Raw genomic sequence first — 115,343 nt, 5'->3', positions numbered from 1 at the left:
AAAGATCTCAATAAATTAGTTCCATCATACAAGTTTGTAAGATTTATTGACCAGTAGTTTTTACCAAACGCACTAGTATAGGGACCTCCATTAATACTTACCTTTACAGAATCAACTTCACTTCCTAGATCAGAAGCAGTCCCGAAGACTAGCACAGAAGTATCATCAAATTCTTGATAATTCGTAGGAGAAACTATTGATACAGAAGGTCTCTCCTTAACTATCACCGAAACAGATTGAGTTATACTTGTATTCCCTGTCTTATCTTCAGAGAAGACATAAACTATGTTTGTTCCATCCTTAAGGGATAGATTAGTACTCCAAGGACCTCCAGACACGCTAGCCACACTAAAAGACAGATTATCGTTAGCCCTTATCATCACCCTGTTTATACCACTCACCAAATCACTGGAAGTTCCAGAAAAACTTACAGAAGTAGTGTTAAATACACTCAAACTACTAGGAAATGTTATTGAGATTGTTGGGGACTCCGTATCAATATAAAATGTTACACTTTGAGTAAGACTATGATTACCAGCATTATCAACTGAATAGATACGGAAAACTTTTTGACCATCTGACAAACCAACAAAATTAGTCTCCCATCCATCAAAACCTTGGATACCAAGTTTTGAAAAAGATGATAAACTATTTAATGAACAAAAAACATCTTTTATACCACTGTATCCACCGATAGCGGGATCATATACCTGACCACTTATGGTTATGGTATTAGTAGCAAAGTATGAATTGTTTGTAGGAAAGGATATTACTACAACTGGTATAGTGTTGTCATTAAATGTTGTATCAACACTGAATATAACTTGTTGCGTGATACTTGAGTTGCCAGCACCATCAACCGAGAAGACATAAATTGTATATATCCCATCCTGTGTCAAACTAATATTAGTCTCCCAATTAGGTGATTGAGATATTTTCGTAAACGTTCCGCTAGAACCACCATCAATCTTAAGCCAAACTTCTATACTACCCCCAAGATTATCATTACATGTTCCATATATACTCAAATTAGTAGTATTAAGTGTTTGACCGTTAGTTGGAAAGATGACACTTACAGTCGGCTTTGAACTATCAACAGTGAAGTTTATCGTTTGAGTAGAACTTACATTCCCTGCTCTATCGTAAGCCCAAACCGAAGCGGTATAATACCCATCAAAATACACAGTTATATTAGTAATCCAATTATCATTACCTAGTATATTATACAATGAACTTGTATTACTTATCTCTACAACTATCATTTTTACACCACTTCTATCGTCAGACGATGTCCCAGCAAAAAGCAAGTTTGTTACATTTAGCACAGAACCGTTTGATATAGAATTCACCGTTACACTTGGAGGAACGGTATCTATCTTGAAGACTATACTTTTTATTATACTTGAGTTATTTTTCTTATCCACTCCGTAGTAGTAGAGTGTGTAATTACCATCACCCGGTAGCAAGATATTTGTAGTCTCACCAGCTACTTCAACGAAGTTTCCATTATCACCAACTCTTATAAAAATACTCTTCAACCCACTACCTGAATCACTACCAGCAAGTTTCACTTGGATATTTGTAGTATTAAATGAATCTCCGTCATTAGGGTGTAGCAACTTGACATCAGGAGGAGTATTATCTATATCTTCACTTAAATCAATAGCAATCGTAGGTAATTTAGAACAACTGTATGTTAAAGACAAAGTAAATATGAATACTATAATCAAGAACCTCAACAACATAACAACCTCCTAGTGGAGACGATAATTTATTGACTTGTTAGTAACGCTATTAACAAAACTACCCCACTCACCTCTGTTTATAGTTGATACATTTCTCGGGAAGATTGACCTCATACCTCCAGGTCCTGGGCTTCCTTGTCCAGCTTTACCATAAAACGCATAGAGGTTGAGCGTATGTCCTGAACTAGCACCACTACCTATAATACTATATGGAACTCTAAAACTATATAGGTTACCACTTCGTGTATAACTAATAGACGATACTACATTATTACCTAAACTATTCTTTGCGCTAAGATTTATCAAGTCTCCACTACTGTTAATATTACCCCATATAATCAATTCCATATTTATTCCAGCAACATTTGTAAACCAGAAATCACCCCAACCAGTAGTCCAATCACCTGACCATCCACTAGCTGATGGCTGATGACCGTTTAGGTTCGTTATATCTATCAATACAAAGAAATGATTAAGAGCAGGATTGCTTAAATTTGTTGCGAATATCTCAATTACAAGATTATTGTTTGAACTTATCACAAAAGCACTTACTATACTACCAGCCCAGAAATCATACTGACCATAACCTAAAAATGTCCTACTCACTGAAAAAGTATTCGTATTGGTAAAACTATGATTGTTACTAGCATCTATACTAAACGCATAAACAGTTATGTTAGTTCTCTCTGGCACATACATAAACTTATAACTCCAGTTTGTAGTTCCTGATGCCTCATAGTAAGGACCCGATAGATTGGTAGATACCATAACTTTACTAACTAGAGTATTATCATTAGCAAAACCACTCACCTCAACCCCTCCTGATGTTAGATCGTTAGTTATATTAGTCCCAATTGTAAATATTGAGACCGTAGGCCTTTCTTGAACTATGAAAGTTATGGTATTTGTGAGACTCACATTACCTGCTTCATCAACAACATAAACATAAACAGTATTACTACCGTCATTAAGGTTTGAGAATGTTTTACTCCAAGGCAGAGTGGCAGATGAAGTAGTATTTACTTTTTCAAATAACCCATCATTTATCTTTACAAAAACACCTGAAACTAATATGTTATCCGACGATGTTCCATTCACTACCACAACACTGTTCGTTGATAAGTGATTGTTCGTAGGGAAACTTATTGACACATTAGGCTTATTGGTATCTATAACAATGCTAACAGATTGTGTTAAACTGACATTACCAGCATTATCAACAGAGTAATAATAAATTGAATGATCACCCACACTAGAAAAAGATATATTAGTGCTCCAATTCACAGTGCCATTTGCCCTACCAAAGTATCCTGAACTACCAACTCTAACATACACTCCTTCTACCAAACTCCTATCATCACTAGCGAAACCTGAAACAGATACATTAAGAGAGTTGAGATTTTGATTGTTAGTAACTGATGAAACTGAAACTGTTGGGGGTTGTGTATCTATAATAACATCAACTTCACTGAATACACTACTCTTTTGAGAGTTATCAATACTGTATGCAGTTATCTTGAATGTTCCATCACTAGACACTTGAATGTTTGTAGTCCAATTCGTGTTAGTTACATAGTTTGAAATCTCAACAACTTTACCAAAGTCCCCAATATTACCAACTCTAATTAATACTTCCTTAACTCCACTTGAACTATCTGTAGCAATACCTGAAACAGCAAACTCTCTCGTTTTCAAAAACTGTCCATTAGACAAATTCGTTATAGACAAACTCGGAGCCAGTATATCAACTACAAAATTAACAGACTGAGTAATACTTGAGTTAGTCTGAAAATCCAAACAAAAGATTTCAAAATTATATACCCCATCTGATAACAAAAGTGGTATGATCCAGATATTTGTTCCTGATATTTGGTTAAAAGCCCCTGATGAGTTTATTCTATACCTTATCTTGTCAATACCACTTCCTAGATCGTTCGCATTTCCTACGATATTGACATTTGGTTCGTTAAATATCTGCCCCTCAGATGGTGATATTATAGAAATAGTAGGGATCTCACTGATTACAAAGGATACACTCTGTGTCAGACTATGGTTCCCAAAATTATCAACAGAATATGCTTCAAGTGTAGTACTACCATCACTGAGATTATTAATATTTGTTATCCAATTACCTGTTGTTTCAATCTTTACGAAATTGTTAGTTCCAATCCTAACCCATACCTCTTTTATGCCGCTACCCTGATCACTTGAAGTTCCTTCTACTGTTATTGAATTACTAGTAAATTTGTGATTGTTGGTTGGGAATATAATGGAGACCAAAGGTCTGATGTTATCAACGAAAAATTTTCTAGTATTAGTTATACTATGATTACCAGCAGTGTCAATAGCATATACCTGTACGAAGTAAGTTCCCTCTGTAAGTCCAGAGATATTAGTAGACCAGTTCGTTGTCCCGCTAAGTTTGTAAAACGGAAGATTCGTGTTTGTCGTTCCAACTATTCTAAACCAAACTTCAACTACACCCCTACTATCATAAGAAGTTCCATACACACTTAAACTTCCAGAATTGATATTTTGCTCTTCGGAAGGATGAATAATACTCACAACAGGGCTCGTATCATCAAGTATGAAACTAATTACTGAAACATTCGTATTCCCAGCAAAATCTACTGATACTATTCTAAGGATATTCAGACCAGGAGTCATGTTGATATTAGTGCTAACATTCGTTGAACTGAAAGTGTAGTTAGTCAAGGATGTATTTATAAGAACTTGCTTAACACCACTAACCTCATCAAAAACATCAACAATTACACTCACAGGATTTTTTACTATTGCTCTGTTGCTTGGAGATAGAATTGTAATACTTGGCTCAATAGAATCCACTTTGAATGAAACACTTTGAGTCATACTCGTATTATTACTAATATCAACAGCATAAACCTGTAAGACATGAGTCCCTTGAGAAAGGTTGGACAATACCTTACTCCAAGATGTAGTCCCTTCAACTAAAACAAACTGTCCTTCATCAACCCTTATATAAACACCACTTATTCCTGAAGAAACGCTATTCCTTGAACTATTCGTTGAGTCATAAGCATTACCAATAACAACTATATTACTGCTAGTCAAAATTGAGTTATTCGTAGGATACTTCACCAAAACTACAGGTCTATCATTATCAGACTTGACCAGATCAGAAAACTCTGGTAATTTGCTACAACTATACGCTAAAAGTGTAAAAAGCACAGTAATTACAAAAATTCTTCTCATACTTCTTAACTCCTAATATAGTCTAACGAATATGATAATAAACAAGTGTCAATTCTTCAAATCTTAATAAATAAATTTACTTCAAAACTTACATAACGAAGTTTTAATGATAAATAATCACTATTGATGGTGTTCAAAACGAGAAATTATCTTATACTTTTACAAACTCATTCCTTATTACTACCTAATCCTCAAGATATACAGTGATTTTTTAAATACACTCGTCCTTATTTGAAAAAAATTCACAAGACACATTAATAATTTTTTTATGACGCCAGAAGAAACTAGAAAGCGAGTTGAGGAATTGAGAAACTTAATAAGACATCATGACTATCTCTACTATGTTCTAAACCAACCAGAAATACCCGATAGTGAGTATGACAAACTCTTTAGAGAACTTGTTGAACTTGAGAGAAAGTTTCCAGAACTCATTACAAAAGACTCACCTACCCAGCGCGTAAGCGGAACAGTCGCTAAAGAGTTCAAAGAAGTTAGACACTTATTTGAGATGTATAGTTTAGCAAACACACAGAAGTATGAGGACTTTGAGGAGTTTGTGAAAAGGTTGAAAAAACTATCAGAAAGGGATGATATTGAGTTTATTTGTGAATATAAGTTTGATGGGCTCGCAGTTGAGATTGTATATATTGATGGTATCCTTTCATACGCATCAACGCGAGGAGATGGAACAGTCGGTGAGGATGTTACAGAAAATGTGAAAACTATTCGCAATGTGCCACTATCAATACCTTACAAGAACGAGGTTGCAGTCTATGGTGAGGTTATAATGTTCAAGGAAGACTTCGTTAAGTTAAACGAAGAGAAAGAAAGGTTAGGAGAACCTGTGTTTGCAAACCCAAGAAACGCATCCGCAGGCTCTCTCAGACAACTTGACCCTAGAATTACAGCATCAAGAAAACTCAAATTCTACGGCTACTATGTTAAGTCAAGGTTTGACCTTGGTATCAAAACTCAGTCAGAAGCAATTCAACTTTTAAAATCTTGGAGGTTCGCCACACCTGATGTATTTGTATCATCAAACCTAAAGGAGATAGAGGAATACCATTCTAAGATAGAAGCAGAGAGAGATAAGTTGCCTTTTGATATAGATGGAATAGTTGTTAAAGTCAATGACCTCTATCTTCACGAACTACTCGGTGCTGTCGGTAGAGATGTTAGATGGGCTATCGCTTGGAAATTCAAACCAGAACAAGGTATCACAAAAGTCAGAGACATCACTTTTCAGGTCGGTAGGACCGGTGTCATAACCCCTGTCGCAGAACTAGAACCTGTAAGAATAAAAGGAGCAAACATATCAAGAGTTTCACTACATAACTTTGATGAGATAAAAAGACTTGATATTAGGATTGGAGATAAGGTTATCGTTGAAAGGTCTGGAGATGTTATACCCTATGTTGCTGGAGTGTTGAAAGAAGAAAGAGATGGAAACGAAAAAGAAATCACGCCACCTGAATACTGCCCCGTTTGTGGAAGTAAGGTTGTGAGGTTTGAAGGAGAAGTTGCATATAGATGTATAAACAACTCCTGTCCCGCACAGATCGTTGAGAAACTTAAGTATGTCGTATCAAAAGGTAGATTTGATATACAAGGACTCGGAGATGAGATAATTGAGAAACTCTTTGAACTAGACTACGTCAAAGACATCTCTGATATATTTTACCTTGATGCAAGAAAGCTTTTTCTCTCTGGCGTCGGTGAGAAAAACTCCGTAAAAATTGAGAAAGCAATCCAGAACGCAAAAACTATTGATTACGATAGGTTCATAACATCACTTGGCATAAGGTATGTCGGAGAACAGACATCAAAACTCTTGAGCCTTAAGTTCCAACCGATTGAAAAACTTATAAACGCAACCTATGAAGAGTTGCTAACGGTTGAAGGAATTGGAAACATTGTAGCAAACTCAATAGTTTCATTCTTCAAAAACGAAAAGAATGTTGAAAGCATAAGAAGAATGTTAGACGCTGGTGTTAAGATAATTTACCCAAAAATAGAGGAGTCATCACTAGCCGGCAAGACAGTAGTAGTAACCGGAACACTCAAAAACTTCTCAAGGGATGAAATAAAAAGAGTTTTAATGTCTTTAGGTAGCAAGGTTTCCGAAAGCGTTTCCATAAAAACAGATTTCGTAATAGTGGGTGAAAATCCTGGAAGCAAGTATGACAAAGCGAAAGAATTGAATGTAAAAACGGTCTCAGAAGAAGAATTTATCCAACTAACAGGTAAGACTCTCAACGAACTTAAGAAACTCATCTCAAAGGACCAAAACCTTCAGTTATTCTAGGGTATAGGTTCTATCCATTCAAACTCTTTAAGCCTTTTGAGTTTCTCTCTGTTTTGAGCAATTTTTTTGAGTAGTCTCCTTATGGTAACATCGTAATACAACTCATTATTAAGTAGTTTTCTGTATTCATCCTCCATATAGTAGAGTATTGTAGCATAAACCTGTGAGTCAAACCTTGAAACGAGCCTAGCATACTTCTTCGCAATCTCAAACCAACCGAGAGCAGACTTGAAGTATGCTTCCGCTATTTCATACCCTTCAAGCAACTCCTTTTCATATTCCTTACTGTAAAAGTATATGTTGTCCTTGTAAAACTGCTTACCGAAATCTAAATAGTTCTTCGTAAGCAGAAGTGCCATATGTGTTTTCACAAGATACTTATACCTTTGCCAGTGTGTTTCATTACTTATTGGTGTCATAGCCCTTATCGGATGGTCAAAAGGTAATACCCAAGCAAGTTCAAGAAAGTAGATATTCCTAGAAACATTATCCAAATCCTGATAAAGCCATTCGTGGTAGATCTGGAAGAAATCTTCAACATACTTAAGTCTCTTGCTTATCGCTTTGAACTTGAAATCCTCTGCATCAGCAAAAACATTCAGGTTTAGGATACATAGTATGATAACAACAAAAATTACTCTCACAAACATTTCAAAAGAATTTTCGGATTTACCTAATGAAAATTTGCTAAATATCATCCGTTTATTAACCATAATACATCACCTCTTCACTAAACCTCCCGTGAGAGTTGAATAAAAGTCCTTGCTATCTCACCTCTTAAACCAATCTCTTTCCAACTCTTAATATTTTTGATTTTCATACTTCTCTACATACTTATCTATGTCAAACTTCTTTTGAAGTCCGTTAGCACTCATATATCTCACTCTGCCGAAAATTTTTCTCTCACTGAAAGGTCTATCAAAACTACCAAAACACCAAGAAATACCAGCATATCCATTCGGGTCTCTACCATCCAGTTCATACTTGTCGTTGAGATAACAAGCAATATCAAATGCCTCTCTTGGTGTTCTGGTCCACTCTATAAGTTTTTTAGCCCAATACATTCTCATATAGTTGTGCATTTTACCTGTTATGAGTAATTCTTTTTGCGCAGAGTTCCAATACTTGTCGTGTGTTCTTGCGTTCTCCAAATCCTCTAGGGTGTATATGTACTCTCTTTCGTCCCTTGAGTGCTCCTCTAATGTCTGTTTAGCCCAATCTGGTATTCCTTCGTACTTGTTGTAGTTTGGATTATAAAATACGAAATTTCTTGCAAGTTCCCTCCAAACAACAAGTTCATTAACATAAGACTGAACATTAGGGTCATCAAAAGAGTGAAACTTAAGTATCTCGTTTATTATCTCAACAGGAGATATGTTACCAAAGTGCAGGTAAGGACTCAAGTTAGATTGAAAGTCTTTTGTTGGGTCGCTTCTGTATTCTTTATAGGAATGAAGCTTGTTATGAATAAAACCAGTAAGTCTCTTTCTTGCTTCATCATATCCACCTACAAAGCTAGAAACGGGTTTAACACTTTTGCCAATATTTAGGTTGTCAAGATATTCTTGAACGGTATTGAAGTAAAATTCATCTCCGAAGTCAAGATGGTCTGATTTTATACTAGGTGTCTGAACTTCAAACTCTACAAGGTAGTTTTTGATTATGGGCATAATTTTATTTCTTACCAAGTAAGCGTAAGGCTCTTCCTTGTTTGAAAGAACTTCAACAGGAACAACAACATCGTTATCAACCTCAAATACCGCAACATCAACGCTTCTAGCAACTTCACTCCTCCACTTTCTTTGGAGACTCAAGTAGTTTCTGTCTAAAACAATACAACAGGATTTTTTACCGAATTCAACACATCCAGAGACATAATCTCCTTTCCTTATGAAAAACTTTATTCCAAGGTCTTCAAAATCCTTTCTCAACTTTAGAATCCCTTCTATCATGAACTTGTAGTATCTGATGTTTGAATGTTTGTACCTATCGGTGATGTTAAAAAGAACGACTACAGGTTTGTTGTTTTCATTCGCCAACTTAACCGCAAGAAGAAGAGAGTAGTTATAGTTAATTCTTTGACTCGCTTCCATACAATACAGGATGTAGTCTCTTGAAGAGTCTATGCCATAGCCGTTTATCTTTTTCACCCTAGTTTCTAAAACCATAATCCAAGTTTAAAAAATCTATCAGACTACCAAAAGTTTGTCAAGTCCGTCTGGATAATACAAACCTAATCTGACAAGTATCAAGGTAATAATACCTTTATACCCTTTTGCTGTGCTAACTTTTTGTATCCTCGTATATGAAAAAGGTCTTCAGCGAACTTTAGTATAGCTTTCTTAGAACTCAATCCCCACCTACTACCTATCGCATCAATCTTCTTATCAAACTTTCAGCGGTTTCATCTATCTTTTCAATTAACTCTGCTTTGACTTCAAGGACAAATTTCTTAAGGTCTTCCGACTGTTCCCCAAGAGCATAGTAAAATTCCTTTCCTAACCCCTCCGATTGCTTCCCTAGCGCTTCATAGAACTCTCTCTTCAGATCTAGCGATTGTTTTACTAACGCTTCCTCAAGATATGCCTTTGTGACAAGGTCATCACCATACAGTTTAAGGATTAACCTATGAACTTCAAAAGCAAAATCCTTATCCGTCCTTATAAGGTTAAGTATTTTCTCTTTCAGTTCTGTATCAGTCATATTTAAAGTATAATCACACTCCACAAGCTATGTCAATTATGTAAGTCCTTCAAAACCAATTCCTAGAAAGTAAAACCTCGCGACTACTCTACCAAAGTTCTTGAGTTCTCAAAGACTATATTAGCAGACTAACAATCAGAACATACACACCCAGTAGCAGTGAATATACAATACATATTGGTAATGTAGTTGAAATAATCTGTTTTTCGTATCCTTGTAGTCCTACTGCGGATGAAGCAACCGCTATACTTTGAGGTGAAATCATTTTACCAGCGGTAGCACCAGAGGTATTTGATGAAGCAATCCATTCAACATTGAAGCCAAGATTTTTAGCAGTTTCCTTCTGTAAAACTCCGAACAGTATGTTTGAACTGGTATCACTTCCAGTTATGAATGTTCCCATTGCACCAATGAGTGGTGAGAAGAGAGGATACAACACACCTGAAACTCCAGCAATCAATACAGCAGTACTTATTATCATTCCCGTGTTCCCCATAACTTTCGCAAGTATTACTATACTAACTATTGTAAGAGCACTCCATTTTATCTTATCCAGCGTCTCAATAAATGTCTCTAGTATAATCTTGAAATTAACCCCCATCACAAATGCACTTACCAGTGAAGAAATGAGTAGGAGAGTTCCAGGAGTTGTGAGGTAATCAATCTTCATCACTTTACCCTGAACCTCAAATGTTATTACAAAAGGATATTTATTGAGATATTCTGGAAACACAAGTCTTGTTAGTATCACGAGAACGAGAAGTATAGCATAATTCAACATAGGTAAAAGAACTTCCTTCAAGTAAGGATTTGGAGATTTGAACTGCTTAACAACTACTACAGTAGCCAAAGAAACTAGACTTCCAAGAACCGCAACTAGTTCAGGTCCTAAAAAGAAAGCAACGAGTGTTTGAGTAAGAGTAAACACAAAACCTATCATCAAAGCATCCTTCATAGACTTACCTATTCCCTTAAAGCCATCGTTAGATATAACAACAATGAGTAGTGGAATGAGTAATGAAAATGGTACCAATTGTAGAGCAACGAACCTAGTAAGTTGTTCAAGAGGTTCTTTAACTATGTTACTCAATACTATTACAGGTAGTCCTAGCGCACCGAAAGCAACAGGCACTGAGTTTGCCACAAGTGATATAACAGCAGCCTTAACAGGATTGAAACCCAATGATACTAGCATACCTGTTGGTATCGCAACCGCAGTCCCGAAACCCGCAACACTCTCAAGAAATCCTCCAAAGCAGAACGCTATCAAAACCGCCTGTATATTCCTATCTTCAGTTATACTATTCAAGAATACTTTTATCTTTTCAATAGAACCAGTCTTAACACTTATAAAGTAAGTAAAGACCGCAGCGAAAATTATCCACATTATCGGTATGATTGCTAAGACAAAACCCTCTAGGAAAGAAACTAAAAGAAGATTATAGTCAGTGTTCCAAACGAGTGATAGAGCAGATGTCACTATCATTGTGAAAAATGTTATCCAATGCATCTTTATCTTTGTCTTCAGTATCCCGAAGCCTATCAGAAAGAATGGTATCAGGCTTATAAGTCCGAGTAAATATGCTGGAAGTACAACATCAGAAGACATAACCACCCCCTATTTTTAGAGTTATTTTCATTATTTTGATAACTCACTTTCTAGATAGCGAGATAAAACCCCAACAACGATTTCTGTTTGTCCTAACCCCAACATTCTCTAAAGTCATAACATAACAATTCTACGCTCAGTTTAGTTAGACAAAATTAGACTTATCCATAAACTAGCAGTTAGTGCATGAAAAGCATTGTAATTTAAGTAAGTAATTCGTTGTATATCGTGTTATCACACACAAAAGATGTAGAATACTGACTATATTGACAACAAAACTATTTGCGAGTTGTTAGATTTTGTAAAACAACTTATCTACCGAACACTATTTGTTATTACCTTCCTCCGTTATAGCACCTCTTTTGCTTAAAACAACTGATATACCTAGAAGTATCAATGAGACAACAACGGCAGATATCCTTAACCACAGTGGTAAGTCAAGTATAACAATAGGTGCGATAAGTAGTGATACTAGGTTTATAACTTTAATAAGAGGGTTAAGAGAAGGTCCTGCTGTATCTTTAAACGGATCTCCAACGGTATCTCCTACAACTGCCGCTTTGTGTTCATCAGTTCCTTTACCACCTAAAAATCCATCCTCAATCTTTTTCTTTGCGTTATCCCAAACACCACCAGCGTTTGCCATAAACACCGCAAGCAACTGACCTGTCAGTATCGCACCTGCTAAGAATCCACCTAATGCTTCCGCTCCAAGCAAGAAACCTACCAAGATAGGAGAGAATATTGCAAGTATTCCTGGACCTATGAGTTCCTTCTGTGCAGCAAATGTAACTATCTCAACAGTCTTACCATAATCAGGTTTCTCTTTCCACTCCATAATACCCGGTTTCTCTCTAAATTGTCTTCTAACCTCTTCTACGACCAAGAACGCAGCCCTACCAACCGCCTTGATAGCAAAGGAAGAAAATAGGAATGGAACTGCCCCACCAATAAGGAGACCTATAAACACCTCTGGAACATTTATCTGAATACCCTTAAGGAATAACTGTGCTTCGTCAATGAATGATCTAAATAGTGATATTGCAGCGATAACTGCAGTAGCGATAGCAAGACCTTTTGTCAAAGCCTTCGTTGTATTACCAATAGCATCCATTCTATCAAGGACTCTACTTGCGTTTTGATTTTTCACTCCTGACATTTCAAATATTCCGTGAGCGTTATCGGTAATAGGGCCATAAGTGTCCATAGCAAGTATGTATCCTGTTGTTGTTAGCAATCCTAATCCTGTGAGAGCAATACTGTAAGCAGCAAGAGATAGGCTGTCGGGGAATATCAGTAACGCTCCACCGATCGTGCCTGCTATCACAACGATTGCCCAAACCGTAGACTCAAGACCAACCCCCATACCTGTTAGTATCACTGTCGCAGGACCCGTCTTGCTTGAGTATGACACTTCCGTAGCAGGTTTTTTATCAGGATGTGTAAAGTAATCAGTAAGCCACATGGTAACTACTGCAAGGAAGATACCTATGGATGGAGGGATCAAGAACCTAAAATCTGGCTGTCCAGTGTTTGGATCTATAAGATAGAAATATATCACGATAGCAAAACCTATTATGGAAAGAATAGCAGATACTATGTATCCTCTGTTTATACCTTTCATCGGGTCTTGCTCATCCTCCTTCATCCTAACACTCCAGATACCTACCATGGATGAGAAGACGCCTATCGCCCTAAGTATTAGGGGGAACATTATAAGTTTCAACGCAAACATTTCAGCATTCTGACCGTAGGTTTGAGTGAAAACTGGGTCAAGAAGAGTAGCGGCAGCAAGGATTATCGCAGCAACTAGCGTAACTTCATAAGATTCAAAAACATCTGCAGTCATTCCGGCACAATCTCCAACGTTATCGCCTACATTATCCGCAATAGTTGCAGCGTTTCTTGGGTCATCCTCTGGTATTCCTTTTTCAACCTTTCCAACAAGGTCTGCACCAACATCCGCAGCCTTTGTATATATTCCACCCCCAACCCTCATAAACAAAGCAGCAAGTGCAGCACCAAAACCAAAACCTACCAAAACTTTCATTGCTTCTTCTCTAAAAGCCATAAATATGATCGTAGCACCAAGTAGTCCAAAACCAAGAGTGAACATTCCAGAAACTGCACCGGCTCTAAAGGAAATCTTAAGAGAATCTGAAAAACTCTTGGTCAAAGCAGTATAAGCAGTTCTAACATTCGCCTTTACGGACAACCACATCCCAACAAAACCAGCTCCGTAAGACGCAAAAACTCCCATAAGAAATGCTATAGCAATACCCAACGGCAACCTTATGTCTTTGTAGATAGATTGATAAACAAAGAATAGTATCACCATCAAAGCAATAATAAACCATATCATCGTGTTAAACTGTCTTCGTAGATAGGCCATAGCACCTTCCTCTATAGCGGAAGAAACTTCTAACATCTTCTTATCACCAACTTCAACCTTTATAACATACCTTACTAGAAATATTCCATAAATCAGAGCAACTATTGAGCTTGCCAGAACAAAGAATAATATCCCCCACTCTGTCTGACCGAACTGGGGTAAAACTATCTTACCTTCCATACAAACCTCCCAGTTTTGATTATCAAAGAAATACTAATCACTTTCAATATTGAAAGCGAGGAAGTCTTGTTTTACAATTAGAACTATCTATTAACTATTATGGGAGGGGAATTTATGTATGAGTTTGATGAAAATCCTACTAATATAAAGGTTTTAGGTGTAGGAGGAGCAGGTTGTAATGCTGTCAACAGAATGATACAAGCTGGTCTTAAAAATGTTGACTTTATAGCAGTTAATACTGATGCTCAAGCGCTATCAACAAGTTTATCACCCACCAAGATACAAATAGGACAAAAGAGAACAAAAGGTCTAGGTGCTGGTGCAGATCCTAAAGTAGGTGAAGAAGCAGCAAACGAGGATAGAGACTTAATCTATGACGCATTAAGAGGGTCTGATATGGTATTCATCACCTGCGGTATGGGTGGAGGAACAGGAACAGGTGCTGCACCTGTTATATCACAGATTGCTAGAGAACTCGGAGCACTCACAGTAGCAGTCGTAACGAAACCATTCTTAACCGAAGGTAAGAAGAGAATGGACAGAGCGGAAGAAGGTATAAAAAAGTTAAAACAACATGTAGATACACTCATAGTTATTCCAAACCAAAATCTCTTCAAAATCCTAGATAAGAAAACTCCTATAGAACAAGCATTCCTGAAGGCAGATGAAGTTTTAATGCAAGCGATACAAGGAATGTCAGACATAATAACAAAGCCAGGCTTAATAAATGTAGACTTTGCCGATGTTAGAACAGTCCTCAAGGAAGGAGGAGAAGCATTGATGGGTATAGGTGTTGATACAGACCCCAAGTCGGTCGCTCAAAAAGCCATAAACAATCCACTTGTTGACAATATTTCCTTTAGAGGTGCAAAAGCAGTTCTAGTCAACATAACAGGCGGACGCAAATTATCACTTGACGATATAAACACAATAATGGAAACGATAAACGAGACGGCAGACAAAGAAGCAAACATAATAATGGGAGCATGTCCTGATGAGGCAATGGGTGATAACATAAGAGTCGTAGTCATAGCAACTGGGTTCCCATCACAATCAGAAACTGTATTCCAACAACAGCAACAATCTAGTATTGAAAAAGATACAAACGTAGGACTTAACCAAGGTGAAGTAAAAGTAGTCCCTGGTATAGGAAAGATAATATCAAGACAGGACTTCTTATCCAAGAGAAGAACAATAAGATCACTTGAAGACAGTGATAAAGATGTTCTTGACCTCTCTACTCCTGCTATCCTCAGAAAGAATAGATTTGCTTCTCTATCTTCAATTGAAGATTACGATGAAGGAATAAGTAGAAAATTCTAACCAGCATCTCATAAAAGGACTTTGAAGGAATTTTCTAGTTAGAAATGTAATTTCAATATCATTGCTTCCCTTTTCTCAAATTTCTTCTACCTATTCCAATAGTGTTTTTGTTTGTTCGTTAAGATGTGGATAAGCATAATAAAAGTTATTTAAAATAAACAATGGAGGAAGATAACATGAATACTAATCCAAACGAGATTGAGGCAAAGAAGAAGGCTTTACAAGAAGCGATTGCCAGAATAAAGAAAAACTACGGTGAAGGTTCAATAATGATACTCGGAGATACTAAACCCGTTGAAAAAGTTAAGTCAATATCAACTGGTTCTATTCTTATTGACTCTATAACTGGCATAGGTGGTATTCCCAAAGGTAGAATAACAGAAGTTTATGGGCATGAATCATCAGGTAAAACTACTATATGTCTTCACATAATAGCAGAAGTCCAAAAAAGTGGAGGATTTGCTGCGTTTATTGATGTTGAGCATGCACTTGACCCAGTATATTCAAAAAGTATAGGTGTTGACGTTGCTAATCTAGTAGTCTCACAACCTGAGTCAGGGGAAGAAGCACTAAATGTTGTTGAGAACTTAATCAGAAGTAATTCTATTGATGTGATTGTCATAGATTCAGTTGCAGCACTAGTTCCAAAAGCAGAGATTTCATCAGATGTAGGAGATGCAACTATAGGCATACAAGCAAGGCTTATGAGCCAAGCACTCCGCAAAATAATCTCAATTGTATCAAAAACAAACACTGCCATTGTATTTACAAACCAGTTGAGGATGAAAATCTCAACAGGTTTCTCTTACGGAGGTCCCCAAGAGACAACAACCGGTGGAACTGCCCTAAAGTATTACGCATCATTGAGAATAGAGACTAGAAAAACAGAGAGTATAAAAAAAGGTGATGAGGTAATAGGAATGATATGTAAAGTTAAGATAGCAAAGAACAAGGTAGCACCTCCATTCAGAGTAGCCGATGTGCCAATACTCTACGGTAAAGGCATATCAAAACCCTACGAAATACTTACAATAGGACCTGAACTTGGTATCATAAAGAAAAGTGGTAATTGGTATTACTACGGAGATGACAAATTAGGTAACGGTATTGACCAAGCATTAGCAACTCTTGAACAGAAGCCGGATTTAGTAAATAAACTTGAAGTTATGATAAGACAGAAACTTGGCATAGAAATTCCAGATTACCTTAAAAATGAAAAACCCTAACCTAGTCATAATAGACTTAAGATCCCCAAGAGATTTTGAAAAGGACAGAGAGTTTTACACATCAAGAAACTTGAATGTTTTAAACCTTGATTTCTTCAAAGCACCAAAGGAAGTTGAAATACTTGACAGACAAAAGGAATATCTAGTGGTATGTGAAAGTGGAATGCTAAGCGATATACTAACAAAGGTTATGCAGTCAAAAGGTTTCAAAAGCGTCAAGAATGTCAAGGGAGGAATAGAAGAACTAAAAAGACTCCTAAAATGAAACACAAAGAAAGAGTTATAGTTAGACTAAAACTACTCAGTTGATTAAAAACGGTATAAATTGTTAGTTATAATTTTTTCATTCTGAACTTTAGAGATAGATTATTTTGATGAAAAGAGTTAAAGGAAGGTTGTTAATAAACATACTTCATATACTCTCTATTCTAATACTTTTTGGATCTCTTTTTGTCTCCGTAGAGACCGGAACTACTGATACAAGTTTAACCAAAACATTTCTATCCCAAAACAGGTCCGAAGAAGATGTCAAGGTTATCTTGATTAGGTTATCTCAATCTTTAGCGGTTTTGTTATCAGGGATCTCTCTATCCGTTTCAGGATTAGTTCTACAAAGGATAACAAAGAATAATCTAGCAGACCCTGGTATTACAGGAGTGCTGTCCGGAAGTGTTCTAGGTATAACAATTATGTCTGCTTTTGGAATAGCATCTTACCTAGGCTTCTCGTTCGTAAGAGTTGCATTTTCATTCATCTTTGGCTTTCTAGCTGGACTAATATTTACCCTAGTATCTTCACTAGTAAGGGACTCTCTTAAAACACTTATATTTGGAGTTATGCTAAACAGTTTCATATCTGGACTCATAATCCTCATTCAATCACTACTAGACCCATACAAATTACAACAGACATTCTCATTCCTTCTAGGTAGCGTAGTAATATCCGATTTTGAATTCTTACTCGTAGAGTATTCAGTAGTGATCCTGGTAATACTAATATTAATTTTACTCTCAAGGAAACTTGATGTTATATCTCTTGGTGATACTGATTCGCATGTTTTAGGTATCAATGTGAGGCTATGGAGAACAGTATTTATTGTTATCACGGTTGTGATGTCCTCAACAGCAGTCTCGCTCACAGGTGTGATAGGTTTCGTAGGGTTTGTTATACCAAATGTAGTAACGATCTTATCGTATAGGTTCATATCATTTTCAACAAAGGATGTTATAATTTTCTCTAGTGTGATTGGAGGAATATTTCTAACACTATGTTACATAATAGCAAGAAAATTAATACCTTTTTTGGAGATTCCATTAGGCGTTATAACAGGACTTATCGGAGCACCAATATTTGCTCTCATATTACTTAGGTTAGATAAATCAAAACAATGACAAATTATCAAATAAACAACTAAATTTCTTGACATCGCTTCTACAATACTTTACATAAATCCCGATTAGATGAATAATCAGAGTTCTAAACTTTTTGCTAACTCACCTTCGTTCCAGATAGTTTTCGTTAGTTCAAGATTCTGTTTCATACCAGACTTATGTATTCGCTAGTGAAAAGATTTACTCGTCTAGAAACCAATCTTGATCGCGAGTTTCGTATTGTATTGAGTAATTTTAGGTTAATTTTAATTAAACGAGCACTCTCGTTTAGAATACATAAACTACGAAGAGGTTGAAGTTATGCGAAGAGTGCTAGTTATATTCCTCTTGAAAGTCATCTTTGCTGCCTACATATTTTCCAGTCCCATAACTAACTTAAGTGATATTCAGGGGTATAAGATCAACAAGATAGTATTCTCTCAAATGAGTAGGCAAGCAGAAAATCTTCTGAGAGACAATATTACTCTGAAAGAAGGAGACTTTTTAGACCTTGACAAAGTCATCCAGATGACCAAAGATATATATAGATTGAGTATTTTGTATGAGTTTAGTATTGACTATGCAATAGTTGATAGAGATAAGAAACTTCTTGACATTTACATAGTTGGTAAAGAAGCAGATGTTATTGATGAGGTAAAGATAAACGGCAACAAGAGTTTGAGTTCAGATGATATAAAAGAAGTCTTGTTCATAAACAAAGGCGATTATGTTAGTGAATACAAGATATACTCTTCAATCTTTGCTATAAGACAAAAGTATAGAGAGGAAGGACTACTAGATGCAACTGTAAGACATTCATTCTCTAGAGAGAATAATAAGCTAATACTCAACTTTGACATAGACGAAGGACCTAGAAGTATAGTCAAGAAGATAACATTCTCTGGTATTTCCAACATAAACGAAGGAGACTTGAAAGGAATTATGGATACAAAGGAAGAGGTTAAGTTCATAGGAATACCGATCGTTAGAGGGTACTTTGACCCTGACAAGTTTTCAAAGGATATTGACAAGATAAAATACTTCTACGATACTAAAGGTTTCATTGAGTCTAAAATTTCATTTACGAACATCGTTGTAAGTAACCATTACGATAACCAAACTAACCTTATAGAAAAGCATATTTACATAACGATAGGTATTGAAGAGGGACAAAAATATTATTTTGGTAGTATTGAAATCAAAGGAGATATAAAGGTTTTCAGCACTAACGAAATTCTAAAAAAGTTTAAACTTCTCAAAGGTGATGTTTTTGCGATGGATCAAGTTGATAAGTGGATATACAGTGTAAGTAGGATGTATTGGGATAGGGGTTACATTTTCACTAGAGTTGATAAAAAGCTAAAGAAGAACGAAAGCATTAGATTTATTGATATAGAAGTTGAGATACAGGAAGGTGACATAGGTCATATAGGAAGCATACTTGTAGTCGGTAATACCTACACTAAAACATATGTTATTGAAAGAGAACTTGATGTAAAAGAGGGGGAAATATTCACTGTCTATAAACTACAAAGAAGCGTAGAAAGGCTCAACATGACACAATACTTTGAGAAAGTTGAATGGGAAGTTAAGGAAGGAGAAGCAGAAGGAATAATGGACCTCATATTCAAGGTGAAGGAAGGTAGGACTGGTATCATCTCACTATCAGCAGGTTATGGATCTGTTAGTGGTTTTACTCTAGGCGGAAGTATATCTCACATCAACCTATTCGGGACAGGTAAGAAGATACAGGGCAAGGTAGATATAGGTCAAAATCAACAGGGCATCAATCTATCCTTTACAGAACCATATCTCTTTGACTCGTTGTTTTCGCTTTCAACATCAATATACTTCTACAATACCCTCGTAAGAGACATAATCGTTGATGATGATAGTAACGGAATTCCTGAAAGCACTAACGGAACATACTGGCAGACGAAATTAGGTTTGGGGTTAAATGTAGGCAGAAGGCTAGGAAGCTACTACAATGTAGGAGTTGGATACTCTATATACTCAACGATTACTCACAATAAAAGTTTCATCAACCCTTACGATGCTAGTGTATCAAAAGAACTTAGCCTAACATATGTTGATAACTGGTGGGAAGTGTATAGGGGGAAACTCAAAAGTATCTTGAGCTTGAGTTTCTCGTTTGACAGTAGGAATAACCCACTTGTGCCCTCTAAAGGCGTAAATGGCGGATTGTATCTTGACTATGTTGGACACTTAATAGGTGGATTTTTTGAGTTCATAAAACTAACGGGAAGTTTCTCATTCTATCAGGCTATACCAATAACGGAAGAATATAGTCTTGTGTGGGTTCTATACACTACACACGGGGCTATGTTCCCTCAACTTAGTGGAAGACTTGAGTTTGAAATAATGGACCTATTCTGGTTTGACGGATATTACGAACTTAGAGGTTGGGGAGGGTATGGTATAAGAGGTAGAGCAAAATCATTCTTCTCAACAGAGTTGAGAATACCAATAATAGGTAATGAACTCTGGGGCACTTTATTCGGAGACCTTGGTAATGCATTCCCAAGACCAGAGGATTACAATTTTGACCTAAATAGATACTACGGTAGTTTCGGTATAGGTGCTATGATAAACATACCGGGTTTTCCAATAAGAATATATTTGGCAAGACAATTTAGGTTCCAAGATAACACTCCAAGACTATACCTAAGCGATCAATTCTTCAACAACTGGCAATTCGTGTTCGCAATACAAGGATTGTTCTAACATTATCCCTATTCTCTCTAAAAATCCGAAGGAACTCTACTCCGTCAAAAACACCTATAGAACTTGATCTATGTTTTTCGCAAGAAGATACTTATAAACAATACCAGAATACTTTTCAAGTATCTCAAGTCTGTAAAAAGCATCCCAGAGGTTCGTTTTACTCTTTATGATAACACCATGTTTGTGTAGAATGATAATATCATTCTCTACTCCTCTTACTACATTCGCACCTTCTGGTGTTCCAGGTGTTGCGTATTCGGTTACGTAGATGTCTCCCAGAAAGTATTCTGCTTCCGCAAGCAATTTTGTTTTAAAATTGTATCCAAGAAGGTCAAGAACTATAGTGTTTTCAGGATGAGCATGTAGCACACACTTCACATCCTCACTAGTCAAATAACACTCAAGGTGAGTAAAAACCTCACTTGAAGCATTACCTCTCACTCCCCTTTTCAGGTCATCAATACTGACAACAACAATATCCTCTTCCTTAAGGTTAAACTTCGGAGTTCCTGATGGTGTTATAACTATCTTATCCTCAACTCTATAACTTAAATTACCTTCCTTGGAAGTTATGTAGCCTTTCTTATACATCAGTTTTGATACCTCTACAATCTCTCTTATCAATTCTTCCATAACATTAGAAGAAACTCAAAACAACTTTGTTTATAGTTAAAGCCCAGCCATCTATCAAGAAGAAAAATATTATCTTTATTGGAAAGGAAATTACAACAGGTGGTAAGAAAAACATACCCATAGATATCAGTATGCTTGAAACTACTATATCTATTATGAGAAATGGTATCAACAATATAGCACCCATATAAAATGACACCGTAAGTTCATTAACTATGTAAGCAGGTATAAGAACATGAGTAGGGACATCATCCCTCGTAGCAGGTCTCGGAAGGTTTGCAATCTTAATGAATTGATAGATATACTTCTCATTCGTCTGCCTGAACATAAACTCTCTTATCGGTTTCATCGTGTTATCAAACGCCTTTTCAATACTCATTTTACCATCTATGTATGGCTTTATACCTTCATTGTAGGATTTTGTGAAGATAGGCCACATTATATATAGCGTTATAAATAGCGCAAGTCCTATAAGGACTTGGTTTGGTGGAATATTCTGTGTAGTCAACGCTCTAGGAATGAACGCTAATACGATATACACTCTTATGAAAGATGTTAACATTATCAGTATTGACGGTGCTAGAGATAAGATTGTGAGAAGAAGAAGTATCTGAAGAGATACCGAAACTTCCTGTGGAGTCCTTGCCTCATCAACACCTATGGTAAATCTAGGTAAAGGAACTTGAGCAGAAACAACAGTCGTAAGCAACAAAACTATGACTATAGAAAATGGTATCAACTTTACCAATTTCATAAACCTATTTTACAGAAAACTAATATTGTCTTTCCAACTCGGAGTTATGGGCATTATACTATACTATCTATGATTTACAAAGTTTGATTAACCCGCTTGAATGGTTCTTGAATTTATTCATAACAAAGAGTTTATAATTATATTAATGTTGTATGAAATATTCCATAGTTACACATGGATGTAAGTTAAACCAGTTTGAGAGTTCTGCAATTTCAACCAAACTCAACAATCTAGGTTTAAACTATGTTGATAACCTTGAAGAAGCAGATATAGTAATATTCAACTCTTGCACCGTTACGGATACTGCGGATAAAAAAGGAATTAAATTCATCAAAAAGATTGGAAAACTTAAGAACAACAAGGAAATAAAATTTATCGTCACAGGTTGCTTTGCACAGACAGACAAAGAAAGAATAGTTCAGTATAACTTCGTTGATTGCGTTGTTGACAACAAAATGAAGTATAAGATACCAGAGATTATTCAATCCTACTTATCAAGAGGATATCTAAATGTTGAAAGTGTTAAACCAAAAAAGAGAGACAGATTTGAGTTTGAGCCAGAGTCGTTTCTAGGTAGGACAAGAGCATTCTTGAAGATACAAGATGGATGTAATAGGATGTGTTCATTCTGTAAAGTGCCTTTTGCAAGGGGTGGAAGCGTATCACTTGAGTTTGAAGAAGTTGTAAGAAGGTTTAAGAAACTTCTTGAACTTGGATACAAAGAGATAGTTATAACAGGAGTTAATATAACAAGTTACAATTGGTCTGGACATACATTACGAGACCTACTGATTGAACTAAACAAAACTAAAGGAGACTTCAGAATAAGACTCTCGTCCATTATGCCTGATGAGTTTGATTACAGAATACTTGAACTTGTGAAGGATGGAAAACTTACACCTCACTTACACATCTCTATCCAGAGTGGCTCTGACCGTGTAATAAGGATGATGAGAAGGAACTATACTTCCTCTGACCTTATAAGGCTATCCGAAACAGCAAGAAAATACAATGAAGACTTTGGGTTCAGTGGTGATGTGATTGTTGGTTTCCCGGGAGAAACAAATGAAGACTTTGAGAAGACCATTGACACCGTTAGTAAAGTAGGTTTCTTTAGACTACACATCTTCCCATTCTCACCAAGAAGAGGAACTCCTGCTTCCGTTATGCCAGACCAAACAGATGAGAAAGTTAAAAAAGAAAGAGAGAAAATACTCTTCGGCGTCGTCAAAGAATTATCAAAACAATTTAAGAGTAGATTTCTAGGTAGAGAAATTAGAATACTACCAGAAGAAGACTATAACGGTGGAATGTATGGATACGCAGATAATTATTTAAGAGTATTCTACAGAGGTAAGGATTTGACTAGAAACGAGTTCAGTTTTGTCAAAATTACAAACATAAACGAAGAAGATGTTACTACCGCAATAGCAGACTAGTGATAACAAAAACTAGTCTATTCAAAAACCTCCTTCATAACCAGAAGTTTTGAAGATAAACAAAATCTATCCGAAACGACCAGACAAAACACAATCTGAAATAAAGTACGCACAGAAGTTATGAAGTCAATTTGCTGTAATGAAATTTAAATTAATCTAGACTTCAAGAGTTCCAATTCAAAACTAAGCACTAAGTTCCTTCAGACCATCCTGAAAGGTATCGTTCTTGTTCTGGAGTAAGTGTGTCAATTTTTATTCCCATAGATTGGAGTTTTAACCGTGCAATCTCTCTGTCAATTTCTTCTGGAACTGGCATTACTGATTTCTTAAGTTTTCCCCTGTTTTTAACGAGATATTCGCATGAAAGAGCCTGGTTTGCGAAGGACATATCCATCACGCTTGAAGGATGACCTTCAGCATTTGCTAGATTTACAAGCCTACCTTGTCCAAGAAGGTATATCTTTTTACCATCTATCTCATACTCAACAACACCTTTCCTTATCTCTTCTTTACTTTTAGAAAGAGTATTAAGTGATGAAACATCAATCTCAACGTCAAAGTGTCCAGAATTAGCAATGATTACCCCATCTTTCATCTTAAGTATATGATCCTTTGTTATAACATTTTTATTACCTGTTACTGTTACGAAAAAGTCTCCAATTCTTGAAGCCTCATCCATCGTCATAACCTCATACCCATCCATAACTGCCTCAAGTGCTTTTATTGGATCAGTTTCTGTTATTATTACTCTAGCGCCCATCCCCTTTGCTCGCATAGCGACCCCTTTACCACACCATCCATACCCAGCAACAACGAAATACTTACCAGCAATAAGCCTATTTGTGCTACGAATTATACCATCAATAGTGCTCTGTCCAGTTCCATACCTATTGTCAAACAGATGTTTTGTCATAGCATCATTTACGGCAATTATTGGGTACTTCAACACTCCTTCTTTCTCCATAGCCCTAAGTCTTATAACACCAGTTGTTGTCTCTTCAGTCCCACCTATCACTTTGTCAATAACACTAGTCATTTCTTTGTGAAGTGTTGTAACGAGGTCAGCTCCATCATCTATCGTTATATCAGGTTTTCTTGATAAAACCTCTCTAATGTGAGAGTAGTAGGTATCTCTATCCTCACCTTTTATAGCAAATACTGGTATCTCAAAATGCTTTACCAACGATGCAGCAACATCATCCTGTGTTGAGAGAGGATTTGAAGCACATAGTAGAACCTCCGCTCCACCTTCCTTGAGTGTTATAGCAAGGTTAGCAGTCTCTGTAGTTATGTGTAATGCACCAGATATGGTTATCCCCTTAAGTGGCCTCTCTCTACGAAATCTCTCTCTTATGATCGCAAGAACTGGCATATCTTTAAAAGCCCACATTATCCTCTTGTATCCTTCTTCTGCTAGGTTGATATCTTTTATATGATACTCCATAAACTTTTCCTCCTCGTCTAGACTACTTAAATAATATCTCTAGACTACTCAAGTAGCGGGTTTTTAATCTTGAATAATCCACTTTAGTAATTTCTACTATGCACCTTGTGATAAGGATTCTTGATTTTTTATTGTTATGCTGTCAAATCCTATTTAAAGCAAAGATATTAAGAAAGCAGATATTTTGTTCCTAGGAATTTAACTATAACTTTGTTAATATAACCTGTATGCAACTTCCTAATCAACTACTAAGTAAGTGATGATTAATTAAGTAGCAATTAATTCAAACTCAACATCAAAAGACTTCAAAATTTTGGACTACGAAGTTTATCTACTCAACAAACTTGTAGTTAGGGTTGTATTTTATAACTTCGTTATAAACATAGTAGCCAAAGTATTCAAGCACTAAAGGTGTTGGGAACACATCTATAGCCTCAAATTCTTTTATTTTCTGTATCTGCTTTTTTAAGCTCTCATCTCTAGATATTCTATCATCAAGCATTCTAGCACACTCTTCATATTTCTTCTCAAAAAACAATTTTCTTTCATTTTCATTCAAAAGTCTTACAAAACTTTCGTATCTGTGTATATATCTGTAAGAAGGCTCCAACGATGTTGAAGGTATCAACTGAAGTATCGCCAACACAACAACAAGTGATACGAAAATACCAACAAATACAAAATACCACCTCAACGCATTACTCATAAATAACCTCCTATTTTTTGAGAGCACTGATCCTCTGTATAGCGTAGTTGTATTCCTGAGTATTAGGACCAGTCCAAGAGTCAACAAATTCTGAATAGTACCTCAGCGCTTCATCCCTCTTACCAAGATTATCAGCGGAGAAGGCAACAGCAAAATAGAGATACTTTGCATTATCCTTAACCTTCCTAAGCCCCTCAAGTCCATATTCATACGAACTCTTAAAGTCTCTTATTGAGATATAGTAGTTAATAACTCCCATATAGAACATTAGGTCCTTATTCTTGGAGAATTTGATATAATTCTCCATAGCACTCTTTGACTTATTCAACATCTGAACATCAATACCTGAAAATCTGGCTAGATACATATTTGCTAACTGTAAGTATAGTTGTGCTTTCTGAGCATCATCAGTTGTAGTTTGAACCAACATCTCATACTGGACGATATTTGATTTTGGAGTTGATTTGAACCTATCGGATATATTTTTGAGTAGGTTTAAATCGTTGTATTCCGGTGCTTTTTTAGGGTCTCCTCCGTATTGTCTTCTATAACTTAGGTTTTTAATCAAAGTATCACAATAGACTTTCACTTCATCTAAATATCTTCCTTCCTCCTCTGGTGAAGCAAAAGAATTAGCGTATTCCAAAGCCAAAACTCCAAATCTTATGAAAGCATACGATGCGAACATATCAACTCTTATTGCCTCGCGTAGTAAATCAAGAGCCTTGAGAAAATATTGCTTTGACTTCTCTATATCTTTATCTTCCAGGTAGTATTTGGACATCTGATAATACAACATAGCACTATTAAACAGCATTGGTGCCATATCCGAACCATACTTAACTGCTTCATCAAGGTATTTAGGTATCATTTCTTTATACTCTGCTATCAAATTCAAGAGATTACTCCTTACTGTAGGTTCTACTATGTTTGTTACGTTTTTGTATTCAGACATCTTATCAAAATAGTATTTTGCAAGAGAGTAGTTGAAAGAAGATGCTATCTCTTTCGTAAGGTAGTCCCACCATACTGAAACTGGTGTCTGCGTCCATCTCTGCTTGTAGTAGTTGTAGTAATCCATAGTATCTAAGCCATTAGGATGTTCATAATCTTTCAGGAAGTATATTCTATCGCCCTTTACCGTTATGTATCCCTCTTTAGAAAGGATACCCAAAACTTGATTGAAAACAACTTTGTAAATACTCTCTGCTCTTGCTCTTATTATAGGAATTAAGTTGTTGTACGAAACTTGATCTACAACCAAGCCTTTGAGGGATTCTTCATACACAACTCTCTTTACTATCTCATTGAACAGAAGTTTTCCATTCTTACCACCAGTATATACAAACTCTTTTTTTGGAATTACTCTGTTAGTCTCTATCTTCACATACCCTTCGTATTCCAAAACTCTCGTTAATTCAAACACTTTCTGTGCATCAATGTTAGGGATAAGCAAACTCTTGTAGATTGAACTTACATAATCTATTGGAAGTGATTTATATTCCTTAAGTTTGTCAACTATGAAGTATTTTGAATCGCTAACCTTATACATCATTCCATACTGCTTGTAGTAGTAATCTCCATACTTCCAGAGTTCTTTTCCAGTCCAGGTCATGTAAACGTTTTTCTTACCAACCTGATCCTTGAACTTATACTCTTCAAAAGTTGGTTCTCCCTTTGTCCTAAGTTCACCTTTGTAAAATGGCTCAAAACCATTTATAATGTTGTAATCAACTACATCCATCCTAAGTTGAAGGTTTTGAAATGGTAAGTATCTCAAGTCTCCATAAATCCTTTTAAAAACATTCCCCTTTTGGTCGTAGCAGACAACATCAGGTCTTTTAAACTCAACCATCTGGAAGTAAGCCAGCCCAAAAACTTGGTTATCACCACCCTCAGTCATAAGAACAGTGTTGGTAGTGACAGACCTTATAAGCCCGAGTGAGTAATCGTTATTAAGCCAATCCATTGAGTTATCATTATACTTGTAATTCTGCAAATATGTAAAAGCAACCATAACAAAGAATACGGCACCTAAGGATATATCAATTATATTCTTCATAATCATCTACCTCTTACTCCTGAATAAATACTAATCAAATCTACATTCCGCTTTCAATTAGCGAACCGGATATTTGTATATACTTCTTATAACCCACTCAAAGCTAAACTTACCACTGAACTTATTCCATAATACCAAAAGTTGATAAAAGATAACAACCAGTGTAAGTCCTATCAACAATCCCTCAAGAGCTGAAAAAATATTCTTGTAATAGTAGTAATCATCACCAAACTGTATCCATCCTACAATTCTAGGTATCAAAACTATCGGTATATGATGCAAAATATAGACAGTAAGAGAGAAAAGACTATACACTCTGAACGGATAGAACCATCTGTATTCCACCTTCTTAAGATCTAACATTATATGCAAAACCCAAAAAAGTATGAAACATATACCAAGTAGTATGAGGAACATCGTAAAACTCAAATGATAAAACTCAAGTTCCATCAGGTATGCTTTTACAAATCCTTCACTCAACAAGCTACCAACTCCAAAAGCCAAAAAGCCAGAGACTATAAAGGATATCCCGAAAATTATAAGCACCCTTCTGTTTCTCTCTCTTATATTCTCATTCTCATTAAGAAGAACAAACCTACCAACAACATATCCGAGTATTGCAAACGAAACCCAAGGTAAAACAGGAAAGTATCCGTTGAGTAAAAAACCTCCTATTATCTCTTCCAAAACAATAGGTGGTTGATACTCGTCATATTCCCAAAACTTTGGATAACCAAAAAGTTGCCTAAGTATTGGTGCAACTAGGACAATTATTAATGCTAATATTGTCAAAACTATACTATTCCAGTTCCTAATTAAAGTTAGTAGTATTGTTGAGAAACCCAGTAATGTAAGTATGTCCCATATAAATATGAACTTAATACCCCAAACAGCACCAGCAAAAACTAAACCAATAGTGAATATTAAAAAACCCCTAATAATGAGTGATACTGTAATCCTAGATTCACTTAAGCCTAGTTGCTTCCATCTATAAGCCATAATAGATAAGCTCATACCCATAAGAAACACAAATAGAGGTGCAGGTATCACACCAATAGCGCTATTAACAACAAAATACAAAGTTTGATCATAATCCCCTCCGGAAGATGTATATATTACAGAGTGAATTATGACCATAAGAACTATGGATAATGCTCTTAGAATATCAATTGATATAAATCTTTGTTCTTTATCATCTATGGTAGAAATTCTAGATAAATTCGTAGATTGACTACTCATCTTGGTGACTTCAAAAACAATATCGTATGTTAATTTAGTAAAGATTTAATAGTCAAACTACTACCTCGTCTTCCTCGTTCCTTTTGTCTAAATGCATTCAAACATAAAGAGCATTCTACTGGTTTCATAAATCTAACTTTAGTAAGTTCCAAAATACTTATAGAAGTCTGAGTTAAGTTGATAAACCTTACAAAGTATATATATTATTATACCCGCGTTGGAGGTTGCTTGAGATGAAGATAACTATAAAAATACCAGCTCCTTTAAGAGTATATGTTTCAAACCAAAGAGAAGTTCATTTAGAGGACTCTTTTCAAACTCTCAAGGACGCTTTAATAAAGCTTACAGATGAATATCCAAAACTAAAAGACAGATTGTTTGATGAGTCAGGCTCTCTCAGAAAATTTCTAACAATATTCATAAACAACACAAACGTTAGGGATTTTGAAGGAGAAAACACTAAATTAAAAGACGGAGATGTAGTAACTATACTGCCTGCTATTGCTGGTGGGTACTAGAAACACAAACTAATTTTTCCTTATATACTTTTCCACGTATCCCTTGAATACTTCAAAACTTCTAGCCCCGATTATTCTTTCCACTATTTTACCTTCATAATTTATTATGAATGTCGTCGGTATAGATGTTATACCTCCATACAGATAGGATATTTCACCTGAACCGTCATGAACGATAGGATAGTTAAACTTATATCTTTGAGCGAATACCTTAACAGGTTCAACAGTGTTATCTAAAGCAACACCAACTATCAAAAGTTTATCTTTGAACTCCTCTTGTAGATTGATCAGATCTGGAGTTTCATATCTACAAGGAGGACACCAACTAGCCCAGAAATTAACCATTATCAGTTTCTTTCCAACATATTCAGAAAGGTCTATACTCTTACCTTCCAAAGCAACTGATTTGAATATAAATGGAGGATATTTTCTACTTTTAGAACCTTCTGTCTTTGAAAAAGACATACCATTAAGCGAAAACAAAAATATTACAAATAAAAACAATCCTGTCAATCTAGTCATATTTATCCTCCTTGAACATTTTACTAGAATATAATAAAAAGTTTATTAAGTTTCAATTAATTTCTGTTGAAAACCAAACAGGACTCATTTAGGATAAATACACTCAAGAAGGGAGGTAGAAATGGCAAAGGGATATTGGATGCTGGTCTTACATGCTCATTTACCTTTCGTTAGACACCCAGAATACACAGACTCGATGGAAGAGAGGTGGTTATTTGAAGCGATGTCGGAGACTTATATTCCTTTACTACAGGTTTACGAGAAGTTACTAAACGATGGTGTTGATTTTAGGATAACGATGTCTATAACACCACCACTAGCAAATATGCTTGGAGATCCACTACTCCAAGATAGGTATGAAAAACATATTCAGAAATTGGTTGAGTTGGCTGAACGCGAGGTTCATAGAACAAGATGGCTACCAGAGTTCCATGAAACTGCTAAGATGTATCTCAATCATTTTAGGGATTGTCTAAATGTTTTCTATAAGTATAACCGCAATTTACTGAATGGATTTAAGATGTTCCAAGATATAGGAAAGTTAGAAATAATAACCTGTAGCGCAACACACGGCTATGCTCCGCTTATGGAGATTTACCCTAACGCTGTTAGAGCACAGTATCTAGTAGCAAAAAGAGACTATGAAAGAGTCTTCGGCAAATCACCTAGAGGTATTTGGAATGCTGAGTGTGCTTACTACCCAGGTCTTGAAGAGATACTAAAAGAAGCAGGTATTAGGTTCTTCTTTGTTGATACACACGGAGTACTATACGCAGACAAACGCCCAAAGTATGGCGTATTTGCACCAATGTACACAAGAAATGGTATAGCATTCTTTGGAAGAGACGTTGAGACATCTAAATCCGTCTGGAGCGCAAAGGAAGGATACCCTGGTGATGCTTGGTATAGAGAGTTCTATAGAGACCTTGGTTACGACGCTGACTATGACTACATAAGACCCTATATTCACGAGAGTGGGATTAGATTGATGACAGGCATAAAGTATTACAGAATAACAGGAGCTGATGTTCCTTTAGATAAGAAAGAACCTTATGACTATGGTAAAGCAATGGAGCGAGTTTGGGAACACGCAGGTAATTTCATATTTAATAGGCAAAAACAGATTGAATACCTATCTGGTATGATGGACAGAGAACCATTAGTTGTATCAATGTATGACGCAGAACTTTTCGGGCATTGGTGGTTTGAAGGTCCCCAGTTCATATACGCAGTCGCAAAAAAGTGTTGGGAGTCAAGAAACTGGGATACAACAGTTGAAATGATAACACCAGTAGAATACCTACAAAGATATCCTAAAAATCAGGTTGCAACTCCACCGATGTGTAGTTGGGGATACAAAGGTTATAATGAATTCTGGCTCTCTGGACCTAACGATTGGATATACCGACATCTACACAAAGCAGATGAAAAGATGATAGAGTTAGCGAACAAATTTAGAAATACAAACGATAAACTTATAGAAAGGGCACTCAATCAAATGGCAAGAGAATTATTACTTGCTCAATCATCTGACTGGGCTTTCATAATGCGAACAGGAACTACAGTTGAATACGCAGTAAAAAGAACGAAAGATCACATAAACAGACTATTCAGAATATATGATATGGTACAGTCAGGACATATAGATGTTGAATGGCTAAGATACATTGAATACCTTGATAACATCTTCCCAGAGATAGACTTTAGATACTACGCAGATAAATAATAAAATAAATACGGCTTGCTGGCTTCTTTTGTTGAAAGATTTATAAGTCTCTATGTAATTTTTTAAACGGAACCTTTAGGCAAAGGATCACTAGTAAAGGAAAACTTCTTAAAAGGCTATACTTTACTTGAAACGAGACTGCCACATCAAATATCCTCACTAATTGATGAAGCTATTAGTTCTAATTTCAGGAATAACATTATCATCTATCGTTATAAATGGTTGTGTTATAGGGGCGATATATCAGAGTTTCCCTTTGACCCCACCACTAGGACTTGAACTTGTTCAGAAATCTACCAACCAAATAGAAGCACGCTGGTGGGGGAATAATAGTGAAAATTATTTTTCAGGATATGTCATCTTCATATCAACTAATTCAAATGATATATACAAGGATAGAAATTCTACAAACCATTTTGACAAACCATATCTAAACAACTCTTCAGGTGGACTACCAACAGTAATAGCCCCTATATCAATTATAACTAGAGATTTCTCATTTACAATAACAAGCCTTCCAAACGGATCCAACATAACTACTAACATAACTTACTATGTTGGAGTTGCATCTTACTCCGCCTCAAGAAGAACTTTCAGCCCCTTGAGCAATATAACGAATATTACCCTAACAAACTAACTACTTTACTTTTAAGATAACAAGATTTTGAGAATGGGTAATATCTGTTTTTTGAATACTAGGTAATGTCCTCAAACTATCTCTCAGTTCATCAACAAAGTCATCAGTCTTACCAACAATTACAACATCATATTCAACATATCCTTCTGAAAGACTCTTCCTCTTTTTCATTTTAACACTAGATATTCCATCAATCACAGTAGATATTTCTCTCTCATCAGTACTTTTTACACCAATAACTTTGAGTAATACCAATCTTCCACCCTCAAGATATTTGATTATTCTAGAGATAACATCATTCAAGCCGCTTTCTGACAGTTTTGATATTACTCCCTCTATTTTCTCCGAAGTGTTTCCAGCAATAGGAACATTCGTTGAGACTATCACCTTACCTAACCCTCTACCTGTAGAAACATCATAGGAACTTAATGTAATTCTTATATGAACTTGTCTTATTCTTACACTTGGAGCACCCTGATAAGATGAAGTTAGACTACTCATCTCTCTATCCTCAACTTTTGTTGATACATCTATATATACATTTCCGCCAGCCTCACTAGCAAGAAGTTGAGAAAATGTCATCACCTCACCCTTCTTCTCTTCATAGACCTTCGCAAGTTTCTTTCGTAGTTTTTCCAATACCGTAGGTTCAACATATTCAACCCCTATGCTTGATAACCTATCATTCAATGAACTTATCGTAAATAATGTATATTCATCGTTCTGATAATTACTTTCAGGAACAACAACAAACTTAAGTGTAGATAGTATTCGACTCTGGTCATCGCTAGAGGTCTTCGCTAAAACATCAAATACTAGAGTAAGTAGAAGAGTTAGAATAATAAAACTATACCTTGAGGTCATATTCATCTCCTTATAGGTTCTCTAAGTATTTATCATACAAGAAAGAAAATGGATGCCACCAGAATATTGGTACTACCATATTTATTCCAAATTCCCACTCCAGATCACTCTTGTTATTTCCGTACTCGCCAGGGAACCACAAACCAAAAACAATTGATAAATATGGCGGACCTCCTTCAGCAAGTGAGACACCTGTCTCAAACTCAAAAGGCCAGTTCAACGGGCTAGAACTAGAATATGTTGCGTTAGGATCAGGAACTTTTACTTCAACAGTGTTTGAGATAGTATAAATGTAATATCCATATGTATAAGGATAATTATAAGATACCTTTGAAGATATTACTGATATACCATCGATCAATGGCATAAGCGATGCTCTCACAAAAAAAACATCATCTACAATATTTCTGAGAGAAATATATGGTAATCTTCCATTAAAACTAGCAGATCTAAGTTGACCCTCGTCTTCTGAGGTAGTATAGCTACCAATCCAGAATTTAATACCTGTGTCAATATAAGTTTTTCTCCATATTCTCAACCTGAAAAAGTCTATAGACACGTTGAAAGATGATAATTGTAGGCTATCCTTGAATATATCATTATTGTTATATAGAGATTTTGAAGTCATCGCCGGAGTAGTAAAGCCTCCAAGCCATCCACCACTCAACCTAACACCAATCCCAGGTGCAGAAAGAATGAAACCTAAAAACTCACCTACCGCACCAGCAGTAGCACTTACAGTTTTTGAAACATTTTCAGAAAACTCCTTCTGCTGAATCTTACCTATTGCCTCTCTCTCCGCAGAAGTCATTTCCGACTGAAACTTTCTACCCCAATCAACCGTAACACTCTCTACCATAGCAAGTTTAAGGTTAAGTTCAGTTTTACCAGTAGAAGGATCCCTAACAACAACTCCATACAGAAATGCATCAACACCGTAAAACTTTCCAAACTCCTTCTTGGTCCTAAAAAATGCAGACTCTTCGTATCCTTCTTTACTTATTTGCTCTATAACTCTACTCAAATTTGCTCTGTCTATTACTTTTAGATTTGGTATCCTAGCTTGTATTAAAGCACTGGTCATCTTATCAACAACTGCACTATCATCTATACCTCTTCCTGCATTAACAAAAAACACTGATATAGTTGTTATAGGCTTCCCATAAGACTCTATACTTTCTTTATTTATTCTATCCCATTCTCTAGCGAGTGAATACTGATGCCTGAAAATACTCTCATCAATGACAGCATCCAAACTCGTTTTGTAGTCTCTTCTGTTCATGCCTATCTCATAGGACCAAACTACTTCCGTTGTTTCAACATCTATGGTCTTTAAGACAAGGGATATATTAGGCTCACCACCAGCAAGTTGGTTGTTATTTATAGAACCATATACTATATAGTCTATGCCTATTCTCTTACCGAGTTCTTTAACATTTGACTTATCAATGAGACCTGTACCGGACAAATTCATTTCTTTTAGCGCCGCTTCAACAATCGCATCCTCAATAAGTTTAAACTTGTCTGTCTCTAAAAGCAAAGTAGAAATATCATCCTTAATCTTATGAGAACCTACTCTATATCCACTCTTATTATCAAAATCCCATACATATACCACCATCTTCTTCTTGCCACCCTTCGGAGATAAGCCTATCCTAGATATATTATCCTTAATCTCGTTTTTTATCTCTTCATAGTTCCTCCATTTAATGGATGGATCAGCATCATAATCCTTGACACTACTTCCGGATTGTGGTGTATATATGCTATCACCAGAACCTAGTCTTGAAAATGCTATCTGTCCAAAAATAAACACCATGAGTATAGAAACTGATACTGTAATGATTCCCCTTAGAAAGGAAACGCTTTTATGCATAACACACCTCCTTCTACCAAATAATAATAATATAATTATTTGCTCAAAATATTCAAACTTTATTTTCTATTCAAAACACTCAGCAAAACCAAAACTCAAATGCAATTCAAAGAATTACACAGATATTTCTATGATATTTCAATTACATCTACACCTCAGCTTCTCAGGTGTTATACTACTCTCTGCTAACCTACTTTATGAGTATAAATTCAACTCTTCTGTTTCTTGCTCTACCCTCTTCCGTATCGTTCGGTGCGATAGGTCTCTCAAAGGAGTATCCTTCTGTAGTTATTCTATCGCTTGCAAGTCCATTTTTAACGAGTTCTTTCTTTACAGATTCTGCTCTTGCCTTTGAAAGTCTCAAGTTGTAATCAAAGGATCCAACATTATCAGTATGCCCTTCAACTCTTATTCTATAACCACCAAACTTCTTAAGTTTATCTGCTACTCTTCTAACAATCTGCGCACCCTTCGGTGTAAGTTCAGCACTACCAAAAGCAAACTCTATACTATGAACTCTTATCTTATATCCATAAGGTGTAACTTCCACAAGTATATCCGTCGGAAGCACAGCAGGTCTTAAACTAGTTTTGTTTCCAAGCTTGTCAGAAACTTCAAAACTCAAAGGATATTCCTCAGCACTATCAACCAAATCACCATTATCACCTATTCCATCCCATATTATCTCTGTAGGGGGAGTTCCTGTTCCTTTAAACTCTTTAAACACCCTTTTCGCTCCAGGATACCAAATCTTGAATGACCAACCAGTTATATCAGAGTCATCAGAAACATTTATCTTGAAAAACACCTCATCATCAACCCCGTCATTATCAGGTGAAAATACAGAAGGTTGAAACGAGATTCTTGCTTGAGGTGGTGTTGCATCAACTTTAACAAATATCTCAGGTGAAACGGGTTTATTACCATCAACATACTCTGCATCAGCATATACAACATAAACATCATCCACAGTAACATTACCAGTGTTATCAGTTCCATCCCAGAAGAGATTAGTTAGGAACTTACCACCTTCCATATTCCAACTTCTTAGCGTCTTACCAGTTCTTGGGTCCTTTACATAAACATTCAACCTCTGAAGTCCGTTAAAATCATCAATAAAAACACTTATATTCACTCTATCAAAAAGCCCATCCGCATTAGGAGAAATCTCGTATATGTCTGATGAAACAAGAATATTTCTTAACTTAGTCGAGATCAAGATACCAGTTATGTTAGTTATAAAAACATTCCCCGCTAGATCCTCACCCTTTAGATAGAACACATAATTACCGTCAGGAACTAGTTTTCCGTCATCTCCCAGTCCAGCCCATACTATCTTATCAGTAGGAGTAGTCCCCAAGTTCCAATTCTTAACTCTGTTATCCTTCTGATCTTCTACCCAAGCATTCCATTCGTCCCCCCTTGTTAGGTTTCTTAAGGTAAAAGTAATATCATCCTTATTACCATCGCCGTTGGGGGAGAAGATAAGATAAGGAACGGATACAGAACCACTCGGAGGTGTGTTGTCAACTACCACTTTGAATATTTTTGAAGATGATTCGTTACCTTCTATGTCTTTAGCAAAGACTTGAATAGAATACTCTCCATCCGTAACAACCTTACCCTTAGTGTCAGTTCCATCCCAATACACAAACCCAGGAACACTGACAGACTCTTTAGGAGCAAAAAGTCTCCTAAAAAGTTCCTCAAAATCAAGTGAAAAATCTCTTCTAATCTTTGACTCAATGGTCTTTACAATATCACCTTTGGCGTCTTTCACGATTATCTTCCACTCCCTTAGCACCCCTCCCTCTTGAATATTGAGATTGATCTTAACTCTGTCCTTCCTTCCATCGTAGTTTGGAGAGATGTATATAGGTTTGTCTCCAGCAGAACTTCCGAAGTAGAGAAAATCAAGTTTTCTTGTAAGGCTTAAGTTTATCTCATCACTTTTGGATACATCAAGATTTATATCAATCTTTGGTGGAGTTGTGTCAATCGTTCCGAGAGCAAAATCAAAACCAATCCAATGACCTATATCACTTATACCTGAAGCAGAACTAATAACATTTAGAAGAGAGTAATGAACTCTAATGTCAAGTCTCTCTATACCCCACTGTCTCTCCAAAGTGTATTTCAGAGTAGCACCGGCAGACCAACCCAGCCTGTTATTACCAGCAAACCCCCCTCCTTTTATCAGAACAGTATCTAATATATTCACCTTAAGACCACCATTAAGTTCAGCATTCAATCCCCAAGCACCTAACGAAAGTCCAGCATCAAACGAAAACTTAACAGGATCGGTTCTTAGAAACATAAGATCAAGACCACCTTTTACAGTAGGTAGAGATGGGAATGGATTGTTGTTATCAACAATTACAGGTAGCCCAAGGTTCAAAAGAGATGCACCCCACGTAAATTCTTTCAACCCAAGACCCGGAGAGAAATCTCTAACCATCTTATAAACGAAACCGAAGTTGAGCCCAAAACTGACACCACTCGTTGCAGTGATACCAAACCCAACCCCTAAGTCATCTGCAACATCCTTTGAAAACGCTAATGTAGCACCAAATATATTCATACCAACTGGTAGTCCATAGTATAAAAACTGTCCTGAAAATGTTCCAATAAGCGTTGGATAGGATATTCCTAGTAATCCATAAGTTCCCGTTCTTGTCAATCCTCCTAAAGAGGTTGTTATAGAAAACTGCTTAAGGTATGCTCCTGTTGATGGGTTTATAAGTATTGAAGAAGAAGTTTCTGTATTTACAATATCATTACCACCTATTGACTGATCGCTAGCCGATATATTCGCATTTACAAACTCACTACCCCCCAGAGTTTGTGAAAAGCCCCGAAAAGACAGAGTAACAAACAAAATCAAAATCACTATTCTTCTCATGTTTTTCCTCCTTGTATGTCCTAAAATTATAATAACAGAATGCTCAGAATTCAAATTGCAAAGAAACTTACTCAGAAGTATCATAACAAGTTTATTTTCTTGACAATCGTAAATCCAATTTTTAAAATTGACTTAAGATAAAGGAGGGTAAGATTATGAAGAGATTGCTAGCGATAATCATTGCAACATCACTTGCAGTATCTCTAATCTCTTGTGCTCCTGCTGGAGCAAAGAAGGCCGGAGACAAAAAATCCAAAGATAAAAAAGCCGCAAAAGCAGAAGGCGGAAAAGGACCAGTAAAGGCTGGCAAGATAGTATTTTCATTCAATGCAAACGAGTATGGCGGTGCTTCATCTGTAAATCTAGTTGGCTCTTTTAACGGTTGGAACCCAACAGACCCAAACTATGCCATGGAGGATCCAGACGGTGACGGCATATTTGAAATAGAGGTCGAATGGGACTCTGGTAAATACATATACAAATACTATATTGACGGAAACTGGCCAAAGGATATGAGCGAATTGGAGCAATATCTTTCTCCTAAACCAAATGAGTATGTAGATGATGGTTTCGGTGGTAAGAACGCTGTTTTAGTAGTAGAATAAAAATTTATTTAGGAGGTTATGAGATATCTCATAATCTCCTCTTTTCGTAAAATGATTTAGAATTAGTTTATAATTTTTGCACTATATAAATTTATTATTAAAGGAGGTTTACTATGTTGGATCAATTTCCAAAGGGTCCTAATGTTTTTGACCCAAATATACCAAGCGCAGTTGGTAGCCACGAAAGTTTAGCTCAGGAGGGGAGGTCTAAGGAAACAGAGGATAAGAAATTCGTTAATGATCTAACCAATGAACTGATGACTAGAATACTTACTAAACTACCCCCTGAAGTAACAGATAAGCTTGACATAATGGGAAGTATAAGAGATAAGATCTATAATTACATCAACATCACCTATCAAAATATGATGAATAGGTATATCAAGACGGTTGAAGATGAGTTCCTCAAGAAGGTAAGAACCTTCGTTGACAGGGAAGAGAACAGACAGATGGCACGATACACCCCCAGGGAGGTAGTTGAACTTCTTGACAAGATTGCAGGACCTGATAAGTTCCATACAGGTGAGGTAGAGAAATCCATTGTTAATATGTATGGACACCTACACGGTCACATTCAAAGAGAAGTAACAGAAATTGAAGAGAAAACTAACGCTCTACTCAGACAGAAGACAGATGTTGGTGCTTTAGTTAGAGGACAGAACGCCTATGCTATAATGAAGGGAACTTTCAGAAACAATCCCTACAATCCAATTTATGTATATGATGTTAAGCTTTCAATAAACATCCTTGAAAATGAGCTTATAAGTCCTATCTATCATTATCAAGTTCCTCTATCTCTCATAATAAAAGAAGCAATACAACATAGAATAATAGAATTAATTGACAGAGAAATTGATAGGATCAATGAAAACTTGATTGACCAAGGAAAAGCTGAGCTGGATAAGACCGAAATAATATTTGAAAAGATAAGGCAAATTGAAAACTTTACAAGCGATGATAAAGACGACGAAAACTCAACAAGATACACCATACTCGCTAAGAAGTTCATAGATAAAATAGAAGGACTACGAGCAGAGATACCACCTGATGAGTATGACCCCCTAAACATAAGAGAAGTAATAAAGAAGATATTTGATATTGAAAATATCAGGAATAGAGGATATAACTCCGCCGTTAATGTTTTGACTTCTATACTTGATACAGGCAAGTTAGGATACCAATATATTAATAACTTTAAAAACGCCAGAGTATGCGTCATAAAGGAATACGAGGAAGCCGACCCAGAAAAGCTACCACACGAGAGCTACAGAATGAAGATTGCTTATTACGATCAGAATCAGTTAGTCAAGCTTAGAGAAGAATATGACAAACATTTTGAGGCTTTTGAGAGAGAAGTAAGAAGATTATGGCAGTTAGTTTATCAATACTACCTAAAGAACAAAAGGAAATACAATATTAAAGATTTTGATGATATGGTAGTAAAATACATGCCAAGAGATTGGGCTAAGGAATACTTTGAGGCAAATGCTGAAAACGGTGGTGATGAAGTTAAGTGGCAAGAGTTAGGTTTCCTTAACCCTGATGATACAGTTGTTGAAGAAAGTAATCCTCATTACATACCTGAAACTGACAATCTATTTAGAAGAATTGCTTTTATAAAAGAAATACTCCAGAAGATGCATGGTGCGGAAAGACCATTAGAAAGAGTAATATTGGAAGAAAGAATTGAGTTTATACTAAAACGATTTGGAGAGTTTGCTTATTCTTTAAACCCACACCATATACAACCAGGACTAGTACTAGAACTTGATATAACGACAATAAAGAGAAAGCAGTTTATTCTCAGACAAATGGCTGAGGTCATAAATGAATTCTTATTCCAACTCTCTAAGGGCTTTACTGATGTTGCGTTTGCACAATACACTAGAAGAAGATCAACCGTTAGAACAGATATAGACCAATCCTTTGCTCAACCTGAAGATAAAGAAAGCGTCTCTGAAATGGCCTATAAAAAAGCTTCAGAAGCTAAATCAGAATCAAAAACTGAAGAACCAAAAGTAAAAGGCAAAGCTGATGTGTCTCCTAAAAAAGCAGTAGAAAAACTAGAAGAGTTATAAAACAAAGGGGGGACACCCCCTATCTCTTTTCCTAAACCTTTTTCTCATCAAGGTATATATCCCATATATATATATCTGCCATTAACATCTAGAATGGATATATAAAGCTTGTTTCTAGATGAAGTTGGTTGTTTGTTCATCTTCAACTCAAATACATTTCTAAGAGTAAAAGTTTTTTTGGTTGCTACCCCTCGAGAGATTATCTCCTTCCTTATCGTCAGAAGTGAAAAATCTTTACTCGGTGAAACTTGAATATACCTAATAAATGTGTCACCCAACCTAATCTCAAGTACTCCTCCATCAACTCTGAACTCATCTGCTCTCAATAACTCAAACTCTACATCCCTCAAGAATTGATTTATTGAAAAATCAAAATTTTTTGAAAAGTTCTCAAAAAACCTTATACCCACAGAAGTTAGACTATAAATAACCAAAAACACAACTGATGATAGCATTACTACCACCATTACTTCAACTAGTGAAAACGCTCTACTATTCATCCCTGATAATTATAAAATCTAGGAATCCTTTTACTAAAGAGTATTCTTTGAGTTTAACCTTTATTTTGTGTCCAACGCTCAAAGAATCACCGCTTTTCCGAGACAAAAAACTATTTGTCTTGGCATCATAGACAAACTCATCTCCAAGGTCCTCAATCTTAACAAAACCCTCAACACCATTCTTTATAATCTGAACGAAAATACCATCTTCTTTAAACCCCGATACAATAGCATCAAATACCTCATCTGGATACTTCTTAACATACCTTATACCCTTTAGCTTAGCAATAAACCTTTCAGCAGAAACAGATTCTCTCTCAGTTTCAGAGCAGTGATCTGCTATCCATTTTAGTTTCTTAAGCGAAAGTGATTTAGGTCTCTTCTTTTTGTTGTTCAAGACAAATTTAACAAGTCTATGAATGACAAGGTCTGGGTATCTCCTTATAGGAGAAGTAAAGTGAGTATAATGTTCAAAATCAAGTCCATAGTGTCCAATATTATCAGTGTCGTATCTAGCCTGTTTCATAGACCTCAAGATAATGTAATTCACAAACTCCTCATACTCCTTCTGCGAAACATTCATTATTACCTCTTGTAGATGCACAGAACGAACTTCTTCAACTGGTGGTAGTCTAAAACCGAAAAGTGACACAATATTTGATATGTTTTGTATATTCTCATAATCAGGTTCTTCATGTATTCTAAATATTGTAGGTCCCTTGTCAGAAAGAAATTTTGCTACCGTTTTGTTAGCCATCAACATAAATTCTTCTATCAATCTTTCAGACTTTAGTCTTGGATAGACTTTGAAATCAATAGGATTTCCACTCTCATCAAGGTATATCTTCGTTTCTTTAAAGTTAAAATCAATACCACCTTTGGCTATCCTATTATCGTGAAGTTTTTTGGCAAGATCCCACATATTGAGAAGCGTATACGCAAGTCTTTCATCCCTCTCAATACTAGGATCATCAAGGACTTTTTCAACATAATTATAAGTAAGTCTATACTTACTTCTTATAACAGACTCAAATATATCAAATTTATCAACTTCAAGTGTCTTCTTGTTTATCCACATTTCAACAGAAACTGTAAGTCTATCAACATTAGGGTTTAGACTACATATACCGTTGGAGAGTTCAAATGGAAGCATTGGGAAAACGACATCTATGAGATAGGTAGAATTCCCTCGTTCAAAAGCTTCCCTATCAAGCGGAGAGCCCGACTTAACATAATATGAAACATCTGCTATATGAACACCAAGAATGTAGTAGTTGTTATTAATCTCAAGAGACACAGCATCATCAAAATCCTTCGCATCTTCACCATCTATCGTAAATATCAACTCATCCCTCAAGTCTATTCTACCCTTTAAGTCTGAACCATTAACAGACTGGCTTATCCTCTTCGCTTCTTTCAAAGAAGCCTTTGAAAATCGGTGCTTTATCTTATACTTTCTCAAGACTAAAACGATATCAAGTAAAGGATTGTCTTCAAATATCTCTTCCTTAAGCCAAGGCAATTTCTTTCTCTTTGATATCTCTACCAAAAGTTCTGACTTTGAGAGATCCTCAAGTTTTCTACCTATGCTCTTCTTTAATGTAGCACCTTTCTTTCTCTTTCCCATTTAAGTAATTAATATTCAATACATTCGTAATTATCAATAACAATCCAAAACTTTTTCAAACTCTCTAAACATAACCTAATAGTATTGTCTTCAACTAATAGAATATACGAAGAATATCAATACTTCAGAATTCATCTCATTCAACGAACTAGTATCAATCAAACCTACCGAACAAAAAGATAACACCACTACACCTCAGGTGTTATGAACAAAGATATTCTAAACTTCTCTTCTTTGACAATCACCAAACAAGAAGAGTATGTGAACTTCACAATTTCAACATCCTGATTACCTATTAATAACAGTGAAGTGAGTTTTGATAGATAAGGAAGATGCCCTACTATCATAACTCCCTGCTCACTCTCAAGTCGTCTAGCCCAACTTGAAGGGTCATCAAGAGGAGATAATCCTTTTTCCTCTACAATACCTTTCTCTGGTTTCAGAACCTCTGCCATAATCTCAGCAGTCTCCCTTGCCCTTGCTTTTCCACTATGAACTATAACTCTTGGTCTTAGAGACATACCATAAAGTATATCAGCAACCTTTCTAGTTTTCTCCTTACCTATGTCTTTCAGATGTCTCTCGGGATCCTCATCCTCCGATTTTGCCTCACCATGTTGAACTAAAAATATTAATCTACTTACACTACTCATACACCTTAAGTTTAAACTTTCAAAACCGAAAATTCCACAAAGTACATTCAGGACAAAGTTAGGCTTATAAGACTAATTTTTTAAACATCCAATCATCCTAACTCAACATCAAATTCCTATCTCTTTCTCCATTCTATAAAAACAAAAGGTATGTGTATTAATCTTTACTGACTTGGTCTGTGCTACCACCTTGAACCCCTCACTTTCATAGAGTCTTAAAGCAACATCATTCTCAACACCTACATCTAAAACAACTTTATTGCACTTCAATAATTTAGCGTAGTTTGAAACATATTTTAGCATTTCTCTTCCTAAACCTCTTCTTCTATATTCTGGAAGAACAGATATGTTGCTTAAGTATATACTCCCTTTAGGTATAGGTAGAAGAAGAGAAGAAGATTTCAAGAGTAAAGGTATCTTTAGAAATGTTCTCGGTCCCATACAAGACAGAATTTTAAGTCCCATCCTCAAACCCTTGACGAAAAAATCCTTTTGGGTAAACAAAACCATCACCCCAACAATTTGATCCCTTTCAATAGCAACCCATGTGTTCTCATAACTGTAAAGGTTTCCCTTAGCAAGAAACAAATCTCTTACAACATTTTTCATATCATCTCCAAATAGAACTTCAAAAAGCTCTTGAGAACTGATAATAATAAGGTCAGAAACCTTATAACTAATCTCAAGTAAAGTATCCCTTGAAAAATCACTACATCTTACAATATCAAGCACAGAAGTAATTATCTAGACACTATAAGTCTACATTCAAGAACAACTTACCAAATCTACAAAACAGTAAAAGTTGATAGTGTTCAAAACAGAACAACATCTTTGTGTTTCTTACTTATCCTTCTGCCTTTGTAATAGTCTTCGCTGATTATTCTTTCTATCTCCCAGTATATTTGTTTGATGACTTCCAAGAAGGACATCATATCTGACCTCCGATAGACATTACTTTAATATACTTTCACAAACTCATTCTTCCTCTTGAATATTCTCTAAAGACATACAGCAATTTTTTGAACAGCCCCGTAAAAGTTTGAAAGCAATCTAACTACTTATTGAAACTTTCAGATATGAATGAAAGGGTTTTTGTCTTTGGGACGATCAGAAAAGATCAACCTAGACATTACCTTCTAGGTAATGCAAAGTTTATTGACTACGCAATTCTTGAAGGATTTGAACTATATTACATCTATAATATGTTCCCTGGAATTGTTGAAGGCAATGGTAAAGTCATTGGAGAAGTCTATGAATTACCCGAAGATGACTTATATAAACTTGATGAAGCAGAAGATGCAGTGAGTATAAAAAACATCGAAATAGGCTTGTCAAGAAGAGTTAAAGTCAAAGTTAAAACACAAAGTGGTCAGACTTTAGATGCGTGGTGTTATGTATTTATCCAGGACATTGAAGACTCTCCAAAAATACCTTCTGGCGACTGGGTTGAATTCTCAAAAAGCATTAACCAATAACTTTCTTTTTGAAGTCATTCACAAGTAGATCATGCTTTCTCTGATAATCCTCAATGCTTTCAACATCCTTACCGAATTCACTAAGGAAGTATATCTTAACTTTAGGTTCAGTTCCAGAAGGTCTAACTATTATCTTACTACCACCTTCAAGATTAAGGATTACCACATTTGATACTGGCAAGTCAGTTTTGTAATCTTCCTTAAATCCTTTAGCAAAATCTTCGTAAGTTCTGTTCTTAACGTCTATTCTAGATAAAACTTTAAGGCTAGCAAATTCTTCAAACCTTTCACTTCTTACCTTACCCATCATACTCTCAATCTTCCTCTGCCCTTCAAAACCTTCAAACTCAAGCGAGATAAGACTCTCAATGTGAACCCCATACTTCTTATAGATCTCAAATAAATATTCTTTCAAATTCTTGCCTTGTTTCATCAGATCCTCAACCATCAGAGATATAAGCACCGTGGATATTACAGAGTCTTTGTCCCTAACATCATCTCCATACAGGTATCCTATACTCTCCTCACAACCAAATATAAACCTTTTCTGCCCTTCAAACTGTCTTATCTTCTCTCCTATGTATTTAAAGCCTGTTAATGTAAGATATGTCTCTACACCGAAGCTCTGAGCAATCTTTCTTATTAAGTCGGTCGTTACAATTGTAGTTACTACAAAGCCATCTTCAGGTAGTGTTCCTCTCTGATATAGCTTTGACAGAATCCACTCCAACATCATAGATGCCAATTGATTTCCAGAGAATAATACATCTTCATCATTAACGATTATTCCTGCTCTCACTCTGTCCGCATCTGGATCACTTGCAAAAAACACTTGTGCTCCAACCTGTTTTGACAGTTTTATCACTCTCTCAAACGAACTATCCTCTTCAGGGTTTGGTAAAGGAACTGCTGAAAAACTACCATCAACCGAACATTCCTCTTCAACAAGATACACATTCTCAAAACCTAGCGACTTGAGTGCGTCAATGGTAAGGTAAAGCGACGTCCCGTGCAAAGGAGTATACGCAATCTTCATATCTTTTCTAAAACTCACATCTTCAACATCAATGAGTTCTGACAAACTTACTTTTAAGATTTTAAGATAAGCATCCTTGACTTCATCAAGAAACTCAACAAACAATTCCGATTTTAACAGTTCTTCATCAGAAACCATACTTATCTCTTTTGACGATGTTATTCTATACACTTCTTCTATTATGCCTTTATCGTGTGGTGGAACAACCTGCGCACCATCATCCCAATACACTTTATACCCGTTGTAGTCAGGTGGATTATGCGAAGCAGTAATGATTATACCACCAGACGCTTTTAGATACCTAACCGCAAAAGATATGAATGGTGTTGGCATAGGTTTTTTAACAAGATACACCTTTATACCATTACCCACCAAAACCTTTGAAGCCTCAATCGCAAACTTCCTAGAGTCTCTCCTTGTATCGTATCCTATCACACACGATAAGATTTGATTGCCCTTAACTTTTTTGAGATAATTAGCAAAACCTTGAGTTGCTATTCTGATGTTGTATTCGTTCATCCTATTCGTCCCTATTGCGACCTTACCTCTCATTCCTCCCGTTCCAAATTCAAGTTTTCTATAAAACCTATCCTCAAGCTCCTCTAACTTACCCTCACTGACCAGTCTTGAAACCTCTTCCTCCACATCTTTACCAAACTCATCTATCCAAAGCTTTATATTATTTTTAGCACTTTCCGACAATTGAACATCGTTAAGACTTAACATTCTCATCCTCCTAGCAGGAAAATGTTTGTAAAATTATTAACTTCCATAATTGCTTATTTCAAAGATATTGATATAATCTAAAATTTGCAAATTTACAACTATGTGTAGTTCCTTTTTTCCTTGCAGTATCTTTAATCTCGCTTACTCAACCAATAGAAATTGGAATTCATTGATATAAAGTATCTTCAAAGTTTATATTTAAACTCCGAAGGTTTTATAATTCAGTCCAGTATGAGTGATGTTGTTGTCTTAAGTGGTAGGTCAAACTCATCTCTTGCTAAAAAGATAGCAGATTATCTTGGACTTGAACTTGGGAATACTCTCATAACCGAATTCGCTGATGGTGAGATATTCGTCAAGATAGAAGAAAGTATAAGAGGTAGTGATATTTTCATCATTCAATCAACTTGTAATCCATCTAATCAAAACCTGATGGAATTGCTTATAATGATTGATGCTGCTAAGAGAGCATCCGCAGACAGAATAACGGCAGTTATACCATACTTTGGATATGCTAGACAAGATAGAAAAGCAGAACCTAGAGTACCTATTACAGCAAAGTTAGTAGCAAATCTTATAACGACTGCTGGAGCAAATAGAGTTTTGACTATGGACTTACACGCCGACCAGATACAAGGCTTCTTTGACATACCTGTTGACCATCTTTACGCTTTTCCTGTCTTCATTGACTACCTAAAAGAGAACTATGAGGACATAAGTGATTTCGTTGTTGTAGCACCTGACATGGGAGGAGTTAAGAGAGCAAGATTCCTAGCATCATTCCTTGACCTAAACATTGCAATAATTGATAAGAGAAGAACTGGGTATAACATCGCTGAAGTTATGAACCTTGTTGGTGAAGTAAAGGGTAAAAATGCTGTTTTGATTGATGATATAATTGACACTGGGGGCACTGTTGCCAAGGCTGCTAGAAAACTCAAAGATGAAGGAGCAAAGAAGGTTATTGTAATGGCGACACATCCAGTCCTTTCAGGAAACGCAAAAGAAAAACTACTGGATGATGCAATAGACGAAGTAGTTGTAACTGATACAATACCTATACCAGAAGAAAAAATGTTACCAAAAATTAAAGTTTTAAGCGTTTATAAACTTTTTGCTGAAGCGATATCAAGAACTCACACAAACAGTTCAGTAAGCTCCTTGTTCGTGAAGAAGTAGGTATAGTAGAAACTTCAATATCAACTTGGTTCTAACAAAACTTAATCCCAACTTTAAAACATTTCTAAACAAGTAAAACTCTGTTTGAAAATTAAAAATTCAAACTACCAGAGCAAATAACCTAAAAAGGCATCAAATGGTTTTATTTTAGAAGAATCACAAATTGTTAATTTCCCTATTCTTTATGTTCAAGATTATATCTTCTACTTCTTATAGAAGACCAGAGGTTTGCTATACTTTTTGTAATCCTCTAATACCTCTATTGCTTTCTGAACGTACTCATCATCCGGATCAAACACTTGTATTCTAGGAACCTCGCGATTAGCCAGTATCTTTATTACCTTTTTATCAAGTTTTATACCTTTTTCTTGCAACAACTTACTAATATTCTGTATATCCTGTTCTGTTACCTCGCTTTTGTTCTTCATATATTCCTTGATATAACCTTCTCTCTCAATGATGGATATTTTTTCCTCCAGCTCTTTCGTTATTTTGGTTGTCTCAACGACAACATCAGGGACTATACCTTCCTTATCAGGTGTTTTACCTGAAGGTAGGTAATATCGTGCTATTGTTATTCTTAATCCTGAGCCATCTGGTAGTTGCCTTATAGTTTGAACAGACCCCTTACCGAAACTCTTAGTTCCAACAACCACTGCTCTATGCGTATCTTGCAAGACCCCAGCAAGTATCTCCGAAGCAGAAGCAGAACCTTCATTTATCAAAACTACGATAGGAATGTTTAGAGGTATTATAGGTTTCTTTCCCGAAGCATAAGTTCGCTGATCACTACCCATTATCCTTCCTCTCGTCTCAAGTAGTAATCCCTCAGGTACCATAACATCAAGGATCTTCAATACCTCATCAAGCAATCCCCCAGGGTTATACCTCAGATCAAGTATCAAACTCTTAAGTTGAGTATCACTCTTTTTTATCTTGTCAATAGCATTCACAAACGAATCATAAGTAGTCCCAGAAAACTGAAGTATTCTTATAAAAGCTATACCTTTTTCCTCTGAAACCCATCCCCATCTTATAGTTGGTATATTTATGATCTCTCTTGTAAGAGTTTTTTCAAATATTTCGTCATTTCTTTTTATAGTTATCGTAACTCTTGTCCCGGGCGTTCCTCTCAAGAGTTTGACAGCTTTCTCAACACTCATACCTTTAGTGGTTTCGCCGTTTATGGAGATTATATAGTCTCCAGGTTTAAGACCTTCTCTGAAAGCAGGTGTGTCCTCAATAGGAGATATTATGTAAATGTACCCATCCTTTGATGATATATGTATTCCTAAACCACCAAACTTACCACTTGTCTCAACTGTAAGTTCCTTAAAATCATCTTCACTTAAAAAAGCAGTGTGTGGATCATTAAGACTTTCTAGCATCCCCTTTATAGCACCATGAAACAACTTCTTCGCATCAACCTTATCCCCATCAACATACCCGTCTTTTATAAGGTTATAGACAGAATTCAACATCTCTAGGTAGTAATAGTAGTCATCATCTTTTGAGAATGACGAAAATATACCTTTGTTACCAAATATTTGAGAGTATGAAAAGAAAATTATTACCAAAATTGCAACTAAAACCACACCAAAGATAAATCTGAAGGGGTATTTTCTCATAAGCATAAATATACCTCTTAACATCCTTGTAGTATAATATAAATAATTACAATGTCAACAGTAAAGTCCAAAATTTTTAAACATACCTGCAAATACTAAGAATCTCTTAACCTTCCAACTATCCACATACTTCACTTTTTAGAAACCTATCCTCTTAAACTCTAAAACTTTAGGTTTTACTAAATAGGTTTGTTGAAAAGCTACAGAATAATATTTAAGATTTAGTGCGTCCATGAAATATTCCATTTTCATAAAATACATTTCTCAAGGAGTATCAATACTACTACTCTTTTCGGTATTCTACATAGCCTTTATATACACCAAAAGTCTTGAAAACATATCCTTCATCATTATCAACGGACTGCTAATATCACTTATGTACTATGTTTTTAACCCTCTATCCGAAAGATTATCTAGACTTCTACTTGACCTAATAATATACAATAAGTGGAATAAACCTATTAACAAGTTTATCCAACAGTTAGAAACAACTATATCTGATAGTGAATTTGTTAATCTCATTAAAAGATTCATTGAAGTTGAAGCGAATATCTTTTTACTATGGATAGAAAATAATAAGGTCATTTACAAAAGTCCTTCAAGATTATTTGAAGATGAGAACATTATGAAAAACTTAACCTCTTTAATAAAAGAAGAAGGAGTGAATAAATATACTGAAAGAGAAATTATAAACGGTGGTTCAAATGAAATAGTAGCAATTCTACTCAAACATAATCAATTTGAGTTGTTTTTCATATCAAGGTATATATCTATAATTAATCCATCGTTGTTTGAAGAGATGTATAGCGAAATAATTAAATTCACAAAGAGAAGAGAGATAATTGAAAACATGTTTAAAGTATCTACACTATCACATGAATGGGAACTACTATCAAAGATACAAAAAGTATTCCTACCAGAAACTATACCACCTATCAAAGGGCTTGATGTTAGTATATCTTTTGAACCACTTGTGAGCGTAAGCGGTGATTATTATCATATAATACCTCTTCAAGATGAGAAGTATCTGTTTGTAATAGGAGATGTTTCTGGTAAAGGCTTGAACGCATCCTTACTTATGGCAGTTATAGTAAATGCTATAAAGATAAATAGAAACAAAACATTAAAAGAAATAATATACGAAGTTGATAGAACCATAAAGGATCTGGAGTTTGAAGGCAAATATACAACTATAATCTTGTTATTATGTAACCCTGAAAATGGGGAAATTGAATTTGTGAATTCCGCAATGCCAAGAATCTTATTAGTAAGAGATGGTAATATCCAAGAATTTCAGGTAGATTTACCACCCTTGGGAATAATAGACTTACCAGAATTTCAAACATCACGATACAAACTGAAAGAAGGAGATCTATTATTTCTTACCTCCGATGGAATTTTAGAAGCCAAAAACAATTATGATGAAGAATATCAAAACACAGGCAGACTGAAAAACCTTCTAATATCAAACTATACAAAAAAGTCTGAAGAAGTATCCAGAATCATAAGAGAGGATCTCAAAGATTTCTTGTCATCTTCAAAACTTTCAGATGACCTCACATACATCATTATCAAAAAAGGAGGAGTAGCATGAGTGAAAGTTTAATTCCTTATTCTGCTTTCATTACTCTTCAGATACTAGGATGGTTTATATTCCTTAAGAGTCCCAAATTAATAAATACTAGAATAATTTTCATAACGATAATGTCTTCTTCACTTATCACTTTATTTATCGGTATCTCTTGGGATTCTGCTAAGATGAATGCACTTGAAATAACAAATGCATCTTTAAGACTTACATCACTTATGATGGTGATAGCAAACTTATCAATACTAAGATTGATGGTCTCTTTTCCTGAAGAGAAGGATCTGAAACTGTTAGATCTATTGCTTTTGGGTGCAGTAGGAATAGTTGTTTATATACTTTTCATGACAGACTCGGTAATAGTTGGAGCCGAACAGCGAGAAGGGATAATATACCGACTCGAGGGGCAATACTACAGACTCTACACTTCTGTTGCTACTGGGCTATTAGTAGTATCATCGTTAATAGGCATAGTAAAAGCAGTAAGAACCAAACATAAGATTTTCAAACTTCAAACAACACTTATAGTGATAGGAACAGCTCTATCATTACTACTAGCAGTGTTTATAGCGATGGTAATACCTATACTCCTAAAAACATTCAGATACTACTACTTATCATCGTTACTGGGATTCGTACTCGCTGGATCATTAGCCTACGCAATAACAAGAACTAAACTCTTCAACATAACATCCGCAATATATAATACCATAGTTGTAGTAGTTTCAATAATAGTCTTAGGAGCTATAGGTGGAATAACACTGAAAGTAATATCAAACTACTCAACATCACTAGCGAATGTATTCCCCCTATCAATATTTCTACTACTTTCAATACTAATTCTGATAGGCAACTACCTAAATAAGTTCATAAGAAAAATCCTCAAGTTCAAGTCAAACTATATTGAGACACTGCTGAATGATATAAACTCAATTGATTTAACAAAACCACAAGAAGAAATAGTAGATAAACTCGTAAAGTCACTAAGAGAAAACATATCCTCAACAAAAATAAATCTCTTTGTAGAGAATGAGGTTGGACTTTTAGAAAATATCTATACTGAAACAAACACGGAAGAAAGTTTAGACAAGAATCTTAAGGTAATTGAGATACTCTCAAGCTACGGGAACAAGACCGTTTTTCTAAGCTCCGAAATCATATCTGATCCAATCCTAAAAACGAATGCTGATGTAATACAGGATATGTTTAAAAAACTATCATCAGAAGTTATCATATTAGTGAAAGATGGAACTCAAACAATAATGTTATTGTCGCTCGGTGAGAAAGAAAATGGTAGAACATACGATAACTATGACTACAAGGCACTACAAACGATATATCCAACACTCTTCACGATAGCATATATACTCAAAAACTTAAAGAAGCAAAAGATAACTATAACAGTGAATAGAGAGATTGAGATGAGTAGGACAATCACCGAGACAATACTTCATAATATCAAGAAACCAAACCCAGCAGAGCTAGATTTTGAGTATATAACAAGAACGAGTAGTGGTTTAGGTGGCGACTTTGTGGATGTTATAAAAATAAAAAACAGATATTTAATCGTTATAGGAGACATATCTGGCAAGGGGCTCACAGCAAGTATGTCAATGGTGGTCTTGAAATCATCAATATATACTCTAATAAGAAATAAACTTAACTTCAAAGGAATGGTTGAGGAACTTAACAAAATTATAAAGGAAAACCTACCAAAGGGAACATTCTTTAGCGGAGTTTTTATACTCGTTGACACTCAACAGAAAGAAATGTTCTTTATAAACGCAGGCATACCAGCAATGTGGCACTATTCCTCAAAGCTCAAGAGTATATCACAAATACAAGGTGAAGGGAAAGTCTTAGGATTTGTGAAAGACATCTCAAAGTATATACAGATAAACAAAGTATCACTTAACAAGAACGATATAGTTGTGATAGCAACCGATGGATACACAGGAGCAAAGTCACTAGAAGGAACTACCTTCCCACTATCTATAACGGAAAATATCATAAAACTATCGGAAAATAAAAATTCCAGAGAAATACTAGACAAACTATTTGATACTTGGTATAATTTCGTCAATAGAAAAATTGAGGATGATATTAGTTTAGTTGTCTTTAAACTATCTTAAGGGAGGCTTGTATGGAAAAGAAGTTATTTATCAATGTTTCTGATGAGGGCAAATTCATCCTTATAAAGGCAAAGGGAAGTATAAATTCCTACACCTACGATGACTTTCAAAAACAACTATACGATGCTATTGAAAAAAAGAGTGTCTGTATTGACTTAAGCGAGGTTGATATCCTTTCATCTGCTGGGCTCGGAACCATAATGTATGCCATTGAGAAAGGAGAAGAAAAAGGTTTTAAGGTGTTCATCCTATCACCATCATCAGTAGCACTTGAAGCAATCAATTCAACGGGTTTCAAGGATATGTTCAATATTGTATTCTCACTATCAGATGTAAAATGAAGTTTCTTATAGAAATACGCAACAATAAAAAAGGGATATTCTTGATAAATGAATTTATAGACAGATTGAGATTTGATCTGCCAATAAAAGATAAACTTAAAGTAATACTTACCGAGATAATTGAGAATATTCTACATCATTCAAATACAGACAAGATAACAATAAGCATACGGGAGTATAAAAGTAAGAAGGTAAGCATATTGATCTTATTTAAGTCAAACGATTTTGAGATAGTCATCCAAAAAATACAAAACCCAAAGTTATATCTCAATTATTCAGAGAAAAGATACAGAGGGCTCGGTGTAATTATGTATCACAACTTATCATCGTTAGTTATGTATAAATTTAGTAATGGATTTGTTAGGATACTCGTATTACTATAACCTAATAGTCAATTCTTACTTCCGCAGGGAAGGATTTTCTTATAACATTACCAACAAACTCAAACTCTCCTTGAACTACATAAATTCCTTTCTCTGCCAGCTCCCCGTCGCTCTTCTTGAGATCCCAAACGATTGACTTAAACTCAAGTGGTTTTCCACTTGCTATCTTACCATCCTTAGTAAGTTTTATGTTAGCACTTTCCTTAAATTCCCTGATAATACTACCATCCCTTTCTGATACTACAACAATCCTATATGAGATGACATTACTTACATCCCTAAAGGAACTCACTGTTAGCTTATCGGTAGGCGATGTGATAACCTGCTTATCAGGAATGAGTATTATGTTCCTTGGGTCAGCACTTATTATTATATTCTTCTCAACCTTTTCCGAGACATTACCAACATCATCATAAGCAAAAACTTTAAGTTTGTAAATATCATCATAAAGTGGAGATCCAACCTGCGACTTGCCATCCCATTCAATGCTCTTTGAAACCTTCGGCAAAGACTTAGCATTCGTAAGGTCATAGTAATAAACAACATTTTCGCTACTATCAATTATCCTATATCCCCAATACTTTATACCTACATTATCAGCAATATCAATATCAATGTTTATTTTACCGTATTTTTCATTACCCATAACTATCATCTTCGGTCTTACAAGCAAAGATATAGTAGGAGATTCTTTATCATCCTGTGCTAGTGTTCGCTTGAGTAAAAAGTCAAAGTCATAGGAAAGTTGAACATTATGAGACGCTCCTATGAAGCCGAGGTTGTATAAAGAATACTTCAGTGTTGCACCATACCACGATACATCAAAACCTCCACCTAATCCTGAAAGGATACCTAAATCTTTTGAAGGTAGAGTATCATAACCCAGCCTGACTCTTATAACACCATCCCAGAATGTTGGTATCCAACTATATTCAGAACCAACCTTGAGAGAAAAACCACTACCATAGACAGAATCAAGTTGTCCAGTTAAACTCACAGAATGCTGATTATCTGGTGTATTGAATATGGTATAGAAAGCGCCCAGTGATATCCCCATAGGTATATCTATATTCGTGCTACCTATACCTATGTTCTTTATAGCAAGTCCTATACCTACTCCTTCAACACTACTTATTGCTCCAACATCCAATACAAACGAAAGAGATGATACATCATCAACACTTTGTCCTGCTAACTTGAGAGCGAACCCTATTGATAATGCATCCGAAAACACTTTCTTGTATCCAAGTCCAAAAAGATATTCATTAGCATATACTTTACCATCAAGTTCGTTTATATCACTCCACCTCTCTTCTTCTGTCCCCCAGAAAGCAAAGCCCAAACCACCAACACCGTCAAGCAAAGGAATCTCCTTAACCGGAACTTTGAAACTACCATAAAATTCAAGATAACTAAACCCTAGAAATCTATTCTGATAACCTAAAGAGACCGAACCATACTTAACATTCGGTATTCCAGCAGGATTCCAAAACATACTCTCATTATCACCACCTACCGCAACATAAGCCCCTCCAAGCGACAAAGGTCTAGGACCTATAGTATTTTCAAGAAGCGTTAGCGCAAAAACATCAGCAGAAACCAAAACAAACAAGCAAAAAACTACAACTCTTTTCATAAAATACCTCCTTATTTTATCATTATTCTTCTTATAATAACCTCAGAACCGTCTTCAATGACAAGCAAATATATACCTTGTTTGAGTATAGTACCATCATCAGTTCTCAAGTTCCACTCAAAACTATACTTGCCTGGCTCTAGTTCTTTTGCATTGACAATCCTTCTCAAAAGCACTCCATTCATACCTACAACATATACCTTAACCACAGATCTCTTCGGAACATTCACAACAATCCTAACATTACCACCAACATTAACAGGATTAGGGAATGAATGAATATCCAAAACATCATCCTTAAGGTTAAACCTAATCAGTCCAAGGTCTTCTAATGTATGCTGTAGCACCTCTGGTATAGTAAGAACCTTCTCAAACACTAAATACTTATCCTTCTTAACAACAAACTTATAAGTTGTAGGTATAAGTTTCACAGTGAATGTTCCATCGTTGGCAGTATTGATTGTCTTTATAAGTTTTCCAGTTCTGGCTTCATAAGTTTCAACAATTGCACCTGATATCGGACTACCACTTACTTTCTCAACAACCTTCCCGAATACATCAGTCTCCATCCTGACTGTGATAACCCTAACAAAGTCAGTCTTGTTAGTATTCTTCATAGACACAACTTTAAAGAAAACAACATTACTCTCACCTATAGCAACATTCTCAGCATTTATAAGTTTGACATCAACCACCAAAACAAAAGAGTTCGTCCCAGAAACAACATTCGTAACACCGATGTTTGTTATCCTGAAAGTTATATCATCACCATGCTGGTCTCTTACTGTAACAGCCCACTTGTTTGATACATACAATTCACCAAAGGCTTTGACAACATAGGTATCTTCAACAACATCATCATTATCCACTATGACGGAGTATATAGATGGCTGTATAAGCATAACATAACCCAAACCTGTTGAATTTGTAATATCATTAGTGTTTGTCTCATAAATATTATTACCCGCTAAATTACCACCACTTGATACTGGTATAACCTTAATATCTGGTCTTGGTTTAACTAACAGATAGTTGATCGTTGCTGAATCATTAACTAATTTTCCTTGCGATAAGGCTTCTATACTCACAGTATTGACACTACCACTAGGTATTCCAGAATTGTTACTTAAATAAATAACGACTTGACCTGTAACAACACTACTAGGTGAAATACTGACAGTATAACCATTATTCGTAAAGTCGTTGATTATACTATTCCATACACCACCCTGATTAACCTTTATCTCATAAACCCAGTTAGTATTAGTGTTGAAAGAACCTCGTATAGTGATATTCTCTGCTTTATCCAACCTATCATTCTGAACATAGAAGTAATTAGTCAATGTCTCTCCTTCCTCTATCTTATTCGTAACTGACTGATTATCTGGAGAATAGACATTGTCATGCTCAGACACTATAAAAACATCAGGTCTTCCTTGATCAATGATCCTAAAAGTTATATTAAACTCATCCCTAACGAGTTTAGAATACGAGAAAAGTTTAAGATTTACAGTATAATTACTACCAAGAGTGTAAGTTGAATTAGAGTCAAGTGTTACAATAACATCCAGGTTTTTGATACCCAGAGGTGGGACAGCGGATATGTAAGTTCCTGTATTGGTAGCAGAATGTGTTACATCCACTCCATCAATAACATACTTAACAGACCAATCTCCATATCCACTATTCGCTTCAAGTATAAAATCAGAAGTCCTGTCATTCTTTGCGTTCATTATAATGATACTTTGAGTTATTACATTGCCCTTCTCTATAGTATTCGTTATCCTCTGTGGTATAGGATAGAAGATGTTACTACCAGTACTAGAGATAAGCAGATCAGGTCTATTCTTATCCTTAACAATGAAGTTCAATTTAAAGTTATCATTTGAAACACCTACCCAAGAATATAGTCTAACAGTTGTGTCTAAAACATCATCAATCTGATTAGTAGAGTTTGTTGTAAGGAACGCCTCAATCTTGAGTATCACATTACTATTCCCCAGGATTGGAAGATTGGTATAACCTGAAGAGTTAGTTATATTCGTTGTAATATTGATCCAATCAACACCGTTTGTTGATAAGAAGTATCTTAACTTAAACTCACTATAACTACTACCTGATGACCATACCTTCATCGTTTCAGTCTTGTATCTTCTATTTCCCAACAGAATATTGAACTCATTCGTAACCCCTTTCTCTATTTCAATGTCCTGAATTTGAATTAGAGGAGTAGTTTCATAAATGTCAAAGCCATTGGATACACCAGATACTACTGAATAGATATCTGGTCTCCCCATATCAGTAAGGACATATCTAATCTTTGCTCTATCAACCTTCAACTTACCTTGCGAGTCAACCCTAACATCAATTTCTGCAAGAGTGTTGAGAGGTAGTGTAGTATTGGAGTCAGCATACATAATTATCCTCGTCGTAACTGAAGTTCCACCCAAGACCACCTCATGCTTCGTTGATAAGTTTGTAACTTCGGATGTGATATCCACCCAAGAAGAACCAACAAGTTTCTCTACTTTGATACTAAAGTCTTCAATCGCAGGCTTAGAAATGTAAAGAAGATTAGTTTCACTTATAGTCCTCCAGTTACCAACATAAATAATGTTAGTGATATAATCACCCTTACCTATGTAGGTAGTTAGTATTTGTGAAGAAGGAGTAGACTCAAAAACATTACTCCAGCCACTGCTTGTATATATGTCTGGCACTCCCCTATCAGTTATGATAGAGACAACTTTAATTGTATCTATACCCCCTTGATCATTCTTAACCGCAATATTAAAGTTCGTAGTCTGTCCCAGACCATAGGTAGAGTTATGTATTGCCTTTATCTTTACATATATAACGTTAGTTCCTGATGGTAGAAAAGATATAGAATAACCATTTCCTACTACATAAGATGTAATATCATTAGTAGAACTTGAGTAGTATGCGATATCCCACTGATCTTTATCATTATCCCCAATTACTACAAAATCACCACCAACATCAGGGTTTTGATTACTTATGAATATAGGTATTATGTCTCCTAGAGCCTTGTCAAAGTAGTTAGTATAGGCCACAGAATAGTTCGTGCTAATAACCCCTTGACCTACACCAGACAAAGCATAAACATCAGGTATCCCAACGCCGAAAACTACTCTGAATACTCCAACATCTTCTAGTTTAGTAGTGTTCCCAATTACACTAAACTTCAAAGATATAGTATCATTGTTATTTGTTGCAGTTATTGGTTTCGCAATTATCCTAAATAACACATCACTATTACCTAAAACAGAGTTAGTAATACCACCAGTATTAGTTATGTTAGCAGTAACATTACTCCAATGAGATGAAGCTGTAAAATCAGGGTTATCTATATCGCTTCCCGTGTATAATAAGATACTGTAATCCCAATCATTATTCTTGACTAACTCACCTACCTTAATGATAAAGTTTTCAGAAACGGGTCTTCTATTCTTGACTCTAAAAAGCCCTTCTTTGTATGTTGTATCATCGTTAGGATAGGAATTATACACAAGTTGATCCGACACATTTGTATTAGTTGTAAATAGATTAAATCCTCTGTAAGAGAATTCATTCGTATTTTTAACTACTAGATCAGGAGGTAATGCTCTTTCCACATACAATAGAAGTCTGTCTACCACACTGGCCTTGAGAGGAGAATTCAATAGGATTGACACTCTATTAGTACTACCAACTGAAGCCCCAAAACCTGTGCCCTCATTAGTTGAGAAAACATATAACTTGAGTTGGTATGTTCCACCTGAAGGAATAATTGGTGTTGTCCAACCAGAAGGATTTGTCACACTTGCTGTAATATCAGACGAAGGATTTGAAACAACTATCCTCCACTGAATATTATTAGCATTCGTTATTCTTACATTGAACTCAAAAGATGAAGGAGATGGGTTTGATAGTATTATGGTATATTCACTATTTGATACTGTATAAGTGTAAAATTCTTGAAGGAATATGTTATCTGTTATTAAGTTATAACCGTAACTCCCATATAACGAGGATACAACGATAGCATCAAGTCTGGTTGATACAAGCCTATCCTCAACTGAAACTGTATCTCTTTTGCTATCAGTATTCGTATCACCTTCACCATACGCCACAAAATAGACTCCCATAACCTCATTAGCACCAGTTGGATATGTAGAAGGAGAAATGATACGCAAGATTATGTTACTACCGATATTTGTAGGATTTAGGTTTGAAACAATAAATCCTTGACCTGTGATAAGTGCAGTTATGTCAGAAGAACCATAGAAATACTTAACATCCCACCCAGATGCAAAATTGCTACTGAAAGCCTTTATGGTATAGTTTTGAGGATAACTACCTAGGTTAGTTATTGAAATCTCATAAACGTTTGTAAGTCCGTTATCAATACGGTTTGATACTTTCTGGATAGAATAATTTGTAGAAAACACACCTGCCCCAACCCAGTCAAGCGATCCCTGTTTCCTCACAACAAGTTCGGATTTAGTAACAACAGCGGTAACAACAACCCTAGCAACATCTTCCTTAGTAGGATCACTCTGGGAGATAGATTTCAAAACTATGTTTTTAACGGTATTAGTTGGAGTAGAGGAATTGGTAGGAGAGATTCTAATCTCAATGACAGGAGAGTCTGCCATTGAAGCGAGATTAACTGAAAATGTTCCACCAACAACGGAAGATGTAACATCTAAATTGTTTGTAAAATACCTTATACTCCACCATCCATCTCCACCAGTTCCTTGAAGAGTTATATTATCAGCACCACCTCGGTTTCTAATGATGAGGTAGAACCTCTTCTCTACTCCAACATCCATTACCGAGTTCAAAGTCTGACCAGAACCATCAGAGTTTCTAATATCATCACCTATGTAAGCAGAATTGTCATAACTTACTCTGTTATCAGGTATTGAGGAACTTACAACACCTTGAAGTGCAACCACATCAGACTCCTTGTAACTACCATCAGGAAGTTGAGTATCAATCCGTCCGTAGATTGTGTATGTGCTACCTGAACTAAGACCAGAAGAAGGTCTTAGAAAAGCCCTAACAACTAGAATGTTTGAGTTACCACCTGTGTATGGTGATAGATTAGTTACAAAACCGGAGCCAGTCGCTATAGAAGTTATGTTTTGATTCGTAACCCATTCAGTACCATTATTCGTGCAAAGCCAATACTCAACAGTCCAACTAGGATTACCTGGCGTTCCTCTAAACCTAAAATTACTTACCACAGTCCCATTGTTTACAAAATAGAAAAACGCTTTAGCGGATTGGAGTCCATCGTTATAGACATAATCAACAACACTCTGACCACTACCGCTAGTATTAAGCACAAGATTACCAATCCTATCGCTACCATCACTTACCTTACCAATTAGTCCATCACCAAAATAGTAATCAACAAACTCTACCTTAAGGTTTGTCAAAACTATCGTATTCGTTCCACCATTAGACCTGTTATCAAGTGAGATGAAAACAAGCACATTACCTTTCTGTGATGAAAGTTGAAGCAATTGCGAGTTTGTATTCGTTGATACAACATAGTTTGCTGAAGCACCACTAGGAGTTGTTTCAGGGCTAACATAGAACAAAGATGTTGAGTTATTATAATTTGACAAGAAAGAAGGTCTAACTCTCACATTCAATGGAACTACTGCAGTATCAACATCAGGATTGAACAGATTCTTTATCCTAAATGTAGCAAAAGTAGTATAAAACCTGTCCATCTGATTTATAGATTCCACTACATTACCGAATATATCAACCTTTACAAGCCCAATCTGACCAAATACATAAACAAAATTTCCATCACTAGCTATCCTCGCGTGGTGAGTTATACCATACGGCTGCAAATTAATGTCACTAGCCCACACTTTCTGACCAGTATGTATATTCACTCTCTGTAACATAGCATGGTCATTCTGAACATCGCCGTGATTAATCCATACAACATACGCAGAGTCACCCATCAAAACAATGTCAGGATAAGCATCTGCAACACCTCCACCATTCGCAACTTTAACATCATCAGACCAAACTCTCTCAAAATCATTAACACCATTGTTATAACACCTTATTTTTTGTATAAACACCTTTGAACCATACCCACTCCTAAAGTATTTGAATACTACATACATATTAGTTTGATCATCAAAATCAATACCAACAGTTTCTTCCGTAGTTCCATACCAATAGTTAGCAGATGAATAAGAAGTATGTTGATTTAGTGTTTTATCGTTAAGGGTCCCACCCCAGCTAACCCTGTTTCCACTAACTGGATCTATTCTCTGTGCTCTTACATTCATAAACCCACCAGTGCTATTATTCCAAACAACATACAGATACCCATCAGGTCCTATCTTCATATCAATACCACGATTAACACCAGACGATGTATTTACCTGAACATCCCAGATATCACTTCCATTGTTAGCATTGAGTTTCCTTAATCTTACATTGTTACCTATGAAATAAGCCACAAACAATGAATTGTCATTACTACGATAAGCAACTGCAGGCTGATAATTAACTGTATTAGTAATTACCCTATCCTGAGTTGAACTACCCCATAGGATTCGTCCATTATTAGAAACTTTTTGAACGATAATTGACCAGATGTTATTTGTCAAATCAGAATATACAACATACAGATTACCATAGTTATCAACCGTCGCAACAGGATACCTTGAGTCACCACCAGAATATGAAACAATGGCATCGTTAGTATTGGTTCTCATCATCACACTGTATGTCCAATTCTTTGTTCCATCAAAGTTATAACTATAAGCAAAAACATCATATCTAAAGTTAGCGTTATTCACGAATGGTGTTCCACCGTAAAACGAAGAATAAACATTCAGTTCCTCAACAAGGTAAAGCTTAGAATTTGCCTTATCTGCAATAACATCAACTATCGGGCCATCCCATCTCCACATAAACAGACTGTTTATAGATAATCTACCACCACCCCAAACACCTATAAAGGCATTGTAAGAGTCAAGATGTGCTGAACTAGTAAAATCTTCATCCCAAACAAGAGTGTTTGAAGATGTCTTGTAAATTACACCTCCAAACACAACACTACTCATAAGTATGAATACAAAACTAAACAAAATTCCTTTCATACATAAACCTCCTACTTACTACTTAACGAACAATTTTTTAACAATAACTTCTTTACCCGTATTTATTGTAAATACATAAACACCTTGTTTAACATACGCTCCGTTCTCATCCGTCCCATCCCATATGAAGTAATAGACACCTCTCGGTTTTCTCTCATCCCTAGCAATATGCTTAACCAGTTTTCCGTTCAAGTCATATATTGACACAGAAACAACCGTATCCTCGTTTAAAGCATAAACAAAACTACCACCTTTACCTACCTGTATTGGGTTAGGGAATATTCTAACATCAACCTTATCCGCCGTCATATTGAGACCGACCAGATCAAAATTAACAATATTAGTTCCTATTTCAAAGTAAATATTGGTAAATGCTCCCACATATGCGCTTGCTTCTGCTTTCATCATATACAATCCTCCGACAACAGGATAAACAGGTGCAGAGTAATTACCATTTGTATCTGATTTAACAACAACTTTCATACCATAAGGATCAACAACCTCAACAACCGAATTTGGAATACCATTACCTGTCTTTTTATCTCTCACTTTGCCAACTATGAACATACTCTCTATTGAAACAGTATTAGTTATAAAATCTTTACGAGAGTTATTCTTGTATGACCAAACCTCAACAGTTTGATAAAACACATCCGCAGGATTCACCTCAATAGAAGGTTTTATCACAGTCTTTATGATATAAAATTCCCCGTGACCAACTAATGGAGTGAGATAACTACCTTGTCTAACCAAATCTGTTACATCATTATTGTTTAGGTCATAATACTTAACATCCCAAACAGAATTTCCTGTATTAGCCTTAACATAGAACCTTTCACTGACTTGATCTTCATTCTTTATACCCAAATAGACTGAAATAGGTGTATTCTTGAAAGTTTTTACATTTTTACCATTATCCAAGTATGAATTAAACGAGAATATGTTATCATAACCTCCAGCACTCCTTACATCAACATCAGGATCAACTACAACATCCCTTAGAATAATATAGTCATAAATATTATTCTCCACATCAACCGTCTTCATTGAAAGCCTAAGATATGAATGAAACCCACTTCCAACAGATGTATTCGTGTTAGTCAGTATTCTAACAACCCTAACAAAAGAACTCTGACCTGAGCCAATCTCTATAATATAGTTTGAATTAAACACTTGAGAAGTTATATCTGTATCATTATGCGAGAATATTCTGGTAATAAACATCGGAGAGTAATTACTCTCAGCGGAAACAACAAACTTAACAGGAGCACCCACGCTTATAGAATTACTCAAAACAACATAGTAAATGTTAGTTTCATTGATTTCAATCTTGTTCGTAATAGCACCATCTATTACATTGATACCTACAAACTCACCATTATCATCCTCATTCCTAGCAAAAATATCCGCAACAGCATCAATATATAGTATGTTAACAGTAAGAGTAGATGAAACATTAGTGTTTTTCTTACTCCTCGCAGTTATGCTGAGAATATTGGTAGTGCCGCTAGTAAGTTCAGTTGTATTAGTTATAGTAAATGTGAATAACATTACAGTATTACCATCAATATTACCTGTTTCAAAACCAGTCCCAAAGAATGAAGAAGACAGATCAGTTGAGTTTGTAAAGAACTTTATATTCCAACCAACAGAAGATGATTGAGTTGCTTTCACAACAAAGTCTTCCCAAACACTATCACCATTAGATACTATAAACATTCCAGTAGAAGACTGATACTTACCCACATATGCAGTAACATTAGAACTATAAGTTGGTAAAGACAAAACACTAACCCTAGGTATTACAACTTGATTGGTTATATAAACGAAATCAAATACACCAGGATTATCGTAAAGGCTAAATTCGTATCTAATTATCACCTTATCACCTGGAAGAGCACTTGGTTTTGGAACGACATAAACCGATAGATAATCCTCTGGAAAGTTATTTATAGCGTTATAGTTACTCAGATAATTAGTGTATCCCAGTGTTGATGTCAAATTTGTTAAATGAATGTAATTTCCATCCTTGTTGGTATGGTAGATATCAAACTTACCTGTATCTCCATACAATACTGCTTTCAGTCTAAACCGCGGATACCCTTGTATCGGTGCTATGTTCCTCATTACTATCCTATACCTACCTATTTCATTCGTCTCAATCTTGTAATAGTCATAACTTTCAGGACCAAACTGATTTGTTCCTTTCAAAGTCCCTGTATAAATATTTGAGACAGCAACATCCGGTAATCCCGGTGTGATAATAACCTCATACCAGATTGTGTCAAACCTTACCTCTTTAGTTACCGTCTCAAAACTGAAGAAAAAGAAAACGTTGTCATTTACATAACCATTACTATTCACAATTTGCATCCTCAAAATTCTCTCATAGCCATTCGTTATTGTATTTGTCCAACCAGCATTAGTGTTGGTTATGTAATAAGTTACATCATTCGTCTGTTCATCAAAGAACGAGAAAACCCAATTAGTAATGTGATTGTTCGGTTGAGATCCATTTGAAATGGTAGCATATATTCTAAACACATCTCTAAAGTCTCCAACATTCCTGAACTTTAATACTATATCACTTCTTGGGTAGTTTTTTGTTATACCATACAGTGAATAGTTTCCAGGACCAAACTCATTAGTCACAATATTTAATCCTACAAGTAAGCTCTCATGATACGCATCAGGAAGTCCTCTAACCACTATCAGACTATGCATTCCCTTATCCACAATATTAGTTCTAAAAACGCTTATGAAATCATACTTGAGTTCAAGCATGTTGCTCACAGCACCATTCGTAGTTGCCAAATCAAAAGAAACAGCGTTAGTCAAAAATACACTAACCAACACTTCAACAGTCTGTCCAACTGAATATGTATTCGTCCAACCATTGTTAGTAACATGAGATGTTATATCGTTGGTTAATGAACCAACAACAGACCTGAAAGTATAAACCCAGTCTTTTAAACTTCCTCCCTTATTGGTTATTGTTGCCTTAAGAATATAAGGTTGAACAGATAAAGTATCATTCTTCAGCCTAATCCTAAACGAATTAGTCATTCCTGCTATTATTTTATTACTCAGACTACCTTGTCCCTCATAGGTTCCGGAAACAGTCGGTACATCAATCCAACCACTCAATGGTGCCCAAACACCCATATCAGGTTTGACACTTATAGCCCTGTTGGATACAACAACAACATCCTCTTGAGATGCTACATAAGAAGAATAAGCTTTGACCTTGATTTCAACAATTTGATCATCAGGAACACTCATCTGAGGATAAGAAACAACCTTTAGTGTTATACTGCTACCTAGAGGTAATGTCAAATTAGTAGTGTTAGTTATGTTATGAGTAATATCATCATCAGAAGCACTTAAATACTTCACAATCCACCCTGTAGGTTGCACATCTCCTACGATGTTGATAATATCTGGGTCAGTTGTACTGTCGTTTTGAACTACAATGAAGTTCGTTACTATCTCAACACCTCCCTTCATAACTAAATTAAAAGTATTTTGGTTCATACCTGTTGAGTTGTAAATATCATTACCTATCATACTTGACAACGAACTTCCAATAAGGACATCAGGTCTTACCTTTATGTTTCTAGGTCTTGCCCAAGCATAGTCATAAGCATTCGTGAATGTAGTTGAAATAGTATCCAACCTAACCCATGGTTCAACACCACTATCAACAGTCCCATCTGGTGTGTATTCCGCTTTTATGTCAATCCATTCATCTTGCTGTAAATAAACATTAATACCGGCATTGGTTATAGAAGATGTTATCTCAACATCATTTGTATAGTACCTCTCACTCCACCCGGGGTTCGTAATCTGTTGTGCTTTAACAAAGATTGTGTCAGGTTGATACCCATCATTCTTTACTCTAAAGTAATATGTAAGTCCAACATTATTGACTGTCCTAACCATTATAGATTGTGTAAGCGTAGTATTGGTAGATACATAGTTACCCTCATTAACCCCACCTAGCATATAAATGTTTGTTGATACTACTACATCAGGTTGAACTTTGTGATTCGTAATTACAAACATGACGCTATCCTTTCTCAAATTATCATTGATTGCATTGGTATTCGTTGAGAAGGAGAAAAATCTTAAAGAGAGAATATCATTGGTAGTAGCGTTAGTTTTAGGAGATACTACAACCATCAGAACTTTGTTCTGTCCAGAATTTATATTCAGATAGTAAGGATAAGACGATACTAGTTGATTATCACTTATATTACTCACCAATATGTTCCAATCAGACAGAGAACCAATACTTGATGAGAAGTTGTTAGTTATTGCTATAACATCGTTTAGGATTCCTCTATTGAATATTCTTATGTAATTGGTATAAGCCGTCTCATACCCGTAGAACCTAGAATTTGCTTTAGCAGACCATGACTGTGATGAAGGATGAAGCTCATAAACATTAGTCCCAATTACACCCGAGGCATTACTTATTGCCATATCTGGTAAATACTTTCTAGCATACACAACAAGTGTCATCGCATCGTGTTGGTAATTGCCATTCGTAGCAGACGTGTATAGATAGAACTCACCTATCTCACCATCATACGAAGAACTTGGAGGAGTTATCTCTAATCTGAAGTTAGTGAATTGTCCTGGTAGTAATGAAACACCATAAGTTCCATTATTGACTTGAGGTTTTATATTGTTATTGTTAGCATCAAAAAAGTCGTATGACCAGGATTTACTAAAACTACCATACAAATAGAAGTTACCACTAGAATTACCTATGTTAAGTAGTCTCAAATGGAAAACAGCCTTATTTACACCATCTGACAAGACATAGTTTGTAATTATTTGAGAAGATAGAGCACTACTTATGTAATTGCTACCAACATAAGTTGTAAAGTTAGAGTTCGTCGAAGCAAATATATCTCCAGTTTGATATCCCAAAACCTCTAACGAATAACTATCAACCCAAAAATTACTCTTACCATCTCCAGAAAATGTTATCCTTACCCTCAAGTCGGAACCAATATTGGTGAAATTCACAACAGTATTCGTTGGTGTAAGATACCAATTGATACCATCGGGCGACGTAAAGAAATTTATCTGCTGACCATTGGTAGCAAAAGTTGAGTTTAATCTAACTGAACTTGCGGTTCCAACAGACCCTGCTAAAACTCTTGTAGAAAGCATTGAAGATACTTTCTTATACTCTACATCCTGCACTTCCTTGACAAACAATAAATTCCCAGCAAACCCATCATATTTCGCAACCTTCACTCTTCTCTTACCTACCCCTCCATCTTCATAAAAGAACACGAACAACTCACCAGAAGGAGATACATAAAGTTTAGGTTGTCCTATATTGTAAGTAGGATTATACAAAGCAGAGTCAAGAGATACATCACCTAACACAGAACCATTCTGGTCAACTTTAGCAACCCTTATGCTCCTACCACTTCCAGATGTAGCAAGGTAAGAAACATATAAGTTTCCAGAACCATCATAGTGTATAGAAGGATATTCTTGAACATCACTACCACCAGCAACCAACCTAACGGACGGAGAGGACCAAACAAAAAAACCTGTATTAGTATTTATTCTCGTTATAAAAACATCAGAATTACCATTTCTCCTATCAGCAAAGACAATGTATAAGTCTCCTGATAGATATACAAGATCAACCTTAGGAGCAGCATGAAGCATGTAATCAAACACTACTCCTCTACCACTAATATTAGTACCACCACCCCACGAAGTAGAATAGGTATTATTCGTTGATAACCTATTTATCCCAACACCGAAGTCCCTAGATGGAGACCATATCCAATGCTGACCAGTAGCATAAATAAAACCATTTGTGTATATAACCTCACCCGCTATTATGAAATCACCAAAGGTTGTCATGAAAGCAGTTCCGGGATTTATACCACTTATCCAATATTGGTTACCAGATGAGTCTATCTTAGAAATCCAAGACGTATCTCCACTACCTATCCTACGCCACACCTGTATAAGATACAAATTACCAACATTATCAACAGTTGATGATGCCTTATATAGGATCGGAGTATAGTCTATCTGGTCCCCAAAGTTATTATCAACTCTCCTTGACCAAACAAGAGAAAAAGAACTGCCTGTATCTTGCCATCTACTAGCAATAGTTCTGTAAAAGTTATTAAAGTTATAACCAAAGGAGATATAGATATGATTGTTATCATAAACGGATATTGTAGGGCTAATAGCGAAATTATAATACTCATTTGAGTTGGTAGTTGCAATCATTGATATCTCTATGTTGGTTGAAAATAGTATATTACCATTACCATCCATTTTCGTAAGAAATACTTGTGAGTATCCATCATACCTTCTATCAGCCCAAACAATATAGAAATTTCCATTGTAGTAAGCAAAATCCCCCCACTCTTGAAACCAATAATATCCTGAAGTCACATCTGGATACCCTACTTCTAGGGTACCATTCGTAAGATTAGCAGTGAAACTACTGATATTGGCAGCAGTATTAAAATCCTCATAAAAGGTAATCTGCCCATACAAATGATATGACAGAAACACAAACATCAAAACTAAAAGAACTTTATTACTCAAACTCGTCATTAACATACCTCCTACTAAAGTCTCACTAAAATAATATTATAGCAAATTTCGTATCGTAATAAAATCAACTTCATTATATTCAAATTACATACCAAAATTACTAAATAATCCTAAATAACCTTGGAAACCAGTAAAAAACGACATTTTTGAAAGCATCAACAAGACCGATTTTTGAAGTATCTACCCAAAATTGTAAAAAATATTTACACATACTTTGAAAAAATTTCACAAACCGATCAATAATTTCAGGTTGTATTCAATCAAGCGACCTCACCTACTTTCCAAACAACCAGACACCCCAAAACACTACTAGGTTAATCAAAAGTAGATACATATTATAACCATCAAACTTCATTTGAGGATAAATAAGTTCTACTACAATTATATATACCAAGCTCAAAGCCAACATAACAAAAATGACCACCCTACCCAAATTAGACACTGAAACCTTCCTGTTGAAAACCTTTGACAATATTGAAAGAAATATTAGAGGAACAACGGTAGAAGAAAAAACTTTGTAAGCTAGTAGTAGCATAGGGATTATACCCCTACCTACTAAAGAAACCAAAGTTGCGAAAAGGATTACAACAAGTGCTACAGTTCTAACAAACCATAGCCTTGTAAAAACTTCCCTATCACCAAAGATAGTTGAAATAATGTTTTTTGATACAAGTGAAGTAGAAGTAAGCAGTATAACATCCGCACCTGATAGAGGTATGGATATTAGAGCAATCAAAATCAAAGGTTTAAGTTCATCAGGAACACTCAAAGCCAGTGTAGGTATTACATTTTCAGGGTTTTGAATATCAGGTAATAGACTTTTACCTAGAATACCGATTGAAACTATCAATACCGATATTACGACGATCAAAAACGAAGCCAAAAGTAAAGATAACCTTGCGATTCGGTAATCTTTGGAAGAGAAAATCCTAGAGTATATATCAGGACCAAATAGGTAAGAAAGCCCAACGGAGACAAAAATACTCAACCATAGAGATAACGAAAACTCTTCACTAAATCCAATACCTTTACTTCCGATGGACTGAAGACTACCATCAGGACCTAATTTTGAAACGGAAACATAGAGTAATATCAGAAGTCCAAAAACCATCAGGATAACTTGTAATGGTGAAGTTTTTATAGCACCAACTTGTCCCCAAATTAGCGTATATACCGCAAAGATAGAAGAAAATATAATTAACGAAGCCAACCTATCCCCTACAACAAATTGAGTAATATTCGCACCCGCTATCACCTGCCCCGCAAGAACCGAAACCCAAGCAACAAAAAGTATCAAAGAAGAGATAAATTTAACCTCTTTCCCAAACCCTTCCTGTATTATGTCAATTATTGTATAACCTTTGAGTGAATGAACTACCTTAACAAAGAATATAGAAAGAATTACTAGGAATACAACACCTGATAGCGTCCACCAGATAGCATTCCACCCTAGTTTGTAAGCCCATCCTCCAAGCCCAAAAACCGAAGATGCACCAAAAACTAAAGCGGTAAGCGACATCGTTATCTCAAACACACCCCCTCTCCTACCATAAACCAAATACTCACCCTCACTCCTCGTAATCCTCCTGTATAAAACCACAATCAAACCAACCAAAACCACTAGGTAAATAAATATATACATCATGGTTAACTATTATAACATAAAAGTTAACTTGATTACAAACTGTATAACCTCTCTTCAACAACAAATCCTAACTTCCATCAGGCAAGTAGATGAATACTGAACTCTCTACTTATCTGACCTGTTCGGTTCTAGGTAGTGTTAGTCAGTTTCAATGCTTCAATTGATACTAGTCTTTCTAGTCGTTCGTTGAGAAGAACATCTATCCATATCTTTAGATACTGCGATAGAAACCATATCTAATTGTGAGAGTCTGTTATCTGCTAACGATGTTTTTAAAGCAAAAATATTAACTTGACTAGTGTCGGATATATTTTTTATTTTTATTACATAGAGATATGGAAGAAAACATAATTGAGGTTGAAATAGAAGACATTGTAATGGCAAATACAAGTTTTGCTATGATATTTTACGATAGGGTTAGCAACAGAGTTCTACCAATTTTTATAGGACCTTTTGAGGCGAATGGAATACTCTTCAAACTACAGGAGATGAAGTTTCCAAGACCTCTTACCTATGACCTCATAAGGAATATTCTTGATAGCCTAGGAAGTTATGTTGAGAAGGTTGTAATAAACGACATAAGGGATAACACTTTCTATGCTAATCTGTATATAAACTTTCAAGGTAATATCATACAGATAGACTCAAGACCTAGTGACGCTGTTGCGATAGCGTTGAGGTTTAACGCACCTATATATGTATCCCAACATGTAATGGATATTGCTTCTGTCCATAGGTCTGAGTATGTAAGTCAGGCTTATGGTAGGTCACTACAACAGAAGGATGTAGGCAACGAACCAACTACTGAACAAACACAATCTACAACACGTTCAAGGTCAACGGGGCAACCAAGAAGAACTAAGAAAGAAGTCATGCTTGAGGAACTACAGAGAGAGTTAGAGAAAGCCGTAATGGAAGAAAGATACGAAGATGCAGCAAAGATAAGAGACGAGATAAACAAACTCCAAAACAAAGAACAGCAAGATTAGTAAGATGAAGGTATCTCAATAAAGAACTCACTACCCTTGCCTACCGCAGAATCAAAGTATAGTTTCCCATTGTGATTTATAACAATTGTTTCAACTATTGAGAGTCCAAGCCCGCTACCCGTTTTTTTTGTTGTTATGTAAGGCTTTAGTATTTTGTCTTTCATATCATCCGGAATACCAACTCCATAGTCTCTAACACTTATAACACAGGATTCAGGCTTTCTAGAAAACTTTATAGTGATCCTGTTTGAAAGTCCTTGAGATGCATCAATACCATTCTTCACAAGGTTTATCAAACACTGCTTTATTTGATCAAAGTCTGCGTATATATTATCATCACCTTCAACAATATACTCTATCTCAATCCCTTGTTCAGAAAACAGTGATTTCAAACTCTCAACGATAGTAGTGAAACTAAAATTTGAAGGGTTTGGTTGAGGTATTTTCGCAAAGTTTGATAGTTGAGTTATAAGATTATCAATCCTATCAACCTCTTCAAGTATTAACGATAGACTGGATACTACTTTTTGTTTGAAGTTTTCTTTTTCAGTATCCAGAAGTAGTCTTTGGATTGATAATTTTATCGGCGTTAGAGGATTTTTTATCTCGTGTGCAATTTTCCTAGCAATGTCCTTCCACAGTTCCATTTTTTCCATTTTACTTACCCTGTATTGTGCTTCAAGAAGTTTTAGTGTCATTATGTTAAAGTTTTTTATCAAATCCCTAACTTCATCAACAGCCCATTTCTCTGATATTTTGTATTGAAGATTACCCTTTGACAATTCGTTCATCCCCTCACTTAACCTTGATATACCTGTTGAGACGTATTCAGCAAACAAATACGCTATTAGTATTGATACGAAAAGTGATGGTATATTCAAAAGAATCAGGATTACTAAAAAGTAATTCCCAAAAATATCGTAGAATATGAACTCACTATTACTTGACACCTGAAGTATTTTTGATATTCCTTTCTTGATTTCGTATATCTCATTATCAACTTGCTTATAAGCAACCTTATAGTCCCTATCTCTTCTAAACACAAACCCATACTCCTTATCATCAACAACTATTATACTTTTTCCTTCAGTAGCAAATGTTTTAAGAACTTGATTAATTATCTCTTTCTCAACCTTGTCTGAAACTTGAGTTGAACCTGAAATAGTTAAAACTTTAACACCTTTTGATGGTTTATCTAATGATGTCTCTATCTCAACAAACATATCTTTGTAGAATACTGACAAATGTTTTAATATCTCTCTCGACATTTGAGATACTCTCTCACCCTCTCTTGTTTCATTAACCGACCTTATAGCATCCACTGTTGATACAAAGATCGTTGATAAGATAATACTTGATATGCTACTCGTGAATACGAACAGAACTATAAGCCTAAGCCTTATTCTTGAACCTAATTTTGACGCTATTAGATCTCTTACAGACTTAAAAATTAGAAGTATTGATGTGAAGAATGAAACAACTACTAAAGATACCACTACAAAGTTTGAAACTCTATTTACTGCTCCGAAAGAAAGAGTATATACCCATTCTGATATTATCACAGAAGTTATTAAAATCACTGCTATGAAAATGGATATTAGAACATACTGCCTTACCATAATCCTACCTTATCCTGAAAGTATCTGAAACTGTTGTTGGTGTTTCATAATTACCGAAACCAATTAGAGATGTTATTATACTGAGAGGTGGTTTCAAGTTAATGTATGTTATCCTTGCTTTTGATGTTATAAAGAACTCTGTATCTTCATATATCTCCTCAAAATCTGGATTACCTTTGAATGACTTAAGATCAATTCTTTGAAAGAAGGGAGATAAACCATCTATTACATCCTCAAAATTGTCATAAGTTCTAAAGGTAAATGGATTAGAAGTTATGTACTTACCACTCACAATGTCATATGAAATTGAATATCTTGTTTTTATGTTTGTTATTACCGTTTGTATATTGAACACTCCAAAATCCTTTCTTATGAAATTCAATTCTAGTGTAAATTCAACACTAAAATTCCTTTTCAGAATATCATCAAGTCGTCTGGGAGGACTCCCTTCAACAAAGACTATAACCAGGACCGAATAGTTATTCCTATCAAAGAATATCCTAGGCTTTGAAATCTCAAAGCAGTAAGCACCAATACTAACAAAAAATATCATCAAGGTTAGGATAAACCTACACATAAAATATATTTACATTCAAGATGTATAACAGATGAAGATAAGTATATTCAAATTAGACACTTATAAAGTACAATAGACTAAAACAAGAAAACTAAGGGGGATATACCCCCTTAAAACCTAGAATGATAAGTTAAGATAACCTACTATTTCAGAGCCGGAAAAGTTATAACCTATATTCACCTCAAGGTTTTCTAGAACACTTACGCTGATGCCTGCTATAAGAGAATAGTGTAAATGGTCAAGATGTTCTATCTCTGCTTCTAGGTCTGTTTCAAAGTATATTGATAATGGTAGATTAGCAAGTTGCTGTAGTGATAATACAGGGGCTATTATACCTGATACAGAGAGAGTAGGTAAAGCATAGAAACCTAGATTGAGTTCTATCCAGAGAATGTCTTGGACTAGGCTTGGTTCGGTGTGGTATTCAATACCTAACTCAAACGCATCCGAATACCCCAGATGTAACCCGAAAATGTTGTAGTTAAGTATTGCTAAACTACCTAGATCATATCTTGGCATTATGGAAGCCCCTAGCCATTGAACCCCTTCACTTGCTATTCCAATAACTGACAAAGATGATTGTATATCAAGTTTTGGTAGTACTCCAACAGCAGCCATTAACTCTACTTCAGCAGAGAATGGATCTATAGGAATATGGAACGATGGACCTACGGATATACCTTCAGTTATACCAGTATATGCACCGAAAGAACCACCGAACGCAAAACTTCCAATCAGAAGTAGAGTAAAAGTGACTAAAATAAACCTCTTCATATCCTTATCCTCCTCATAAGCATGTTTCTCATAATGGTATTGAAGCAAAAACATAAATTTCAAGTTATTACCAGTTACGAGTTTAAATCCTATATTGATCCCAAATATCTTCACACTAGTAGAAAAACATTGTCTCCTCAAAATATACTTAATGTATCGTTATGAAGTCTGACATTAAAAATATAATACTCGGACTACTCCTTGAAGGATGGGATACTTCTGGTAAATCTAAAACTGTTTCAGGAGAAAAAATATCTAAGGAACTAGGAATAACCAGAGTTATGGTAAATAGATACATCAGAGAACTTATGGATGAAGGTTTTATAATAGAAGCCAAGAAATATAAGGGATACAGGATCACAAACATTCCTGATGTTATTTACCCATCAGTAATAAGGCTAAAATATACTGGGAATAATGAATTCAAATTTATAATTTTTGATGAAATATCATCAACCAACACTTACTGTCTGGAGAATGCTAAAAATCTAGAAGATAGAACCGTAGTGATAGCAAATCACCAAACTCAAGGTAAAGGCAGGTTCGGTAGAAGCTGGTATTCAGAAAGTAGTAAAGACATAACTATGAGTATATTACTCAAGCCGAACATACATATTGATGAAGTAGTAAAATACACAATGTCCGCCTCTATAGCAGTCCTTGAAGCCTTAAGGAATCTTGATATTGACAATCTTTTTATCAAATGGCCCAATGACATAATATACAACGATAGGAAAGTCTGTGGAATACTTGTAGAAACCATCTTGGAATACACAACAGGTCTCGTTGAAGCAATCGTTATAGGTATAGGTCTCAATGTTAATAGCATTCCTTCCAAGGCCATTCCAAACTCAACATCAGTGTATGAGATACTAGGTTTTGAAGTCAAGAGATACTCACTCATAGGAATGATACTTTCAAACTTTGACTCTATCCTTCAGATGACATATAATTCTATCTTTACAGAATGGAAGAAGAACATTGGATACATCGGCAAGAGGATTTGCGTAAAGTATGGTGATGTGTCGCTACAATGCACTTTAGTTGATGTTTCAAGAACAGGTGAGATAATAGTTGATGACAACAATACTATAAAAAAGTTTAGTTTTGGAGAAGTTAGCCTTATTGTCTAGTTTTTCTTACAACTATACCTTCAACGTCCCATCTGGGATGTGTCCAAGAAAACCACTGTGTTGGGTCTTCTTTTATCCACTCCTCAAATATACTGTTTATGTTTCTCATTATCTTCATTACGCTTTCATCGTTATAAGGCAGGTCAAACTTTAAAGGTGGGTAGAACTTGAGTTTATACCTATCATCCTCAAGAAGAATACTTCTCGCTGGAACTATTGGCGACCCTATCTTGAGATGAAAAACGGCAGGTCCTCTTGCGGTAGGAGCAGCTCTTCCAAAAAACTCCACATATATAGGGTCAAAGTAATACGCTTGATCCACTACCATACCTACTATACCACCAGACTTAAGAAATGATATTATCCTCTTAACCTCTTCAGGTTGATTGTAGATAGTCTCCATATTTGCTTTCTTCCTAGTCTTCACAATTAGTGACTCTGTAAAAGGATTTATTTGCCTATTCATAACCACAGCAAGTTTCACCCACCCAAGTCTCGCAGGAACACCCGCTAGGAACTCCCAGTTCCCAAAGTGCCCAGTCACAACAATCACACCCTTTCCGTAACTAAGAGACTCTTGTATGTAATGAAAATCCTCAAACTCTACAAACTCTCTATAGTTATCTTCATTTATACAATTCACAAAGAACGAGTCCACTACAAAAATTCCCACATTCTCAAACGCTTTTTCAAGTATTCTCATTACTTCACTATCAATACCGCCGAAAATTACAGTTGCATTTTTAATGGCAGCATCTCTTAAATTCTTTATGAGCCTAAAAGCAATTTTACCTAGAAACCTACCAACTTTCTTACCCAATTTGTACCCAATTACAAGAACAACCAACCTTAGAACAATGAAGAAAAGATATTCAATTATAAAACCTACTACTCTCATCGCTGAAATTTTAAAGAGATTTTATACTTCTATTAAAGTAAAATTAGAATACGAATAAATTACATAAGAGATAGTCTGAGTTTTTGATTCTAATTTGACACTTTTATTAAACTAGATTGCTATGAAAGTTTTGATAACTGGAGCGAGTGGGTTTATAGGTCATCATTTGGTGGATTTTCTATACAAAGAAGGTTTTAAAATAAGATGCCTTGTTAGAAAGACAAGCAACGTAAAGAATATAGCAGATAAGTCGGAATTAGTATATGGAGAGATAACAGTTCCTGAATCACTACCTGATGCCGTAAAAGATGTTGATTATATTATCCATGGTGCTGCTATTGTCAAGGCCCTATCACCTTCAGAGTACTACAAGGTCAATACCATTGGAACGATAAATCTTTTCAAAGCGGTCTTAAAGAATAATCCTAGTTTGAAGAGATTTGTCTATATTAGTTCTCAAGCGGCCAGCAGTCCTTCTGAAACTCCAATATCCGAAGATTATCCATCATCACCTGTTACACACTATGGTAAGTCCAAACTTGAAGCAGAGAAATTTTTAGAGGTAAACTACGACAAGATACCTATAACGATAATAAGACCAAGCGCTGTCTATGGAACTTACGATAAGGAATTCCTACCAGTTTATAAGATGATAAAATACGGATTTGAAATACTCGTCAAAGGCGGCAAAACTAAATTAAGCATGGTGTATGTCAAAGACCTAGTTAAAAGTATATTTCTAGCAATGACTTCTGAAAAGACGATAGGAAAAAAATACTTTTCAGCACATCCCGAAGTTATCTACCTCTCCGACTTTTACAGAGAGATCGAAAAATCAATCGGGAAAAAATTTGTCCTCAGAATTCCAATACCTGTTAGTCTATTATACATTCTTGCGTTTTTCAATACTTCTTTCTCAAAGGTAATAGGAAAACCGAGTATGTTCAACTATGATAAAATAAACGAGATAAAAAATAGTTGGGTTTGTTGTTCCGAGAATATAGTAAAAGACACAGGTATGAAATATGAGTATCCTATAAGTATTGGCGTTCCAGAAACTATAAAATGGGCTTTGGATAACAAGTTAATCTGACCGAACTACTACAAAAAAATCATCAGTCTCATAAATTTTAACATAACTAACTTTTCTACCTATTATCCCTTCAACTTCTTTGAGTATGAAGAGTCCTAAGTTTTCTGCAGTAGGTATATCTACTTTGGATGTAATATAAGAATTTTCATTGAGATTTGAGTTATGTAGTTTTGACACGACACTATCCAGTGCTTCCTTTAGCAGAAGGAAATCAATAACCATACCATTATCATCAAGCTTGTCAGAAGATATACAAACTTCCACCTTGTAGTTGTGTCCGTGAAGAGGTTCCCAATCACCATTTGGTAGCTTTACCCTGTGAGCAGAAGAAAAAGAGGACCTAACGGAAACGCTATACTTCATATCTTCTTTAATACCTTCGTAAGTTCATTTCTATCTATAAGGGCTACAGGACGATTTTCAGCATACCTTATAGCTTTAGGAGTAAATCTTGATGTTGTTATACACAACCCTTTCACGCCGTGTATAGCTTTAACCTTATCTACTATAAGTGATAATATGTCATCATCCACAGGTTCTCCACTTCTCGTAACAACTACGAAAACCTTACCCTGTCTCACATTTGACCACTTCCCCGACCTTTCAAGCGCAACCATATGGACTGTGTTATCATTAACGACCTTACTATCAATCACATCATAATCAAGTTCCGAAAGAACTTTCTGAGATAATATCTCAAATGTTGAAGTAGAACAGGTAACAAAGTCTTTCAGTTTGTCATCCATTCTCAAATCACTGTATCTAAGTAGTTTTTCTTGAACATCAAGATAATTAGGTCTGTATTGAGATATCCTTTCCCACTGTTCTATTGCTTCAAGGATCTGCTTTCTATTCTCATAGACACTAGCCAAGGCATATCTTATGCCTATAGTTGTGTTATTTTCTTCAGTTGCATATTTTAATGCTCTTTGAAATTCACTTATTGCCTTATCGTAATTACCATTATCTGATGCTATCAAACCTATCTGGTATATAGCTTTGAGCTTCAAATTTGTGTCAGGAGACCTTTCAGCAATTTCAAACTCTTGAAGTGCTTTCGTTGCATTGTTCATAGCCTTGTATATCACACCTAGATTATAGTGAGCCTCATAATTTTTAGGGTCATTTTTCACACAATTGATGAAAGCATTCATAGCCTCTGCGTATTTGTTAGCATCAAGATGTATCTTCCCCATATAGAACCATGCATCAGGGAAAGAGGAGTTAATTTTAACAGCTTTGCTTAAATAATTAAGTGCATTATCACGCATGTTTCTCTCATAGAATATCTTACCTATGTTATAGAGTGCTTTATAATCGTTTGGATCCATCTTAACGATAAGTAAAAACTCCTTTTGAGCTTCTTCAACCTGTCCTAATGAAACATATATATCAGCCATCCTATACCTTGCTTGTTTTTCTATTGACTGGTTTGAGAACTTACCTAGAGACAAAGCCTGACGATACTCAACTAGAGCCAGATCTCTTTTATTAGTCATGTAATAGCAATCTGCTAGATACAGATGAGCCAAAGGGTTCTTTTCATCCTTTTTTATATACTCTTCCAGATCCGCTATAGCACCTACATAATTCTTATCATCTATTTTCTTCTTTATAGCATCAAGCTTGAGTGGTTGAACAAACGACCTAAATAAGAATATAATAACAACAAACATGATAACCGCAGCAAAAGCACCAAGGATAACTAAATCCTCCATAGACACATACCCTTAACAAGTTTCGTTATATTATTCTAAAAAATTAACACACAACATTAAAAATTATACAAATCTAGCGACTAAACCATTTCGTCAATCTATGATCTAAAAACTATTTATAGTTTATCAACCTATCCAGGTTTGAAATTTTTAATTCAACCTCACTCTTTACATCATCACTAACATCAGAGTTATAGACCTGTTCGTAAATAGACCTTGCCTTGTATATCTCCCCTACCCTCTCAAAAAGACCACCTATCATCATTAAATTCCTGTAATAGTTATTCTTGTAATCCTTTTGTAACATCTCATTCTTCTGTAAAAGCAGTGTTATCATTTCTCTAGTGGGAACTTCAGGTATTGACGAATAATAACTCAAAGCTTCGTCCAACGCTAGCGAAAGTTCTCTAGGCAATGTTATTCTCTGTAATGCTTCCCTTATGTTCCTATCAGCAACGGAATAGTTCTTTGATCTACCAAAAAAAATACCTGTGTAAAGTCTTATAAAATTGTCCCTATCAACAAAAGGTTCTCCTTCTTTTATTGCCTCAGAAAATCTATTTAGTTTCCCTAGTATCTCCATCTTCTTTAACTTGAGTTTCGGCAAATCATCCTGAGATATATTCGCTTCAATCTTCTCTATCTCCTTAAGAGCCCTGTAATAACCATACTTTTTCGCAATATTGTCAATACTTTCAAAGAACCTAACTTCATCTCCAACTAAACTTTTAAGATCCATCTTTGCAACACCAGATGGAGGATTAGGCTCCAAAAGGTCATTGGTTTCTTCCTTTTCGTTGTCCGTCGTGTCAAATTGGCTTAACTTGTTATCGTTGTCGTCATTCCTATTAGAAGCAACAAACTTAAAGTCAGATAAACTACCATTTTTTTGCTTATTCGTATTCTGTATTCTCAAGTTTCCAGAACCTTTAGCATTAGTGTTTATTACACTATTGCCACTCTTTAAGTTATCATTCTCAGTTGATACTATTTCATACTCAACAATTTTCAACGATGTTCCATTACTTGAAAACAATTGAAACACAAGATTATCTTTGCCAAAGTCCTTGGTTATAAATACATACCTGTTATCTTTAATAGAGGATGATATCCTATCCATATCAGCAATCTTCACTGGAAACTTTTTCGCAATCCATACACCACCATCGTCAGGTAATTCAACACTGAAATTCTCACCTCTAGTTGTAAATATTCTTGTTACACCTACAGGCTTTTCCTTACTGCTAGGGAACATATCCTGTTCGCTTTCAAGCGGCGAGATTTTATCTTCAACAAACTCCGGTAATATTTTCTCTTCCTTTGATACAACTATATCGGACGCATTATCCCCTTTTAACTCATAATTATCTGAAAACTTATTAATATATTCAAAGTCGCCTTCAAGTGATTTTTTAATTATGTAAGCAGTGTAAAAATCACAACTCGTGGTTGCGAGAAACAATATAACTAAGAAAGATATGCCAATACCTAAACTTCTCATAACCTAAAATATAAATATCTGTCTAACGAAACTCAAAATTTCATCCGATAACCTCAAAATCCACCGATTCTGCACAAAGCCCTACTAATCAGACTTCAATAACTAGACTCTCATCACAACGTAGAAGATAACACCTTTACCCAGTCCTTTCGTTTTAGGTATTATTCTAGCACCTATCATATCTGCAAACTTCTTCGAAATAGATAAACCTATACCTGTTCCTTGAAATCTCTTTGTCCTAGCCTCTTCAAGTTGAACGAATGTTTTAAATATCTTCTTGAGATTATGCTCGTCTATACCTATACCCGTATCTTCAACTTTAAAAACCAAATTTCGATCCTTTAGGAAAACTTGAAGTTTCACCCATCCATTGTCAGTAAATTTTATAGCATTTGAGACAAGATTGATAAGAATAGACTTAAGCATATTATAATCTGTCCTAACAACAAGTTCTCCAACATGGTCATATACGAAAAATGATATCCCCTTATTCTTCGCAAGTATCTCACCATATTTTTTTACATCATCTATCATATCAGACAGCGGAAATTCAGTCTTAGTGGGTTTCATATAACCTGCTTCTATCTTGGAAAGATCAAGAATATTGTTTATCATATTCAGAAGTGATACACCAGCAGACATTATATAGTCAAGATACTTGTTTTGATCCTCCTTAGAGAAATCTCCCATCTTTAGAAGTTCAACAAATCCGAGTATAGCGTTAAGAGGTGTTCTTAACTCATGCGAGACGTTAGCAACGAACTCAGACTTGAGTTTTGACAGCTCTTCTGCACGCTTCTTTGACTTGATCAGATTTACGTTTATTTCGTGTAGTTTTATTCTATGAGTTATGATAAAAGACAATATCTTTAGGATCTCCTTGTCAATTTCATTTACTTCACTTTTGCCCTGTCTGAATACCACAATAAAAAGACCTTTTACATCCTTGAAATCACCCAATCCTACTATTCCTACTAGCGAACCTAATGAAGATAAGAAAAATTCATCCTCACCACCCTCTATAACACCTCTAACTTTTTCCAAAATCTCTCTTGATCTAATGAAGTCAATATCAACACCTATTGAAGATACAACATTTATCTTACTGCCAGATGTAGTTGCAATAACAGCCTTTTCAATATCAGTAAAAGTAGTCAGAGATATAAGAGATTGTGAAAAAGCATTCTTTATTGACACTTCATATATAAGTGGTTCTATTGCAAAAACCAAAGATTTCAGATACTTAAACCTAGAGTGAATACTTTCAAATCTTTCATAACTTTTCAGAAAAATATCCAACATAAGATAAAGCGAATAGATATTATCAGGATCACAACTAGTATCAAAATCAAAAAACAAGTAGTATTTGTTATCAAAGTTCATATAAGAACTATTTTGGTTGCAGTAAAAGTTTTCCTTTCCATCCTTAAACATATCTTGGAATACAACATAATCTTCTGAACCAAATTGATATATTATCCCTTGTGATGAACAGAACAAGAAATTATTCGTTGAAAGGTTAGATCTCAGAAACTCACCTATCCTCTGAAATATCTCATTAATCTTTACACCTAACGACAAGAACCTGGAGATATCCTTCAGAAAACTTTCATTCACTTTCATTCTTCAAAATCCTTGAAAATGTCAAGAGATGACTCTTCAGTATCTTGCTTTAACTTAATGATGTCTTTGAATTTTTCAAAACTATCCTTAGTTATGTATATTTCATTTACACCTAAATTTTTGATCTTCTCTATCATCTTGCTATCTACTACACTACCTTCCTTGTATATAACAGCCTTATTTTTGACAACGGGAGCACCTAGAACCATACCCTCTACTAGATCATCAACTGAAACTCTAATACCTGTCTCTACCTCCCTCTTGAAAGAAGTAGATAAAGATGAATCCTTTGCTTCAATCTTCTCTTGATCAGAAGATGGAGTATTCTGAGGTTCAGGCTTACCAGATGAGACATATTGTTGATTTGATTTGTTTAACGAATCAGAATATTCCTTATCAATAATAACTTTCTTGATAGTTTCAAGAAGTTTGGTAGGTGCTACTGGCTTAACAAGGTAAGCTTTGATATTGTAAGAAGCCATCTCCTTGACATCATATACCGAAGAACTAGCACTTACAACTATTATAGGTATTGATGAGTACTTCAGATCCTTAGATATTGTGTTAGCGAACCTAAAACCACTCATACCCGGCATATAAAGATCGAGGACAATAATATCTGGTGTAATATTCTTCAAAACTTCAAGCGCCTCATTACCATTCCTGGCAACCGTAACTTCATACCCTTTCATACTAAGGGTATCATAAAAAAGTCTTATATTTAAAGGATTATCCTCAACTAACAATACTCTCATAGTATTATCATAAGTCAATAGAAATCATTTTTCAATCTTTTATAGCACGGTTTTTATTGATAAGTGCTGGGGGTTATTATATAATATTTAATTGAAAGGTGAAACACATTTATGCCTAGTGTTAAGAGGTACAATGAAGGGTCAATAATCTACTTTGACAAGGATATCGGTAGTGAAGTGTTCTTATTAAAGTCTGGCAAAGTTATAATAAAGTATATCGCAGAAGATACTAATGAAGAAGTCTCAAAAGTAGTAAGACCCGGTGAAATATTCGGCTTAAAATCAGCGATAATCTCCGCCCCAAGAGGTGAAACTGCGATATCTGCAGAGGTTTCGGAAGTAATACTGTTTGACATAAAAGAGTTTGAATCTTTCATATCCAACAAGCCAGAAATACTTTTCAAAACACTGAAAGCCTTAAGTAATCAATTGAGAAACATCGGTATAAAGGTGAATAATCTGCTCTCAAACAATGTGATTGTTAGACAAGATATAGGAATGTTCAAAATAGGTGAATATTTTCTAATGAACAAAAAATACAAACAATCAATACAAGTTTTTGAAAGATTCCTTAAGTCTTATCAGGACTCAGAATTATCTCAAGATGCTAAAAAGAGAATACAGATAGCCCAAAAAGCTATTGAAACAGGTGTTGTTGATAAATTTACACCTATTGATGAGAGTAAGATTCCATTGCAATCTACAGCGTCACCTAGAAGTCTTGACCTTGAGATAAATGGAACAATATCCAGCATACTTAATGCTCTCTCAATGGCTGAGAATAACTTCCAGCGTGGTAATTTAGAACAGGCACTCAACATACTTGAAAAGATATCCTCTCTCAAGGAAATACCAAGTCAAGATTTACTTGAGAAGGCTCTAAATATCAAGGCAAAGTGCTTATCAAAATTAAAAAAATATGATGAAGCAATAAACACTTACAAAGAAATACTCGATAAGTTCCCAAATTCAAAGAATATGAAGGTATCTATGTTTAATATGGCTATAATATTCATAGAGAAAGGAGATAAAAACAACGCACTGATGATGCTAAAGAAAGTTGCTTCAACTCCACCGTTTGATGAGGTATCTCAGAAAGCCAAAGATGTGATAGCAAAAATTTCAATGTAGCCTACTTCTTCACAAACTTAACTATTCTAACAAACTCATCAAGGTTTAGAGATGCACCACCAACTAATGCTCCATCAATATCCGGCATAGCCATAAGGTCATCTATATTGTTTGCTTTAACACTACCACCATACTGGATTATAAATCCATCAGCAATCTCCTTTGAATACATCTCTGATATTATCTTCCTTATAAACTCTTGAACCTCCTGTGCATCCTCTGGTTTTGCTGTTTTACCGGTTCCTATCGCCCATACAGGCTCGTAGGCTATAACCACATTCTTTATATCTTCCTTACTTACACCAGAAAGCCCATTAACAGTCTGTCCCCTAACAACATCAAGTGTCTTACCCTGCTCTCGCTCCTCAAGAAGTTCTCCTACACACAGTATAACCCTTAGTCCGTTTTTTAGAGTATTCCTAACCTTTTTATTTATAACCTCATCAGTCTCCCCTATCACATGTCTTCTCTCACTGTGTCCAATTATAACATACTCACAGCCAACATCCTTAAGCATAATAGGCGAGATTTCACCTGTATAAGCACCACTATCCTCGTAGAAAACATCCTGCGCACCTAACTTTATATTAGTTCCCCTAATAACCTGATAAACAGGATATAAAGATGTAAAAGGAGGACATATCAAAATATCCCTGTCATCAACATCTTTAAGTCTCTCAACAAGACCTCTTGCAAGTTCAACCGACTCCGAAACTGTCTTGTTCATCTTCCAGTTACCAGCAATCAGATATCTCCTCATAACCTAACCCCCTACGAAAAGTTGTTAGTAATTATTTAACTTCAAGTATAAGTATAACAACTTATCTTACAAACACCCAATAAAGTCTAAAAAATTCACAACCAAGTGCAGTTGTTTCTTATCTGTATTGTAGTCTCTATAAGGAATTGAGTAAAATATCCTTCTTAACAATAACTCAAAGAATTTAGTATGAATTAAATCCCTTCAGCTAATAAATGCTATTTAGAACAAAAAGTCAAATTAGCACGGAGCCTAGAATCTTATCCCCTCATCCAATGAAAATTGAACTCATTCTCAAACACTAAACAGAATCTAAAATTCACAACTAAATAAAGTTTTTTCTTTGCGAGTTTTCAACGAAAACGAGTAAAGACTATTCTTCTTGAAGTTCTTTGATCAAATCCAAGATACGCGTATTTTAACGTAATTGATTGGTATTCTAGAATTACTTTTACGTGCATTTTGAATGTAATTGATTTATATCCAAATTACTTTTTGAATATCTCTTCAATTGCTTTTGCTTTAAGGTATCTTCTATTGACTTCTTCCCAATCTGTATATTTTATGACTTCATTTATATAAGACTTCCTATCGGAGCCAAAGTCAATAAAGTAAGCGTGTTCATACACGTCAATACTCCAAACAGGCCATGTCTCCCAAACGCCCCCTTGATTGTGAGCATCACCTAAAAATGTGTGTATCTTACCATCTCTAAAATCATAGGCAACTATACACCATCCTCTAGCAGCCATACCACAGGCAACAACATCTTCAATAAAAGCCTCCCAAGAACCAAAATCTTGCTTAACTTTCTTGACAAATTCTAAAGTATCACTTGGATCTTTTGGAGTAGGAGTTAGCGTTGAGAAAAATATTTCGTGTAGTATCTGCCCGTTTGCGTTGAAAGTCTCATCAACCTTAAGTGCTCTGTAAGCACTGTAAGATGCAACAGCCTTACTTCTATCAACTGTCTTAAGTTGTTCTTCAATCTCATTTCTCTTATTCACATACCCTACATACAACCTATCAAAGTGTATATCCATGGTCTTTGAAGATATTGAAGGTATGGAATCCTTCGTATACTTTAGACTGATTGGACTAAAAGCCATAATGACCCTCCTTTAATTTTTAATTAAAAATAACAAATAACAGCCTTTATGTCAAAACTTACAGTCGTATTGACTATAAACTTGATTTTTACGATAATTTCATTGTGAGTTATACACCGCTTGATATTAAAACTGTAATATTCGCAGATAACATTCTGATGAAGAACTCTATAAACAATCCCGGCTATGCCTCTCTACTACAGAGTCAAGCCAGAGTTATAATGAAGGAAAAAGCGGATATAGAGCAGAATAGAACCACTGACATTGTTGAAATCTCAAGAGAGAGCGAGAAGATAAGGAGAAAAAATCTCGGTGAAAGCAACACCAAAAGAATTAAATATATCTCTAGAAAACAAAAAGAAGAACAAAATCTGAAAGAAAATGAGAGTTTAGTTGAAAGTCAAAAGGGCAATAGCATAGATATTATTGCGTAAACACCGTATGGATTTTATCCTATTCACCCTCGTAATAATCCTATTCTTCTTGGTTATTTTCCTTTACGCAAGACTAAAAGATGAGATAAAAAATGTCAAAGGAAAAGGGATCGTAGAAGAAATAAAAAAAGAGATAGAAGGACTAATTGTTGAGTTTAACAAGGTTTCCAACAGAAAGATAATAGTCATGGATGAGAAAATCAAAGAACTTGATAACCTTATAAAAACAGCAGATGATAGAATACTAAAACTTGATAACATTACAAGAAACTACCTTGAAGCAATAAAGAGATACGAAATTATGAAAAAGGAACTTCAAAATCAATTAACAATTCAAGAAACCTCTCCCCATACAGACACCAATAATCCATACCAGACTACCAAAACACCATTACAAGAAAAACCCCAAAAACACTCAAGAAAAACCAAGACAGAAAGTTCAATACCACTCATAAACACCAACCAAAACATACAACAAGTATATCACCAAAACCAGTATGAAGAAGCACACATTCAAACTAAACCGGAGAGAGAACTGTTGAACGACATTCAAGGAATGAAAGACTCAAAATTAGAAATCATAAAGGAAATTGAAAACATCAATATTGAAGAACTTGAAGTTTCTGCTAGGGCGGAACTTTTGAGAAAACTACTTACAATTAACTTTGATGAAGATAAACTAGTTGAGATGGGCTTCTCCCCATCAGAGATAAAGATAGCAAAAGTAGTAATGTCTTCAAAAAAGTAGTCTAGAACAGTTTCGTTAGCGAAAGTAGATACATATTATCGTCATAGTATATTGATACTTCATCAACAATAAAGTTAATTTTACTAACCCCTGCGTAGTAGAAAGGATACCCAACAGGTAACCCCCAGAGCGGTTCTTTGTTAGGAAAAAACAGAATAGGCATTCCTCCATACCACCCTACTCCAGCAAATATGTTTAAGACTAAAGGAACAGTTAGCGTAAGAGACGAAGTAAAGTAAGGCATGAATATGCCATAATACTTGAATATGAATTCGTTTGTAATTTGAGTAGGAAGGACTTCTTTGACAAACTGCGATATATTGTCTATACCATATGTGAATGAAAAATTGAGGTTGACAAAGTAATCAAAATTAAAAACCGAAGTACTACCGAAAAATCTGACCCTAAAATACCAAAACCACTCATCTGGAAATGAAAACAGTAGTTGAACATTCACAGAAAACCAATCTGAAACCTTTATGCCATCGGATGCACCGAAAATGAAAATATCTCTATCCAAAAGTATATCTCCCTCGGATAGAAGTTCCCCCAACTCAAGTGAAAAATAACTACTACTTTGAGGAGTAAAACCAAAACCAAACTGTAAAGCGGCAAATAATAGTATAAATCCTACTAGAACTTTCATAATCCTATATTCCAAATTATCTATCTTTATCATCATACATATCAAACTATACAAAAAATTAAATCAATAAAGGCTAAAATTTACAACTAGGTTGAAACTTCTTTATTCCCATGCATTCTCCTAAAAGCTTTAAACTTATTCAATTTGGTAAGTCTCTTCTTGTTTTTGAACCCTATCAGTCCGCAATTCCGCAATCAGTAGGGTAAGAGTTTTAGAATTAATATTCAACGGATAACGATTATTAAGGAATTATGTATTTTAGGTATTTCTTCTTTGAGACTTTTATATTCCCATTCCTAATAACTATTTCTTTTGGAAGTTTGCGTAGGTTATAGTGTGAAGCCATAGCATATCCGTAAGCTCCAGCATCAAAGATACCAATTATATCTCCATACCTAGCCTTCTTAAGGAGTCTTGGAACTATTCCATTATCATCTCTTGTGAATATATCTCCACTTTCACAGACATTCCCCGCAACAACAACCTCTTCTCCCTCTCCATCAAGGTTAGATAAGTTTATTATCTCGTGATAACTACCATACATAACAGGTCTCACAAGGTGGTTAAAACCTGTATCTACTATCACAAATTTATACAATGGTGTCTCTTTTATCTCAACAACTCTGGTAAGTAAAACTCCACTTTCCGCAACCAAATACCTACCTGGTTCTAGGAACAACTTAACATCTCTCTTCTCTCTACTTGAGAAATCCTCCATCATTTCTGTTATTCTGATACCGAAACTCTTTACATCAAACTCCTTCTGGTCAGGTCTGTAAGGAATACCGATACCTCCACCAATGTCTATGAATTCTATGTCCTCAAACATCAGCGAAATATCAAGTGCCTTCTTTATCGCTTCGGTATAAACCGAGTAATCCAAAGCACCTGAACCTATGTGAAAATGTATGCCTATTATCTTGAGATCGTATTTCTTTGAAATTTCTTTTACTCTTTCAAGGTATGTCTCGTATATTCCAAACTTACTTTGAGGACCTCCTGTTATGACATGGTCATGATGTCCTGCTCCGTAGTCTGGATTTATTCTTATGCTTATCCTAGCACCCTGATATTTACTACCTATCCTTTCTAATAGGTCTATTGAACCTACATTTGGAGTTATACCTTTCCTAAAACAAAATTCCAAATCTTCATTTGATATCCCTATTCCTGTAAAAAGAATATCCTCTTTTTTGAAACCTACATCCAAAGCATATTCAATCTCGCCTATAGAGATAGCATCAATTCCACCACCAAGTTGCCTTATAGTCTTTAGAATATCGTAGTTAAAGTTAGATTTCATCGCAAAGAGTATCCTTTTATTCTTGTATGGGATGTTGTGGTAGAGATTACTAAAATTTTCCACTACTTTGTTGAGATTGTAAAGATATATAGGTGTCTCAAACTTTCTGGCTATACCAACAAGGTCTATACCGATGAAGTTATTTAACTTTTTCGTATTCATTTTCGTTATATTGAAAGTATCCTAATCAGATTATACACATCCATATCAATATCTTTTTTCTTCTCAAATGCTTCTTCAAGAGGTATTGAGACAAGACTATCCGAAACTATTCCAACCATTTTATCATTTTCACCTTTCATAAGTAACTCAACTGCGTATGCGCCCATCCTTGAAGCATACAGTCTATCCAATGCTGTTGGAGATCCACCTCTCTGAAGATGCCCTAGAATAGTTACCCTAGTTTCATAACCCGTCTTATCTTCAACGTATTCAGCAAAATGCATTATATCCATTGACATCTTAACTCCTTCCGAAACGATGATTATACTACTCACTTTACCCCTTCTTCTACCTTGTAGAATTCTCTCAACCGTATCCTCAACGCTAACTTGAACCTCTGGTATCAAAACCTCTTCTGCCCCGGAAACAAGCCCTACTGCATTTGCGATATAACCTGCATTCCTACCCATAACCTCAACTATGAAAAGTCTCTCATGAGAGGTAGCAGTATCTCTTATCTTATCTACTGCTTCCATAGCAACATTTATTGCCGTATCATAGCCTATTGTGTAGTCCGTGCCCTTTATGTCGTTATCAATTGTTCCCGGAACTCCTATAACCCTGATACCAAAGTCTTTGTATAGGTCATGTGCTCCTCTAAAAGATCCGTCACCACCGATCACAACGAGTGCATCAATACCATACTTTTCAAGGTTCTCAACAGCCTTTTTCCTAACTTCATAGTTCTTAAACTCTGGCAATCTCGCCGTATATAGTATCGTTCCACCTCTGTTTATTATTCCTCCAACAGATGATTCATTCATCTCAAATATTTCACCATTCACCAGCCCCTTGTAGCCTCTGTATATACCATATACTTTGATACCATTATAGATTGCATACCTGACAACTGCTCTTATACAAGGGTTCATACCAGCAGAATCACCACCGCTAGTTAAAACACCAATACTCTTAATAGGTTTGGAAATAGACATCATTACCCCCACTTTGTTTTTAGATATTATAACGATGAGTTAAAGTACCTTTAAAGTTATATAATCCAGAACATATCAAATGAATCCTAATACCTATTTAGCAAGTAGGTAAGGCTCTAGGCTCTTCACCTACTCGTCACCCTAATAGTTATATGGCATCGTTAATTCCGAAACTTCAACACACCATAGATTTTAATTGCTCTCTAATAATATTTACTCATCCCCTACAAAGAGGTAGAATAAAATGCTTATAGTTGTCAATTTTAGATTTTACCGATATCGTATATACAAACTTGTTAAGGACTAAAATTCTTTGATTATAATTTTGACAAGGAGGAAGAAGTGGGACTGAAGGTAATAATACCAGTAGCAGGTAAAGGCACAAGGTTAAGACCTCATACTTTACTTATCCCGAAAACACTCATAAACGTCGCAGACAGGAAGATCATTGACTACATAATGGATATGGTAAAAGATGTAAACGTTGAAGAGTTCATATTCGTAATAGGATACCTAGGAGACCAAATAGAAGAATATATAAGAAAAACATACAAGAAAGAAAACAAAACCTTCGTAGTCCAGGATAATCCTAAAGGACTCGCACATGCTATAAGTTTGACAAAAGAATTCGTATCCCCAAATGATGAAGTTTTGATAATTCTAGGAGACCTTATATTCTTCGCAAATGTCAAGAAAGTTATAAGTGAAACACCTAAAGGTGAACATAGCATAGGTGTTGTGAATGTAGAAGACCCTCACAGGTATGGAGTTGTTGTGTTGGAAAGGAATGGGAAATATATAAAAGAGATGGTTGAAAAACCTTCAAAACCAATCTCAAATCTTGCTATATCCGGAATATACTACTTCACTCTTGCACAACCACTCTTTGAGTCTATTGACTACATCATAAACAACGATATAAAGACAAAAAACGAATATCAACTCACCGATGCTATGATGGATATGATAAAGAGAGGACAAAAAATAAGTATATTTGAAACATCGGAGATATACGATTGCGGCAGTAAAGAGAAACTCATAGAAGCAAATACCAAACTGCTTATTAAATTTCATAACGAAGGGGATATTGGTATAAATGTTAAAAACTCTGTTGTGATACCTCCAGTATATATTAGCCCTAACGCTCTGGTTGAAGACTCAGTAATAGGACCTTATGTCTCCATTCATGAAGGCGCTTTAGTAAAAAATTCTATTATCAAGGAGAGTATCGTTGAGGAGAGAGCAAAGGTTGAAGGAATGGTAATAGAGAAAAGTCTAATAGGTCAAGACAGTATCGTTGAGGAGAGCTTTAGAGAACTAAACATAGGTCCTCATTCAGAATACAAGAAGAAAGGGTTTTAGGTAATGGGCAAGATAAGGATACTTGACGAAGATACAGTATCTAAAATATCTGCTGGAGAGGTTATTGATGGTCCTTACTCGGTTGTCAGAGAACTAATTGATAACTCTATAGACGCAGGTAGCACAAGAATTATTATCAACATTACTGAAGGTGGGAAAAAACTCATTGAGGTCATTGACGATGGTGAGGGGATGGATAAGGAAGACCTTGAAAGGTGTTATTTGAGACACTCAACAAGCAAGATAAGAAGTTTTGAAGACCTATATAACATCACAACGATGGGCTTCAGAGGAGAGGCTTTGGGAAGTATCGCAGAAGTATCGGAGATTGAGATAGTCTCAAAAAGAAGAGAAGAAGTTGAAGGATATAAACTACTCGTAAAAGGTGGAAAGTATGAGAATATTACACCACAACCATCACAGGATGGAACTACCGTAAGAGTTAGAAACCTATTCTTCAACTTACCACCGAGAAGAAATTTCCTAAAAAGCGAAACGGTAGAGTTTAGAAACGTGCTAGATGTCGTAATAAAAAAGGCTATCCCTTTCCCAAACATCCATTTTGAGTTGTATCATAACTACAAGAAAGAAATAATACTACCAAGAGTTGAAACACTATACGAAAGAATTATATCCGCATACCCGGAAGTAAAAGGTTTGAATAATCTTAACAAAAATATTGAAGAGATAAGTATTAACGTTTTCTTTTCAAAGCCTTCCATTAACAGACCCACTAGAAACTTACAACAATTGTATGTAAATGGTAGGTTTGTTGAATCAAAAACATTCCTAACTGCAGTATCAAACGCATACTCAAACCTAGTCCCAAAAGGCAGTTTTCCAATAGTATTCTGTTTTCTGGAGATATCACCATCTCTTGTTGATGTTAATATACACCCAGCAAAGAAAGAAGTTAAGTTTAGAAACGAAGGAAAGGTTTTTCATGTTATAACTCACACACTTATGGAAGGACTGTCTCAATTTAGTCAAGTTCTAAGCATTGATGAGACTGATTTTAGATTTAGCGATGCTGAAAAGAGAATAAAAGCATCACTTGAGGAATTCCTAACATCAAGCAAAAGACTATCCACAGAAGATACCAACCTCAAACCTAAAGAAGACAGTATCTCTAGACAACCTACATTACCCCAAGATTTCAGTAGAACCTATAGAAGCGAAAATAAAACAGGGACTCCAAAGTCGTCAGAAGATAGGCTTAAACACTTTGAAGAGGTTCGTAGAAACATACCTACTAGTAGTAGCAACGTAGAATCAAACATTGAGTTAGATGTAAGATTTGTTGGGACAGTCTTTGAGACTTACCTTATATTTGAGGATACCAAGAACGATAGACTTGTGTTGATTGACCAACACGCATTACACGAGAAACTCATATACTCAAGATTGTATAGAGAAATAACAGAGAAAAATAATGTCTCAAGTCAAAAACTCATAACACCAACAGAAATAGAAATCTCAAACGATTGCTTACAAATAATCTATGAAATCAAAGATGTCTTGAGAAGACTTGGTTTTGATTTTGAAACTGATGAAAGGAAGGTAATCATACTATCAGTTCCAAACTTCTTTGGAGTTGAAATTGATCCTGTATCAAGCATAGTTGAGATATGTGAGAAAGCAAAAGAGGGAATGGAAATAAACCTTGAGACTATTCTGGAAACCATAGCAAGTATCTCCTGTAAGAAAGCAATCAAATCTGGAGATGTAATAACTCCTTTGGAAGCATACAAACTATACAGCGATTCTAAGAAAGAAGAAGGTTCTTATACCTGTCCTCACGGAAGACCTACAACGATTTATATAGATAGAAAAAATTTAGAAAGTATCTTTTTAAGAAGAGCCTAGTAAAATAAATTTATTTACCTTTACTCACACCGTATCCAAATATCGCAAAGTCATATTTTACAGGGTCGTTGAAGTCAAACTCTTTGAGTTTGTTTGTTATCTCTTCTGCCGTTGTCCAATCATCTTGCGTTCTACTAGTAAGTCCGAGTTCCCTTGATATTTTTGAGACATGGAAATCAAGAGGTATAACTAATTTTGATGTAGGTATTATATCATTCCAAAGACCAGTATCAACCTGATCCTTTCTAACCATCCATCTAAGAAACATATTCATCCTTTTACAAGCACTTCCCCTTCTCGGGTTTGGAACCAGAGACAGAACATCTTGAGGTATCTCTGAATTCCAACTAAAAAGTTCTTCAACTACATCAGCCAGTGTATCCTTAATATTATCCTTTGACTTGTTTCTTTCATACATCTCACCAAATACATTCTTAAGACTATTCCACTTTCCAAGGACGAGTTTAAGTGAGTAAAATATGTAAGCAAGTTGAGTTCCAGTTATATTCCTGTATGCGAAGTAGTTAAAACTCGCTAGTTCTTCTGACACATTTGACAGGTCAAACTTTAGGATATAATCCCTTAACTCACCTCTCATTATCTTAAAAAGTAATTCATTTGTTTTTGATATTATATTCACTCTTCTACCTTGAGCCATTATTGAAGCGATGAAACCTGCTAATTCCCTTTCAACATCATCACTAAACTTATATACAAACTGGATTGGATCAGTGTTTATGAAACTAGGAACGCAATACTTGTAGTAGAGTCTATCAAGATTTTCTTTTAGACTGTTCTGACTATCTAACCCTGAAGAACCAAAAAGGCTTTGCTGTTCCATTCAAAAACTTTACTAATACAGGAGTATAATTTTCAAATTCTATAGGTAGTCTTCAATAAACCCCAACCTTTCGTTTAGGTGATGTATAACGTCTTATATTTTGATTATTCACCACCTTTTATACAGTGATTGTCAGTTTCAAAATTTTGATTCATACTATTTGTTCTTTAAGAAGAGTATTTACCTAGTTTGTAAGGAGATTACAAGGAAAATAAGAAAGCAAGCTGAACCGTGGATTTCAGACTTTAATAGGGAATACAGAGTTTATTGATAAGTAGCCCTTGAATTGAATATACTTCTAAAAAAGTTATGAGTATAGGTAAAGTTTTGAGGATACTATTGACAGTTTTTGCACTTCTTACATTTGAGGAGTTGTGTATGGCTGATAAGATTTCAATAGTCATAGAGAATATAAACAAAAACAGGATAGACTTTGAACTTACAAATGGTCTTAAGGTAGTGCTTTTCAACGTAAATGATGCAAAAACCATCAATACTACTATCGGGTTTAATGCAGGGAGTTTATATGAGAATAAACCCGGTCTAGCATACCTAACCGCTCAATCACTCGTTTTTAAGAACAAGAAATATAAAATGCTAGAGATACCACAGATCATAGAGTCTCTAGGTGGAAGTATAACTACTTCCGCAGGACACGACATTTCAACGATAACTGTAAAGGCTCTGTATGAAGACACTGAAACAGTTCTACTAAAAGTTTTAGACATTCTGAACGGATTTGAAGTAGATAACGAAGTTCTAAACATACTCAAGCCAAACATTATTTCAGAGATAAAAGTTAAAGACGATGACGCCTGGGACTTCACAAGAAAAACATTCTTGAAAGAGATTTATGGAGACCATCCTTATGGAAGAGAACCTGAAGGAGATGAGAGAGGAATCCTTAGTATAACTCCTGATGACATAATGACCTTCTTTAGAAACCTTTACACACCAGATAATGCAGTTTTAGTCGTAGTCGGAAAGATGAATACTAACAACCTTAAAAAGTTTATTGAAGAGCATTTCTCAAAATGGACAGGCAAGAAAAAACCAATGTCCGCCCCGGAAATTAGAACTAAAAAAGACAAAAAAGAAGTTAGAATAAACAAAAACTTAAAGCAATCTACGATAAGGTTAGGACATTTATCTACAAACATAAAGGATAAAAACTCTATGGAGTTAAAAATATTGAACTTCATTCTCGGTGGAGGAGGTTTCGGCTCTAGACTGATGGAGAGGATAAGGGAAAAGGAAGGGCTTGCTTACGGGGTTTTTAGCAACTTCTACATAGAAAGGACACTTAATGGATACTTCTTCGTAGGGACTCAAACCGAAAACAAGAATGTGAGTAGAACTATAGACATAATTACAAATGAGATAAAAAAGATAATAGAAGAAGGCATCACGGACAAGGAGCTTGAGGATACGAAGAACTTCTCAAAAGGTTCTCTACTTCTTGGAATGGAAAGTTTCTCAACTATAGCATCATTTTTAGTCTCAGAGAAGATGTTTGGACTAGATAAAAACTACTTCATTAAAGATATACAAAAAATTTCCGTAATAAAAAAGGAGGATATTCAGCGAGTTGCTAGAGAATATATTGATATTAACAATCTCACGATAGTGATAGTAGGGGGTGAATGATGGAAAAGAAAGAACTTCACCTAGAAATACCAGAGAACTACGATGTTACGCACTACTCTAACCTAGTTATAATATCGTTTAATGAGGACGAGTTTATCTTTGACTTCGCAAGGATGATGCCAGGAAACCGAAACCCTAGAATAGTATCAAGAGTTGTTATGAACCCGAGAAATGCAAAGAGGCTTGCAGGACTTCTATCCAACAATATAGTTGAGTATGAGAATAAGTTTGGAACAATAATATTACCGGAGTTTGGCAAAGATGCTCACTGAAGAGGTCTATTTACAAGATAAAGTAATATTCATAACTGGTGCTACTGGAACGATAGGGGGAGGCTTCCTTAGTTATCTAGTCCAGAATTTTTATGAAGTTGTCAAAGAAATAAGGATTCTTAGTAGAGACGAATACAAACTCTCAAAACTACTTGAAGAGTTCAGAGACTACAAAAAAATATCTCCTAAACTTGGTGACATAAGAGATCTGGAGGTTTTGAAAAGATACACAAGAGGAGTTGATGTATTGATACATTCTGCTGCATTAAAGAGAGTAGAATTTGGAGAGTATTACCCCTACGAACTTGTAAAAACTAACATTGAAGGAACAAAAAACATTGTAGATATTTGCATTGAGAACCGAGTTGAAAAAGCGATACTGGTAAGCACTGATAAAGCAGTTGAACCAACTAGCACCTATGGGGCAACAAAACTATGCTCTGAAAAGATATTCATATCTGCTAATCTTGATGAGAGGAATAACTTTGAAACACTTTTTTCAGTTGTGAGGTTTGGTAATGTTATAAATAGCAGAGGAAGTATCTTTGAGATAGTAAAGGAACGAAAAGCAAAAGGAGAACCTATTTACATAACAGACTTAAACATGACAAGATTTTGGATAACGATAGAAGAAGCATCAAGGTTTATTCTTAAGGTTCTAAATATCATGGTTGGAGGTGAAATATTCATTCCCAAAATGCAGTCAAGTAAGGTTATTGATGTTGTGAAAGTATTGTATCCAAAAGCAAGTATAGTTGAAACAACACCACGACCAGGTGAGAAAGTTTACGAAAAGCTTGTCTCCGAATACGAACAAAGGATCTGCTTTGAGGATGAAGACTACTTCGTAGTTTATCCTGACATCATAAATGATAGAAGACCTTTCCAGAATACATACATCAGAAACCTACATAAAGTACAGAACACTCAATCCTTCTCAAGCAAGGACTCTCTTTCCTTAGAAGGGCTAGATCCTTTTGAAAAAGCATAAAATAAAAAAGGGGCTTTGTAGCCCCTTGGAATAACTATCAACACCAAATTACTTCCTATTGAGTTCTTTGTTGCTGTTGTTGAGGTTGATCCGTTGATGCCGCTTTTCTCTTCTTCTCAAGTTCTATAAGCTCTACCTGATCTATTATTCTTCTCAACATTCTCTTAGTATACTCTATCTTTTGTTTTGAAAGTATCTGCCAATATTTTTCATCGTCAATGTCCAATTCTTCCTGAACAACTGCTCTATCAAAGGAGACTGAAACATCTTTGAAATAAACTACAAAGTCTCCACCAGACTCTTCCTGAGGCTTGTAAATCTTGAAGTAAGCGAACTCCTTGAATGGTAGAGGTCTTGGATATAATGGTAATCTTTGTAAAACTCTTTGATTAACTTGCTCTATATAGTTCGGATTCTCCCAAGCAAGTCTTCTCCAACCTTGGAAGAACAAAGGACCCATAAAGTACTCCTCTTCAACACCATCCTCATTCCTGAAGACCACAGACATAAGATGCTTGTAGTTTCTACCTGAGACCCATACTGATACTCTCTTGACTTGTAGCACATTCATAAGTATCCCATTCTTAACCTTTTCTTCATCCGTAAACTGCTGTTTTGAGAAGTCACCTTCAGGATCAACAGGTGAACCATCAAGATAGTATGGTGTGAATCTAAAAGGTGGAATTATTTTCGCATTGGACAGGAAAGGATTTTCTGAAAACCTTATTCTAATACCCATTACATTACCCCATCTTTTGCTATCTACCTTAAGAAGATACGAATTAACTATATTTGGGATAAACCTAGCAGATGATACTAATTCTACTTTCCAGTTCTCTATCTTCCATGACGCAGGGTCAAACCAAACATCCAGCAACTTCTGGGCATTCTCTTGGGAATAAAACCATTCTCTATATAAATCAACACCTTCTTGTTTATACTTATCAACCAAGTTTTGAAGGTTTTGCTTCTCTTTTGACAAGTACTCACCTATCTTCTGTTCGTAAGAACCAAAGTCAATCAGAGTTCGCTCTATCACTCCGAATACACTTCCAGCCGAGACTAGGAATAGCACAATCAAACCTATGACCTTCCTCATAAGATCCTCCTTTTGCTTTTAGGATTATCGGAAGTCGTTTTTTGTTAGTTTAAAGACTTCCAATATCTCATAAAAGCCAGTTATATATTAAATCTAAGAAAAATCTTTTTCAATAAAAAACCAACTCAACAACGAATTCTAAATCTCTACAAAAGACTGTAAGTGAAAGAAGAACTACTCCTAATTATGAACCTTAGCCTTATCGGTTCAAAAGCCAAAACTTGCCACAATATCCCCAGAAGTAATACAATTGGTGTAGAAAACATATCTTTAGGAGGACAGTATGTCAAACCACAATAATGGAGAAGAAAAGCGACGAGTAGGTATCGTGATAGGGACAAAAGATTCAACACCGTTTGAATTCTGGTTTCAGGTTGATGACGATGTTATTGTAAATGTTGATAATATTGTAAAGGTGATCAATCGTTTGAAAGATGGTGACAGAGAGGTAGAGATAACCTTCTATGGAGTAGTTTCAAACATACTTAAGGGCTTTGAAGGAGTTGATTTTCATAGTTGGAATAAAGAAACTCTATCGGGAATCATTCCTTACCAAACATACCAGATAGCACACGTAAGAATAACAAGGATAGAACCTGAAACATACCTTATTCCACCTGACCCGAAAAGTGAAGTCTTCATTGTCTTGGAGGAAGAAGATACAAAGAAAGCAATCAACATAGATAAAAAGGAAGAACTTCTACCTGCAGGCATATTAAGTAACGGCAAGCCTGCTTACATCAATTGGGATTTTATCAATGGTCGCAAGGGAGCACACATATCAATATCAGGAATATCCGGTGTCGCAACAAAAACCTCATATGCTCTATTCTTAATACACTCTATGCTATATTCTAACAAACTCAAAACTGCTGAGAGAGATAATATTAAAGTAGTAATCTTCAGTGTCAAAGGAGAAGATCTACTACACCTAGACAAACCTAATACCCGCATTAGTAATGAAGATAAGAAGTTATACGAAATGATGTGGATTCCTCCAAAGCCATTTAGAAGAGAAGATATTGAATTCTGGACACCACCTGATCCGAGCAATCCAAAAAAACCACTGACTCACGAAAGATCAGATGCTGACACCAAAATATACAGTTGGTCTATCAAAGATCTCTTTAGGGAAGGTTTAGTGGAATATATGTTTGACCAAGATGACAGACAGGATGACAACTTCTCCTACGCTCTAAACTCCTTCACTAGGAAAATCAAAGATATGATAGAAGAATCACCCGAGGATGTAATAGAAATCCGCGATAAACAAGGCAAACCTATCGCTACTATAACTTCCCTCTACTCTAACGAAAACGAAACTAACGGCAGATCCAACTCAAGGATACGAAAGATGTCATTGTCAAAATTTCTAGAGATGGTTTCGGTAGAAGGAGATTATGAGAATATCAGAAGATACATCTTTGGTAGTTCTACTTCACAAACTGTACTGAAATTCGCAAGAAAGTTTTCTGAATGTGCTAAAAGTATATCGTTTATGGTAGGAAATAGAACAAGAGAAATAAGTTTTGAAAAGAAAGTCAATGTTATAAGCATACCTGACAAATTTTTATCACCGATAGCACAGAGGTTCGTTGTCGGAAGTATTCTATCAAATATCTACCAAAGAGTATCTAGCACTTCAAGCAATAATCGCAATTATCAACTATCTGGTTCCAAAATATTTATAATGCTTGATGAACTTAACAAATACGCACCAGCGTATGGATTTAGCCCTATAAAGAACATCCTACTTGACATTTCGGAGAGAGGTAGAAGCCTAGGTATAATACTCATTGGAGCACAGCAAATGAGTAGCGAGGTAGAACCAAGAATTATATCAAACTCAAGTATTAGAGTAAACGGTAGGCTTGATGCAAGGGAAGTTGAGCACAGCCTATACAGTTACCTGCCAAAAGAATTTAAGGAAAAATCAAAGAAGATAAGAAGCGGAACAATGATACTCTTCCAACCTGATGTTGAAGTTCCTCTCGTCATAACATTCCCACACCCACCCTACGCTACTAGAAAAGAGGAAGCAAAGTCCGAAAAGGAGAAACTAGTTAAGATTGACAGGGAACTTATCTAGGATGACAAAGACAGACCTGAGAAGAAAACTTCTAGCCAGAAGAGATAGTTTGTCTTTTGAGAAACGAGTTGAGTATTCAATCGCTATTGTAGATAAACTCATTTCAACTGATGAGTGGCACAGTTCAAACTCTGTGATGGTTTATCTATCCATAAACTCCGAAGTTATGACTCTACCACTACTCACCAAAGTTATTGAATTTCACAAAAGGCTTCTGATACCGAAAGTATCTAATGGGAATATAATACCTATTGAAGTAGTGAAAAAGTTCAGAGTTGCTAGTGGCTTCAAAAACATACTGGAACCTTCAGACGGAGTTGAGTACAAAGACGATATTGACTTGGTCATAGTTCCTGTTGTTGGCTTCAATGAAAAATGCTTCAGAATAGGATATGGCGGTGGATATTACGATAGATTCCTAAAAAAAGGAAGGATAAAATACAAGATTGGTATCGCTTATGAATGTCAGAAAATTGATAATGACTTCTCAGAGGAACACGATGTGAAACTTGATGTAGTCATAACAGAAATAGGTTTCTATAAGTGCTATTAGTTAGATATTAGTCTTATCAAGGCTTTCACTCCGTAAACTATGACGAAAAAGATTATTCCTCCTAGAACCAAGAACTTTGTAAGTCTATCCATAGCAGTGGATGAAAATATAATAATCAAAGTTCTCTAAAATCAACATTTTTATGCACAGAGTCAATAAAGTCTAAAATTTTTTGAGAGATGATCAATAAATTCCACTTAGATAAGTAGTCAAGATTTTAGACTCTTTGCTTACTCACTTCCTATAGGTTCTATGTAATGTCGTTAGTTGTGAAAATCAGCTTCATACTAGAACTTTTAGTTATTAGGAAGAATATTTACTCATACCTAGTGGAGACCGTGAAGAAAAGAAAGAACTTTACTCTGGCTGTGAATTTTAGACTCTATTGCGCTAGGTTTAGGTAATTACCATATTAGCATTCGTATTATTTAAAATTATTTGGTATAATTCATCTATGAGAGCATCACTTGTTGCGATAGGAACAGAAATAACGAAAGGATACATACTTGACTCAAACTCAAACTATCTTTCAAGGGAACTTGGGATAATTGGGGTTGATGTTAGATACATCATTGGAGTGGGGGACAACAAAAGAGAAATAATTAGAGCATTGGAGTTTGCTTATAGCGACTCCGACCTTGTGATAACAACAGGCGGTCTAGGTCCTACTGCAGATGACATGACTAGAGAATGCGTTGGAGAGATTTTGAATGTTGAATTTATCCTCTCTGAAAGCATACTTGAGAAGATAAGAGAGAAGTTCCGCAAATACAACAACGGCGAGATGCCTGAGATAAATGTAAGACAAGCATACATTCCAAAAGGGGGGATTATCATTGAGAATGAGGTAGGCTCTGCACCAGGATACATCATAAAAAAGGATAACAAATTTCTAATTTCACTTCCAGGTGTTCCTCAAGAGATGAAAACTATGTTCAAAAACTACCTAAGGGACTACATCTCAAGAAATATACTCAAGAGAACCAAGAAAGAGTTTTTTGTCAAAGTTATGGGCATACCTGAATCAAAGGTTGATGAGATAGTTTCTACTATGAGAGATGTTGAGTATAACACAATAGCCGATTATGGAGTTGTTGATGTGATATTCTATTTTGACACGCAAGAATACGAAAATCAAAAGCAACGCATAATAAAGTTCTTCAACAATAATAACTCAAGCCTAAAAGATGCTATTTTCTTTTTCAATGATGAACCTGATGATATACCATCCTTAGTCAAACAAGAATTCTTGAAAAGAAGATTGACTCTCTCCACTGCCGAATCAATGACAGGAGGATACCTATCTCAAATCTTAACATCAGTTCCAGGAGCAACCGAATATTTCATAGGAGGTGTAGTTTCATATTCAGACTCATCAAAGGTAGGAGTGCTAAAAGTAAAAGAAGACACTATCAGAAAATACTATGCAACTAGTTTAGAAACAACTATTGAGATGGCAAGAAACTCTCTTGAAATATTCGGAAGCGATATTTCAATAGCTATAACTGGCATAGCGGGACCTAGCACAGACCTCTCAAAAAAGGAAATAGGGACTGTATATATAGTCTCAATGGATAGAGATGGTAAGTATCTGACAAAAGAGTTAAAACTCTTCGGCAACAGAGAGAAAATAAGAAGCTCTGCCTCACTCAAAGCTATAGAATTAACAATCAAGTTGCTACAAACACGAGATAAACAATGAAAAAGATCTTTCTAAGTCTATCTCTAATATTCCTTGCAATGATAGTATCTATGTTTGTATATTCCTACATTCTCTTCTCGCTTACTTCATACAAAAATGTCTTTAACATTATAGTTATAAGTCTGACTATATTTGCCATGTTATTTCTACTCATAAGAAGATACATCAATGTCACTAGATCCAATAAGAAAAACTACAAGATCATCTTCAAACCTATTACAATACTACTAGGAATTGTCATCATTTCTTTTGTGATTCTCTACATACTACTAACCATTAGTATAATGCTATAGTTTCCTATAACTCTCAAGAGCCAGTCCTAAAACCGCTATCTGGTTCCACAAATAAAACCTTAAGATATTCTGATTAAAAGATAGTGTAAATAATTCTATCAACAACCCTGACAACAAGGAAAAAACAATTACAGACTTAAAAACCTCATCTCCCTTCATCAACATAAAAGAAGTTTTTAAACTATCATAGGTTAACTTCAAAACGAAAGCAACAAATATTAAAAAGCCTATAATTCCAAGCCCTGCTAGTATCTCCGCATATATGCTCATACCCTCAAACATCTTAACATCAGGATTACTTTTTGGATCAACACCACTTTTCACCGCCTTATGAGGAGCAATTCCACCCAGACTAGTTCCTATAATTGGATTTTCCAATGCTACTCTCATAGTCTTCATAAATTCCTCAATTCTAGGTCCAAAGGATGTTTCCTCTTTTGATTCAAGTATTTGTTTTGTTTTCTTAGTAATTGTTATATCAGTAGTAGTAGAACTAAATATTTTAGGAATATGATTCATAGTAACGTAGATCAACAAAATACTAACCAGGGAAGATAAGAAAACATTGGCAGATCCAAACATAATAGTCTTTAGGTTACTCTTAATCTTTCTAAACACAATCATAGATGCAATAAGAAATATCAAACATAGACCTACCAACANCCAAATCACTATAAACATCTTTGAGGTTGATATTATTGTTGCGGAGATAATTATACCTGCTGGTATGTAGTAAAGATACTTATGTCTGTCAGTCTTATCTGAAAGTAGAGATAACATTATCACTAAAGGTAGGCTAGCAGATAGATATGTAGCAAAATAAGAAGGTTCATAGGTAAATCCATTCATTCTACCAGGTTGCGTAGCAAAAAGAATGTAACCAAAACCGTAAAACGATACCTGCTGAACTATTCCAAATAGAGCATGAAATACGAAAGACAAGATATATACCCTAACTACTATCTCAGGGTTCAAAAACTTCCTAACACTGACAGACGACATAACAAAAATCACTAATAACCACAACCACAAACTATACAAAATACCCCTTATGACCAAAATAGAATTAAATACAAATAGGGTGTTAAGCGTAGAAATAACCAAAAGAAGTATGATCCATAATGGTAGTATAACCCTCTCTCTATTCCTCAAAACTACGAATATACTCATCATTACAAACAATATGATGAATAAACCAACTAGCCTAAAATTGAAACCTAGAATACTGAAATTCATCAATATGTCAAATGGAGATAGAACGAATATCATAAACAGCAAAAAGTACAAAATGCTTCTTACTGTATTCATAGAAACAAACTCAAAAACCCACTCTAAATAATATGAAACCAATATTTCTGTTTTCAAAATACCCAATATTCACAATTTGAAGTTTAACTTTCTGAACTTTGTCTTTCCCACTAGTCCATGAGGTGTTTTCAGTAGACTTTGTAATATAATCTTTCTATGTACAGAACTTGATCTTCTAATACCTTCAAAAATTCGTCTTCGGAATACTCTCTCAACAATATTTCTTGTAATCCTATCTCAAGAAGGTCTTTCAGAAACTCATTCCTACCAAGCTCATCTACAACTCCATAAATACCACTCTTGTGAAAAATATCCATAACTCTTCTTATGACCATATGTATATACTCAACAACTTCTTTGGCATTAATATTACTATCCAAACTTATCAAGTCTCCCTTCAGTTTCTCAATCTCTTCCCTTCTTGAGATGCTACCTTGAAAGATATCTTCCGTAGTTTCATCACTGATTAGAAGACCTTCTCTTGACAGATTGACTAACCTTATCTTGTTTGTTTGAATATATTTCTCAATCCATTCCTTAAATGTTATCATTCTAGGGTCTGTAAAGACATTCCTACCTTCCTTTGAAACTCTCTCTAGAAGTGGATACCTTGAGAGTATCTTCCATTGATCATACGGAGAGAAGATATCTGAAGATAGAAAATGTGATAATTCGTAATAGTTCCCCTTTGAATAAACCTTTTTGTTTGGGAAACTAAAATCTGAACCTACAAGTATTATTCTATCTGCCCCTAGCCTGTTAGCAAAGTCAATAGCACTACAAATGACAGAACCTCCGACCATAATCTCTCCCTTACTAACATTAAATTCCCTAGCAATTGTCTGCCATACTTTCATCGGAGAGTCAAACGTAATTATGTTCTGATAGGGTATGAAATTGTATAACAAACTTGGATAGAGAGTATCTGCAACGAATATTGTCTTATCATAACTTTTGTTGAGTATGGTGTATATAAAGTTTCTAACTTGAGGGTCAACAGTTATAACAAAATCAGCGATAATATGGTTTGAAACAAGATAGCTCCAAACCGTATCAACAGAGATAACAACTGACCTAGAATACAATTCTTTGAGTAGTTGTATATTATCATCAAGCGAAGGTCCTGCTCCTACTACAACCACATCCATTCCACTAAATACACCAAAAACACTGCTTACAGGCTTTGAGTTCAAAGCGTAAGGAAATGAGGTTATAAAATTCTTAAGCCAAACCTTGCCAAACCTTCTCAAAGTGTTCCTGTTTATTTCTAGGTTTCTAATAGCATCCTTAATACTCTTCTCCCATCTAGGTATGAAATCAAAGATTATTCTATACTGCGGATGTATGTAATAGTTAAAATACGAAAGATTGGATAATATTTCCTTAAATTCTTCTTCCGTCCTTACTAAAAGTTTCCTAATGTTTGAGTTGTCAAGTAGTCTAGACAAGCGCCGATCACTCATAACAAGATTGAAAATCTTATCCGAAGGCTCTACTACAACAACTTCTTTATCGGGGTAAAGTCTAGATATTGAATATATAAGGTAAGGATTAGAGATACCTAGAAAGAGTAGTATATTATTGTCAATAGTTATACTCTTTGAGACCTTTTCGGCATCCTTGAAAGGAAAATATTTTGATGAGAGATAGAACTCATCATTACTAACCTTTACTTTCAGTATCGGATTGCCATCTTTCGCAATCTCTATTGAAACTTCCATAACTTCAAAGGATTCTAAATGAGGTCTAGTTTGTCTAACATCAACTCACAAGCAACTTAACAAAGTCTAAAACTCTACTAGGAATCTCCAAACAACCAGGAAAATAACATACAACAAAGTCCGAGAGAATAAAAATCTAGAATTGAGGACATCATCTATAACAAATTTTCGTGAATTCTAGACTTCACTATTCTAAACAGTCTCTATTTGACTAATAACTTTTGGTATCTTAAAACTTACCTTGTGCGTCTGTTTCTTGACTCGTATTGTATAAATTGCGGTGCTGAATTAGAGTATAGAAATATAAATATCGGTATATGTTCAAAATGTATTTCAAACATTTCAAAAATAAATATTCAAAATGCTTGCAGAAAGTGTGGATTACCAGATAGCAGGGATAACTGTTATTTCTGTCAAAACCATAAACTAATTGTGAAAAGAAACATATCACTATTCACCTATGAAGGGATAATAAGAGACCTAATATACGATATTAAATTTGACAACCAGAAGGATAAAGTTAGAACCTTGAATGCTATTACTGATGATGTAATGTTGGATGAGATTTTTGAAGATGAGATAGATCTGGTAGTTCCTGTTCCTACCTCTCTCAAATCTCTCCTAAAGAGAGGCTTTGACCTAGTAAAACTTGTTTTCAAACCTATAACAAAAAGTAATAGAAAACCCTTTCTAAACCTTCTAGGTAGGAAACTCCTTCACAAAGAACAGAAAAAACTCTCAAAAGAAGAAAGAGAAAAACTAGTTAGGGAACAGTTTTACATTAGGAAACTAACAAACTTAACCCACAAGAATGTGCTTATAGTAGATGATGTTTTCACAACAGGTAGCACGATAAATGCTTGTGCTAACTTGATAATGTCTTTAAAACCTAAGTCATTGTATTCTTTAACACTAGTAAGAGTTTTAGAATCGTGAAATTAGAAGATTAAGAATACTGTAAATTCAGGGAATTAGTGGAGATTGTAAAAGCAAAATCTATAAGCCTAAATCTTATCTTATATAAATCCAACTGCTATGAAAACTTTCTACAAAAGCCCTAGATTGAATAGTTCCAAAAACCGTTAGGAAGATTAGATCTAATTTTCAAAAACAGGTATCCATAATAAAAAATTTAGTCTCTGGAGGTGGGATATTATGATAAAAGTCTTGATTCACGGTTGTAGTGGAAGAATGGGAACAACGAATGTTAGAGTATTCAGTCAGGATAAAGACATTCAGATAGTCGGAGGAATCGTTGAGGAAGGAAACCCAACTATAGGAAAAGACATCGGTGAAGTTGCAGGCATTGGCAAAATAGGAGTCAGTATCTCATCAAGAATAGAAGACTATATATCCAATTGTGATGTAATAGTTGATTTTTCTACTCCTCTGGTTACCGACAATCTAATTGATAATGCTCTTAAATACAACAAGAAACTCGTAATAGGAACTACAGGATTATCAAACGAAACACTCAAGAAACTAAAATCAGCTTCAAAAGAGATTGCAATCGTCCAAAGTCCAAACTTTAGCGTTGGAGTTAATTTAATGGTAGAACTTGTTAGAAAAGCAACTATGGTATTGGGAGACGATTTTGACATTGAGATAATAGAAATACACCACAACAAGAAAAAGGATGCTCCTTCAGGAACGGCTTTAAAGTTACTAGAGGCTATCAGAGAAGTCAGACCCGAATACGAAGTGGTCTTCGGAAGAGAAGGAATAGTTGATGAAAGGAAGAAGAAGGAGATAGGTATATTCGCAGTGAGAGGCGGTGATGTAGTTGGAGAGCATAATGTTATGTTTTTAGGTTATGGCGAGAGGATTGAGATAATTCACAAGGCAACCTCAAGAGAGACCTTTTCAAAAGGAGCACTAAGAGCAACAAAGTTCGTCTATACCAAACAGAATGGACTATACTCAATGAAGGATGTTTTAGGTATTTAAGACATCTAACTTAAGAAGTATTACCAGACTTTACTAGACAACCAGAATGGAGTAATACCTACGACTTTCAAAACCATTACTTTTTGCGATTTTATCTAGCCCTTACTTCATAGGAAGTTAAATCTCTACTAATTTACACTAAACCCGACACTGAATCTGTGTTAAGTTTCAATATTTTAGCACTTTACCTCATACCTAGAAGTTCCTTCGCATACTTCAAGCCCGCTTCGTTTTGATTACCTGACATTCTTGCTATTTCATAAACTCTGTCTTCCTGTTTGAGTTTGCTCACCATAACCTTGGTTGAATTGTCCTGAATTAACTTCTCAACCTTGAAGTGAGTAGTAGCCTTTGAAGCAACCTGAGGTAGGTGAGTTATTACAATAATCTGCGTCTTCTTAGATATACTCTTTATTATCTCACCAACTATATTAGCAGTATTACCCCCTATCCCGACATCTATCTCATCAAATACCATCATATCAACTTCCGAAACATCAGCAAGGACACTCTTTATCGCAAGCATTATTCTAGATATTTCACCCCCAGAAGCAACACTCCTAAGTGGTTTGACATCCTCTCCAGGATTGAGAGATATAAGAAATTCAACCCTATCAATACCCTTCTCATTCACATCAACTCTCGTATTATTTATCTCTATCAGCCCATTCTCATCCTTGTAATACTTAAAGTCTATCTTAAAGACAGACTTTTCCATTCCCATAAGATTTAGTTTCTCAACCACCTTATCCTCAAGTTCCCTTGCTTTCCTCATTCTCTTGTTAGACAGGTCTAAACACAACTTCTTAAGTTTATCTACATAACTTTCATACTCTTTCTTTAGTTTCTCAAACTCCTCATCGCTTGTTACCATCCTTGAATACTCATCCTCACACTCCTTCAGATACCGTAAAAGTTCCTCTGACGAGTTTTTGCTATACTTTCTCTTCAATGTTCTAATAACATCAAGACGTTGGTTTATATACTCAACCTCTTCTGGAGTTATGTTGAGTTTATCCCTAAATTCGCTTAACTCCGACACTACACCCCTAATCTCTGACATAATGTCTTCTAACCTATTTAGCACAGTATCAAACGAAGTATTGTGTCTAACTATACCCCTTAGGCTAACTATGGCTCTGTTCAGTGTTGAAATCGTAGATATTTCACCCTCATCCAAAGACTCCAATGCTTCACTCAAACCTTTAAGCAAACTTTCATAGTTAGTTATGTATTTAAACTTCTCTTCCAACTCTTGGTCTTCCCCCTCCTTTAGGTTTGCATTTTTAATCTCATCAATGACATACTTAAGAAAGTTCATTCTAGATTCTTTTTGTGATACAACCTCCTTAAGCTCATCCAATTTCTTCTTTATCTCCAGAGTTTTGTGGTATGTCTCCGAAAGTTCTTGAAGTTCTTTTGTAAAGTTTCCAAAAGCGTCAAGATAGTCAATATGAGTTTTGGGCTTGAGAAGACTCTGATGCTGGTGTTGTCCATGAAAGTCAACTAAAACATCGGAAAGTTCCTCAAGTTTTGATATCGTCTCTGTTCTACTATTTATCATAACTTTGCTTCTTCCTGATGTGTCATACTCTCGTCGCACTATTACAGTATCATCTTCTAGTTGAATACCTATCTGTTCAATTTTGCTTTTGATTCTACTATTTGTGATCCTAAAAACTGCCTCTACTGTCGTTCTATCTTTACCTGTCCGTATGATTGTTTGATCAGCCTTATCTCCTAGACAAAACCCAAGAGCATCAACAATGATAGACTTACCTACACCACTCTCACCTGTGAAAACATTAAAACCTTCGCCAAACTCAAGTTCTACTTCGTCTATGATAGCATAGTTTTTTATCCTTATACTCTCAAGCATAACCAGATTCTAAATATAACTTAAAAAGTAAAGCAAAGACAAAACTACTCATTAGGTATTTTATTTAATAGTGTGTTTTCAGAATTTCTAATTCTCTCCATAGTCTCTTCTAGACGATAGGAACGAATCTAAATCTTGGATACTTTGAAAACAAATTCTTGAGAACTTCCATTAAGTCTTTGAAACTCAGATACAAAGAACTCCTTGTATTCCCTATACCACTGACAAAACAATCAGTCTGTTGTGCTATATTATCCATTAATCTGATAATCATCTTTGAAAAACTTTACACTTAATGTGTCTTATGTTTCAACAAGCCAAGCTACCAAAGACTCTCCAAATCACTATCAACTTGAATTGAATTGTTGTAGTATATTATATTATTTTGAGTATTTTACAAATGGAGACAAATTTATGCTAGAACTTATAAAAGATGAGGTAAGCAAAGTTGAGAGTGAGTTTTGCGAGATCAGGTATGAGGTTTTGAGTGGGACACAGATAGTCGTATCAGAGACAGGTGTAGAAGAAGTATCTTTCAGAGATAATTCTGGCGGTGCAGTTAGGTTGATTGAAAACGGAGGGCTTGCATTCTCATCATTTAACTCTATTGACAGACTAAGAGATATAATAAAGACAACAAGAACATCTGTAAAGACAATTAGTTCCAAATCAAACGTTCGTCTCTCAAGTTATCAACCAGTTGTTAATAATATTAAAACACAATACCAAATTGATCCTAGAACTATATCTCTTGATGACAAAGTAAGTCTTTGTAATAGTTATGCTTCAATCCTTAAAAGTAATCCAAAAGTGAGGAGTATAAGAGTTCGCTACCTTGACTACAATCTCAAAAAATATTATGTGAATTCCGAAGGTAGCGCTATAGAGATGGAGTTTAATTACATTGGAACTACACTTGTTGCTTATGCTGTTGATGGAAGTAATGTTCAAAGAGCAGTTGAATCTATTGCTAGGTATGGTGGATATGAGGTTGTAAATAACCTTGATACTCTAGCGGAGGAAGTCTCAAAGCGTGCTGTAGACTTGCTATACGCAGAACAAGTTGAAGGTGGAACTTATAATGTTATCATTGATCCAAGACTCGCTGGTGTCTTCGCTCACGAGGCTTTTGGACACCTCTCCGAAGCAGACCATGTTTATGGCAATAATAAACTGATGGAAGTTATGAAACTAGGAAGAAGGTTTGGTCCAGAATTTCTCAACATAATTGATGACGGCAATATACCAGAGTTCGTCGGATACACACCTTACGACGATGAAGGGATACCAGCACAAAGAACTTACCTTGTGAAGGATGGTGTTCTTAACGCGAGACTCCACTCTAGACTTACTTCAAAGATGATGAACGAACCACTCTCAGGTAACGCAAGAGCACTATCTTACGAATACCCCCCAATCGTTAGGATGACTAATACTTTTATTGATAATGGAGATACTCCCGTTGAAGAACTCTTTGAAAAGCTTGGTGATGGGCTTTACGTTATAGACTTCATAGGAGGACAGACAAACCTTGAGATGTTCACATTTTCTGCTGCTTATGGATATAAGGTAGAAAATGGTAAAAAGACAAAACTCATGAGAGATATTACTCTTACGGGGAATGTGTTTGAGACAATAAAGAACATATCTGCTATAGGTAATGACCTTAAATTACACAGCACTATGGGAGGTTGTGGCAAATCAAATCAATCACCACTACCTGTAAGCGATGGGGGACCTCATATACTAGTTAATAACATCCTCATCGGAGGTAGAACATAAATGAATGATGAAATAACTAGAATAATTAAAGAAGAGAAACTACCTGTAAAGAAAGTAAATACCATTATTGGTATCAACACAGTTTTCAGAGGCAACTTCGTCGTAGAAGGACCACTCAGAATAGATGGGAATTACGAGGGGGATGTAAAATCAATGGATATGATAATAGTAGGATCAAGCGGCAAAGTTAAAGGCAATATATACGGTGAGGTTGTAGTAATAGGTGGTGGAGTTAAAGGAAATATATTTGCTATCAAAGAGATCATACTACTTAGCACTGCTAAAGTTATTGGAGACTTAACATCTCAGAAAATACTGATTGATGAAGGCGCAAGACTGAAAGGTAGGTTTAATAGAGTCTCATCCGATAAGGTGAGTAGTATTTTCTCATCCGAAGTCATACCTTACTTACAGGAGGAGAGAAACAACTGGAGCTGGTAGCCTAGTTTCTCCACGCTCTAAGATCTACTATTTTTGTCGTCAGTGTTAATGAGAGTATTATCCAAAACACAAAGAAAGCAATATCCTTTATATCAATTACTCCAGTTAAAAAGTTAGTGTAATGGTTAAGGAATGAAATTTCTGTAAGAATACTTGAGATAGTATCATCAGCAACTATTCCACTCAAGACATCAATAAACCAAAGTAGAAATAGAAGAGCAAAACCTATTATACCAGAAACCATTTGATTCTGAGACATTGATGATGCTAGAAGACCTATTGACAAAAACGCACTCATAGTGAGTGTGAAACCTATATACCCAGAGACGATCGTTCCAATATCAGGCTTACCATACACTAGCATTATCACTACATACATCAATGTAAGAAGCAGACCACTTAAAAAAATTACCAAACTAGCGAGATATTTTCCTATCACAATCTGATAAGTCTTAAGCGGCGATGTTCTAAGAAGTTCGTAAGTTCCAACTTTTTTTTCTTCAGACAATAGTCTCATAGTAAGAAGTGGTGATATTAGCATACCTGCGATTATCATATTACTCAAAACTCTACTCATATCGGATATTCTTGTATAAGATATATAGAAATGGAATAGATAGCCGGATATCGCTAGAAATCCTAGCATTGATATGTATGCAACGGGGGTTGTAAAATAAACTGTTAGCTCTTTTTTGAAAACATACCAGATCTTTTTCATATCAGACTATCTCTATTATCATTAGTGTATCACCTGACTTCACTACTTCTGCGTTGTTCTTCAGTATCTTAATCAATTTACCAGAAACTGTTGATTTTATTTCGTTCATTGCTTTCATAGCTTCTACGATACATAGTGTTTGACCAGCATTAATGTGCTCACCTTCTTTAACAAAAGGTTCAGCACCGGGAGAAGGAGAACGATATAAAGTTCCATTTATTGGGGACTTGACCTTATGGAACTTTGTTTCATCTGCGTAAGGGTCTTTCGTCTCGGACGACTTTACTTGTTTAGTCTGAGAAGTAGATACCGAAGTAGTAGAAGTAGATTGCTGAACAATCTGTGGCTGGTATTGAACAGGAAACATAAACTGAGGTGCTGTTGTAATATGCTTCCTACTTTTTGAAAACCTTATAAATGTATCTTGAGTTTCTATTACAAGTTCCTCAAGATTATTCTCCTTAAACATATTTGCAAGTTTTTCAAGTTCATCAACAGGTATTGAAGATGTCTTTTTCTCCATATCATTACCCCATAACCTTTCCAACAACAAAAATGATATATAATCCTCTCAAGAAAATTCAATTATAGACTACAGGGTTTTGAAACTTAACTTCACAGATGGAGGATGCTTAAAGAATGTATGTAATGCTTGTGAATACTTGTAATACTGTTGAGGCTGTTCAAAAGATTGCTTTATGTTCTTAGAGAATAGGCAGGAAGAAGAGTGTGTTTGTGAAAGTATATTAAAATAATATCTCTCGGGGGTCGGACATGATATTCTTCCTGGAGAGTATCAAACGAATATACAGCAAGATAGAAAGAATAATTGGCGAAGAATATTTCAAAGGCAGAGGCAGAAGAAAAAACACAAAGATGCTCCGATTGTCCTGATAGGTCTTCTTATGACACTGGGAAGACTCTCGTATAGGCAAGCAAAAGAAGTTGTGAAGATACATTTTGGGATAGACATTCATATCTCAAACATACACTACCGTTTGAGGAGTTTGGGTAAGTTGAGGGATATGATTAATGAGAAGATACTTGAGATGGGGATGAGATTTTTGAGGAAGGCTGGGGTGAGGAGGATAGTTATTGATGGGACAGATGTTGGGTATAACACACCTATCACGATGAGGGTGTTTGGGGGGATGGGACTAGGAAGGTCAAGGGACACATCAAGGTTGTTGTGATAGTGGGGATTAGCAAGAGGGGGAAGGCAAGAGTTGTTGGATGTTTGACAGGGGCAGCATACTCTGATGATAGGGGGATGGTTCTGGATAATAGGGATTTTGTTGAGAAGGTATTGAAGGAGAGTGGGAGTAGGTGGGTGTATGGGGATAGTCTGTATGGGACGAGTGTTGAGTTGATAGAGTTTGTGATGGGGTATGGGAAGATAGTATGTCCAGTTGAAGATGGGATACATAATAAGGTAAAATATCCTTTGAGGAGGGAGTGTGAGAGGGGGGTTGGAATTACGGGTATCAATACGATAGGAATAGGTATAAAGTTGAGCAGATGATAAGTCATCTCAAGAGAAGAGGAGTGAGTTGGTTAGAAGTGAAGGATGTGAAAGTAGCTAGGAGTTTGGTGATGATAAGCACATTGGGATTTGTAATGTTTGAGCAGAATAAGGATAAAAAATTTTTCGTTTTTTGTCTTTGGTGTTTTTACAACACTTGCAGAGAGGTATTCATCAAAACAACAAGTATTTACAAGCATTACAT

Annotated in this window: 88 protein-coding genes (1 of these 88 running past the window's edge); 39 read left to right on the top strand and 49 right to left on the bottom strand. The window is 35.5% G+C overall.

What is annotated here, in order from left to right; all coding sequences use genetic code 11:
• Positions 1-1,745, bottom strand: part of the annotated coding region (locus tag NZ579_02430) for an Ig-like domain-containing protein (protein MCS7298805.1) (this coding region is incomplete at its 3' end). Its footprint begins 776 nt before the window's first position; 1,745 of its 2,521 annotated nt are in view.
• A 9-nt stretch (positions 1,746-1,754) separates the two neighbouring features.
• Positions 1,755-4,979: an Ig-like domain-containing protein gene (locus NZ579_02425; protein ID MCS7298804.1), complete on the bottom strand. Its 3,225-nt coding sequence runs from the start codon at positions 4,977-4,979 to the stop codon at positions 1,755-1,757.
• A 268-nt stretch (positions 4,980-5,247) separates the two neighbouring features.
• Here NZ579_02425 and ligA point away from each other — a divergent pair, with 268 nt between their 5' ends.
• Complete coding sequence (gene ligA, locus NZ579_02420) at positions 5,248-7,284, top strand: NAD-dependent DNA ligase LigA (protein ID MCS7298803.1); 2,037 nt, start codon at positions 5,248-5,250, stop codon at positions 7,282-7,284.
• Here the strand turns inward: ligA and NZ579_02415 are convergent.
• The 5 genes from NZ579_02415 to NZ579_02395 form a co-directional block, all read right to left on the bottom strand.
• Positions 7,281-7,997 carry a hypothetical protein gene (locus tag NZ579_02415; GenBank protein ID MCS7298802.1) on the bottom strand — a complete coding sequence of 239 codons (717 nt, stop codon included), beginning with the start codon at positions 7,995-7,997 and terminating at the stop codon, positions 7,281-7,283. The two genes, ligA and NZ579_02415, sit on opposite strands and share 4 nt — an antisense overlap.
• Before the next feature lie 87 nt (positions 7,998-8,084).
• On the bottom strand, positions 8,085-9,452 hold the full coding sequence (locus tag NZ579_02410) for a deoxyribodipyrimidine photo-lyase (GenBank protein MCS7298801.1): 1,368 nt from the start codon (positions 9,450-9,452) through the stop codon (positions 8,085-8,087).
• Positions 9,453-9,651: 199 nt separating this feature from the next.
• On the bottom strand, positions 9,652-9,987 hold the full coding sequence (locus NZ579_02405) for a hypothetical protein (GenBank protein MCS7298800.1): 336 nt from the start codon (positions 9,985-9,987) through the stop codon (positions 9,652-9,654).
• Positions 9,988-10,102: 115 nt separating this feature from the next.
• Positions 10,103-11,596 carry an L-lactate permease gene (locus NZ579_02400; GenBank protein MCS7298799.1) on the bottom strand — a complete coding sequence of 498 codons (1,494 nt, stop codon included), beginning with the start codon at positions 11,594-11,596 and terminating at the stop codon, positions 10,103-10,105.
• 325 nt (positions 11,597-11,921) lie between these two features.
• Positions 11,922-14,168: a sodium-translocating pyrophosphatase gene (locus NZ579_02395; GenBank protein MCS7298798.1), complete on the bottom strand. Its 2,247-nt coding sequence runs from the start codon at positions 14,166-14,168 to the stop codon at positions 11,922-11,924.
• A gap of 114 nt (positions 14,169-14,282) precedes the next feature.
• Between NZ579_02395 and ftsZ the strand changes: the two genes are divergently transcribed.
• The 5 genes from ftsZ (at position 14,283) to bamA (ending at position 20,832) form a co-directional block, all read left to right on the top strand.
• Complete coding sequence (gene ftsZ, locus NZ579_02390; protein ID MCS7298797.1) at positions 14,283-15,491, top strand: cell division protein FtsZ; 1,209 nt, start codon at positions 14,283-14,285, stop codon at positions 15,489-15,491.
• Between the two features lie 176 nt (positions 15,492-15,667).
• Complete coding sequence (gene recA, locus NZ579_02385; GenBank protein ID MCS7298796.1) at positions 15,668-16,717, top strand: recombinase RecA; 1,050 nt, start codon at positions 15,668-15,670, stop codon at positions 16,715-16,717.
• Complete coding sequence (locus NZ579_02380) at positions 16,704-16,982, top strand: rhodanese-like domain-containing protein (protein MCS7298795.1); 279 nt, start codon at positions 16,704-16,706, stop codon at positions 16,980-16,982. The genes recA and NZ579_02380 overlap by 14 nt, the downstream gene beginning before the upstream one ends.
• Positions 16,983-17,091: 109 nt before the next feature.
• Positions 17,092-18,108, top strand: a complete 1,017-nt coding sequence (locus NZ579_02375; protein ID MCS7298794.1) for an iron ABC transporter permease — start codon at positions 17,092-17,094, stop codon at positions 18,106-18,108.
• 300 nt (positions 18,109-18,408) lie between these two features.
• A complete protein-coding gene (gene bamA, locus NZ579_02370) occupies positions 18,409-20,832 on the top strand; it encodes an outer membrane protein assembly factor BamA (protein MCS7298793.1) in 2,424 nt (807 codons plus the stop codon).
• 54 nt (positions 20,833-20,886) lie between these two features.
• Here bamA and NZ579_02365 read toward each other — a convergent pair whose 3' ends face one another.
• Positions 20,887-21,465, bottom strand: coding sequence for a class II aldolase/adducin family protein (locus NZ579_02365; protein ID MCS7298792.1), 579 nt, complete (start codon positions 21,463-21,465; stop codon positions 20,887-20,889).
• A gap of 4 nt (positions 21,466-21,469) precedes the next feature.
• The gene (gene fliP / locus NZ579_02360; GenBank protein MCS7298791.1) at positions 21,470-22,219 is read right to left on the bottom strand and encodes a flagellar type III secretion system pore protein FliP; all 750 of its coding nucleotides are present in this window, start codon (positions 22,217-22,219) and stop codon (positions 21,470-21,472) included.
• A 152-nt stretch (positions 22,220-22,371) separates the two neighbouring features.
• On the opposite strand from fliP, the gene mtaB reads away from it, so the two are divergent.
• The gene (gene mtaB, locus NZ579_02355; protein MCS7298790.1) at positions 22,372-23,658 is read left to right on the top strand and encodes a tRNA (N(6)-L-threonylcarbamoyladenosine(37)-C(2))-methylthiotransferase MtaB; all 1,287 of its coding nucleotides are present in this window, start codon (positions 22,372-22,374) and stop codon (positions 23,656-23,658) included.
• A 190-nt stretch (positions 23,659-23,848) separates the two neighbouring features.
• On the opposite strand, the gene ahcY is transcribed toward mtaB, so the two are convergent.
• The 4 genes from ahcY to NZ579_02335 all read right to left on the bottom strand — a co-directional run bounded on the left by ahcY (position 23,849) and on the right by NZ579_02335 (position 29,109).
• Entirely contained in the window at positions 23,849-25,102 is a 1,254-nt protein-coding gene (gene ahcY / locus NZ579_02350) for an adenosylhomocysteinase (protein ID MCS7298789.1), read from the bottom strand.
• Positions 25,103-25,433: 331 nt separating this feature from the next.
• Complete coding sequence (locus NZ579_02345) at positions 25,434-25,808, bottom strand: hypothetical protein (GenBank protein ID MCS7298788.1); 375 nt, start codon at positions 25,806-25,808, stop codon at positions 25,434-25,436.
• A 10-nt stretch (positions 25,809-25,818) separates the two neighbouring features.
• Positions 25,819-27,870: a hypothetical protein gene (locus tag NZ579_02340; protein MCS7298787.1), complete on the bottom strand. Its 2,052-nt coding sequence runs from the start codon at positions 27,868-27,870 to the stop codon at positions 25,819-25,821.
• Positions 27,871-27,927: 57 nt separating this feature from the next.
• Positions 27,928-29,109: a heparan-alpha-glucosaminide N-acetyltransferase domain-containing protein gene (locus NZ579_02335; protein ID MCS7298786.1), complete on the bottom strand. Its 1,182-nt coding sequence runs from the start codon at positions 29,107-29,109 to the stop codon at positions 27,928-27,930.
• Between the two features lie 233 nt (positions 29,110-29,342).
• Between NZ579_02335 and NZ579_02330 the strand changes: the two genes are divergently transcribed.
• Positions 29,343-29,627, top strand: a complete 285-nt coding sequence (locus tag NZ579_02330; protein ID MCS7298785.1) for a MoaD family protein — start codon at positions 29,343-29,345, stop codon at positions 29,625-29,627.
• 9 nt (positions 29,628-29,636) lie between these two features.
• Here the strand turns inward: NZ579_02330 and NZ579_02325 are convergent, their stop codons facing one another.
• Positions 29,637-30,149, bottom strand: coding sequence for a TlpA family protein disulfide reductase (locus tag NZ579_02325; GenBank protein MCS7298784.1), 513 nt, complete (start codon positions 30,147-30,149; stop codon positions 29,637-29,639).
• 121 nt (positions 30,150-30,270) lie between these two features.
• On the opposite strand from NZ579_02325, the gene NZ579_02320 reads away from it, so the two are divergent.
• Together NZ579_02320 and NZ579_02315 are read left to right on the top strand one after the other, a co-directional pair.
• Positions 30,271-31,875: a DUF1957 domain-containing protein gene (locus NZ579_02320; protein ID MCS7298783.1), complete on the top strand. Its 1,605-nt coding sequence runs from the start codon at positions 30,271-30,273 to the stop codon at positions 31,873-31,875.
• Positions 31,876-32,041: 166 nt separating this feature from the next.
• Complete coding sequence (locus NZ579_02315) at positions 32,042-32,512, top strand: hypothetical protein (protein MCS7298782.1); 471 nt, start codon at positions 32,042-32,044, stop codon at positions 32,510-32,512.
• Here the strand turns inward: NZ579_02315 and NZ579_02310 are convergent, their stop codons facing one another.
• The 3 genes from NZ579_02310 to NZ579_02300 all read right to left on the bottom strand — a co-directional run bounded on the left by NZ579_02310 (position 32,513) and on the right by NZ579_02300 (position 36,288).
• Positions 32,513-33,376 carry a hypothetical protein gene (locus NZ579_02310; GenBank protein ID MCS7298781.1) on the bottom strand — a complete coding sequence of 288 codons (864 nt, stop codon included), beginning with the start codon at positions 33,374-33,376 and terminating at the stop codon, positions 32,513-32,515. It abuts the gene before it with no gap.
• Between the two features lie 10 nt (positions 33,377-33,386).
• The gene (locus NZ579_02305) at positions 33,387-35,252 is read right to left on the bottom strand and encodes a penicillin-binding protein activator LpoB (GenBank protein MCS7298780.1); all 1,866 of its coding nucleotides are present in this window, start codon (positions 35,250-35,252) and stop codon (positions 33,387-33,389) included.
• 190 nt (positions 35,253-35,442) lie between these two features.
• Positions 35,443-36,288 (bottom strand): OmpA family protein, encoded by an 846-nt coding sequence (locus NZ579_02300; protein ID MCS7298779.1) that lies wholly within the window; start codon positions 36,286-36,288, stop codon positions 35,443-35,445.
• A 2,021-nt stretch (positions 36,289-38,309) separates the two neighbouring features.
• Between NZ579_02300 and NZ579_02295 the strand changes: the two genes are divergently transcribed.
• Both NZ579_02295 and cfpA read left to right on the top strand, forming a co-directional pair.
• Positions 38,310-38,759 carry a glycogen-binding domain-containing protein gene (locus NZ579_02295; protein ID MCS7298778.1) on the top strand — a complete coding sequence of 150 codons (450 nt, stop codon included), beginning with the start codon at positions 38,310-38,312 and terminating at the stop codon, positions 38,757-38,759.
• A 113-nt stretch (positions 38,760-38,872) separates the two neighbouring features.
• A complete protein-coding gene (gene cfpA / locus NZ579_02290; protein MCS7298777.1) occupies positions 38,873-40,837 on the top strand; it encodes a cytoplasmic filament protein CfpA in 1,965 nt (654 codons plus the stop codon).
• A 47-nt stretch (positions 40,838-40,884) separates the two neighbouring features.
• Here cfpA and NZ579_02285 read toward each other — a convergent pair whose 3' ends face one another.
• The 4 genes from NZ579_02285 to NZ579_02270 all read right to left on the bottom strand — a co-directional run bounded on the left by NZ579_02285 (position 40,885) and on the right by NZ579_02270 (position 44,349).
• On the bottom strand, positions 40,885-41,337 hold the full coding sequence (locus NZ579_02285; GenBank protein MCS7298776.1) for a prepilin-type N-terminal cleavage/methylation domain-containing protein: 453 nt from the start codon (positions 41,335-41,337) through the stop codon (positions 40,885-40,887).
• Positions 41,330-42,964 (bottom strand): VacB/RNase II family 3'-5' exoribonuclease, encoded by a 1,635-nt coding sequence (locus tag NZ579_02280; protein ID MCS7298775.1) that lies wholly within the window; start codon positions 42,962-42,964, stop codon positions 41,330-41,332. Before NZ579_02280 ends, NZ579_02285 begins: the two co-directional genes overlap by 8 nt.
• 188 nt (positions 42,965-43,152) lie before the next feature.
• Positions 43,153-43,617 carry a phosphohistidine phosphatase SixA gene (sixA, locus tag NZ579_02275; GenBank protein ID MCS7298774.1) on the bottom strand — a complete coding sequence of 155 codons (465 nt, stop codon included), beginning with the start codon at positions 43,615-43,617 and terminating at the stop codon, positions 43,153-43,155.
• Between the two features lie 108 nt (positions 43,618-43,725).
• Positions 43,726-44,349, bottom strand: coding sequence for a GNAT family N-acetyltransferase (locus NZ579_02270; protein MCS7298773.1), 624 nt, complete (start codon positions 44,347-44,349; stop codon positions 43,726-43,728).
• A gap of 344 nt (positions 44,350-44,693) precedes the next feature.
• On the opposite strand from NZ579_02270, the gene NZ579_02265 reads away from it, so the two are divergent.
• On the top strand, positions 44,694-45,092 hold the full coding sequence (locus NZ579_02265) for a gamma-glutamylcyclotransferase (protein ID MCS7298772.1): 399 nt from the start codon (positions 44,694-44,696) through the stop codon (positions 45,090-45,092).
• Here the strand turns inward: NZ579_02265 and NZ579_02260 are convergent.
• Complete coding sequence (locus NZ579_02260) at positions 45,082-46,860, bottom strand: phospho-sugar mutase (protein MCS7298771.1); 1,779 nt, start codon at positions 46,858-46,860, stop codon at positions 45,082-45,084. The two genes, NZ579_02265 and NZ579_02260, sit on opposite strands and share 11 nt — an antisense overlap.
• A 225-nt stretch (positions 46,861-47,085) precedes the next feature.
• Between NZ579_02260 and NZ579_02255 the strand changes: the two genes are divergently transcribed.
• Positions 47,086-48,033, top strand: a complete 948-nt coding sequence (locus NZ579_02255) for a ribose-phosphate pyrophosphokinase (protein ID MCS7298770.1) — start codon at positions 47,086-47,088, stop codon at positions 48,031-48,033.
• Positions 48,034-48,236: 203 nt separating this feature from the next.
• On the opposite strand, the gene NZ579_02250 is transcribed toward NZ579_02255, so the two are convergent.
• On the bottom strand, positions 48,237-49,685 hold the full coding sequence (locus NZ579_02250; protein ID MCS7298769.1) for a S41 family peptidase: 1,449 nt from the start codon (positions 49,683-49,685) through the stop codon (positions 48,237-48,239).
• A gap of 208 nt (positions 49,686-49,893) precedes the next feature.
• Between NZ579_02250 and NZ579_02245 the strand changes: the two genes are divergently transcribed.
• The 4 genes from NZ579_02245 to NZ579_02230 are packed head-to-tail and all read left to right on the top strand — an operon-like array spanning position 49,894 to position 54,102.
• On the top strand, positions 49,894-51,255 hold the full coding sequence (locus NZ579_02245) for a serine/threonine-protein phosphatase (protein ID MCS7298768.1): 1,362 nt from the start codon (positions 49,894-49,896) through the stop codon (positions 51,253-51,255).
• Positions 51,252-53,378, top strand: coding sequence for a SpoIIE family protein phosphatase (locus NZ579_02240; protein ID MCS7298767.1), 2,127 nt, complete (start codon positions 51,252-51,254; stop codon positions 53,376-53,378). The genes NZ579_02245 and NZ579_02240 overlap by 4 nt, the downstream gene beginning before the upstream one ends.
• Positions 53,379-53,389: 11 nt before the next feature.
• Positions 53,390-53,719 carry an STAS domain-containing protein gene (locus NZ579_02235; protein ID MCS7298766.1) on the top strand — a complete coding sequence of 110 codons (330 nt, stop codon included), beginning with the start codon at positions 53,390-53,392 and terminating at the stop codon, positions 53,717-53,719.
• The gene (locus NZ579_02230) at positions 53,716-54,102 is read left to right on the top strand and encodes a hypothetical protein (GenBank protein MCS7298765.1); all 387 of its coding nucleotides are present in this window, start codon (positions 53,716-53,718) and stop codon (positions 54,100-54,102) included. Before NZ579_02235 ends, NZ579_02230 begins: the two co-directional genes overlap by 4 nt.
• A 1-nt stretch (position 54,103) precedes the next feature.
• Here NZ579_02230 and NZ579_02225 read toward each other — a convergent pair whose 3' ends face one another.
• The 4 genes from NZ579_02225 to NZ579_02210 all read right to left on the bottom strand — a co-directional run bounded on the left by NZ579_02225 (position 54,104) and on the right by NZ579_02210 (position 71,134).
• Positions 54,104-55,738, bottom strand: coding sequence for a hypothetical protein (locus tag NZ579_02225; GenBank protein MCS7298764.1), 1,635 nt, complete (start codon positions 55,736-55,738; stop codon positions 54,104-54,106).
• A gap of 11 nt (positions 55,739-55,749) precedes the next feature.
• Positions 55,750-62,883 carry a T9SS type A sorting domain-containing protein gene (locus NZ579_02220; GenBank protein ID MCS7298763.1) on the bottom strand — a complete coding sequence of 2,378 codons (7,134 nt, stop codon included), beginning with the start codon at positions 62,881-62,883 and terminating at the stop codon, positions 55,750-55,752.
• An 18-nt stretch (positions 62,884-62,901) separates the two neighbouring features.
• Positions 62,902-69,498 carry a T9SS type A sorting domain-containing protein gene (locus NZ579_02215; protein ID MCS7298762.1) on the bottom strand — a complete coding sequence of 2,199 codons (6,597 nt, stop codon included), beginning with the start codon at positions 69,496-69,498 and terminating at the stop codon, positions 62,902-62,904.
• Between the two features lie 268 nt (positions 69,499-69,766).
• Entirely contained in the window at positions 69,767-71,134 is a 1,368-nt protein-coding gene (locus tag NZ579_02210; GenBank protein ID MCS7298761.1) for a hypothetical protein, read from the bottom strand.
• A 338-nt stretch (positions 71,135-71,472) separates the two neighbouring features.
• Between NZ579_02210 and NZ579_02205 the strand changes: the two genes are divergently transcribed.
• Positions 71,473-72,126, top strand: coding sequence for a bifunctional nuclease family protein (locus NZ579_02205; protein MCS7298760.1), 654 nt, complete (start codon positions 71,473-71,475; stop codon positions 72,124-72,126).
• Here NZ579_02205 and NZ579_02200 read toward each other — a convergent pair.
• From NZ579_02200 to NZ579_02190, 3 genes are all read right to left on the bottom strand, one after another.
• Positions 72,123-73,745, bottom strand: a complete 1,623-nt coding sequence (locus NZ579_02200; protein MCS7298759.1) for a HAMP domain-containing histidine kinase — start codon at positions 73,743-73,745, stop codon at positions 72,123-72,125. The genes NZ579_02205 and NZ579_02200 overlap by 4 nt on opposite strands.
• 4 nt (positions 73,746-73,749) lie before the next feature.
• Positions 73,750-74,298, bottom strand: a complete 549-nt coding sequence (locus tag NZ579_02195) for a hypothetical protein (GenBank protein MCS7298758.1) — start codon at positions 74,296-74,298, stop codon at positions 73,750-73,752.
• Between the two features lie 141 nt (positions 74,299-74,439).
• On the bottom strand, positions 74,440-75,096 hold the full coding sequence (locus tag NZ579_02190; protein MCS7298757.1) for a hypothetical protein: 657 nt from the start codon (positions 75,094-75,096) through the stop codon (positions 74,440-74,442).
• 161 nt (positions 75,097-75,257) lie between these two features.
• Here NZ579_02190 and NZ579_02185 point away from each other — a divergent pair, with 161 nt between their 5' ends.
• Positions 75,258-76,229, top strand: coding sequence for a biotin--[acetyl-CoA-carboxylase] ligase (locus NZ579_02185; protein ID MCS7298756.1), 972 nt, complete (start codon positions 75,258-75,260; stop codon positions 76,227-76,229).
• Here the strand turns inward: NZ579_02185 and NZ579_02180 are convergent.
• On the bottom strand, positions 76,219-77,127 hold the full coding sequence (locus NZ579_02180) for a hypothetical protein (protein MCS7298755.1): 909 nt from the start codon (positions 77,125-77,127) through the stop codon (positions 76,219-76,221). The two genes, NZ579_02185 and NZ579_02180, sit on opposite strands and share 11 nt — an antisense overlap.
• A 121-nt stretch (positions 77,128-77,248) precedes the next feature.
• On the opposite strand from NZ579_02180, the gene NZ579_02175 reads away from it, so the two are divergent.
• Positions 77,249-78,220, top strand: a complete 972-nt coding sequence (locus NZ579_02175; protein ID MCS7298754.1) for an SDR family NAD(P)-dependent oxidoreductase — start codon at positions 77,249-77,251, stop codon at positions 78,218-78,220.
• Here NZ579_02175 and NZ579_02170 read toward each other — a convergent pair.
• From NZ579_02170 to NZ579_02150, 5 genes are all read right to left on the bottom strand, one after another.
• Positions 78,212-78,583, bottom strand: a complete 372-nt coding sequence (locus NZ579_02170; GenBank protein MCS7298753.1) for a 6-carboxytetrahydropterin synthase — start codon at positions 78,581-78,583, stop codon at positions 78,212-78,214. The two genes, NZ579_02175 and NZ579_02170, sit on opposite strands and share 9 nt — an antisense overlap.
• Positions 78,580-79,938 carry a tetratricopeptide repeat protein gene (locus tag NZ579_02165; protein MCS7298752.1) on the bottom strand — a complete coding sequence of 453 codons (1,359 nt, stop codon included), beginning with the start codon at positions 79,936-79,938 and terminating at the stop codon, positions 78,580-78,582. The genes NZ579_02170 and NZ579_02165 overlap by 4 nt, the downstream gene beginning before the upstream one ends.
• Before the next feature lie 112 nt (positions 79,939-80,050).
• Positions 80,051-81,439, bottom strand: a complete 1,389-nt coding sequence (locus NZ579_02160; protein ID MCS7298751.1) for a hypothetical protein — start codon at positions 81,437-81,439, stop codon at positions 80,051-80,053.
• A gap of 102 nt (positions 81,440-81,541) precedes the next feature.
• On the bottom strand, positions 81,542-83,062 hold the full coding sequence (locus tag NZ579_02155) for an ATP-binding protein (protein ID MCS7298750.1): 1,521 nt from the start codon (positions 83,060-83,062) through the stop codon (positions 81,542-81,544).
• Positions 83,059-83,817, bottom strand: coding sequence for a response regulator (locus tag NZ579_02150; protein MCS7298749.1), 759 nt, complete (start codon positions 83,815-83,817; stop codon positions 83,059-83,061). Before NZ579_02150 ends, NZ579_02155 begins: the two co-directional genes overlap by 4 nt.
• Positions 83,818-83,928: 111 nt before the next feature.
• Between NZ579_02150 and NZ579_02145 the strand changes: the two genes are divergently transcribed.
• A complete protein-coding gene (locus NZ579_02145; protein MCS7298748.1) occupies positions 83,929-84,948 on the top strand; it encodes a tetratricopeptide repeat protein in 1,020 nt (339 codons plus the stop codon).
• 1 nt (position 84,949) lies between these two features.
• Here the strand turns inward: NZ579_02145 and tpiA are convergent, their stop codons facing one another.
• On the bottom strand, positions 84,950-85,708 hold the full coding sequence (gene tpiA / locus NZ579_02140; protein ID MCS7298747.1) for a triose-phosphate isomerase: 759 nt from the start codon (positions 85,706-85,708) through the stop codon (positions 84,950-84,952).
• Between the two features lie 488 nt (positions 85,709-86,196).
• Entirely contained in the window at positions 86,197-86,817 is a 621-nt protein-coding gene (locus NZ579_02135) for a Fe-Mn family superoxide dismutase (GenBank protein ID MCS7298746.1), read from the bottom strand.
• Between the two features lie 104 nt (positions 86,818-86,921).
• Between NZ579_02135 and NZ579_02130 the strand changes: the two genes are divergently transcribed.
• Both NZ579_02130 and NZ579_02125 read left to right on the top strand, forming a co-directional pair.
• Positions 86,922-87,251, top strand: a complete 330-nt coding sequence (locus NZ579_02130; protein ID MCS7298745.1) for a hypothetical protein — start codon at positions 86,922-86,924, stop codon at positions 87,249-87,251.
• A 7-nt stretch (positions 87,252-87,258) separates the two neighbouring features.
• A complete protein-coding gene (locus NZ579_02125; protein ID MCS7298744.1) occupies positions 87,259-87,999 on the top strand; it encodes a hypothetical protein in 741 nt (246 codons plus the stop codon).
• A 1-nt stretch (position 88,000) separates the two neighbouring features.
• Here the strand turns inward: NZ579_02125 and NZ579_02120 are convergent, their stop codons facing one another.
• The 3 genes from NZ579_02120 to pfkA form a co-directional block, all read right to left on the bottom strand.
• Positions 88,001-88,681, bottom strand: coding sequence for a hypothetical protein (locus tag NZ579_02120; protein MCS7298743.1), 681 nt, complete (start codon positions 88,679-88,681; stop codon positions 88,001-88,003).
• Between the two features lie 205 nt (positions 88,682-88,886).
• Positions 88,887-90,110: a diaminopimelate decarboxylase gene (lysA, locus tag NZ579_02115; protein MCS7298742.1), complete on the bottom strand. Its 1,224-nt coding sequence runs from the start codon at positions 90,108-90,110 to the stop codon at positions 88,887-88,889.
• Positions 90,111-90,115: 5 nt separating this feature from the next.
• The gene (gene pfkA, locus NZ579_02110) at positions 90,116-91,087 is read right to left on the bottom strand and encodes a 6-phosphofructokinase (GenBank protein MCS7298741.1); all 972 of its coding nucleotides are present in this window, start codon (positions 91,085-91,087) and stop codon (positions 90,116-90,118) included.
• Positions 91,088-91,447: 360 nt separating this feature from the next.
• Here pfkA and NZ579_02105 point away from each other — a divergent pair, with 360 nt between their 5' ends.
• Together NZ579_02105 and mutL are read left to right on the top strand one after the other, a co-directional pair.
• Positions 91,448-92,467 (top strand): sugar phosphate nucleotidyltransferase, encoded by a 1,020-nt coding sequence (locus tag NZ579_02105; protein MCS7298740.1) that lies wholly within the window; start codon positions 91,448-91,450, stop codon positions 92,465-92,467.
• A gap of 3 nt (positions 92,468-92,470) precedes the next feature.
• The gene (mutL, locus tag NZ579_02100) at positions 92,471-94,333 is read left to right on the top strand and encodes a DNA mismatch repair endonuclease MutL (protein ID MCS7298739.1); all 1,863 of its coding nucleotides are present in this window, start codon (positions 92,471-92,473) and stop codon (positions 94,331-94,333) included.
• A 10-nt stretch (positions 94,334-94,343) separates the two neighbouring features.
• Here the strand turns inward: mutL and NZ579_02095 are convergent, their stop codons facing one another.
• A complete protein-coding gene (locus NZ579_02095; GenBank protein ID MCS7298738.1) occupies positions 94,344-95,174 on the bottom strand; it encodes a TIGR02757 family protein in 831 nt (276 codons plus the stop codon).
• A 309-nt stretch (positions 95,175-95,483) separates the two neighbouring features.
• Between NZ579_02095 and NZ579_02090 the strand changes: the two genes are divergently transcribed.
• The 3 genes from NZ579_02090 to NZ579_02080 are packed head-to-tail and all read left to right on the top strand — an operon-like array spanning position 95,484 to position 98,084.
• Positions 95,484-96,821, top strand: a complete 1,338-nt coding sequence (locus NZ579_02090; GenBank protein MCS7298737.1) for an insulinase family protein — start codon at positions 95,484-95,486, stop codon at positions 96,819-96,821.
• A complete protein-coding gene (locus NZ579_02085) occupies positions 96,821-97,093 on the top strand; it encodes a DUF3467 domain-containing protein (protein ID MCS7298736.1) in 273 nt (90 codons plus the stop codon). The genes NZ579_02090 and NZ579_02085 overlap by 1 nt, the downstream gene beginning before the upstream one ends.
• Positions 97,083-98,084: a polysaccharide biosynthesis protein gene (locus tag NZ579_02080; protein ID MCS7298735.1), complete on the top strand. Its 1,002-nt coding sequence runs from the start codon at positions 97,083-97,085 to the stop codon at positions 98,082-98,084. Before NZ579_02085 ends, NZ579_02080 begins: the two co-directional genes overlap by 11 nt.
• A gap of 55 nt (positions 98,085-98,139) precedes the next feature.
• Here the strand turns inward: NZ579_02080 and NZ579_02075 are convergent, their stop codons facing one another.
• Positions 98,140-99,183 (bottom strand): flagellar filament outer layer protein FlaA, encoded by a 1,044-nt coding sequence (locus tag NZ579_02075; protein ID MCS7298734.1) that lies wholly within the window; start codon positions 99,181-99,183, stop codon positions 98,140-98,142.
• A 283-nt stretch (positions 99,184-99,466) separates the two neighbouring features.
• Here NZ579_02075 and NZ579_02070 point away from each other — a divergent pair, with 283 nt between their 5' ends.
• The 4 genes from NZ579_02070 to NZ579_02055 all read left to right on the top strand — a co-directional run bounded on the left by NZ579_02070 (position 99,467) and on the right by NZ579_02055 (position 103,820).
• Complete coding sequence (locus tag NZ579_02070; protein MCS7298733.1) at positions 99,467-101,272, top strand: ATP-binding protein; 1,806 nt, start codon at positions 99,467-99,469, stop codon at positions 101,270-101,272.
• Between the two features lies 1 nt (position 101,273).
• On the top strand, positions 101,274-101,825 hold the full coding sequence (locus NZ579_02065; protein ID MCS7298732.1) for a 5-formyltetrahydrofolate cyclo-ligase: 552 nt from the start codon (positions 101,274-101,276) through the stop codon (positions 101,823-101,825).
• 454 nt (positions 101,826-102,279) lie between these two features.
• A complete protein-coding gene (locus tag NZ579_02060) occupies positions 102,280-103,527 on the top strand; it encodes a CinA family nicotinamide mononucleotide deamidase-related protein (GenBank protein MCS7298731.1) in 1,248 nt (415 codons plus the stop codon).
• Complete coding sequence (locus NZ579_02055; GenBank protein MCS7298730.1) at positions 103,524-103,820, top strand: hypothetical protein; 297 nt, start codon at positions 103,524-103,526, stop codon at positions 103,818-103,820. Before NZ579_02060 ends, NZ579_02055 begins: the two co-directional genes overlap by 4 nt.
• Here the strand turns inward: NZ579_02055 and NZ579_02050 are convergent.
• Both NZ579_02050 and NZ579_02045 read right to left on the bottom strand, forming a co-directional pair.
• Entirely contained in the window at positions 103,815-105,128 is a 1,314-nt protein-coding gene (locus NZ579_02050; protein ID MCS7298729.1) for an O-antigen ligase family protein, read from the bottom strand. The two genes, NZ579_02055 and NZ579_02050, sit on opposite strands and share 6 nt — an antisense overlap.
• A gap of 128 nt (positions 105,129-105,256) precedes the next feature.
• Positions 105,257-106,849, bottom strand: coding sequence for a DUF115 domain-containing protein (locus NZ579_02045; GenBank protein MCS7298728.1), 1,593 nt, complete (start codon positions 106,847-106,849; stop codon positions 105,257-105,259).
• A 243-nt stretch (positions 106,850-107,092) separates the two neighbouring features.
• Here NZ579_02045 and NZ579_02040 point away from each other — a divergent pair, with 243 nt between their 5' ends.
• Positions 107,093-107,785 (top strand): ComF family protein, encoded by a 693-nt coding sequence (locus tag NZ579_02040; protein ID MCS7298727.1) that lies wholly within the window; start codon positions 107,093-107,095, stop codon positions 107,783-107,785.
• Between the two features lie 219 nt (positions 107,786-108,004).
• Positions 108,005-108,796 carry a 4-hydroxy-tetrahydrodipicolinate reductase gene (gene dapB / locus NZ579_02035; protein ID MCS7298726.1) on the top strand — a complete coding sequence of 264 codons (792 nt, stop codon included), beginning with the start codon at positions 108,005-108,007 and terminating at the stop codon, positions 108,794-108,796.
• 184 nt (positions 108,797-108,980) lie between these two features.
• On the opposite strand, the gene recN is transcribed toward dapB, so the two are convergent.
• Together recN and NZ579_02025 are read right to left on the bottom strand one after the other, a co-directional pair.
• Entirely contained in the window at positions 108,981-110,675 is a 1,695-nt protein-coding gene (gene recN / locus NZ579_02030; protein ID MCS7298725.1) for a DNA repair protein RecN, read from the bottom strand.
• Positions 110,676-110,784: 109 nt separating this feature from the next.
• Positions 110,785-110,949: a hypothetical protein gene (locus NZ579_02025; protein MCS7298724.1), complete on the bottom strand. Its 165-nt coding sequence runs from the start codon at positions 110,947-110,949 to the stop codon at positions 110,785-110,787.
• A 140-nt stretch (positions 110,950-111,089) separates the two neighbouring features.
• Here NZ579_02025 and NZ579_02020 point away from each other — a divergent pair, with 140 nt between their 5' ends.
• Entirely contained in the window at positions 111,090-112,457 is a 1,368-nt protein-coding gene (locus NZ579_02020; GenBank protein ID MCS7298723.1) for a TldD/PmbA family protein, read from the top strand.
• Complete coding sequence (locus NZ579_02015) at positions 112,458-112,898, top strand: polymer-forming cytoskeletal protein (protein MCS7298722.1); 441 nt, start codon at positions 112,458-112,460, stop codon at positions 112,896-112,898.
• 1 nt (position 112,899) lies between these two features.
• Here the strand turns inward: NZ579_02015 and NZ579_02010 are convergent, their stop codons facing one another.
• Together NZ579_02010 and accB are read right to left on the bottom strand one after the other, a co-directional pair.
• Positions 112,900-113,616 (bottom strand): ABC transporter permease, encoded by a 717-nt coding sequence (locus NZ579_02010; protein MCS7298721.1) that lies wholly within the window; start codon positions 113,614-113,616, stop codon positions 112,900-112,902.
• A 1-nt stretch (position 113,617) separates the two neighbouring features.
• The gene (accB, locus tag NZ579_02005) at positions 113,618-114,139 is read right to left on the bottom strand and encodes an acetyl-CoA carboxylase biotin carboxyl carrier protein (GenBank protein ID MCS7298720.1); all 522 of its coding nucleotides are present in this window, start codon (positions 114,137-114,139) and stop codon (positions 113,618-113,620) included.
• Positions 114,140-114,521: 382 nt separating this feature from the next.
• Between accB and NZ579_02000 the strand changes: the two genes are divergently transcribed.
• Positions 114,522-114,809, top strand: a complete 288-nt coding sequence (locus NZ579_02000; GenBank protein MCS7298719.1) for a hypothetical protein — start codon at positions 114,522-114,524, stop codon at positions 114,807-114,809.
• Positions 114,806-115,138 carry a hypothetical protein gene (locus tag NZ579_01995; GenBank protein MCS7298718.1) on the top strand — a complete coding sequence of 111 codons (333 nt, stop codon included), beginning with the start codon at positions 114,806-114,808 and terminating at the stop codon, positions 115,136-115,138. The genes NZ579_02000 and NZ579_01995 overlap by 4 nt, the downstream gene beginning before the upstream one ends.
• Positions 115,139-115,343 lie beyond the last annotated feature (205 nt).

It is taken from the genome of Spirochaetota bacterium (genome assembly GCA_025061835.1).
Taxonomy (GTDB): Bacteria; Spirochaetota; Brevinematia; order DTOW01; family DTOW01; genus SKYB106.
This window is presented reverse-complemented; position numbering and strand designations above follow the sequence as displayed.

Coding starts and splice junctions, on each gene's coding strand:
- NZ579_02395 (MCS7298798.1), bottom strand. CDS start 14,168: ATGGAAGGTAAGATAGTTTTACCCCAGTTCGGTCAGACAGAGTGGGGG.
- dapB (MCS7298726.1), top strand. CDS start 108,005: ATGATAAAAGTCTTGATTCACGGTTGTAGTGGAAGAATGGGAACAACG.
- NZ579_02145 (MCS7298748.1), top strand. CDS start 83,929: ATGCCTAGTGTTAAGAGGTACAATGAAGGGTCAATAATCTACTTTGAC.
- NZ579_02135 (MCS7298746.1), bottom strand. CDS start 86,817: ATGGCTTTTAGTCCAATCAGTCTAAAGTATACGAAGGATTCCATACCT.
- bamA (MCS7298793.1), top strand. CDS start 18,409: ATGCGAAGAGTGCTAGTTATATTCCTCTTGAAAGTCATCTTTGCTGCC.
- NZ579_02330 (MCS7298785.1), top strand. CDS start 29,343: ATGAAGATAACTATAAAAATACCAGCTCCTTTAAGAGTATATGTTTCA.
- NZ579_02305 (MCS7298780.1), bottom strand. CDS start 35,252: ATGCATAAAAGCGTTTCCTTTCTAAGGGGAATCATTACAGTATCAGTT.
- NZ579_02215 (MCS7298762.1), bottom strand. CDS start 69,498: ATGTTAATGACGAGTTTGAGTAATAAAGTTCTTTTAGTTTTGATGTTT.
- NZ579_02240 (MCS7298767.1), top strand. CDS start 51,252: ATGAGTGAAAGTTTAATTCCTTATTCTGCTTTCATTACTCTTCAGATA.
- NZ579_02345 (MCS7298788.1), bottom strand. CDS start 25,808: ATGAGTAATGCGTTGAGGTGGTATTTTGTATTTGTTGGTATTTTCGTA.
- NZ579_02055 (MCS7298730.1), top strand. CDS start 103,524: ATGAAAAAGATCTTTCTAAGTCTATCTCTAATATTCCTTGCAATGATA.
- NZ579_02255 (MCS7298770.1), top strand. CDS start 47,086: ATGAGTGATGTTGTTGTCTTAAGTGGTAGGTCAAACTCATCTCTTGCT.
- NZ579_02295 (MCS7298778.1), top strand. CDS start 38,310: ATGAAGAGATTGCTAGCGATAATCATTGCAACATCACTTGCAGTATCT.
- NZ579_02220 (MCS7298763.1), bottom strand. CDS start 62,883: ATGAAAGGAATTTTGTTTAGTTTTGTATTCATACTTATGAGTAGTGTT.
- NZ579_02165 (MCS7298752.1), bottom strand. CDS start 79,938: ATGGAGGATTTAGTTATCCTTGGTGCTTTTGCTGCGGTTATCATGTTT.
- tpiA (MCS7298747.1), bottom strand. CDS start 85,708: ATGAGGAGATATCTGATTGCTGGTAACTGGAAGATGAACAAGACAGTT.
- NZ579_02225 (MCS7298764.1), bottom strand. CDS start 55,738: ATGAAAAGAGTTGTAGTTTTTTGCTTGTTTGTTTTGGTTTCTGCTGAT.
- recN (MCS7298725.1), bottom strand. CDS start 110,675: ATGCTTGAGAGTATAAGGATAAAAAACTATGCTATCATAGACGAAGTA.
- NZ579_02090 (MCS7298737.1), top strand. CDS start 95,484: ATGAGTATAGGTAAAGTTTTGAGGATACTATTGACAGTTTTTGCACTT.
- NZ579_02185 (MCS7298756.1), top strand. CDS start 75,258: ATGAAGTCTGACATTAAAAATATAATACTCGGACTACTCCTTGAAGGA.
- NZ579_02085 (MCS7298736.1), top strand. CDS start 96,821: ATGGAAAAGAAAGAACTTCACCTAGAAATACCAGAGAACTACGATGTT.
- cfpA (MCS7298777.1), top strand. CDS start 38,873: ATGTTGGATCAATTTCCAAAGGGTCCTAATGTTTTTGACCCAAATATA.
- NZ579_02150 (MCS7298749.1), bottom strand. CDS start 83,817: ATGAGAGTATTGTTAGTTGAGGATAATCCTTTAAATATAAGACTTTTT.
- NZ579_02045 (MCS7298728.1), bottom strand. CDS start 106,849: ATGGAAGTTTCAATAGAGATTGCGAAAGATGGCAATCCGATACTGAAA.
- NZ579_02315 (MCS7298782.1), top strand. CDS start 32,042: ATGAAGCTATTAGTTCTAATTTCAGGAATAACATTATCATCTATCGTT.
- NZ579_02235 (MCS7298766.1), top strand. CDS start 53,390: ATGGAAAAGAAGTTATTTATCAATGTTTCTGATGAGGGCAAATTCATC.
- ftsZ (MCS7298797.1), top strand. CDS start 14,283: ATGTATGAGTTTGATGAAAATCCTACTAATATAAAGGTTTTAGGTGTA.
- NZ579_02125 (MCS7298744.1), top strand. CDS start 87,259: ATGGATTTTATCCTATTCACCCTCGTAATAATCCTATTCTTCTTGGTT.
- lysA (MCS7298742.1), bottom strand. CDS start 90,110: ATGAATACGAAAAAGTTAAATAACTTCATCGGTATAGACCTTGTTGGT.
- NZ579_02250 (MCS7298769.1), bottom strand. CDS start 49,685: ATGTTAAGAGGTATATTTATGCTTATGAGAAAATACCCCTTCAGATTT.
- NZ579_02310 (MCS7298781.1), bottom strand. CDS start 33,376: ATGACCTCAAGGTATAGTTTTATTATTCTAACTCTTCTACTTACTCTA.
- NZ579_02010 (MCS7298721.1), bottom strand. CDS start 113,616: ATGAAAAAGATCTGGTATGTTTTCAAAAAAGAGCTAACAGTTTATTTT.
- NZ579_02070 (MCS7298733.1), top strand. CDS start 99,467: ATGTCAAACCACAATAATGGAGAAGAAAAGCGACGAGTAGGTATCGTG.
- NZ579_02365 (MCS7298792.1), bottom strand. CDS start 21,465: ATGGAAGAATTGATAAGAGAGATTGTAGAGGTATCAAAACTGATGTAT.
- NZ579_02425 (MCS7298804.1), bottom strand. CDS start 4,979: ATGAGAAGAATTTTTGTAATTACTGTGCTTTTTACACTTTTAGCGTAT.
- accB (MCS7298720.1), bottom strand. CDS start 114,139: ATGGAGAAAAAGACATCTTCAATACCTGTTGATGAACTTGAAAAACTT.
- NZ579_02000 (MCS7298719.1), top strand. CDS start 114,522: ATGACACTGGGAAGACTCTCGTATAGGCAAGCAAAAGAAGTTGTGAAG.
- mtaB (MCS7298790.1), top strand. CDS start 22,372: ATGAAATATTCCATAGTTACACATGGATGTAAGTTAAACCAGTTTGAG.
- NZ579_02060 (MCS7298731.1), top strand. CDS start 102,280: ATGAGAGCATCACTTGTTGCGATAGGAACAGAAATAACGAAAGGATAC.
- NZ579_02405 (MCS7298800.1), bottom strand. CDS start 9,987: ATGACTGATACAGAACTGAAAGAGAAAATACTTAACCTTATAAGGACG.
- NZ579_02245 (MCS7298768.1), top strand. CDS start 49,894: ATGAAATATTCCATTTTCATAAAATACATTTCTCAAGGAGTATCAATA.
- NZ579_02415 (MCS7298802.1), bottom strand. CDS start 7,997: ATGGTTAATAAACGGATGATATTTAGCAAATTTTCATTAGGTAAATCC.
- NZ579_02020 (MCS7298723.1), top strand. CDS start 111,090: ATGCTAGAACTTATAAAAGATGAGGTAAGCAAAGTTGAGAGTGAGTTT.
- NZ579_02065 (MCS7298732.1), top strand. CDS start 101,274: ATGACAAAGACAGACCTGAGAAGAAAACTTCTAGCCAGAAGAGATAGT.
- recA (MCS7298796.1), top strand. CDS start 15,668: ATGAATACTAATCCAAACGAGATTGAGGCAAAGAAGAAGGCTTTACAA.
- NZ579_02375 (MCS7298794.1), top strand. CDS start 17,092: ATGAAAAGAGTTAAAGGAAGGTTGTTAATAAACATACTTCATATACTC.
- NZ579_02195 (MCS7298758.1), bottom strand. CDS start 74,298: ATGATATTTTTTGTTAGTATTGGTGCTTACTGCTTTGAGATTTCAAAG.
- NZ579_02160 (MCS7298751.1), bottom strand. CDS start 81,439: ATGAGAAGTTTAGGTATTGGCATATCTTTCTTAGTTATATTGTTTCTC.
- NZ579_02320 (MCS7298783.1), top strand. CDS start 30,271: ATGGCAAAGGGATATTGGATGCTGGTCTTACATGCTCATTTACCTTTC.
- NZ579_02410 (MCS7298801.1), bottom strand. CDS start 9,452: ATGGTTTTAGAAACTAGGGTGAAAAAGATAAACGGCTATGGCATAGAC.
- NZ579_02230 (MCS7298765.1), top strand. CDS start 53,716: ATGAAGTTTCTTATAGAAATACGCAACAATAAAAAAGGGATATTCTTG.
- NZ579_02325 (MCS7298784.1), bottom strand. CDS start 30,149: ATGACTAGATTGACAGGATTGTTTTTATTTGTAATATTTTTGTTTTCG.
- NZ579_02300 (MCS7298779.1), bottom strand. CDS start 36,288: ATGGAAGGTGGTAAGTTCCTAACTAATCTCTTCTGGGATGGAACTGAT.
- NZ579_02180 (MCS7298755.1), bottom strand. CDS start 77,127: ATGAGAGTAGTAGGTTTTATAATTGAATATCTTTTCTTCATTGTTCTA.
- NZ579_02380 (MCS7298795.1), top strand. CDS start 16,704: ATGAAAAACCCTAACCTAGTCATAATAGACTTAAGATCCCCAAGAGAT.
- NZ579_02175 (MCS7298754.1), top strand. CDS start 77,249: ATGAAAGTTTTGATAACTGGAGCGAGTGGGTTTATAGGTCATCATTTG.
- NZ579_02210 (MCS7298761.1), bottom strand. CDS start 71,134: ATGTATATATTTATTTACCTAGTGGTTTTGGTTGGTTTGATTGTGGTT.
- ahcY (MCS7298789.1), bottom strand. CDS start 25,102: ATGGAGTATCATATAAAAGATATCAACCTAGCAGAAGAAGGATACAAG.
- fliP (MCS7298791.1), bottom strand. CDS start 22,219: ATGAAATTGGTAAAGTTGATACCATTTTCTATAGTCATAGTTTTGTTG.
- ligA (MCS7298803.1), top strand. CDS start 5,248: ATGACGCCAGAAGAAACTAGAAAGCGAGTTGAGGAATTGAGAAACTTA.
- NZ579_02075 (MCS7298734.1), bottom strand. CDS start 99,183: ATGAGGAAGGTCATAGGTTTGATTGTGCTATTCCTAGTCTCGGCTGGA.
- NZ579_02400 (MCS7298799.1), bottom strand. CDS start 11,596: ATGTCTTCTGATGTTGTACTTCCAGCATATTTACTCGGACTTATAAGC.
- NZ579_02080 (MCS7298735.1), top strand. CDS start 97,083: ATGCTCACTGAAGAGGTCTATTTACAAGATAAAGTAATATTCATAACT.
- NZ579_02280 (MCS7298775.1), bottom strand. CDS start 42,964: ATGGGAAAGAGAAAGAAAGGTGCTACATTAAAGAAGAGCATAGGTAGA.
- NZ579_02265 (MCS7298772.1), top strand. CDS start 44,694: ATGAATGAAAGGGTTTTTGTCTTTGGGACGATCAGAAAAGATCAACCT.
- NZ579_02015 (MCS7298722.1), top strand. CDS start 112,458: ATGAATGATGAAATAACTAGAATAATTAAAGAAGAGAAACTACCTGTA.
- NZ579_02340 (MCS7298787.1), bottom strand. CDS start 27,870: ATGAAGAATATAATTGATATATCCTTAGGTGCCGTATTCTTTGTTATG.
- NZ579_02120 (MCS7298743.1), bottom strand. CDS start 88,681: ATGATGATAAAGATAGATAATTTGGAATATAGGATTATGAAAGTTCTA.
- NZ579_02285 (MCS7298776.1), bottom strand. CDS start 41,337: ATGAATAGTAGAGCGTTTTCACTAGTTGAAGTAATGGTGGTAGTAATG.
- NZ579_02095 (MCS7298738.1), bottom strand. CDS start 95,174: ATGGAACAGCAAAGCCTTTTTGGTTCTTCAGGGTTAGATAGTCAGAAC.
- sixA (MCS7298774.1), bottom strand. CDS start 43,617: ATGAGTAGTGTAAGTAGATTAATATTTTTAGTTCAACATGGTGAGGCA.
- NZ579_02335 (MCS7298786.1), bottom strand. CDS start 29,109: ATGAGTAGTCAATCTACGAATTTATCTAGAATTTCTACCATAGATGAT.
- NZ579_02170 (MCS7298753.1), bottom strand. CDS start 78,583: ATGAAGTATAGCGTTTCCGTTAGGTCCTCTTTTTCTTCTGCTCACAGG.
- NZ579_02025 (MCS7298724.1), bottom strand. CDS start 110,949: ATGATTATCAGATTAATGGATAATATAGCACAACAGACTGATTGTTTT.
- NZ579_02205 (MCS7298760.1), top strand. CDS start 71,473: ATGGAAGAAAACATAATTGAGGTTGAAATAGAAGACATTGTAATGGCA.
- NZ579_02260 (MCS7298771.1), bottom strand. CDS start 46,860: ATGAGAATGTTAAGTCTTAACGATGTTCAATTGTCGGAAAGTGCTAAA.
- NZ579_02190 (MCS7298757.1), bottom strand. CDS start 75,096: ATGAAGAGGTTTATTTTAGTCACTTTTACTCTACTTCTGATTGGAAGT.
- NZ579_02155 (MCS7298750.1), bottom strand. CDS start 83,062: ATGAAAGTGAATGAAAGTTTTCTGAAGGATATCTCCAGGTTCTTGTCG.
- NZ579_02200 (MCS7298759.1), bottom strand. CDS start 73,745: ATGGTAAGGCAGTATGTTCTAATATCCATTTTCATAGCAGTGATTTTA.
- mutL (MCS7298739.1), top strand. CDS start 92,471: ATGGGCAAGATAAGGATACTTGACGAAGATACAGTATCTAAAATATCT.